This window comes from Streptomyces sp. NPDC051218 (assembly GCF_044455475.1).
Lineage (GTDB): Bacteria > Actinomycetota > Actinomycetes > Streptomycetales > Streptomycetaceae > Streptomyces.
Genome location: NZ_JBITEU010000003.1, coordinates 55,623 through 168,459, shown reverse-complemented (window position 1 = coordinate 168,459; position 112,837 = coordinate 55,623). Strand labels below are relative to the sequence as shown.

The following is a 112,837-nucleotide window of genomic DNA, read 5'->3' as shown; positions in this document are numbered from 1 at the left end:
GGCTCGTCGACACGGTGCCGAACAAGGGCTTCCGGGTCACCGCGGTCTCCGAGAAGCAGCTCGACGAGTACAAGCACATCCGCGCACTCATCGAGATCCCCACCACGGCGGAGCTCGCCACGTCCGCGGACCCCGCCGCGCTGGAGGCCCTGCGGCCGGTCGCGCGGGAGATCGTCACCGCGGCGACGGCCGGCGATCTCATCGCGTACGTGGAAGCCGACATCCGCTTCCACCTCGGCCTGCTCGCGCTCTCGGGCAACGACCACTTGGTCGATGTGGTCGGTGACCTGCGCAAGCGCTCCCGCCTGTACGGCCTCCAGGCACTCGTCGACGCGGGGCGCTTGGAGGCGTCGGCAGAGGAACACCTGGAGATCCTCGACGCGCTGCTCGCCCGCGACGAGGACGCCGTACGCGCGGTGATGACCCGCCACCTCGGTCATGTGCGCGGCCTGTGGGCGACCGAGTAGCGCCGAGACCGTGTCAGTCGTCGCCGGCGTCCGGGGCGAGGTTCGCATCCGCCAAGTACGTGGCCGTTGCAGTCAGTTCGGGGGTGCCCGTCGGCGTCCGCCCGAGTAGGGTCGGGGGCTGCGTGACGCCCGGCGGTCGCCGCCTGACGTCTCGCGGGCAGTACGGCGGGCCTCCGGGCCCGTACCCCCCACACAAAGAGTCGCGCGTGCGCGGCCGCAGATCAGGAGCACCAGTGCAGGGCACCCCCCACATAGCCAGCACACCGCACGACGGGCGAATGCCGTCCGAACCCTCCTGCCCGCCGGACGCGCTCGGGCGCCCGGCGCGGCAAGGCGCCGTCACGACGAGGTCGAACGCGGCCGTAAGGCTGCCCCCCGCCGAGCCGCACATCCCCGTTTTCATCGACGAGTCGGGCTGGCGCAGGCGGACGCTGCAAGGGTTCGGGCTCGCCGTGGGCTGCGCCTGCGTCGGGTATCTGCTGTTCGTGGGCACGATCGTCAGCGGGTTCTGGCAGCCCGTCGGCACGCGGCCGCCGAGCACGAACGCACCGGCCGGCCCGAACGCACCCGCGGCCCCCTCCCGCCAGGACGCGGGCACGTCGCCGGAGGACCCCGGCGCTCCCGTCCCCGCCGGGGCCCGCGCGGACCGGGACGACCACCGCCGCCCGCCGGCCGGCAGAGCAGCCCCGCCGACCGGAGGCCCGAAGCAGTGAGCCGGCGCGACGCCGCTGTCCGCCGACCACCGCGCGGACACTGGCTCGTGCTCCTGCTCGTCCTCCTCGTGGTCGCCGTCGCGCTCCTCTTCGAGGGCTGGACCACCCACCAGGTCGACGCCGCACGCACCAAGCCGCCGTGCACCCGGCCGATCCCGCGCGAAGCGGACGACGGCAAGCCGCTGCTGCGCTTCGGCCCCAAGGGGGTCACCACCGCGAACATGCCGCCGGGCACCGCGGCGCTCACCTTCGACGGCGGGCCCGACCCGGTGTGGACGCCGCGCCTGCTCGACCTGCTGCGCAGGCACCACGCGCGGGCGACCTTCTTCGTCTACGGGAAGGACGCGGCCCGGCATCCCGAGCTGACGCGGCGGATCGTGCGCGAGGGCCACGAAATCGGTTCGTACACCTACAGCGGCGGCGATTTCGGCGTCGCGTCCCCGCTGCGCGCCCGTCTCGAACTCTCGCTCACCCAGACCGCCTTCGCGGGCGCGGCCGGTGTCCGCTCCACCCTGCTGCGGCTGCCGCACACCACCGCGGCGGACACACTCTGCGGCCCGCAGTGGCCGGCCGCGAAACGCGCGGCCGAACAGGGCTACCTCGTGGTCGCGTCGGACCACAAGGACCGCAAGCCGTGGCGCGGAGTGGTGACGCAGCACAGCCAGACCGACCTCGGCTACCGCGAGGCCGAGGAGTTGCTGCGCGACCCCAGGGTGACATCGTTCACCACCGTCAGCGGCGGCCTCGGCCGTCCCTCCTTCACGCAAGCGGTCCCGGTCGCCCAGGAGATCGAGGGGGAGGGCCTGATCTGGTCGCAGCGGCTCGGCAAGGCCTTCCTCACGGTGATGGTGTGGACGCTGACCCTCGCGGGCGTGCTCGGCGTCCTGCGGATGCTCCTGTTCGCGCTCTTCGCCCGGCTCCACGTACGCCGACTGCACCGGTACCGGCCCGGCGCGCCGCGCCTGCGGGAGGTCCGTGACCCGGTGACGGTCCTGGTGCCCGCGTACAACGAGGAGGCGGGCATCGCCTCCACCGTGTACTCGCTGCTCGCCTCGACCCACCCGCACTTTCAGGTCATCGTCATCGACGACGGCTCGACCGACGCCACCGCCGACATCGCCGAGGACATCGACGACCCGCGGGTGACGGTGATCCGGCAGCCCAACGGCGGCAAGCCGAGCGCCCTCAACACGGGCCTCGCGCACGCCCGGCACGACATCGTCGTGATGGTCGACGCCGACACCATCTTCGAACCCGAGGCCCTCGCCCGCCTCGTCCAGCCGCTCGCCCACCCGGCGATCGGCGCGGTCAGCGGCAACACCAAGGTCGGCAACCGCCGTCGCCTGCTCGGCAAATGGCAGCACCTGGAGTACGTACTCGGCTTCAACCTCGACCGGCGGATGTTCGAGGTCCTGGAGTGCATGCCGACGGTGCCGGGGGCGATCGGAGCCTTCCGCAGGGACGCCCTGATGGGTGTGGGCGGCGTCAGCGACGAGACCCTCGCCGAGGACACCGACCTCACGATGGCGCTCTGGCGGGCCGGCTGGCGCGTCGTCTACGAGCAGTCGGCGGTCGCGTGGACCGAAGTGCCCAGCAGCGTCCGCCAGTTGTGGCGGCAGCGCTACCGCTGGTGCTACGGCACCCTCCAGGCGATGTGGAAGCACCGCCACGCGGCGGTGGAGGTGGGCCCCGCGGGACGCTTCGGCCGCCGGGTCATGCTCTACGTCACGCTGTTCCAGATCGTGCTTCCGCTGTGCGCACCGGTCGTCGACATGTTCGCCCTGTTCGGGGCGCTGTTCCGCGACCCCGTGGAGGCAGGGCTCGTCTGGTGCGGTTTCCTCGCCGTCCAGTTGGTGACCGCCGCGTACGCGCTGCGGCTCGACCGCGAACGGCTGCGCGTGCTGTGGGTGCTGCCGCTCCAGCAGTTCGTCTACCGGCAGTTGATGTACCTGGTGGTCATCCACTCCGTGATGACGGCGCTGCTCGGCACCCGCCTCAAGTGGCACAGCATGAAACGCACCGGCACCGCCGACCCGTATCTGCTCGAAGCGCCGCCCCAGGAGGCGCGGCGGAGCCTGCAAGGGAGCTGACGATGACAGACCCACTTCCGTTCACCGACCGCCCCAGCTCCCACTACGGACCTCGGCGCGCCCACGCCCGTCAGTCGAAGAAGAAGCGCAGGCGGCTGCGGCGCGCGGTGCTCGCCGTGCTGACCGGCGCCGTCATGGCCGCGGGCGGCACGTACGGCTGGGCCGAGACACGGCTCCAACGAGAGGTCGACCTCGGCGCGTACGGGGACCGCCCGCCACCCGGCGAAGGCACCAACTACCTCATCGTCGGCTCGGACAGCCGCGACGGTCTCTCGCCGGACGCCGTGCGGGACCTGCGCGCCGGCGGAGGCGGCGGGCGGCGTACCGACTCGATGATGCTGCTGCACACCGGGGCGCACGGGACCAGCATGGTCAGCCTGCCGCGCGACTCCTGGGTCACCGTGCCCGGCCGCCTCGACACATCGACGGGCAAGACGAAGCGGCCCGAGGGGGACAAGCTGAACGCCGCCTTCGCCTACGGCGGCCCCGAACTCCTCGTGCACACCGTGGAGCGGAACACCGGGCTGCGCATCGACCACTACGCGGAGATCGGCTTCGCGGGGTTCGTGAACATCGTCGATGCCATCGGCGGCGTACGGATGTGCCTCGACCGGGACATCAAGGACAAGAAGTCGGGGGCCGATCTGCGCGAGGGCTGTCACACCCTGGACGGCAAGCAGGCGCTCGCCTTCGTCCGCCAGCGGCACCAGGAGAAGGAGGGCGACCTGGGCCGGTCGAAGAACCAGCAGAAGTTCCTGTCGACCCTCGCCCACCAGGCCGCGAAACCCGGCACCCTCTTCGACCCGACGGAGATCGGCCCGGCGATGCGGGCCGGGCTGGAGACGCTCATCGTCGACAAGGACATGAGCCTGCGCGATCTCAGCGAGATGTTCCGCGCCGTGCAGAGCGTCTCGGGCGGACAGGGCAAGCGGATCAACGTGCCCGTGTCCGGCTTCGGCGTCCCCACCTCCAAGGGCAACGTACTGAAGTGGGACGCCGAGAAGTCGGCCCGCCTCTTCGCCGACCTGCGGCAGGACAGGCCGCTGAGATGACTCACGCCATCTCGGGCTGTGGTTCCGGCTGGAGCGCGGGCGCGGCCTTCGGCTCCCAGGGCCGGGTGGTCCGTACGTAGCCGTAGATCACGGAGAGCATCGACAGGATGACCAGAGGGCCGAACACCCACGGATGGCGGGCCATCTCCATCGGCAGGTAGCGGTAGGTCACCAGAAGCGCGGCGAAGACCGCCGTGCCGTGAGCGATCAGCCGGATGCCCGACGGGTCCCAGCCGCGGTCGTACGCGCGCAGGGCGCCCTCGACCGTGAGGGCGAACACCACGCCGGCCACGAGGTCCACGCCGTAGTGATAACCGAAGCCGAGCGTCGCGCTGAGCGTGGCGACCAGCCAGAAGGTCCCCGCGTAGCGCAGGAGCCGCGGGCCCTTACGGGAGTGGATGAAGATCGCGGTGGCCCACGCGGTGTGCAGACTCGGCATGCAGTTACGCGGGGTGATCCCGTCGTACGGCACCGGGTGCGGGGCGCTGATCGGCGGCGGGGTGTGCGGCCACAGGTCGGCCGCCGCCCACTGCAGGCCGCCGGTTCCCGAGGTGCCGGGGCCGTAGGCGAAGATCGGGCCGACCACCGGGAAGATCATGTAGACGGCGGGGCCGAGCAGGCCGATCACCAGGAAGGTGCGCACCAGGTGGTGGCGCGGGAAGCGGCGCTCGGTCGCCACGTTCCGCAGCTGGTACAGGGCGGCGACGACCGCGGCCACCGCGAGCTGGGCGTAGACCAGGTCGATGACGTGGGGGACGAGCGGGCCGCTGGCGTCGAGTATCCGGCCCGCGAGCCACGACGGGTTGCCCAGCGCGTGATCGGCGACCGCCAGATAGGGGTCGAGCACGGTCGGGCGGGTCTTCGCCGTGATGAGCAGCCAGGTGTCACCGGTCTTGCGGCCGGCCACGAGGAGCAGACCAAGCCCGACGCCCTTCAGGAGCAGGACGCGTTCCTCGCCCGTGCGGCGCGTGAACGCGACGAGCGCCCAGCCCAGCATCACCCACAGCGCGCCGTTGCCGAAGAACTGGCCCTCGGGCACCTCGGCGTCGACCGCCCACCGCACCCCCACGAAGACGGCGTCGATCCCGATCGCGGCACCGGCCGAGATGAACCGCTGCCGCCAGGTGAGCACGACCATCATCAGCGCCAGACCGCCGTACAGCGGCCCCGGTTTGGGTGGGAAGAGCACCTCGCGCGCCTGATTGGTGAGCGGCCCCGGAACGCCGCCGTAGCGACGCGCGGCGATCTCCAGTGCGATCAGGAAACCGAGGGCCACCGCGCCGGCCGCGACCCAAAGGATCACCCGCGGCCGAGACCGCGCGGGCCGTGCGGGCTGTGCGGGACCTGCGGGCTGCGGGGCCCGCTCGGCGGAGTCGGCTCTGCGAGGTATTCGCGAAATCACTCGCGAAACTATAGGTATCCACTTTTTCCCACCGACGGCGGGGCAGGGTACTCCCTCGGCCGATGGCCGAAGTCGCCCCCTACGGGATCGAGGCCTCCGAGCGGCATGTTTGCATATGTCCATGATCATTAGCGCAGAGCAAACACCGGGCAGCGTCCAGCAGATACCGGGCGGCCCGCAGCAGGCGCCCGCCCCGCGGACGTACGTGGACCGCATCCTGGAGCACTGGAACAAGGACGAGGACGCCGAGGCGCTCGTCCAGGGTTCGCGGCGGCTGACCCGGGGCGAGGCGCGGCGGCAGCTGTTCCAGCTGGGGCACGCGCTGCGCCGCCAGGGGCTCGAACCGGGCGACGGAGTAGGGCTTTTCCTGGCCAACCGTGTGGACTCCGTCCTGGTGCAGCTCGCGGTCCACCTCATCGGCTGCCGCGTCGTGTTCCTGCCGCCCGAGCCGGGCCCCGGCGAGCTCGCCGCGCTGGTCGAGCAGTCCCGGGCGCGCGTCGTGGTCACCGACCCGCTCTTCGCGCTGCGGGCCGCCGACGCGGCAGGCCGCAGTGTCCACGCCCCCGAGCTGCTCAGCCTCGGCCCCTGCGAGCAGGAGTGCGCGGACCTCCTCGCCCTGGCGGCCGAGTGCCCCGAGGTGCGCCCCGAGGGCGTGCCCGCCCCGGGGGAGGACGAGGCCGTCACCGTCCTCTACACCGGCGGCACGCTGGGTCGCCCGAAGCTCGCCGCGCACAGCCACCGGCTCTACGGCGCACTGGTGGACCTGGCGCAGGACGCCCCGCAGGAATCCCGCCCCTCGGTCTTCCCGGTCATGGCCCCGGGCGCGGACAGGGTGCTCGCCGCCACGCTGCTCACGCACGGCAGCGGCCATCTCACCTCGGTCCAGGCGCTGGTGACAGGTTCCGTACTCGTCGTCCTGCCGGAGTTCGAAGCGACCGCGGCACTGAAGGCGCTCCGCTACGAACACATCACGGCCACCATGTTCGTACCGCCGATGCTGTACGCGCTTCTGGACCACCCGGAGTGCGTGCCGGGCGCCCTGCCCGCGCTGCGCCGCATCGTCGTCGGCGGGGCGGCCTCGTCACCCAGCAGGCTGCAGCAAGCGGTCGAGGTCTTCGGGCCGGTGCTCAGCCAGGGCTACGGCCAGTCGGAGGCGCTCGGCATCGCCGCGTTCGGCGCGGAGGACCTCGCATCGGAGGGCGCCAGGCGCCCCGAGCTCTGGCGCAGTTGCGGCCGGGCGATATCCGACACCGAGATCGAGATCCGCGCCGGGGCCGAAGCCGAGGACAGCACGGCGCCGCTCCCCGCCCGCCAGGTCGGCGAGGTGTGCGTCCGGGGCAAGACGGTGATGCTCGGCTACTACGAGGACCCGGACCGCACCGCGGAAGCACTGCACGACGGCTGGCTGCGCACCGGGGACATGGGCTACCTCGACGCCGACGGCTACCTCTTCCTCGTCGACCGTGCCAAGGACATCATCGTCACCGGCAGCACCAGCGACAACGTCTACTCCAGGGTCCTCGAGGACTTCCTGCTCACACTGCCCGGCGTGCGCAACGCGGCGGCGCTCGGCGTACCGGACGAGGAGTTCGGGGAAGCCGTACAGATCTTCCTGGCCACGGCCGAGGACACGACCGTCGACCCGGCCACGGTCGGCGCGGCGGTGACCGCCGAGCTGGGGGACCTGTACACACCCCGCAGGAAGATCCTGCTCGACCGCCTGCCGACGACGAAGGTCGGCAAGGTGGACAAGAAGGCGCTGCGGGCGGCGTGGACGGATGGGGCGGCGGCTCGCTAGAGCGGGGCCGGTCGCCCCAGAAAGGGCTCGCCGCTACAGCCAGTCCCGCCGCTTGAAGATGAAGTACAGGCTGACGCAGACCACTGCCATCAGGCCGATCGCGAACGGATAGCCGAAGGCCCAGTGCAGCTCCGGCATCTCGTCGAAGTTCATCCCGTAGATCGTTCCCACCAACGTGGGTGCAAACAGAATGGCGGCCCACGAGGAGATCTTCTTGAAGTTGTCGTCTGCGGGGCGCCGACCTGCGGGGACTTGCTGGCCACCCGCTTTGGCCTGGGCCGATGGCCATTTCTGGCTGTTTCGTCGTGCTGCGTGTTTGCGCGGTCGATTCTCCCCAGGCGCTCCCCAGCTGGCCATCGTTCTCCCCAGATTCTCCCCAGCCGTTCCGGCGGGGAGGGCGATCCGAGGGTTGCTCGGACATGGTTGGCCCGTCACTCATCGTGTTGGTGAGGGCCCCGCGCCAATGGGGGCGCGAGGGCGGCTAGACACTCGGCTCGTCCGTGTCGGGCGTCCAGTTGCCCCGGGCGTCGAATGGCCAAGGGTGAGTGTGAAGGTCCCCTTGGAGGAACTCACGCAGAGCTTCTCGGTTGGCGGGGGGATCCGGTGGGGCGAGGAACGGGGAGCTGAGCGGGTCGAGTGTCGCCGCGTACGCTTCGGCCCACTCGAGCCATTCCTGTTCGGCTGCCGACATCGGGTCGTCCGTGCGAGAGCGCGCAGCCCGGCACAAGTCCCTGATCTCGATGGTCTGGCGCCAGGCTTGCGCCTGTTCGACTAGAGCCTTGGCTCGATGTTTCTTGATTTGATTCCGCCGAGCCTGCGCGATCACCGCGTACCACTGGCGCCGCTGTTCGGCCTCCCGGAATTCCCTCTCGCGTTGTTGGCGTTCTGCTTCCGCTGCCCGGTCTTCGAGATCGCGCAATAGGTGGCCCAGACGGGACTCCAGGGTCCAGCGGGCACCGTCGCCGTGTGCATGGGAGCTCTGCCAACGGTTCCGCACGGGTGCACCGATGGAGAGGCGGCCGTTGAACTCCTCGTCGTACTTGGGGATGCGTGTCCAAGGGTTGCGCTGCTGCTGTCGGATCTCTTGAGGGGTTGGTTCATGGGGGACCTTGGCCTTCTGCTCGGTGATGGTGAGCGAGAAGGCGCGTCCCTGGATGATGATGACGAGGCCATGCTCGGCCTCGCCGCGTTGAAGTTCGCTCCGCGTCTCTACCTCGTAGCCGCGGTTCTCCGCCTCGTTCAGCAAGGCGTGCATGATGCGCAGGGCCCGATCCACGAGGCCACGCGATGTGTGGAGAGGGATCACGTCGGCCTTGTCGCGGGTGTCGACCACGGTCTGAGAGCGGCCGAGGGCCTTGCGAGTAGCACGGACGAGACGGTGTGGAATGTCCAGCGTGTCAGGGACCTCGACGGACGGCACGGGGGGAGGCTGGGCGGCCCTCTCGGCTTCCTCGTCGACGAGAGTGAAGACGCAATCCCCCGTTGCCGGCCCGACCAGCGCAGTTTGTGTCCCTCGGGCAGGTGTCCCTGGTGGAGGGCGTCGAAGTACGCGGCCCTCCACCGCCCTCGCGTCTTGGGGCCTGGATCGCTCACAGTGAGCTTCCCGGCAGCTGATCTCAGGCGAGTGATGAGATCGGCTCCACCGACGGGGGCGAGAGCGGCCTGACCCGAATCGCCCTTCAGGCGTTCCTTCTCGGCCCGTATCTCCTGGGGATGCCTGCCGTGCTTGAGGTAGTAGCGACCGTCTGCGGTCACGATCGCGACGTGCGAGCCCTTGCTGGTCCAGCTGCGTTTGATCAGGCCGCGTTGCTCAAGGGCCCAAGCCGTGTTCGTGCTCCTCGACGGGACGGGCAGTGCGCCTGAGGAGGCTGCAACCTCGCGAAGCAAGCTCACCTGTTGTTCCGTCAACACATACGTCACGGGTTCGCCCCCACTCGCTGTAACTGGTTGGTCAACGTACGGCGCCGAAGAGAGTTGGTGAGCCCTCGTCCCACGGAAGGGTGGCTTGCTTGGGCTTGGGCTCCTCTGGGCGGCCAACTGGTGTACGGAAACAGCCACAGTGGCTTCCCGCTTGCCATCCACACTGTCTGTAGGGAACGCAGGAGGGGGCGTGAAATGGTGCTCTGCAGAAGGCTGCTCTTGAGCGTGGTGCTCGCATGGGACCCTGGATTCCGCGACAACCGGGGCGCTACGCATGACCGGCTTGCAGGCGGTCTCTCAGACGCTGGCTTCGACGTCCACCGACGCCAGGGCACGCACCTCGTCACCGCGGGTGTCACCAACCTGTGAGAGGAGGACGCCCTCGCCTTCTTGCGCTGACCGCCAGAAGGGTGCGCCGGGTCGCGACCTCAAGCTGCCTTCTACGACAGCCCGAAGAGCGGTGCCGCTAGACCCGCCTCGTCTCCTGCGAGCGGGAGAACGTCCTGCGAGCAGCCGCTTCACGGTGAGGGCACTGGTAGGGACTTCCGAGTCGTCCGGCCAGCCACAGTTCGCGGTGAACGGCCCCGATGGCCACTGCTGTGAGGAGTGAGCTTCAGGAACCGGGCAGCAGGCCGGTGACCGTGGACTGGACAAGTTGGGCCGCGGCGACGACGCCGGGGATGCCGCCGCATCGTTCGACAAGGTTTTGAAGCATGTAGAGCATGGTGCCGGGGTCGCGCTCGGGGTCGTCGAGGCGCGGGGCGATCATGTCGAGGTCGCGCAGGGCACCGTCCACCTCGGGGTATTGACCGCGCAATTGTTCCAGGAGTCGTCGCAGGTTGGCGATGCTGGCACGAGCCTCATCGACGGCTTCGTTGGTGATGTTGTTGGTCTGGGTGGCGTTCTGGGAGAACGGCGCGGCTTGAGCGGGCGCGGTCATATGGCCGGTGTTGACGATGCCGAAGTTGGGCCCGTTCGGGGCCGGGTCTGGCTGTCGACGGATGGGCATTCGGGGCTCCTGGCAGCTCTCGGGTCAGTTCGTCATGGAGGGATTCATGGAGAACGGCGTGGCCTGTACAGCACCGGTCATGGTGCCGCCGTTCATGACGCCGAAGTTGTAGATGGCCGTGGACTGTTGGCGGTAGGCGGCGATGTCCACGTTGTGGTCACGCAGGAAGATCTCTGTTGAGTCGAATACGCGGCGCTGCATCATCTGCACGTAATAGCGTGCGTCGTCGTTCGTGTGCATGTCCTCGATCCAGCGGGTGCTGTAGACCTCGCGGAGGCTGACCGGCCCGTTGCCCGGGTCGAGTTCTGGGCGTTTGCGGGGCTTCCGGCGAATGAGTCGGTCGAGTCCGACGTAGATGTCGGCGAGGGCGTTAAAGGCGGCACGGCCGAGCCACTTGAGGCTGCGGGGGTCAGTGGGCTTGAGGCCGGCGACCTTTGGGTTGAGCGGGCCCATGATGTGCGGGCGGACAGTGGCGCGCAGGAAGCCGCCCTGGTAGGCGAAGTGGACGAGTATGGCGGCGATGAGGTCGCCGTTCCAGGCTGTGACTCGAGCCCAGATGTAGCGGCGGGCGATCTCCTCGGCAGGCTTGCTGCCGGGGTTGTCCCCGGCGAGGGCTCGTAGGCTGTGCCAGGCGTCATCATCGATCTGGCCCCAGCGCTGGGAGTGGATGGCGGCAATGCCGATGACTTCCATGCGCGGATTGGGGTGATCGCGGTGATGGGCGGGGGCCGGGTCGTCCAGGCGGCGTGCGACGTGGGCGTGCAGTTGGGCAACGGTGAAGTGCTTCAGCGGCTTGCGGACCACGGGCCGGTTGTGTTTGCCGAGCGCCTCCAGGACGGCCTTGGCTACTTCGGCCATGTCGGGCTGGCCTGGGCTTTGTGCTGGTGAGCTAAAGCCTGGAAGCGGCCCCGTGTCGTCGTCTTCTTCGTCTTGACCCTCGGGGGCGGGCTCGACGTCGATGCCGATTACCGCCTCCTGCCATGCCTGAAGACCTGCCCCGAGGAACCGGTGGCGATCGCCGCGCTGGCGGCGCTCGTAGTGATACGGCAGGGCATGAGCTTGTACTGCTGTCGGAGGGGCTGGGAGTTCCCCAGCCAGCAGGGCGTTGAGTCTCACCTGCGCCAGGTAGCGTTCCACGAGGTAGACGCCCCACACGCCGACCAGCAGGACCAAGGCTGCCTGCCCCGCCGTCAGGGAGCGTGTGAGCATCGGCCAGATGGCGAGCACAATCACCGAGGTGATTGCTACTCGACGTCTTCGCATGTGGCCAATGGCTCGGTCGCTGGCGTGGATGGCCGGTTCCTGGTGAAACCCGTATACCGGCACCGGCCGTGCTGACTTCTTGATGCGGCGCCGGACCCAGACTGCATAGTCATCGCCGAGTACGACGGACGGCGGCGCTGGTTCGGACGAGCTGGGAGCGGGCTCTTCCTCCTTGGCAGGGAGCAGCCACCGCAGGCGCTTCCGCACGGCCGCCTTCAGCACTTTCCACAGTTCCGCCAGTTGGACGCGGAGTACGGTCAGCCAGTCTGTACGTGCGAAGGCTGCGGCGCTCAACCGGCGGGTTCGCCTTCGGTGTACGTCCCGTGCCGGACCACCTCTCCGGTGCCGTCCGCGGTCCCCAGGGGTACCGCGGGTACAGAGAAGACCGACTTGTGATCAGCGAACGACAACTTCCCGCCCCCGTCTCTCCCAGTGCCGACCGTGGTGACGCAGCGGCGGACACAGAGGGGCATCTTCTACGCGCACGGTATGCGCCGCCAGACCGCAAACCCGCACAAGTCGCGCACGGAGGCCCTCAAGCCGAACATTGACCGAAAGGTGCCGCAGTTCAGCGAGGGCTCACGGGCGGCGTCTCTGCGGTGCACCCAGGTCACCTCGGCGCCTGCCCAACAGCCTGCGGCGGTGGTGATCACCCGCTGACCGGGACCAAGGGAGAAGGACTGGACGCAGCCTCTGGGAGATGGACCACGCGTGCCCTGGTCAGGCCAACCAGCGCGATCGCCACTGCCGCCACGACTACACGACGAGAGGCCCCCCGGGAGCCGTTGCCCACAGGGGGAGGCTTGAGCCGAGGAGTCCGCTTGAGGTCGGTGCTGGGAGGCAGCTGGTCAGAGGGTCGGGGTGAGTTGGTCTCGAGTGGTCCCGATGGGGCTTGGGGGAGATCATCTCCCAAATTTCTCCCACGCTCGGACTCGCGGGGAGCGGATCGGAAAGCGCCAGAGCGTTTACATGTGGTTGCTCATGCATATGCGTGCGGCACTGTGCGCCCCTCGTGCCCCCTTGAGTATCGCCCCCACCTGGGATCAGCTTTCCCTCTCACTACAGGGGAGCAGGGCGCGGCAGACGGCCGTCCCGTTCGGAGGGGGAGAAATGGCGGTGAAGGTTCTTCCTGTGTCCTCGGCGCAGGACCACCTGATCGAAAAGGCTGTGGCGCTAGGCGATCGGGACACCAGGACGCTCGGCCTGATGACGCCTCCTGCGTATCGCGCGATGGCCGATGAGGGAGGGCTCCTGATCGCTGTTGAGGACGAGGAGGTCGTTGGATACGCCCTCTTCGGCCTACCGAAGAGGAATCCGTACATTCGGCTGGCGCATCTCTGCGTAGCGACGGAGCACCGGAGCAAGGGCATCGCTCGGGCGCTTGTGGAGACGATCAAACGTCGGCATCCGCAGCGGCTCGGGGTAAGGGCCAAATGCCGCAGGGATTACGGCCTCAGTGGCATGTGGCGCAACCTGGGGTTCGTGCCCCAGGGCGAAGCTCGCGGGCGGGGGCGCGACGGGGAGTTCCTCGACGGGTGGTGGCTGGACTTCGGACACCCGGACTTGTTCTCGAGCGTGGAGAGCAACGCTCTGCTGGTGGTGACGATCGACCACCAAGTCTTCGCCGACCTGAGCGGGCCCACCGTCGAGGACGGGGCAGAGGAGTCCCGCGCCTTGGAGGCGGGGTGGATGACCGACCTTGTCGAGCTTGCCTATACACCTCAACTCGTCCACCAGATACGGGACATCACTGATGCCGCCGAGCGGCATCACCAGCGAGCCGCTCTGAGCAGTTTGCGGCAGCTCGCCCCTGACGCCGAGGCCGTGACCCGGCGAAGTGATGAACTGCAGCGGACCGTCATCGAGATGATGCCGGAGATTCAAGGGGATGCCGCAGCCCTGCGACGGGGTGTGCGGTACATCGCCGAGACGTCGTGCGCTGGCCTACAGGTACTGGCGACCCGCGACCCTCTGTTGGCTCGCCTGGCGGATGTGGCATGGGAAGTTGCCAGAGTGCGCGTCGTTGCTCCCTCCACGGTCACTTTGCACGTCGACGAACTGCGCCAGGCGCAGTTGTATCGCCCAGCTGACCTCCTGGGCACCGAGTTCCGAGCGGGAGAGGTGGCACCCGGCGCGGAAGGCGAGTTGGTGGCGTTCTTCGAGCAGGACGGGCTGGACGGCGGGTCGTCCTTTGCTGATCGTCTGCGCTCCCTGGGGAGCGACGCGATTGCGTGGCGGCGGGAGCTGCTTCGAGACGGGGAAGGCAACCCGGTCGCCCTCTACGTTTGGGCCCTGGACAGGCGAACGCTGCTCGTCCCCGTCCTGCGTACATCGACTCATCACCTCGAAGAGAGCCTGGCGCGCCAAATTTTCTTTCTGCTCAAGCGACTTGGGAGGAGCTATGGGGCGGAGACCATATGCATCACGGATCCTCATCCGTCAGCAACTGCAAGGTCAGCCTCAGGCGATGATGGCTTCTTCGAACGAGAGGGAAGCCTCGTAGCCTTTGTGGTCGACGTGTGTGGCTCGGCCGCTGAAGTCGAGGCTGCTGCCGCTGGTCTCGGGCGAGAGCCGGCGGCGAAGGGTGCCGTGCTCCATGCCGGGATGCCCGCCGAAGTGGCCGCCGTGGTCGAACGAGCCTGGTGGCCGGCAAAGATCGTTGACTCGGAACTGCCGTCATTCCTCGTGCCGATCAAACCACGTTGGTCGACCGAGCTGTTCAACGTCCCTGCCATGCTGCTGCCGCGGGGCGAGACGCTCGGTATCAGCCGGGAGCACGTCTACTACCGGGCGTCGGGCCATCGCGGCGAAAGTGTTCCCGCCCGGTTGCTCTGGTACGTCAGCGATGGTGGCTTCGGTGCCGAAGGGCAGATGGTAGTGGCCAGTTCGCGCCTAGACGAGGTTGTCATCGACGCGCCCGACACCCTGCTCTCAAAATTCGAACACCTGGGCGTATATGGTCGGGCTGACGTGGTCGAGGCCGCAGGCAATACAGGTCAGACCATGGCGCTGAGGTTCTCTGACACCGAGATCTTCCCCAGGCCGGTGTCGCTGCGGCGATTGGCCTCCCTGGCTGAGGGGCTCGGACTACCTTGGTCGTCTAACTTGCTGATCTCGCTGACGAAGATCAGCAATAAGCTGTTCCAGGCGGTTTATCAAGAGGGGCACCGAACGACGTGAACGATCCGGAACGCGCGATGCTGCTGTCCGTCCACCCGCGCTTCGCCACCGCGATCCTGGACGGCAGCAAGACGGTAGAGGTCCGCCGCCAGCGCGTCGCAGCGCCTCCCGGAACGCCCGTGCTGCTCTACGCCACTGCTCCCACCATGGCCCTGGTGGGAGCGGCCCGCATCGCCTCGATCCGCGTCGCCTCTCCTCGCGAGGTCTGGTCGGCGCACCGCTCCCAGACCGGAATCAGTCGCAGTGAGTACGACTCGTACATGAGTGGGGCAACGCAGGCAAGCGGCCTTACGTTGCAGGATCCGGTGTCTTTCGAGACCCCTGTTCCGCTTGACGCTCTGCGCACGGCGGGGGCTTTTCATCCCCCGCAGAGTTACCGCTACCTCAAGCGGGATGACCTGCGTCTGATGACTGATGTCGGGCCCGATGCAGCGGCCGCACTGCGCGATGCGCTGGGAGACCTCGTGCCCGCGTGATCCTTGTCAGCCCGAGGCAGGGCTTCCACCGGTTCTGAGTGGCAGTCGTGGTGCATTACTCCCAGCCGTCGAGCGAGACCTCTGGGCTCGCCAGCGAGTGTCTGATGAGGCTGGGAGGTCGGCCCCTTCCGGTGCTCTCTTCCCAGCCTCATTGCGGGCCACGTGCGGCGTCCGCGCCTGGCTGCCTCGGGACAAGCCTTGGCGGAACCGGGCGAGGCGGATTCGCGTAGGCTGCGTGCGCGCGTTCTTGCTCGCGGCGCCAGATCCGCATCAGCACTTCGTCCGACCGAGGCACAGCGAGCCCTACGTCCTTCAAGATTTCCCGAAAGTACGGGACTGGGCCGCCACCGGGCGCCATGACCAGGGACGAAAGAAGCGGTGCGTCGCCACCGGAATGGTCTTCGATCTGCGACAGGAGCTTGAGGCGTACTTCCTGGGGGCTGCTCTTGCCGCCGGCTATGAGAAGCCAGTGCGTGGTGCCTCCCGCCTGCGCAACCGTGACGAGGTGCTGCCGAAGATCGCCAGGGGCGGGAACAGCAGGCCGCTTGGCCTTCGGTGGTCGGGCATCGAGTTGCTGATGCTCCCGCTTCGGCGGCTCAACTGCAGGGGCCGACCGTACGACCCCGCCAGAGGGCTTCCGGCTTCGCCGAGCTGCCTTCCTCACTGTTTCGATGGCGGTTTCCAGCTGAGCGCTCGTCTCCCGAAGAACGCGCAGCCCACGCTTGTTGAGCTTGGTCCGGCGTGTGCCTTCCAGGAGCCGACGAGTTGTCCGGAGCTCCTGCTTCAGGCGAGCGGCAGCCTTGCCTCCTGCGCCACCGACCAGTTGCTGCCCCTCAGAGACGAGGTGTTGCAGCCGCTTCCAGTCGTCGGGAGCCTGGCTGCCCTGCGTTCCCGTCCGCTGACTTCGTCGAACTCCGGCTTGGCGCGGACCGGGAGGGATTGCGATGTGCACCTCGGGTACTGCCGCGTCGAGCGGCAGCTCCGGCGGCAGGGTACGTGAGGGGATTCCGTACTTCGCAAACGCACGATCAGCCTCACGCTGTGCCCACCGCTTCAGATGAGACACAGAAGACGGCCTCCCCAGCCCAAGCCCTTCGACGATGTCGGCCAGGAAGGGCAGCGGTTCACCGCTGGCCGTCCGTATGAGGGCGGATAGAACGGGGTCGCTTGCGGGAAACGGGATGTCGGCCTCGGTGAGCAGTTCGACGAGTGCCCTGGTGTCGTAATGGGCGAGGTCCACGCTGATCGTCTGACCGAGGCGTTTCAGGGTCGGCTTGGTCGCCCACCGCGCGTCCAATTCCAGGGCTTCGCGAACCGCGACGATCAATTCGTCCCGGCTCAGGCGCCGGAACGCTGGCGGCTGAGGAGACGGCGACACAGGCGGCGCCCCTCTCGCGCCATTGCCCTTACCCGCCGCGGCCGATCGCCTGCGGGCGGCCCGTATCTGCTCAACCGCCGGTGTGGAAAGCCCGTCGGCGGTCACAGCTGCGGCGGCGAACGGCGTCCACTCGGTGGCTCGACCGCGCTGCTGCACACCGAGGTAGGGACACCGTTCAGCTCCTCTGGTCTCGAACCGGATACGGAAGACATAGTCGGAATCGTTCAAGACCCCCTGGGGCGCCGGGCCTCCTAGGCCGAAGATCCAGTCGACGTCCTCTTTGCCCGAGGTGTACGTCTCGCCAGGAGCCATGCCCCACGAACCATTGCGGTCAGGCGACAGGCGGAAGCGCAGTTGTCGCGCACCGCCGTGGAGGTCGACGTCGATCAGGCCGCCGGGGGAGGCAGTGCTCCTGCGCATCCGGACTGTCGCTTCTAACCCCTGGCTGCCCGCCCAGCCTTGCAAGGCCCTCTTCATGAACAGGTGGTCGGCGCTCTCTTCTCCATTGGCAGTGCGAGTGCAGGTGTGATGGGGATGGTGCGCGAAATGGCAGACCTTCGAGCAGTAGAGCCGGTCTGTCAGGCGCTCGCCGCAGCCGCCGAGCAGGGTGCCGCACCAGTAGGTGTACCGAGGGTGCTTCTGCCGCCAGTTCGCCAGCTCCTCCGCCTGCATGGGGAGGATGATCGCCAGGTCGGAATCCTTGCTGCCGATGACGGCCGTCTGTATTCGACGGTGGTCCGTGGGCGACGGTTGCATGACAGAGACCTCCGCGGAGGAAAGCAGACCAGCGTCGACAATCCTGCCAGAGCGGCCGCTTGTGACTAGGCGCTTCCAAGGAGAGCGACCAAGCCTTGCCCGCCCGGCTCGCGGCGGCGCCGGCACCGCATCCCGAAGTCGGCTCCCAAACGGCTCCCAGAATGTCCCCCTAACGCACATCAGGCCCGGCACTGATTCCTCAGTACCGAGCCTGACCCGTCGCTTCTCTGTCGGGGTGGCGGGACGGCCTCTTCATCCCGAATGAGGTTCGGGCAAGATCGACACCTGAGGATCCTGCAACGTGCTGGTCAGTGCGTTGGTCTGAAGTGGTGCGGCGGGGCCTCGGTTGGTCGACAGAAGAAGATCATCTTCCAGGGTTCTCCCAGCGCCGGGTGCTCGTCTGGGGGATCGCCCCCGAGCGTCACCTGCCAGTCGCATTGCGGAAGCATGTTCGCGCGACGGGTATAGGTTCCTGTGGCTCTCGCGGTGCATGCACTTGATGGAGTGATCAAACCTGGTCCTTGCGCCACGGTGCGCTGCGGTCCGACAGGGTGTCGAGAATCAACTCGCACCAGGTGACCGCAGCATTGACCGTCAGGCGGGCATGACGCACTCCAAGGCCGGACGGTGCGCTTGCCTGGCCGTGACCGCTACCGAAACCCTGGTTGCGTAGTTCGGCGACTCCGACCGCGATGTTCACTGAGCCCGACAGGATCTTCTTCACGGCCTTGCTGCCGTCTGGCCCGTCAGGTGCTGAGCCAGCGTCGAGCTTCAGCGCCTTCTGGACCGTGCTGATCAGAGCGGGGAGCGCGGCGTTCTTGTCGACCTCGACGTTCAGCTCACCAAGAGCGGTCTTCGCGGTCGCCTCAATGAGCTGCTTAGCTGCGCCGATGGCTCCGTGGGGATCCGTGATCAGGTCTCTGCGAATGCGCTCGAGCTCGATCGTGATGCCCGAGGCGTCGCTCAGGGTGCTCAAATCACGGACCAGCACCGGCGGGTTCGACCAGGAGATCCTTCCCTCCGTATCGAGAGCGAAGCCGTCCCGCTCTAGGCGCACCCTGATGTCGTCCAACCACTTCGGTCTTCCCTGATCGTCCGGGTTCCGGTACGCACGGATGAAGTCCTCGAAGACCAGGAGCACGCGACGCACCTGGTTCGGATCAGACCAGTCCACACCCTCCGCGTAGAGCATGAACTCGGTTCGACGCTGCCCCGAGTCCTGGTACTTCAGCTCATCTGGAGGGATGGGCGCGAACCCGTGGTCCTCCCACAAGTCGGCCACAATCCGAATGGTCAGGTCCGTGGCCAGAGAGCGGAAGGCGTTGCGGGTCGCGGGGCTCACCAGCTCCCGCCGCGCGGTGACGGTCATAGTCTGAAGATAGGAGCAGACGTTGATAGCCGTCACGGCCTTTTCGCAGTGTGACGTCTGTTCCAGACAGCGACCGTCGCCAGCGGCACCGTCTACCCCCACGGCCACCGCGAACTGTCCCACCCCGAGCAGGGCATCTACCTGGTCGGCATGAAGTCCTACGGCCGCGCCCCCACCTTTCTGGCCATGACCGGCTACGAACAGGTCCGCTCCGTCACCGCGGCCATCGCCGGTGACCTCGAATCCGCTGACCGTGTCGAACTCACCCTCCCCGAGACCGGAGTGTGCGGCGGCGCCGGACTCTTCGACACTCCAGCCGCCGACCAGGCCGACGGCGGCGGCTGCTGCGCTCCGGCACCCGCGCTCGTCCAGCTCGGCGTCGGTGCTCCGGCCGCAATCATCGCCGAGGAGACACCGGCCGGCTGCTGCGGCTCGTGACCAGCCTCAACACCCCTCAGCGCGGGGCCGCGACCGGAACAGGGGACCGGTCGCGGCCCCGCGCCGCGCTGCCGGCGCTGTGCGCAACGCAGATCACCAGCTGGGGCGTCGTCTACTACGGTGTCGCAGCTGATGTTGTCTGGACGTTGAACACCAGCTCCCACAGGTGCCCGTCAGGGTCGGTGAAGTAGCCCATGTAAGTCCCGTCATAGGTGCCCGCGGCCTCGGGTACCGCCCCACCCGCCGTGCCGGCTCGGGCGAGGATGTCGTCGACCTCCGCCCCGCTGCCGATGGCGCAGGAAATGACGCACGCGCCCGGCACGGCAGCGTGGGGAGTGGCAACGCCGGCACGGTCGAGGTACGTCGCGTACTCCCCGCGCTGGATCAGGAACAGCGACAGGTTCGGCAGCTCGAAGAGGATGGCTTCTCCTGGCGTCGAGGTTCAAGATGCCTATGTGGTGAATACGCAGAGTAACGCCACAATTGACCGTACACGGGGAATCCGAAGTGGCCGCTGTCATGGGCGGTGGGTAGCTTCCCCGCACGCCGGTGAATGAGGCCGGGAGTGAGACCCGAGACGTGCCCCGGCTCGGCGAAGCAGGGTGAGCCGCGGCGGTCGGGTGTGACAGCGGGAAGAGGGGCTGATCGTGAGGTCAGCCCCGGGGCAGCGGGTAACCGGCTCCAAACCGGAAACAAGCGTTCACGAGGTGCCGCTCAACCTGTTCTTGCCTCCTTCCGCAGCCGTATCCTCGCCGCGTGACGACGGTTGAGGGCGCGTACAAACTGGCTGAAGGACTGCTCCGTGAGAGTCTGCCGCGGCGGTGGGCACACACGCAGGGCGTGGCCGCCTGCGCCAGGGAACTCGCGCCCCTCGTGGGCGGCGGAGCCGAGGGCCTGGAGATGGCAGCTGTGCTGCACGACATTGGGTACGCGCCGCCGCTTGTCGACACCGGCTTCCACCCCCTTGACGGCGCACGTCACCTTCAGGCACTCGGCACGATGAGTGGTCTAGTCGTGCGCCTGGTGGCGAATCACTCCTTCGCGCTCCTGGAGGCTGAAGAGCGCGGTCTGCGGACAGAGCTGGCCGCCGAGTTTCCCTTGCCTGGCGATCTCCTGTTGGTGGACGCCCTGGTGTACTGCGACATGACCACCACGCCGGACGGAGGGCGTACGACTTCAGAGGAGCGGGTGGGCGAGATCTTGGGCCGGTACGGCGCGGACAGCATCGTCGGACGATTCATCCGACGGGCCGCACCCGAGATCCACGCCAGCGTGGGACGGGTGCGGGCTGCGGCGGACGACCTGGGTGTCGTGCTCTGATCAGTTATCCGACGTAGGGATAGGTGCCGGCCAGGTAGTCGCCGATCTGCTGGCGCATGCTGGGGTGAATGTCGTAGTCGTCGAGGTCGTCGGGCTGGACGAAGCGCACGCCATCTGCTTCGTCGTTGATGGTGGGTTCGCCGCCGATGGGGCGCCCGATGTAGGTGTTCTCGTACTGCTGGCGGATCTCACCGTCGGTGTAGGCGACGATGTGGTGCGGATTGGTGTAGACCCCTAGGAACCCGGTGATTTCGGCGACGATGCCGGTTTCCTCCTCGCACTCGCGGACGGCGCACTGGGCTGCCGTCTCCCCGATGTCCTGGGCGCCTCCGGGCAGGGCCCATTGACCGGTGTCGCGGCGTCGTTGCAGGAGGATCATGCCCACGTCATTCACGACGAGCATGTTGCTGGCGGGGATCAGGGTGTTGGCCTTGGGGGCCTTGGGGTCGTTGTAGTACTCAGTCCTGCCCACTGCGGTAGCGCTCCTTGCTGTCGGCGTTGTCGGGCGCCCAGAGGCGCGCGGCCTTCCAGACCGCTTCGAAACTCTCGTCGTACCGGTCGAACCATTCCGCGTTGGGCGTGCGGCGCAGATGGAAGAGCGGGTTCGCACTGGCTGGCTGGCCCCAGATGTGGGTGTTGACGAGGAGATGGTCGTCGTAGCGGAAGATCGAGTTGTACAGCGTGGTGTCGTGCAGCCGTACCTCGCAGCCTGGGTGGTCGACGAGGCTCCGGTAGTAGGTGAGCGAGGCTTTGATCTTGGCGGCCAGGGTGTCGCCGATGCCTTCCTCGTGTCCGCGGATGCGTACAGCCTCGCCCTCCGGGTCTCCGAAGCACAGGCGCACCCGAACCCCGGCCTGCGCCCGCTCCTGGAGCATTCGCGCGATGCGGGGGTTCGTCTGGGCGAAGAAGGTGCCGGAGAACACCAAGACGTCGACCTGCTTCATGGTCCCTAGGAGCAGCGATATCCAGATGTCGCGAGGGACACTCGCCCGGTTCGGGTAGGTGCCGGCGATCTCCGACTGCGTGGATCCGAAGCGCGATGCCTGCTGATCCGCATCCGGCCACAGGTAAGACTCGTCCACGCGGAGCAGGTTGGCGACGGTCCAGCGGTGTCGTCGGTGCGGGACACGTCCGCTGATCCAGCGACTTGCCGTCTTAGGGTCGACGGCGCATGATTCGGCCAACTCTTCTACCTTTAGCCCGCTTTGTACGAGTGCGGAGCGCAGTCGCTCATTCACTCAGGTAAGACAACCGGACCGCTCAGCCCGCCGCAAGAGCATCTTCCGACATGGCATGGCCGGTGGCGTTTGCGCCACTGCTTAGGCTGGCGACGTGCCACTCATCGTGCTCTGGGATATCGACCACACGCTCATCGAGAACTCCGGTGTCAGCAAAGAGATCTACGCGGCGGCTTTTGCGGCCCTGGCCGGCCGTACGCCCCTTCATCCGGCCCGTACGGAAGGACGGACCGACCGCTTGATCCTTGCCGGGATGTTCCGGGACCACGGGATGGAGCCACCAGCTTGGGAGCGCATCGTGCGGGCGTTGGAAGTCGCGGGCGAGGGGCGCGAGGGGGATCTTGCGGTGCGGGGCCGTGCCCTCCCTGGCGCGCGTGACGCACTTGAGGCCCTTGCGGGGGAATCGGGAATGGTCTCCTCGGTGCTGACTGGCAACATCGCGGCCAATGCCCGTGTGAAGCTACGCCCCTTTGGGCTCGATGCGCTCTTGGACATGGAATGTGGGGCTTACGGAGAACACTCGGAAGACCGCGCGGCTCTCGTGAAAGTGGCCCGAGAGCGCATTCAGCAGACCCATGGCCTTCCCCATGACGCACCCGCCGTCCTCATCGGGGACACCCCCCGTGATGTCCAGGCCGCCCTCGGCTCCGACGCCCACGTCATCGCGGTGGCCTCTGGCATCCACAGCGTTGACGAGCTGCGGGCGGCCGGGGCGTCTGTCGTGCTTTCTGATCTCCGAGACGTCTCAGGTCTAGTGAGTCATCTGCGTTCGCTGGCATCCGGCAGCGACTGAAAACGTCCCAGGACGTCCCGGAGAGATCCTGGGACGGCGTTCGGCGTCCTCGTGTTTCGCGACAGTCTCTGCGTGTCGTCGGCGGCTGAATCCTCCACGGGCCGCCGGCGCACCCATCCCCTCCGGCTGCTGGGACGGAGCACGCGCATGACGGACTTACTGAGCGGACAGAGCAGCACGACCTCCACGCTCGGGGAGGTGGAACGACTCGCGGCCAAGTACCGCGTGCCTGTCGAGGACACGCTGCTCATCGCGATCAATCTGCACGGCATCGCGTCCGACCTGCCGCGCCACCGGGCACGCGTCCAGGTTCGACTGGCGAGTGCCCCATCGGTGCCCTGGCAACTCATAGTTCCCTTGAACGTCACGGACTCCCCATTCCGCCTCAGAGGCGAGAACCTCACGCTGGGCGGCGCCCCGGTCGGCACCGTCGAGCGCATTGATGCGGACGAGGCGGTCGGCGGATACTTCCGCGACGCTGGCGCGGCTCTCACACTCAACCCGAATGCGCGCAGCCGTTGTGTGGGGTGCGCCTTCTGTCCCAACACCCTTGAGGCTGCCGCTGATCCCCGCCTCGCGGAGGAGCGGGACCTCCAGGAACTCTTCACGGCGCTGCGGGAGCAGCACCCGCACCGTGACCTGACAGACGTGCGTGAGGTGACCGTCTCGACCGGCTGCTTCGAGCGTGAGTCGGCGGCGGTGCAGCACCTACGCACGCTCCGTACCGTGCTCGGCGAACAGGGCGTCAAGGCGCGCATCGGCTTCCTGACCTCGGTGTTGGGGTCTAAGAAGGCATTCGATCAACTCGCGGTTGACGTGGCGCCTTTCGTTCTCCGCCTTACCGCCGAGTGCTTTACACGGCGCGATCTGTTGCTGAAGGCCAGTAAGGCCGTGCTCGTCGCCTCGGAGATGCCGGGACTGCTCCGCCGGGCGTTGGAAGCCGGCCATGGCACCTCGTTCACGTACATCGTGGGGTTGGACGCGCTTGAAGCACTGCATGCGGGCGTCAGCGCGCTGGTTCCGTACGTCAGCGAGTTCCCCAACTTCCAGGTCTACCAGGCCCATAACTCGGTCATGGCCAGCCTGCGTGCACCCGGAGCGCAGGATCTGGAGCACTACCTCCAGGCACGCGTAGTGATCGAGGACATCATGGGCTCGACCGGCCTGCGTCCCACCGCATGGGAGTGCTACCGCCCCCTGTGGTACTTCACCTTCGCCGGCGAGTCCTTGGTCGGTGCACGGTGACCGGAACCCCCGCTCTGGCCGATGCTCTGTGGCGAGCGACCGTCTATGCCTCGGTCTGCCAGCTGCATCTGCGGGAAAACGTCCTGCTCGCGGAGCCACTGGTCGCTGAGAACGTGAAGGATCGGCCTGCCGGACACTGGGGCACTGTCCCCGGCACCGCGTGGGCGTTGTCCCACGTGGTGCTCGCGGCGGGGGATTTGGACGGACGCGTGGAACTGATGCCACTGCTGGGGGCGGGGCACGCCGGCGTCGTCCAGCTCTCGGCGGCTTGGGTGACCGGGGAGCTCGGGAAGGTACGGTCGCGCTTCAGCCCGGACGCGAACGGCCTTCGTCAGCTGGCCCAGGCGTTTCCGGAGACCGACGGTCTCGGATCGGAGGTCTCGCCGTCTCTCCCCGCCGGCGGCTTCCTCGGGGGGCGGCTCGGCGGCTGTCTTCCCTTCGCCCAGGGGGCCGCCCTCGACGCACCGGACCGAGTTGTCGTGCCCATCATTGGGGACGGCGAATGCGAGACCCCCACGACCGCCGCGAGCTGGCTGGGGCAGAGAGCCCTCCCTGATGCCTCGGTTCTGCCCATCGTGCACGTGAACGGCTTCCGCATGGGACAGCAGTCGCTGCTCGGCGCGATGAACGACGACGCGCTTCGCGCATACTTCGGCGGCCTGGGCTGGGTAGCCCAGGTGGTTCATGTCGTGACGGGGACTCTGCAGGAGCACCATGCCATTCACACGGCGTTGTGGAGCGCGCTGGAGGAAACGCTCGTCGGGCGTCGGACAGTTCTGATCCTGCGCTGTGTGAAAGGTTGGGGCGGCCCCGCCGCCCTCGGAGATCGTGCGTTGCTGGGCACCCCCGATCTGCACAAGACCCCGCTGGTCAGCCCGCGTACCGACCCGGATCAGCTGACGAGACTGGCCGACTGGCTCGCCTCATACCGGCCCGCGGATCTCTTCGACCCGGACGGGCGTCCGCGCGGTGACCTTGCCGAGGCGGTGGCCACGGTTCGCTGGTGCTCCCTGGGTCCAGCCGAGCCCCTGGAGGTGGAGGGACGAGCCTCGGGATACCGGCAGGTGAGCACGTTCACCGAGGCGGTCACCGACGTCGTCAAGCGGCACGCCGCGCGCGCGGATTTTCGTGTCCTCAGCCCGGACGAGCTGTCCTCCAACCGGCTACCGGATCTCGTTGGAGAGGACTGGACACACGAACTGCTGGCGGAGGAGGTGTTGTTGGAGTGGCTTGCCGGTTGGACGGCCAGCGGGCGTCGAGGAGTGATGGTCTCGTACGAAGCGTTCGCACCGCTGCTCACCAGCGGCTTAGTGAGCCACATAAAGCACAGGCGCACGGCTGGCGCGCTGGGCCTGCCCAGCCTCAACCTCCTGCTCACGTCATACGGCTGGCACAACGTCCACAGCCACGGGGACCCCTCCCTCGCCACCACGCTCCTTGGGCTCAGGGTTCCTTCGGTGCGCGTGTTGACGCCAGCCGATCCGGCACGCACCGCCGCCGTCCTGGACGAGGCGTTCGACTCGGTCGACAGGGTCAACCTCATTGTCGCGGGAAAGCACACCCGCACGGCTCATCCCGCGGACACCATTGAGGAGGAATACGAGCGGGGCCTCGCGATCTGGCCGCACCTGAGCGACGACGGCGAGCCCGACCTCACGGTCGTCACGGCTGGAGACATCCCGGCTGCTGTCGCCAGCGACGCTGTGGGCTACCTCCGCGAACGGCACGGCTACCGCATCCGCGTGGTGAACCTGCTCGACCTGACCGTCCTTGGAGCCGCCCAGTTGTGGCCACGGGGACTCAGTACCCAGGAAATCGACCACTATCTCGGCGCGAACGCCGCTGTCCTCGTTCTCACCCTCGGACATCCCGCCGCCGTTTGGAGCCTGCTGGCCGGACGGCTCCACCGTCCCGTCGATGTGATCGGCTGGCAGGAACCACTCGGCCCCATGCCTCAGCAGCTGCTCGCCCACACCCTCGGCATGGACCGGGCAGGAGTGGAGCGGTCCGCCAGACGCCTGCTCGCCACCCGGGAGGTGGCCCGGTGACCTCCTTCACCATTGAACGGCTGGAGATCGCCGCGGTTCGCGAGGACGTGGCCCCGGGGGACGACGCGCTCTTCGTCATGATCCACGGTGCGGGCGTGGCCGGCTGTTATGGCCCGATCAGTGAACGGATCGCGGTCTACGCGAGGGACACCTTGTCTCCAGTAGTGCAGGGGCACCATGCCGCCGACCACGATGGTTTGTCGGTCCGACTGCGGGCGGCTGCTCGCACCTCACCGTCCGACGTCGCCTCCTGGGCGGTCGGCGCGGTCGACTGCGCAGCCTGGGATCTTCACGGCCGTCTCACTTCGCGCTCAGTCGCCGACCTCCTGTCACGCGGCAAGTCTCAGCGATCCGTGCCGGCCTATGCCTCGTGGCTCTCCCAGAACCTCACCAGCTGCGAGGACTTGGACGTGCTGCGCGGGGTCGCGGCGGGAGGCTGGCGATTCACCAAGTGGGGGCTTCGTCGAGCCCCGAAGGACTCGCCAGGCCAGGCCGCTGCACACATGGCACAGGCTGTGGAGCGTTGTTCCGAGACCGTCGGCGGCCCTGTCGCCGTCGATGCGGTCGGCACCTGGACCCCAGGTGTGGCCAGGGAATTTGCCTTGAGAGTAGAGGCAGCTTCCCTGCGCTGGCTGGAGGATCCGCTGCCGTACCACGATCTGGACGCATACGAACTTCTCGCGGCCACCGGACTGCCCCTGGCCGTAGGCGAGCGCGCGCACTGTGACGAGGATCCCACCAGCCTTATTCAGTACGTCCGGCCGAGCGCTCTGACTCTTGATGTCGTCGGCTGCGGCGGCCTGACCCGAGCGAGGCAGATGCTCGATCTGGCCCAAGCACACGCCACCCCCGTATACCCGCACGGCCGCTCGATCGTTCCTGGACTCCACCTTGCGGCGGCCTTCCCCGACGCGGTTCCGGCCGTCGAGTACCGGCTCCAGTGGGAGCCACGACGCCAGCGCCTGTACGACGCGCCACTTCAGCTTGAACCCGGACGTATCAGCATGCCGGACACCCCTGGTCTCGGCACGACCCCAAGGAGGGCGACATGCCCAGCACGTCGCTGAGTCTCTCCGTCACCGGCACCGTCAGCCAAGGCCCGGACGGACCGCTGCTGGTGCTGTCCCAGCGACTCGACGGACACGACACCTTCCTCAAAGGAAGCCTCGACGTAGGGAGTGCAACGGTCCCCGTACGCATCCTGACCCTTGACGACGTCACCGTGCTGCGTCCGGCGGGGGACGGCCAGGTGCCCGATCCGGGCACAGGATGGCAGGGGACGCTCCATCTGCCGCACGGCCTTCGTCCGCGAGCCATTCCGCCGGATCTGCAGGAGATGGCCGGCGACGAGGGGCGGTCTCTGGAGACGCTCGATGAGGCGGAGCTGCGCTACGTCCTGACCTTCCTCTCCGAGTCCACGACCACCGCCATCCGGCAAGCACGCGTCGCAGCCATCGTCTCCGCCATGCCGGCGACCACAGAGAGGCCCTGATGACCGCCGAACCCTCGCTCCTGGTGACAGTCGATGTCGGCGGAACTCTTGGCACCGCTGAAGGCCCTGGCCTGGCGATGCGACTGGCTGAAGCCTCCCCGTTACCTGCGGCTCAGGCGCGGGCGATCATGCGAGCCGGACTCCATACCCAACCAGCGCTCACTGACGCCGTGGTGGCGGGGATCTGCGAGGCGTTGGAGGTGCCCGAGGAAGCCTTTCCCCGCGACCTGGCCCCGGCTCCGCTCCGTCTTTTTCCCGGCACCACGGAAGCTCTGCGCAAGATCAGCGCCGTGGCGACCGTGGTCACACTCTCCAACGTCACGTGCGTCGACGCCGACACCGAGGGACTTCGCCGTCGGCTCTCCCCATGGGTGAGCGACTACTTCCCCTCCTGCCGTATAGGCCATACCAAGCCGGACCCACGCGCCTTCCGCACCGTCGTCGACCAGCTCGATGCCGCCCCCGATCGGGTGATCCACATCGGTGACGACTGGGCCTGCGACATCGAGGGAGCCGTCGCCTCAGGCTTGAGGGCTGTCTGGATATCTCGTGGGCGCCAAGTCCCCGATGAATCATTGGTCGTTGACCACGGTGTGCTCGTCGCCATCGACCTGGCGGCAGCCGCCACGTACATCGAACAGCTCGCAGCAGGGAGCGCCTCATGAGTCTCTTCACGGGAACCACCTCGTACTACCGTCAGTTCCGCCCCGGCATCCCCGACGATGTGGCAGCGGTACTCGACACCGCCGCCCCCGCTGGACCTGAGGGCCGCCGTCGGCTCTTGGACGTCGGTACGGGAACCGGCCTCGTGGCCGAGGCTCTGCTCGACCGTTTCGGCGACATCATCGCCGTTGACAACGACGCGGACATGCTCGCCGCAGCCGAGTCGGCGCTACGGCCAAAGCTCCCCGAAGGGTCCAGCCTTTCCCTCGTCCAGAGCACGGCCGAGGACTTCACCCCGCCTGCCGGCTGGCGGGCCGAACTCGTCACCATCTGCCGGGCATTCCACTGGCTTGACCAGGCCGCCGTCCTGGCCCTCCTGGACGAGCAGGTCGCTTCAAACGGCGTGGTTGCGATCTTCGGAGACAACAGCTTCTGGGTTGCTGGCAGCCCTTGGAAGGAAGCCGTCCGGGATGTAGTGAAGGGCTTCCTCGGAGAGCAGCGGCGCGCGGGTGCCGGCACCTTCCAGCATCACAACCGCCCCTACAGCGAGATCATGGAGGAATCTCCCTTCAACGAGGTCGAGGAGGTCCGAGTACCTGTCCACCGCACCTGGACCGCCGAGGGCATCCTCGGCTACCTCTACTCCACGTCCTTCGCCGCACCCCACCTCTTCGGAGATCGGTTGAAGGAGTTCGAGGCCGCGGTGAAGAACCGGCTGGCTGACTTCAGCGACAACGACACCTTTCCCGAGGAGAACGAGTTCCTCATCCGTCTCGGACGGCGGGACAGGAAATGACGGCGCAGGGCGAAGACAGGTCATACGGCAGGCTGACGGCCCCTCGTGTCATGGCCGGGCTTAGCGAGCAGTCGATCCTCTGCCTGCCGGTTGGCTCCCTGGAGCAGCACGGCCCGCATCTGCCGCTCAACACCGACACGGTCATCGCCGAGCGCTTCGCCGACCGCCTGGCCGCGTACGTCGGGGATCGGCACGACCTCTGGGTCGTGCCGCCCGTTCCCTACGGGCTCTCCCCGGAGCACGCGTGGGCGCCGGGGACCATCACCCTGAATATCTCGCTCTACACCGCCCTAATCGACGCGTTGGTGGGGGAGTACGTCCGCTCAACACCGGCACGGGCGGTCCTCATCGTCAATGGCCATGGCGGCAACAAGGGCGTCCTTGAGGCTCTCGTACACCAGCTTCAGCGCACGCATGACGTGTCAACCTGCGTGGTCAACCCCGGCTCCCTCGCCGCTGGACAGCTCGAGAGCGATGGCGCGTTCCCCGAGGTCCACGCCGGCATCCGCGAGACCTCCCTCATGCTCGCCCTCGCCCCCGACCACGTACGGCTGGATCTCCTCCTGAACGGCTCCACTCCCGACTACGGCCAGCGGGAGGAGATCCAGCGCCTTGTCTTCGGTCGGGGCGCAACCTGGCCCTGGTCGTCGGACAACCCCGCGATCTCTATGCAAGGCGTCATCGGCGGCGACCCGCACCAAGCCACCACAGACCACGGACAGGCACTCGTTGCAGCCGCCCTGAACGCGTGCGCGGATGCCCTCGACCGGCTCGCCACGCCCACAACGCACGAACCGACCGACGTACGGAGGACCCATGAGTCTCACGGCTGAGGAGAAGGTGACCTTCAAACGAGACGGCGTTCTCATACGACGTGGCCTGGTCAAACCCGACCAGGTCAAACAAGCCGTCTCCCTGATCGACGAGTCGTACCGCAGGGAAATGACGCCGGACGACATACCCGCGTACTCACGGCGCACCTTCGCCCCGGAACTGGGAGATCGCGCAGAGCTGCTCTCCCTGTACACGGAGACTGGGGCGGATAGGCTCGCCGGCGACTTGCTTGGTGATGTTGGGCCAGTAACGACCGCCCAAGTTCAGATCCGTGTGCCCGAAGGCGAGTTCCCCGGCGTACAACCGGAAAAGGCCATGCACGTCGACGGGGTCTCCTGTCCTCACTTGGACCCGCGAGAGCTACGTACGTTCTCCCTGCTCGTCGGCGTCGTGCTGTCCGACATCGGCGACCCGCGGTGCGGGGCCCTGCATTACCTTCCCGGCGGGCACGTCACCATGGCCCGCTGGTTCGCCGACGAGTGGTCACTCGGAATGACCGAGCAGGTTCCGCCAGAGATCGATCGCGAGCACGGGATCCCATTCCTTGGCATGCCCGGGGACGTCCTGCTCATGCACCACCTCGTTCCCCACATGGTGGCCCAGAACCTCATGCCCTTCCCCCGGGTGATGGCGTACTTCCGCGTCTCCCACCCGGCCCATGCGGGCCGTCGCCTCGAAGCCCTCCGCGACCCCTGGCTCGACTACGCGCCCCTTGCGGGTGCCTCCCCTTCTACCTTCCAGGAGTAGCTCCATGCGTATCGTCAAACCCGGCGAACTCGACGTTGCGGCCCGCGCCATCGAATCCGGCGAACTCGTCATCGTCCCCACCAACCGTTGGTACATGATCTGTGCGGACGCCAGCAACGCGGACGCATCCGGCAGCGTGTTCGCGGGCAAGCGACGCCCCAGCGGCAAGTCCCTCGCCTACATCACTCCCTCACTCGCCGTCTGCGAGCAGCATTTCCAACTCAGTCCCGAGGCAAGGAAGCTCGCCCAGCAGTTCTGGCCCGGTGACCTCGCGCTTCTCCTGCCTTGGCGGGACCATGAGGACGCCGCACGCCACGCCGCCGTCGGCTCGCCGGCACTCACCACTATGGCTCCCGGAGTGCTCGGTGAACTCGCGGCACGGGCCAAGGTGCCCGTCGCCGCGACGACAGCCAATATCTCCGGCGACGCTGGTCCGGACGACCATGGCCCTGCCGTGACCCTGGACGAGGTCCACGCCTTCCTGACGGCCTCCAGCCTCGCGGTGTCCGTCATCGTCGACGGAGGGGTATGTCCTGCGGCCAATCACATGACGATCGTGGACTGCTTCACCTCGGAAACGAAGCTCGTACGGACCGGCCTCGTCCACCAGCGAGCCGTCACCGCGGCTCTTGGGCGGGAAGTGCGGCCCTCCTGATGCAGCTGTAGGGTCGCGTCACGCGAAGGCGGGCAGCGGAGCCGCGCAGACCGGCGGTTGAGCCCGTTCGGCCGGCGGTCGAGCGTGGACGGGGATGAGAAGGGGTGAGCCCCAGACAACTACTCGACACGCACCCGGCAAGGGGCGACGAGGCACTGCGTCGCGTCCTAGAAGACGCTTCCATGGGCCGCTGGGAAGGCCCGCGCGATCTTCTGACGTCTACTGGTCCGGACTGGGATCGGCGGATCTTCCATCTCCAGGTCCTCGCCGAGGCTGGGGCGCGACTCACGTTCGCCGACACCTGGGCGAAGGCCGAACCGCGCTCACCGCACGCCCTGGCCCTCTTGGCGAATGTGCAAGCCCTGCGCGCGATGATCGCCGGCCGTGACACCGGCCGGTCGCTCATGGAGGACGCCTGGGCCACATGCCGCACCACTCTCGCTGTGTGGCCGCAGGACGTCGCCCCTCTGCTTGTCATGCTCGCGCTACTTCGTACCCATGCCCCCGACCGGAGCACGCTTGGCAGCGTGTGGGAGGAGATCCAGCAGCGCGACCCGTGGAACCGCGAGGCGCATCACGAGGTCGTCACGTACCTGCTCCCGCGCCATCACGGAAAGCAGGGCGAGGCAGCGTGGTGGGCCGAGGAACAGGCATCCACCGCTCCCCAAGGCTTGCCGATCGGGGTCCTGCCCCTGGTCGTCCTGGCGGAAGCGCACCGCTCGCGTCAGGAGCAGGACCGGACGGCGTACGGCCTGACGATTCACCCCTGGGTCGACTGTCCGCAGATCGCTCCGGTGCTGGAGCGCTGGTGGCGCTACCGAGCACCGCGCCCGCACGCCTGCTTCGCCGATGACGCCAACTACCTGGCCCACGCGCTGTCGTTCGCGAATCGGCACAGCGAGGCGTTGGAGGTCTTCGACGCCATCGGTCCACACGCCACCCAGGTCCCCTGGTCGTACTGCGGCCAGGCCCAAGATCTGTTCCTGCGGCACCGCGCCTGGGCCTACAGCCCGCCGCGGCGCCGGCACCGCTGAAGACCTGACCCCACCCCTCTCCCGTACGAAGGACGGAACCCCCATGCCTCTTGACGTCTCCCGCGTCTCCGACGAGGAACGCCTGAAGCAACTTGGTTACCAGCAGACGCTGTCGCGCTCGATGTCCGGCCGCGCGAACTTCGGCGTCAGCTTCACGATCATCTCCATCCTGTCCGGCTGCATGACCATGTACGGCTACGGCATGAATACAGGCGGCCCAGCGGTGATCATGTGGGGCTGGCTGTTCGTCGGCCTCATGACGCTCTTTGTCGGGCTGTCCATGGCGGAGGTCTGCTCTGCCTACCCCACCAGCGCGGGCCTGTACTTCTGGGCGCATCGCATGGCTCCGAAGCGCTCGTCGGCGGCGTGGGCGTGGTTCACCGGATGGTTCAACACCCTGGGCCAGATAGCGGTGACCGCGGGCATTGACTTCGGCGCCGCCACCTTCCTCAACGCGTTACTGGATCTGCAGTTCGGCTTCGAGGCCACGCCCGGCCATACGATCGCCCTGTTCGGGATCATCCTCGCCCTGCACGGTGTCCTGAACACCTTCGGGGTACGCATCGTGGCCTCCCTCAACGAGGTGTCGATCTGGTGGCACATCCTGGGCGTCGCCGTCATCTGCGGCGCCCTGGTGCTAGTCCCCGAGCACCACCAGTCCATGGGCTTCGTGTCCGGCGAGTTCGTCAACAACACCGGGTTCTCGTCCAGCATCTACGTGGTGCTCATCGGGCTGCTGATGGCGCAGTACACCTTCACCGGCTACGACGCCTCCGCCCACATGACTGAAGAGACCATCGACGCCTCCACCGCCGGACCCAAGGGCATCGTGCGCTCGATCCTGGTCTCGCTGGCGGCCGGATTCGTTCTTCTCTTCGGCTTCACCTACGCGATCCAGTCCTACGGCGGTGCCCTCGACTCGGAAACCGGGGTGCCCCCGGCGCAGATCCTCATGGACGCGCTCGGAGTGGCGACCGGCAAGTGGCTTCTCGTGGTCATCGTCGTCGCCCAACTGTTCTGCGGGATGGCTTGCTTCGGTGACCGCCAACTCCCGCATGATCTATGCCTTCTCGCGCGACGGGGCTCTGCCCTTCTCCCGGACGTGGCACAAACTCAACCCCTCCACGCGGACCCCCGCCAACGCCGTCTGGCTGGCCACCGGAGGCGCTTTCGTGCTGGGGCTGCCCTACCTGTGGAACAGCACGGCGTACGCCGCCGTCACCTCAATCGCCACGATCGGCCTGTACATCGCCTACGTGATCCCTACGTTCCTGAGGCTGCGGCAGGGGGATCGGTTCGAGCGCGGCCCGTGGCATCTCGGCTCGTGGTCCGCTGCCGTCGGGACTATCGCGGTCGCCTGGGTTCTGGTGATCACAGTGCTGTTCATGCTGCCGCAGAGCTCACCCATCACCGCGAAGACCTTCAACTACGCGCCCATCGCGGTCGGCGTGGTCGTCGCGTTCTGCGGCACTTGGTGGCTCGCCTCGGCCCGCAAGTGGTTCCTCAACCCGGCCCACCACCGCAACGCCAGCCCCCATCGCGATCACGTTCACGGACAAGAAGCGGCGCGTTCGTAGGCGCCCCTTGCAGGGAGTAGAGGTGTCGTGGCCCGTGCCTAGGTGGGGCGGGCTGCGCGACGTTTGCGCAGCGCAGTCCGTCCTCACCCCCAAAGCCCGAACGTTCACACGCTCCCGGCCTGGGGCGCCAGCACGCCTCTTCCGGGTCGCTCGACAAGAGAGGTAGGGCCTCCGTGCCGAAGCCCCCGCGCGTGGAGTACGTCATAACCAAGCCCAACCCGCCAACGTGGTGGCGGAAGAACCGCCATCTGGTTCTCCTCGTCGTGGGCCTGTTTGTCGGTGCGTGGCTCGTCAGCAGCCACGACAGCACGGCTGCATCCTCACCTGACCGCCCGAGGCCAGCTCATTCGGGGGTGCCCGAACCGGGCAACAGCGACCGCTGAGCTCCTCCCACGCCGGGCAGCGGCTGAATGCCCTTGGCTCCAGCTTGCTGCCCGGACGCTGGCTTGCTCTTGGCTTACGCTGTCTCTTGCTGAGTTGGACTACTTGAGCCGTTGGCCTCCACGCTGCTCAAGTGGAACGAGCGTGCCGCCTTACGAAATGCCGTGTGGTGGTCGTCGGCCGAACTCTGAGCACTCTCGGTCGCGGCGATGCTGTCTGTGAAAGTCGTTGCAGCAGGTCACGGGAATACTCCGAGAGCTCTTGCCCCAGTGCCAAGAGAGAGCGCCGCGTTTGAACCCAGCGCAGCGTGGGGGTTGCAACTGCGGCTGCCGAGACGGCAAGGAGGACCGCGTGCCCCAGAAGGCTGCTGCCGGAGAGGCCGTAGCGAAACGATGCCCATAGGGAAGCGGCGATCGGGAGCGCGACGGACATGACCGTGGCGGCCTGGCGCTTGCGGGACTCTGCCTGAAATGCGTCGCGCCACGTCCGCTGGCGGACAGCTGCGGTGATGCGTGAGCCGATCCCACCCAGTACGTGCGCTCGCTGTTGGACATCACGCCGTTCAAGTGCTGTCAGCGCCGAGCTGTTGTCGAGGGCGCGCGAGGCCCCCGCCGCTTCGCGCCGCCAGCGCGCACGGACTGCAGGTCGTGGGCGGTGCCCAATGGCCCCGCTGTACTGATTTCGCGCCACTGCGAACACGATGATGGCGCTCATCGTGAATCCAAGCGCGGTGGCCCCCGGGCCCTCACCGATCAGGCTGGTACTAATGCCCCCGGCCAGGCCCCCCACGAAGGCCAGTACCGGGGTAGCAAATTCCGTGAAATAGCGTTCGTCTGGAATCGAGTGAATACGCCGCTCGAATCGATCTACGCGACGCGACAACAGCATCATCATCGACTCCGCCATGAATGTTGCGCCGACGTAGACCATGTCGGCTCCAACTAACCCCACCCATATGATCTTCTCCACGGCATGCAGCGTAGACAATCGCTCATGGACGAAAAAAATCGGTGGGCCCGTAAGCGCGGCTGGGGCATAGGGGCCCATGCGGTGCCAGACTGCCGGGGCGCGATCGCGCGGAGCTCAGGGAGGGAGTGAAGAAGGACGAGGCTGAGTGACGGCGAGACTCACGGCGAGTAGCGATAAGGGCGGAATGGTCGCGGGTGGCGATCTTTTCGTCATTGATTCGGAACGCGTCGTGTTGAACGTGGCACCGATCGATGCCGTCTGTCCTCTCCTCGTCGACATCCGTTCCAGCGTTCTGCCCGTTGTCCTTTGACAGCGAAGTTAGTCGCGTGCAGGTCGCTGTCTCGGGCCCACTAGGTTGGATGTCAGCGAGTCACCTTCGGAGGTGAGCGTTGGTGTCCGTGGGCTGTAAAGGCGTCCAGGAGGACACGGATCGGCTGTGCGTGCTCCGCGGGGTGGCAGAGGGGCGCATCAGGATTGACGGCGTAGCGGGTGCGCGCCTAAGGGTTGTCCCGCAGTTGATCTTCGACTCGGGTTGGATGATGCAGTGGTCCCCTGGCGCGGCTTGCTCGTCTATCCGGCGAGGGCGAGGTTGTGCAGGCGGGCGATCCCGAGCATGGCGTGGTGGACGCCGTCGCCTTTGAGGCGGCAGTCGCGCAGGATCATCCAGCCCTTCACCCGGGCGAAGACATGCTCGACGCGGGCGCGGACCTGTTTGTGGACTTGTTATGTGCCTGCTTCCAGTCGGGCAACTCCTCGCCTTTGCGCCGGCGATGTGGCATGACGAGTCCTGTGCCGGGATAACCGCCGTCGGCGATCGTGGTGGTCCTGCCGACGGCGGCCTTGGTGCCGGATTCCGTCCATGCCGCAGGCGGCGCGGTTGCCGGGAAGCGGTCGGCCGCCATAACGATCATGCGGGTGTCAGCGTCGATCACGACCTGGTGGTTGGTGGAGTACCGGTAATTCTTCGACTGCGCAGCGACGGTGTGGTCCCCGGTGGGTGCGAGAGTGCCGTCCACGATGAGTACGGCGTCCCTGCACCGCCCAACAGCGGCGGCCTGACCGGCAAGGCCACCGTCAAAGCCACCACCGAAGCCGGACAGCACTTCCTGTATGCCCAGTAGACACCTGCCCGGGTATCCGGTCCATGCTTCAGGTGCACTCCAGAAGCATGGTGCGACCGAGCGGGACAGCTGACTCAGCGGGTGGATTTTCCGCAGGCTGTGGGGGCGGGATCCGCAGCGATTTGCTGCTTGATCCAGCCGGTGAGAGCCGGGGCACTCGTGAAGATGGCGGGAGAACCGGGTCGGGCGGAGCCACGGGCCCAGGAGTACAGGCCGGCCAAAGTGGCGTTGTTGTTGTCGTCGAGGACGACCAGGGGCGAGCCCTCGTCGCGCTCGGCCGGGCCCCTGCCGCCCGAGGGCAGGCCGGCGCCGATCATACGGCCGGTGATCTCCCTGTACCCCTCGTATGCAGCCGTGGCTTCGTCATCGGACATGAGGGGCAGGTCGGCAGCCTGGAGCCGGTCAGCGGATTCGCCGCCCTCACGGGTGGCTCCCCAGCCGGACACGCGCCCCGCCCCCGTGAGCTTCTGCTCCGCCGCGGGCAGGCACACCGGCTGCACGCCGTTCCCCCGGACCAGGTCGGCGGTCGTACGGATGACCGCGATGTCGTAGTCCAGAGAACCGGCGTCGTACGACTCATGAGGGATGAGTTCGGCGGCCTTGACCACCTGGCCGCCGGTTTCCCGGTCCACGGTGCCGTAACGGATGCTCAGGCTGGATGCAGTCCGGCCGTCCACACACTGGGCCGCGGTCAGCAGGGTGTGACCGCTGATGACCGTCGCACCGCAGACCTGCTTGCCGTCGGCCTCGATGGCGGTGGTCCAGGGGAACTCGCCCACGTCGGCGTCACGTCCGCCCACAACAGCGGACGTCGGCGTGGGCGACACCATCAGCGCGAGGGCCGCGGCGCCGGCGGCCAGCGAGATACGACGCGGCAGGGTCGAAGGGAGCGCCCCGAGCGCTCGTTTCAGATTCACCATGATCGCCAGCTTAACTTCACGTATGGTGCGAGCAGTTGTATATAGGGGTAAATCGGTTGGTGTCTGCTTCGAAGCCTGAACACCGTTATGCGCGGATCGTGCGAGCGCGCAACAGCACTGCCTCGACCACTGACAACTTCCCGGGATATGCCGAAAGTCGACCGTGAGCGATTCACGGAGCGCCTCCGCGGCCGCCCTGCAGCTCAACGAGCCGGGGCGGGAATGATCACGGGTTGTGGTGCTCCAGGCGACGTCGGCAGCGCCTGCCTGTGGTGCATGTTCCTAGGCTCCTCTCACAGCCGGAGGCCGGCAGGCGAGCACGTGACTCGTTCAACCGGCACCCGGCCTGATGAAGGAGGAGTCCGACCGTCCGCCAGGCCCCCAGCGGTGACGGTTCAGCGGCGGCGGGCCAGGACAGGATTGACCTGTTCCGGCGTCGATGGATGAGGGTGACGTGCGCAGGTTATGGGTGGCCAACTGCACAGCGAGTACATGGTCGACCGTCTTGAGGAGCTCGATCCCAAGGAGCGGGAGGGGACTCCGGTTGTTGGCGCGCGGATGGTGTGGTTACTGAGGGACGGTGACGTGCTGGTGCTGCCGCAGCCAGTCGATCCGGCGTTCGTCGCCCACGTAGGGGCCCTGATGGGTTTCGATCCTGCACAGGTGAACCTGCTGACCCCGCAGGACGAAACTGTGCGGGTCCTCAGCCAGGGTGTTCTGCACCGCGCCGGGCTGCTGGAGCGGTTGCAAGCGTTGGTGGACTCGCCCGGTGACTGGGAACTGCGGGCCTATATCTCAGATCGCGGCATCGCGGCTCTGGCCCGGGCGATCGGCCTGGCCCCGGATGCGGTCTCTGCTTTCGACTCGGCCGGCGGGGCCGAACTCTTCAACAGCAAGGCCGTTCTCCGCGCTCTGGCCGCCGGCCTGAACGTCCCCGTCCCTGACGGTGCGGTCTGTGCCACCCGCGGTGATCTGGAACGTGTCCTGGAGCGGCTGGCGGCCCCCACGGGAGCGGTGATCGTCAAGGCCGACAAGAACTCCGGCGGGACCGGCAACCTGCTCTGCCTGGCAGACCCGCGCATCCCCGCCCTCGGTGCCGGCCGCATCCATTCGCTGACCGGCGAAGACGACCGGGAAGCCATCATCGACCACACCGGGCTGGAAGCCACCCACGGTCCCTACGGCCAGGTCGTCGCCGAGACCTACCACCCGCACTGCCGCTCGTTCTGCCTGGAAATACTCTGCCCCGAACCGGCTGCCGGCCCCCCGCAGGTACTGAACATCGGCGAGATGCTGATGGAACCGACATGGAACGGCTTCATCATGCCCGCACCCGACAATCTCCCCGCAGGCGTGCACCAAACCCTGATCGAGTACGCCCTGCGGCTGGCCTCAGGCATCCGCGCCTTCGGCTACCGCGGGCTGGTCAACATCGACGCCATCGTCGCACCTGACGGCAGGTGTGGTTCAACGAAGTCAACGCCTGTCAGTGGCCAGTTCAGATTCCCCGCCCGCGGCCAGTAAGTGGGGAGCCATCTGGCCGCGGACAGTTACACAGCGTCAGCGCGACGGGCAAGTGGCGGGTCCGCAGCCAGTACGAGCGCGTCGCCATTACCAGCGCGCATCCGTACCCCGCGAATGCGGCCATGCCGATCCAGCTGACCATGAGTGCGTCATCCGGAGAGTGGAAATCGCCGCTCCGCATCGTCAGCACGTCCATGGTGGCAAGAGCGGTGTAGCCGAGGCCGAGCACACCGTACGGGGCAAGCGTGGCTGCGCCGAGCAGGGCCGGTGCCAACGGGAGCCATGGGGGAACGCGACGACCACGCAGGGAAAGCGTCCAGCGTGGGAAGACCTGACCCCAGGGTCGGACAAGGCCCCAGAGCAGGAAGACGCCGAGTGCGGCCAGCAGCATGGTGGCGTCCAGGCCCCAGGACTCCAGAGTGAGCCAGATTCCCGAGGCACCGTTGCGCTCGGAGATCGCGCGCATCTCCGCGCCGGATGTGCCGGCGAAGGTGCCGCCGAAGGCCCAGACCTGCTTCATCGCCGTATACGGGAGGAAGGACACCGTGCCGGCCCAAGCGGCGAGTTGAACCGACCGGGGTGCGGCAGAGGGCGCCGGGGCTGCTGCGGTGGCGGGTACGGGGCGACCGGCGCGGGCGGTAGCGGCGAGCAAGAGTGCCCCGGCCGCCGCCAGCCCATGGTTGGCAGCGGCGGCCCAGTTTCCCAAGCCCTGGCCGAACATCAGCATGATCACATCCATGAGCAGGCTGAACGCGGCGCACCCGGTCAGGCCGCACACCGTCCACAGCAACACCCGCAGTGCGGGCCGCAGTCCGTATCGCAACACCGCCGCGCAGGTCAGAGCCGCCAGTGTCCCCACCGCCGTGACTGCCCACCCCGCCGCGGAGGGCCCCAGGATGCCGTTGGAGCCGAACAGTGGAATCGCCCGCAGCGCACAGACCAGGCCGAACCCGGCGTACGCCATCGCCCAGACCACCGCCGCCCGACCCACCAGCCGCGGCCCCTGCCGCCTCCACGTGCGCCAGGGCGCCTTCATCATCCGTAGATCAGTGGTCATGTTGTGAACTTCGCATCGGCAGCAGCGATCCAGCATCGACCGCCCGAACGATCTCCCTCCCCCTCCCGAGGGAGCACCCGGGCGACCTGGGTATCCCTCACCGACAGTGACGCCTCCACTGGCCGTACGTGGGGAATTCGAGGTGGCCGCTGTCAAACGCCCGGCTCGGCGGCTGCACGCACCTGCACCACCTTGCCAGCACACTGCTGGGCCCCAACTGGCAAACCGAGCACGTGCTGACAACCCACAACGACCTACCCGCCCCCGACCTGCCACACCTGCTGAAAACCCTCGAAGACCAGTCCCTGGCCTTCACCGCTCCCGCCAAACAAGGTGTAGTGATCACCGCCGACGACTCCCGCCACTCGGGAACCGTCGAATACGCCGTCCTGGCCCCCGACCTTCAAACCGCCCGGGCAACAGAGAGCCGCCTCCGAGCCCTCGCGCCGTAACGTCGCAACGCCCACCCGACGCTCCGTCATCCCGATATCAGTGCAGGCGGTGGCGCTCAGTCACGCGCACAGCGACCCACGGGCACACTGATCTCGGGCGGGGTCTCCGTTGTATGTAGTGTGCGGACATGACAAGGAGTGAGCGGCTCGCGGAGCAGTTGGACTGGTACTGGCACAAAAACCTGCGGCCCCGGCTGGACGGCCTTACCGATGAGGAGTACTTCTGGGAGCCGGTGCGTGGCTGCTGGAGCGTCCGCCCACGTGGCACGTCGGCCGCACCGATGTCGGAAGGTTCGGGGGAATGGACGATGGATTTCGCGTCCCCTGGCCCGGTGCCGGCGCCCGTGACCACGATTGCCTGGCGGCTGGCGCACATCATCGTCGACTGCCTGGGGTATCGGGTCGGATGGCACTTCGGCGGCCAGGATGTCGACTCCGCGACATTCGTCTACGCGGGGACCGCTGACGAGGCGCTGGAACAGCTCGATGAGATGTACGGGAGATGGAACGCGGGGGTCCGCGAGCTCTCGGACGCTGACCTGGACAACCCGCCCTCGGTGGGTCCCGAGCGGTTTCCCATGGAGAACAGGGTCCTGCACGTCAACAGGGAGCTGATCCATCACGGCGCCGAGATTTCCCTGCTGCGCGACCTCTATCGCTGGCAGGACGGAGCCGCACCGCGCCGTATATGACTTTCCGACAGGTCATCCCGCCGAAACCCCGGGCCAGGGCGGCGACGGCTGATGCCGGCGGCCAGCATGCAAAACCCCGCCTGGAGCCCCGCGAAGCGCCCCGAACGCGAGGTTGGCAGTCTTGGGGCGTATTCGGTCCCGCGGCCCGGCGGCGGCCACATACGCACGCGGTCCGATCATGTCTGTGGAGGGGCGTGCCTACAGCTCACGCCGCAACGGCCGTTACCTGCGCCGACGACAGATCAAGCACACCATCCCCGAGACACCACTCAGAAGGACAACCGCTGTCGCCGTGATAGCGCCGGTGGTAGGCCAACAGGATTCGACCGCGGGGCGTATCGCCGCAGGAATGACGTTGAGAGAACGATCAATGCCCTCAAGGGATTCCGTGCCGTGGCCACTCGCTTCGACAAGCGGGCCTATGTGTTCCACGGCACGGTCGCCGTCGCCGGAATTCGCTTATGGCTGCGCTCCTGAACAGTGTCAGGGCGTCAACGGGCCGGCCAGGAAGCGCTGTCCGGCCTCCTGATCGCCAGTCCATCTGAAGGCGGCGTCAGAGCTGCTCATCCGCCCCCACAGGAGCAGCACCATCTGTTCCGCTGTCGCGGTGAGCGTGGCCACGGCTGCGCCAGGGCCGTACACCCAGGATGTCCCGGTATCCGTCGCGTGCAGACGCAGGGCGCTCTGCGGGTGCTGTGCCCGTCCCCGGGCTACCCGCGGAAGTGGCGGGGGCGGCCCGACACTCCCCAGTGACTTCTGTCGTCCCCGCAACACATCCCTCTGTGCCCCGGTATCCGGCGTCTACGCGGAAGAGCCGCGCGAAGTGACGTTGGCCGCTGGTCAGCGGTGCGGGTTTCCCTGGTCGGGGTCGTCATCGGGGGTCTGCCAGGCGGTGCCGCGCTGGGCCTCGCCGCCGGTGGGGTTGGCTCCGTGCGTGGGCGGACCGCTTCGGCTGCGCCACGTCGAAGAGGGATCTGTTGGCGGTCTTCGAGCTTGGTGTTTGGCCTAGTGGCCGTGGAGCAGGGGGTTACAGGCCAGGGATGAGGGTTACCCACATTCCGGCGGCCCCTACTGCAGATGTCCCCGTGGCCCTGGCAGTTGGTCCTCGTCGTGAACCGGGCGGTTCGCCCATCGGGAACAGGAAGAGAGTGGTTGCGGCATGGCGGCGGATGCCCAGGCGCGGACGGAGCGGACGGAGTGGCTCGCACGGGTGCGGCAGTGGTGGGGGCGGGCCCTTCACTACGACGGCTCCGAACGCCACATACTGCTCCTGACAGGCAAGAGCACCCTGGCGGCCACGCTCGCCTGGATGGTCTCCTACTACGCCCTCGACGCGCCGTCGCCCGCGTTCGCCCCGTTCTCCGCTGTGACGATCATGTACGTCACGGTCTATCAGTCGGTGACGCAGTCCCTGCGCTACGCCGGTGCGGTCGCGGCGGGAGTGGCCGTTCAGGCCGCGCTCGGTTTCCTCGCGGGCCCGGATCTCCTGACCTTCGTACTGGTGGCGGTGATCGCGTTGTCCATCGGGCGGTCGCACGTGCTGGGGGTGCAGGGTCCGCAGGTGGCCACGGCAGCGTTCTTCGCGTTCTCCACCTACAGCAGCGCCGGCGACAACGCGACCCGGATCACGCAGCTGGGAGAGATCGTGCTGCTGGTCCTCATCGGCTGTGCCATCGGCACCGCGGTCAACGTCACGATCGCCCCACCCATGCGGTACCGCAGCGCCGAGTACAGCGTCCAGATCCTCGCCCGCGCGCTCTACGACCTGTGCGCCGACATGCCCCCTGCCCTGCGTGAGGGTGCGCCCGAGGCGGGCACCATCGCGCGGTGGCGCGAGCAGGCCGCCCAGACCGACGACTTGATCGCTCAGGCCAGGGCCGGCGTGGCCACCGCGAAGGAGAGCGTTCAGTACAACCCCCGACGGCTGCTGCGCCGCCATCGGGGCCACCTCACCTTCCAGGGGTACGACACGGTGCTGAACGCTCTGGAGCGGACCCTGCACCAACTGGCCTCGTTGACGCGGAGTCTCGACCAGTGGCAGGAGGCGGAGAACGATTACCTGTACCGCCATTTCCTCGACCGGTACGCGGCCTTCCTGGAGGCGGTCTCGGAGTTCGCCCTGGCGTTGAGCACCCTGGACGAGACGACCTTGTCCCAGCAGTCCCAACGCTTGGCCGGGCTGGCCGGTGACGCCCAGACACGGCGCCGCGAGGTCGCCGACGAAGCCGAGGCCCAAGGACTGCCGTTGGCCGACGCCACCCGCCCCTACGGCGTCCTGGTCATCGAGGCCACCCGCCTGATGGAAGAAGTCCAGTACACCAGCGACACCCTCCACACCTGGGTCGAGGCATAGGTCAAGGGGTGTCGAACCTGACGTCGTCCGCATCGACGATGCGGGCACCCATGTTGCCGGCCATCATGCGCAGGGCGGCGTCGGCCAGATCCGAGTGAATGTGGGCCACCGCGTCACGGGGGACAGTGACCTTGAGGTGGCGGATATGCGCGTCCAGGGCGGAATACAGGACGCACTGCTCGGTGACCTGACCGCACAAAACGATGTGCCCGACATCCTGTTGGGTGAGGAGGTAATGGAGCGGCGTCTCGTAGAAGATGGAATGCCGTGCCTTGATGACGAACTCTGATTTCTCGTCCGGCGCGAGCGGACGCACGAGTTCGGCGTGCGGGCCCTCGAGAGCGGTTTGCAGGATCTCTCCGTGGTGGGAGCGCCACTCGCCGAAATTGTCGTTGGCGTAGATGACCCGGACGCCGTGACTGCGCGCCCGTTCGAGGAGCCGCACGAGGGAGGGAAGAGCAGCTTCGACCGACGGAAGGAGAAGGTGGGCGTCTTCATGCTCATAGGTGTTGATCATGTCGATGACGACGAGTGCGGTCTCTGTCATGCCTCCACCTTGACTCCTTCGCGCGCCCGTCGCCTCGGCGGTAGCGTCCCTGGCCGGGCCACGCCCCATTGACCTCCTGGCTCGCGCGGTCCGGTGCGGCGTGGTGGATTGGGTATGGCCCTCGCGGGGCACCCGTGCCTGCCGAGGCGACACCCCTCCCGGAAAGCAGGCACTGCCGTGACGCACCCCGACGACGTACTCCCGGGCCGGGACGAATCCTTCTGGATGGACACCTGTCCGGCCACGACCCACCCCTGCCTGGACACCGCGGTTGAGGTGGATGTCGCCGTCGTCGGGGGCGGCATCGCTGGGTTGAGCACCGCATGGGAACTGGCCAGGGCGGGGCACCGCGTTGCCGTACTGGAAGCGGACCGGATCGCGGCCGGGGTCACCGGTTACACCACGGCCAAAGTCTCTGTACTGCACACGCTCGTCTACGACCGGCTGCGCCGCACCCGTGGCCCCGACGCCGCCCGCCTCTACGCCCGGTCCCAGCAGGGCGCGCTCGACCGGCTGCGCGAGATCGTGGCGGAACTGGACATCGACTGCGATCTGGAACAGTGCAGTTCGTTCACCTATGCGGCCCAACCGGGTGACGCAGAGGGCGAGAAGGCTCTGCGGGCCGAGGCGAAGGCCGCCGCGGAGGCAGGACTCCGGGCCACGTACGTCGAGGAGACCGGGCTGCCGTTCGCGGTCGGCGGGGCCGTGCGCGTCGCCGACCAGGCACAGTTCCACCCCCGCAAATATCTCCTGGCACTCGCGGAGGACTTCCGACGGCTCGGCGGCGTGATCTACGAGCGGACCCGGGTCACCGACCTCTCAGAGGGCTCCCCCTGCAAGGTCACCGCGGAGTCCGGACACACCGTCACCGCCCAGCACGTCGTCGTCGCCACCCACTACCCGATCTTCGACCGCGCACTGCTCTTCTCCCGGCTCACCCCCTCCCGCGAATTGGTGGTGGCGGCTCCCCTGCCCGTGGCCGACGACCCCGGCGGCATGTACATCACCGAGGACGAGGGCAAACGGTCCGTGCGCACTGCCCCGTACGGCGACGACGGCTCTCAGCGACTGCTCATCGTCACCGGAGAGGGCTTCACACCCGGCACCGGAGACCCCGCAGCGAGCTTCGCCCGCCTGGACGCCTGGCTGCACGAACGGTTCCCGACCGCCGGGCCGACCACCTACCGCTGGGCCGCCCAGGACAACTCCTCCACCGACACCGTTCCGCTGATCGGCCCCCTCCACAAGGGCTCCCGGCACACCTATGTGGCCACCGGCTTCGGCGGCTGGGGCATGACCAACGGCGTCCTGGCCGGGCAACTCCTCACCTCCCTGATCGCGGGAGAATCCCCCGACTGGGCGGACCTGTACGACCCCCGGCGGCTGAAGAGCGTGGCCAAGGAGGCGTCCGGATTCCTCACCGCGCAGGCGAAGGTGGCCAAGCATTTCGTCGGAGACCGGCTGGCCACCGGGCACGTCGACTCCGTAGCGGAGATCGCGCCCGGCTCCGGAGCGGTGGTACGCGTCGACGGCGAGCGGTGCGCGGTGTACCGAGACCCGGACGGCACTACGCACGCGGTCTCTGCACGCTGCACCCATCTGGGCTGTCTGGTGGCGTTCAACGAGGCGGAGACGTCATGGGAGTGCCCGTGCCACGGATCGAGGTTCGACGTCGAGGGTGCGGTCCTCCAGGGGCCCGCGGTCCGGCCGCTGGAGGGGGTACGCTTGCACGCCGACCAGGACAAAGAGGGCAAGAGCACCGGCGGAGACGCAGGCGAGGGCGTCAAGCCGAGCTGAGGCCGGTATGCAGTAACCAACCGGAAGGTCCGCGCGGTCCATGTGACCGCGCGGACCTTCTTCGGTGCGGGGTAGCCCAGCGGCTTAACCCCTGAAAGAGGGTCAGACCTGTGTGGGGAAGCGCTCCCAGACCCGGTGTGCGCCCATCAGGTCGGTCAGACCGCCCAGCGCGCCGGTGCCGGTTTCACCGCTGACCACACCCGGTGCGTCTGTCGGGATGCCCGCTGCGGTCAGTGTGGTCTCCGCACCATTCCAGCCGGCAATTGCCTTGCCGTGCCGGAAAGCCTCGGACAGCAGCAACAGGACCCGCGGGTCGGTGGCGGTGGCCGCGGTCGTCCTGCGAGCGCTCTTACGACCCTTGCCCGCCTTCGCATCCCGGGCACCGAAGGCATCCGCGCCCGAACCGGGCGCCCCCGCCAGGAGCAGAGCGTCGAACTCGATGGACCTCGCGGTGGTGTAGGTGCGCTGCACGGTGACCGGGTCGCCCGAGGCGTCCAGTTCACCACCTGCCGGGGCGATCACCAGGGGGACCATCCCGCCGTCCAGGATTGCCTGGCGCGCCGCGCGGACCCCGTCGAGGTCGCAGCCCGCATCGGCGACGATGCCGATGATCCGGCCGTCCAACGGCCAGGTGTCACCGACCTGGGACAGCGCCGGGCTCGGCGCGGACTTGGCCAGCTTCACCGTCGCGGACGGGGCGGGCAGGCCAAGACCGGTCGCCACCTGCTCGCACAGCACGGGATCGATGTTGGCAAGGACCTGGAGCGCACGCTCCTTGATCGGCTTCTCGTAGCACTTGCCCAACTCGAACGTGTACGCGGCGATGATGTGCTCGCGCTCCACCGCCGTCATGCTCAGCCAGAACAGCCGGGGCTGGCTGAAGTGGTCGTCGAACGAGGCGGGAGCCTCACGGACCTTCCGGCCCTTCGGCACCGTCACCGGCCGCTCGACGTAGGCCCCCACGTCCTCCCCGGCCATGAACGGGCAGCCGCCGTCCAGGGAATTGGGATGGTAGGGAGCCACGCCGCTGTGGACGGCCGTCTGGTGCATGCCGTCGCGCAGCATGTCGTTGACGGGGGCGTGCGGGCGGTTGATGGGCAGCTGGCCGAAGTTGGGGCCGCCGAGCCGGGTGAGCTGCGTGTCGAGGTACGAGAACAGGCGGCCGGCGAGCAGCGGGTCGTCAGTGACGTCGATGCCGGGCACCAGATGCCCGACGTGGAAGGCGACCTGCTCGGTCTCGGCGAAGTAGTTGGTCGGGTTGGCGTTGAGGGTGAGCAGACCCACCGGCTGCACGGGGGCCAGCTCCTCGGGAACGATCTTCGTCGGGTCGAGCAGGTCGATGCCCTCGAAGGTCTGCTCCGCGGTGTCGGGAAACACCTGGATACCCAGCTCCCACTGCGGGTACGCGCCGGCCTCGATGGCGTCGGCGAGGTCACGCCGGTGGAAGTCCGGGTCCACCCCGTTGGTGATCTGGGCCTCCTCCCAGACCAGGGAGTGCACGCCCAGCTTCGGCTTCCAGTGGAACTTGACCAGGGAGGTCGCCCCGTCTGCGGCGACCAGCCGGAAGGTGTGGACGCCGAAGCCCTCCATCATCCGGTACGAGCGGGGGATGCCCCGGTCGGACATGTTCCACAGCGTGTGGTGGGTGGCTTCGGTGTGCAGGGTGACGAAGTCCCAGAAGGTGTCGTGGGCGCTCTGGGCCTGGGGGATCTCCCGGTCGGGGTGCGGTTTGCCGGCGTGGATGATGTCGGGGAACTTGATGGCGTCCTGGATGAAGAACACCGGGATGTTGTTGCCGACCAGGTCGAAGGTGCCCTCGCCGGTGTAGAACTTCGTCGCGAACCCGCGAGTGTCGCGCACCGTGTCGGCGGAGCCGCGCGAGCCGAGCACAGTGGAGAACCGCACGAAGACCGGAGTCTCGACACCCTCGGCCAGGAAGGCCGCCTTCGTGACAGAGGCGGCGCTTCCGTAGCCCTGGAACACACCGTGCGCGGCGGCGCCGCGAGCGTGCACGACACGCTCGGGAATGCGCTCGTGGTCGAAGTGCGTGATCTTCTCACGCAGGTGGTGGTCCTGGAGCAGGATCGGCCCCCGCTCGCCGGCCTTCAGCGAGTGGTCGGTCTCGTACAGCCGCGCGCCCTGCGCGGTGGTCAGGTACATATCGCCCTGGGCCAGCTCATCGGGGGTTCCGGCAGTAACCTGCCCGGTCGGACTGACCACGGCGGGACCGCTCTGGTCAGGCTTGGGCGGCAGCGGGGGGCGCGGGGTGGTGGGCTCGGCAACCGTCGGTGACTCCGCACCTGGCTTGCCGGGGATCCCGTCGGCGGGGCCCTCGCCCGGGGTGAGGGCGGCAACGGCCTTCTTCGCCACGGCCTTCAGCGGGTTACTGGTGCGCCCGCCCTTCGGCCTCTTCGTCTCGGTCTTGGTAGTCGCGGTCTTCTTCGTCGCGGCCGTCTTCGACGAGGTGGCCTTCTTTGCCGTCGTCGCTGTCTTCTTTGCCGCCGCCGTCGTCTTCGTGGCAACGGTCGACTTCTTGGCGGTGGTTTTCTTGGTCGTGGTCGACTTGGCCGTCGGCACCGTCTTCTTGGCGGTCTTCTGCGCCGCCTTCTTCCCCGCACGTTTGTCCGCAGGTTTACCCGCAGCCGTCTTCGACGGGGCAGTCTTCTTCGACAGCTTCCTGGCAGGTTTCTGGCTCGGCATGTGCTCTCCAACGGTGGGGGTGTACATGGGTTCTGCCGTGCACGTGGTGCCGGTTACGGCACGAGGTCGCCTATCGGCTCGCGCAGTGCCGTACGGCCGTCGCGCCATGAGGCGAGCAGGTGCTCGCCCAACTGGTCTTCCAGAAAGCCGGTGGACCGGATGCCGAACGCGATGTCGGAGGCGAGCGCGGGCTCGTCCGCCAGGAGGCCCCCGATCACCTCACGGCGAACGACCTGCTCGTGAACGGCGTCCGCCTCCACGTGCTCGTCGTAGAACCGCTGGGCAGCGGGGCCCGCGCCCGCCTTGCGCAGTGCCTGGGCGAGGCGTCGGGACCCCGGCGGGGAGGTGATCTCGACGGTCGCGAAGTGACCCACGAGAGCCCCGCGCAATCTGCGGTGCAGACCGAACAAGGACATCTGGTTGACGGTTGTCAGAGCCTGCGCCGGGGCTGCGTCCAGATAACGGCCGTAGACAGTGTCCAAGGCGAGGTCGCCCATCAGGTCGGCGAAGAGCTGGGCGTGAATGTCCTCCGCTCGCCCGCCGCCGAACTCGTCGAACTCGATGGCGACCATGGCGGCCTTGGCGCGTCCGCGCAGCCGAGGTACGACCCACAGGTGCGGGTCGGCCTCCTTGAGGTGGTAGAGCGAACGCAGCGCCACGTACTCGCGCAGCTGCCAGAGTTCGCCGACCGCTTTGAGGTGGTGACTCACGCTGTGACCGTCGTCCCCGATGGGCTCGACGAGCAGTGCACCGACCGCCTCGTCCACGCTCTTGGCGGCGGGCGTATCCGCGCGCAGCGCGGTGAGGAAGCGATCCTCGGCAGCGGCCCGGACCCTCAGCAGGTCGGGGTCCCATTCACATAGATCGCCGACGCCGTCAAAGCCACGGTAGTGCAGCTCGTACAAGACGTAGAGACAGAGTTGGAGGTCGTCGCCGTACGGTTCTGCTTGGAGAAGATCCTCTGCCCGGGGCAGCGTGCCGCCGTTACCGCGCAGGGCACGCAGCACCGCGCGAGATAGCTCCCCGCGCGGCGCGGGCAGGACCGGCGCCATGGCACGCAGCTGGTCCGCAGCGGTCATGACCGCTCTCCTACTCCGTGGGTACGGGTGGCGTTGAGGACCACAGGGCAACCGGCGTCGACCACGTCCACCAGGCCCTCGTCCCGCAAGGGCCCCCTTCGCCCGGCCACGACCCTGGGCGGATGGTCAGCGTTTGACGGCACGGATGATCACCAGTTCTTCCTCGTCCACATCAGGGCCCAACAAGCCGCGCTCACGCAGCCACCTCAACCGCCTCCGCATGACGGGGCCCAGCGGGACCTGTACGCGGTCGCTGACACCGGCCCGCATTCCGGCCTCTGTCAGGCGCCGCACGGTCGTTTCGGGTCCGCTGACCGTGGAGTGCACCAGCAGGAGTACCCCGCCAGGGCGCAAAGCCACCGGCGCGACGGCACAGATGCGGTCCAGGAGGGCGCGCCCGTCGGGGCCGGCGTCCCAGGCGCGGGCGGGACCGCCGCGGGGCAGGGCCGATCGGGCGACAGGAACGTACGGCGGGTTGCTGACGATGAAATCGAAGGAGCGTCCGGGCAGGGAGCTCAAGAGGTCACCGCGGTGGACGGCGACACGCTGCCGCGCAAGCAGGGCGTTCAGGCGAGTGGTCCAGACAGCCCGACGCGATATGTCGACAGCGCTCACCCTCGCGCCGAGCCTGGCAGCGTGAGCTGCCAACACGCCGCTGCCCGAGCACAGGTCGAGGACATCCAGTCCTGACACGTTCTCGCGTCGGATCGCTCCGGCCAGTAAGCGGCTGTCGGCCTGCGGGGCGTAGACACCCGGCAATACCAGCACTCTGCCGAGGCCCGGCCGCGTGTGCGGGGCGTGGACGGTTGTCACAGGGCCTCCGTGCTGGTCTTGGATGCTCGCGAACCGTTCACGCAAGTAGCCGGTTCAGATCAAGACTCCCCTTCCTCCGGGCGAGCCACCACTTGAGGGAGACGTGTCTCAGCTGTCCCGCGCGCATGGCTCCCCCCGGGTGCCCCCTACGTAACAAGGCACACCTCGCCGGCCCGCCTGCTGGCGCGACCACCCCCCGATCGAGCCAGTGTCACCGGCCGACTTCGGCTCCTCCCTAGCGAGCAGCGCCCCTCAGCGCAGCAAGGCCGCGCCATCCGACGTACGCGGAGGGCCCAGCGCTAGCTGGCGCGGGCTCAGAGCCACGCGTCAGGGGGGCGGCAGGACCGCTCCAGGCGCATGCCTCCGCCCGACCGCTCGGCGGAGGCCGACGGGCCGGTCGACATGACGGTCCCGCCCCGCGGGCTCTCGCTGACTTCGGCGGGGCCCGCGGCGGACTCGTATCGGGTGAAGGGAGCCCGGAGCGGGCTCGTGACGGACCCCTTGCTGAGCCAGCCGGCCAACCGGAACACGGCCGCTCCCGTCAGCAGGACGTCCCAGGGCACGCAGCTGTCCGGGGCCTTGCTCCTTCGCCGAGCGGCCACGGATCCCCAAGCGGCGGTGTACGCGCCAAACGCGACTACGGCCGCGAGATGCCCTTTGAGACGATGCTGGCGCTGGTCATCCGGGGCATAGGCTTCACCGACTCGTCGCACGGCCCCCCTGATCCAGCCTGTACGGCGCTCCTCATCGCGTTCCTCCGGACTCCGGGGGCTTGATCCCGTGAGCCTTGGCGTACTCGTCCAGATCGTCGATCATGAACAAGTCGCTCGACCACTCGCCGGGCCACACGGCGAACAGACGCGACTGGCCGGCGAGCGCCCGATCGTAGGCTGCGCGGGCCGCCTCCGTGCGTCACCGAGCCGTCCCGGTGGACCTCGATGTAGCACGTCGTACGCGCGGTGTATGGGAAGTCCGGCTCAGTCAACACGCTGGGTGACATCCCGCGGAGGCAGATCGGCGGAACTTGGCCGGGTGGGGGGCGCCGGATGGTTTGTGGTGCGGACGGCGCCTGCTCCCCAGCGCCGCGCATTCTCCCCAGATTCTCCCCAGGGGGCCGGGAGAGCCTCTCTGGACCCTTCGCGTACGCGAAGTCGATCAAGTCTACTGGCTCCCCGCTACAGCCAGTCCCGCCGCTTGAAAATGAAGTACAGGCTCACGCACACCACCGCCATCAGCCCGATCGCGAACGGATACCCGAACGCCCAGTGCAGCTCCGGCATCTCGTCGAAGTTCATCCCATAGATCGTTCCCACCAACGTGGGAGCAAACAGAATGGCGGCCCACGAGGAGATCTTCTTGATCTCCTCGTTCTGCTCGAAGCCCGCCTCCGCGAGCGCCCGCATCTCCGCGTTCTGCTGCTGGGTGACGAGCGTGGAGTTGACCGTGAGGATGTCGGTGAGGGCCTGGCGGAAGCCGTCGACTCGTTCGCTGGTGTGCGTGACGTGGTCGGCGACGTCGCGCAGGTAGCGCTGGAGCTCCTCGTCGGTGCGGTACTTCGCGAAGCCCGCCATCAGGGAGTGCAGCATGGACACGAGGGGGCGGGTCGCCCGCTGGAACTCGACCATTTCCCGGGAGAGTTCGTAGATGCGGCGGGAGACCTCGGGGTCGCCGCTGAAGACCTCGGTCTCGATCTCGTCGATGTCGTTCTGCACGCCGGCGACGACCGGGGCGTACCCGTCGACCACCGCGTCCAGGATCGCGTACAGGACCGCCTCAGGGCCGAGCTTGAGGAGGTCGGGGCTCTCCTCCATGCGGCGGCGTACGGCGGTCAGGTCCGGGGCGGCGCCGTGGCGCACCGTGATGACGAAGTCCGGGCCCACGAACACGTGCAGTTCGCCGAAGTCGACCTCCTCCGGGGCGTCCAGATAGCGGGCCGCGCGCAGGACGACGAAGAGGGTTTCGCCGTAGCGCTCCAGCTTCGGCCGCTGGTGGGCCTCCATCGCGTCCTCGACGGCGAGCTCGTGCAGGTCGAACTCGGCTGCCAGCGTGAGGAGTTCTGCCTCTGTGGGGCGTGCGAGGCCGATCCATGCCATGCCGTCGCGCTGCTCGCGCAGCTCCCGGAAGGTGTCGGCGAGGGAAGCGGGCGTCGCGACGCGGACTCCGTCGCGGTAGAGCGCGGCCTGTACGACGCTCGCGGCTTCCTGCGGTGCGGGGGAAGGGGTGGCGGGGGCGGCCTCGGGGTTTCCGGAGCCCCCGTTCCCGGAGGCTGAGGAGGCGCCGGCCGGGGCGGAGCGCCGCCAGCCGTGCCTCTTCGCGCTCGGTACGGGCCGGGCTCGGCGCTCCGCCATGCTGGCTGCCTCCGATGTCGGGCGGTGACGAACAGGGTTTTGTGGGTTTTCGGTTTCGAAGCAGGATATACGCCCTAAATGTCACGAGCGTGGCGACATCTCGAACGCCGGGCACGTCCTACGTCGGGTACGCCGCGGCGGACTTGCGACCGCAGGTGGCCGCGGGCCCGGCTAGCGTGCGGAGCATGACGAAGACGCCGAGCACGCCGAAGACCCCGCGGTCTGCGGGCCCTCAGTCGAAGCCGCCCCGCTCGCAAGCCGACCGGCACGCCGCCCCTGTATTGAGCACTCGCGCCCTCAACCGCGCCACCCTCGACCGCCAACTCCTCCTGCGCCGCGCGCCCGATCTCTCCGTCGAGGGCGCCGTCAGTCACCTCGTCGGCCTCCAGGCGCAGAACGTGAAGCCGCCCTACTTCGCCCTCGCCGCGCGGCTGGCGGAGTTCGACCCCGAGGACCTCTCCGCGCTCCTGGCCGCACGCGATCTCGTACGCATCGTCACGATGCGCTCCACCATCCACCTGCACACCGCCGACGACGCCCTCGCTCTGCGCCCGCTGGTGCAGGCCGCGCGCGACCGTGAGCTGCACGCCTTCCGCAAGGGGCTGACCGGCGTCGACCTGGGGGAGCTCGCCTCGCTCGCCCGCGCGGCCGTCGAGGAGGAGCCCCGGACGATGAAGCAACTGCGGGAGATCCTGCTGCCCCGGTGGCCCGACGCCGACCCGCAGTCACTCGCCGTCGCCGCCCGCTGTTCGCTTCCGCTGGTCCAGGTCACCCCGCGCGGCCTGTGGCGGCGCAGCGGACAGGTCGCTCTCACCACCGCCGAGCACTGGCTCGGCCGCCCGAGCGAGCCGGTGCCCGCCCCCGACGCCACCGTCCTGCGCTACCTCGCCGCGTTCGGGCCAGCCTCCGTCAAGGACATGCAGACCTGGGCCGGTCTGACGCGGCTGCGGGAGGCCTTCGAGCGGCTGCGGCCCCAGTTGCGTACGTTCCGTGACGAGAACGGCGTCGAGCTCTTCGACCTCCCCGACGCGCCCCGCCCCGACGCGGACACCCCGGCTCCGGCACGCTTTCTGCCCGAGTTCGACAACCTCCTCCTGTCGCACGCGGACCGCACCAGGATCGTGCCCGCCGAGTACAAGGGCCGTACCTGGAAAGGGAACTTCGCCTACAGCGTCTTCCTGGCCGACGGCTTCCTGGCGGGCGTGTGGCGCATCGAGGAGGGTGCGGGAGCAGCCAAGGAGTCCGTCGTCCTCACCATCGAGCCGTTCGGCACCTTGACCAGAACACAAAGGCGCGAACTGACCGAGGGGGCAGACGAGTTGCTGAGCGGCCCGATGAACCAGGCAGCCACGTACGACATCCGCTTCGGCACGGTCATCGAGCACTGAGTGGCCAAGGGCGCTGGACTCCGGGGGGGGGCTACGGCCTCAGTCCGCACGCCCCGTCGCCGCGACCGTCACGCCGAGCCCGATCATCGTCACGCCCCCGGCCCCGCCGATCAGCGAAAGGCGCCGCTCGGAGCGCGCGAACCAGGTGCGTGCCGCGGACGCCGTCAGACCCCACAGCGTGTCCGTGACCAGCCCGATGCTGATCGGAACGAGACCGAGGAGCAGCATCTGCGCGGGCAGATGCCCCGCCGAGTGGTCGACGAACTGAGGCAGCACCGCCGCGAAGAACACGATGCCCTTCGGGTTCGTCACGCCGACGAGCGCGCCGTCCAGGACCGTACGCAGATCAGTGCGTGCCTCACCCGGGGAGGCAGCCCCCATGGACTGGGCCCGCATCTCCTTGCGGTGCCGGAAGGCCTGCACACCGAGGAAGATCAGATAGGCGGCTCCGGCCAGCTTCACCGCCATGAACACGACGGCCGAACGCTCGACGAGCGATCCGACGCCGAACGCGACCGCGACGACCAGGACGTACGACCCGAAGACGTTGCCGAGGGCCGTCGCCAGGGCGGTGCGTCTGCCATGGGCCAGGGCCCGGCCGATCACGAACAGGACGCTCGGCCCCGGGATCACGATCACCAGCAAGGACATCGCCGCGAAGGCGAGAAGCCGGTCGGTGGCCACCATGTCCATCATCATCCCCTTCAGAGCCCATTCAGCCGTTCCTCGACCCGAGTTCGGCCACTGAGGCAGCCGCCATCCGGCAGCCCATTCAACCTCGTCGCCGTATTCGGCGTGGGCGCTCGGCGTCGTTGAGTCTCCTCGTCATTTGGTGAGAACGAGACTTACGTTGTGTCCGCCGAACCCGAATGAGTTGGCCGACGTAGCGGACCGCTTGTGGGCGATCATGCTCGGGCAGAAGAGAGCAGAGCAGAGCAGGGCAGGGCAGAGCAGAGCAGGGCGACGCTTCGGGTCGGAGGCTTCCGGCGTGGGAGATGTGAGAAGGGTGGTCGGTGACTCATGACGGACAAGAGCGTGACGGAGGAGTTCCGCGCGGCGAGGGACTTCCTGCTGCGCCATCGCGAGGACTACGACGCCGCGTACGAAGGGTTCCGCTGGCCCCGGTTCGAGCGGTTCAACTGGGCGCTCGACTGGTTCGACGCGATCGCCGACGGCAACGACCGCACGGCCCTCCACATCACCGAGGAGGGCGGGGACGAACAGCGCTTCAGTTACGCGGAGTTGTCGACGCGCTCGAACCAGGTGGCCAACTGGCTGCGGGAGCAGGGCGTCACGGCCGGCGACCGGATTCTGGTGATGCTCGGCAACCAGGTGGAGCTGTGGGAGACCGCGCTCGCCGCGATGAAGCTGCGCGCCGTGATGATCCCGGCGACCCCGCTGCTCGGCACGGTCGACCTGCGGGACCGGATCGAGCGGGGCAGGGCGCGGCATGTGATCACCCGCGGCCACGACGTCGACAAGTTCGACGGGGTACCCGGTTCGTACACGAGGATCGCGGTCGGACACTCCCCGAGCGAGGGAGTGGGAGAAGGCTGGCTGTCCTACGCGGATACCGCATCGGCCCCGCAAGCCTTCGAACCGGACGGCATCACCCTCGCCGACGACCCCCTGATGCTGTACTTCACCTCGGGGACGACCTCGCAGCCGAAGCTGGTGGAGCACACCCATGTGTCGTACCCCGTCGGGCACTTGGCCACGATGTACTGGATCGGGCTGAAGCCCGGCGACGTACACCTCAACATCTCATCACCCGGCTGGGCCAAGCATGCCTGGTCGAACCTCTTCGCCCCCTGGAACGCGGAGGCGACGGTCTTCATCTACAACTACACGCGCTTCGACGCCGCCAGTTTGATGGCGGAGATGGACCGAGTGGGCGTCACCAGCTTCTGCGCCCCGCCCACGGTGTGGCGCATGCTGATCCAGGCCGACCTGACCCAACTGTGCACGCCGCCAAGGGAGGTCGTGGCGGCCGGAGAGCCGTTGAACCCCGAGGTGATCGAGGCGGTGAACCGCGCCTGGGGCGTGACGATCCGGGACGGCTTCGGCCAGACGGAGACCGCCGTCCAGGTGTCCAACTCCCCGGGCCAGCGCCTGACCCCCGGCTCGATGGGCCGCCCGAGCCCCGGCTACCGCGTCACGCTCCTGGACCCGGTCACCGGCGCACCGGGAGCGGCGGAGGGCGAAATCTCCCTGGACCTGTCGGCGAGGCCCGTCGGCCTGATGACCGGCTACCACGGCGACGCCGAGCGTACGGCCGAGGCGATGGCGGACGGCTACTACCGTACGGGCGACATCGGATCGCTCGACGCCGACGGATACCTCACCTACGTCGGCCGCAGTGACGACGTCTTCAAGTCCTCCGACTACAAGGTGTCCCCCTTCGAGCTGGAGAGCGCCCTGCTGGAGCACGAGGCAGTGGTGGAGGCCGCGGTGGTCCCCGCGCCGGACGAGCTGCGGCTCGCCGTTCCGAAGGCGTACGTCGTGCTGGCGAAGGGCTGGGCGCCGGGCGAGGAGACGGCACAGGCGATCTTCGAGTACACCCGGTCGGTGCTGGCCCCCTACAAGCGCCTGAGGCGCATCGAGTTCACCGAGGAGCTCCCCAAGACCATCTCCGGCAAGATCCGCCGGGTCGATCTGCGGGAGCGGACGGCGTCGGGGGCGGTGGACGAGTGGCTGGAGCGGGGCAGGAGTTGAACACGTCGTCGCGGCTCCGCGAAGGCGTCGGCATCCGTTCGAGGGTCGACTCAGCGCTGACCCCCGCGTCACACTTGGCGCCGTGCTTCACAAGGGAGGGCCTGCGGTGCGTGGACTGAGCGAGACGGCCGGACTGAGCGATACGGCTGGACCGGGCGAGATGGCTGGACCGGGCGAGCTGTCGTACGCCCACGGCGTCAGTTCGACGCCGCTGCTCGGGGACACCATCGGGCGCAATCTCGACCGGGCCGTCGAGGCCTGGCCCGAGCGGGACGCGTTGGTGGACGTGGCGGCGGGGACGCGATGGACGTACGCCGAATTCGGTGACGCGGTCGCGCAGTTGGCGCGCGGGCTCATGGGGGTCGGGGTCGCCAAGGGGGATCGCGTCGGTATCTGGGCGGTGAACTGCGCCGATTGGGTGCTCGTGCAGTACGCCACCGCGCGGATCGGCGCGATCATGGTGAACATCAACCCTGCTTATCGCGCCCACGAGTTGGAGTATGTGCTCAAGCAGGCCGGAGTGACGGTCCTGGTCGCCACGCAGGCGCACAAGTCGAGCGACTACCGGGCCCTGGTGGATCAGGTTCGGCCCGGCTGTCCCGAGCTGAGGTCCGTGCACTACATCGAGGACGGCTCCTGGGACGAGCTGCTCGATGCCGCGGCGGTGGTGACCGATGCCGAACTGGCCGCTCGTGAAGCCACGTTGAGTTGTGACGACCCCGTCAACATCCAGTACACCTCGGGTACCACCGGCTTCCCGAAGGGGGCGACGCTCTCCCACCACAACATCCTCAACAACGGGTACTGGGTGGGCCGGACCATCGGTTACACGGAACAGGACCGGGTGTGCCTGCCCGTGCCCTTCTACCACTGCTTCGGGATGGTGATGGGCAATCTGGGCGCCACGTCCCATGGCGCATGCATCGTCATCCCCGCCCCGTCCTTCGACCCCGTCGCCACGCTGCACGCCGTGGAGCGCGAGCGCTGTACGTCGCTGTACGGGGTACCGACGATGTTCATCGCCGAGCTGAACCTCCCCGACTTCCCCTCGTACGACCTGAGTTCGCTGCGCACCGGCATCATGGCGGGCTCGCCCTGCCCGGTCGAGGTGATGAAGCGGGTGGTCGCCGAGATGCACATGGAGGAGGTCTCCATCTGTTACGGGATGACGGAGACGTCCCCGGTCTCGACGCAGACGCGGCGCACGGACGACCTGGAGCGGCGGACCGGCACGGTGGGCCGGGTACTGCCGCACATCGAGGTGAAGGTGGTCGACCCGGCCAGTGGCGTGACACTGCCGCGTGGCGTATCCGGCGAGCTGTGCACGCGGGGCTACAGCGTGATGCTCGGCTACTGGAACGAGCCCTCGCGCACCACGGAAGTGATCGACGCCGGGCGCTGGATGCACACCGGTGACCTGGCGGTCATGCGGGACGACGGTTACGTCCAGATCGTCGGCCGCATCAAGGACATGATCATCCGGGGTGGCGAGAACATCTACCCGCGGGAGATCGAGGAGTTTCTGTACGGCCATCCGAAGATCGCCGATGTTCAGGTGGTGGGTGTCCCCGACGAGCGCTACGGGGAGGTTCCGCTGGCCTGTGTGATCCTGCGGGACCCGGAGGATCCGCTGACCCTGGAGGAGCTGCGGGCCTTCTGCCAAGGGCAGTTGGCGCACTACAAGATTCCTGCCGGACTACGACTCCTGGAGAGCTTCCCCATGACGGTGTCCGGGAAGGTGCGGAAGATCGAACTCAGGGAGCGGTACGGGGCGGAGTCCCGGCCGGAGTGAGATCGCGGCGCATGGTCACGCGCGGCCAGCGGTCGAGGCCGAGCTCGGCCTCGTGGGCGCGGATCTTCCGCAGCCCCGGGGTGAGTTCGGTCTCGCCGAGCACGCGGAAGCCGATGCGGGCGTAGTACGGGGCGTTCCAGGGGACGTCAGCGAAGGTCGTCAGCGTGAGGGCTTCCCTGCCCTCCTCGCGGGCGCGGTCGGCGGCGTGCTCGATCAGGGCTTGTCCGATGCGGCGGCGCGCCGCTCGGGGGTGCACAGTGATCTGCTCGATGTGCTCCGCTGTGTCCACGGGCTCGCTGATGAGGTACGCCAGCGGTGCGAGGTCGCTCCCGTCCGCCTCGGTGGCCACCCAGGCCCGGCCTGCTCTGCGGAAGCTTTCCAGGGTCTCGATGCCGGGGGGCTCGTCATCGGCGATCGGCGCCATGTCCAGGGCGCGGAAGAGTTCGCCTGCGGCGCGCTCGATGTCCTGGAGCGCGGAAAGCTCGGCTGTCGTGGCTGGGCGGATCAGCATCTGTCGAGTATGCCGTCGGCCCGACCACCGCTCACCCCGCGGCCACCAACTCGTCCGCCGCGCCGTTCACCGGCTGCGGGGTTCCCGTCAGGTCGATGACGAACAACGGGATGGACAGGGTGTCCGCTCGGGCGCGGGCGGGTTCCTCGTAGCCCGCAAGGGAGAAGCAGACGCAGGTGACGGCGTCGGACATCGCGCTGAGCCATACGCACTCCACGTCACGCAGTGACGTCGGTTGTACGGAGGGTTCGATCAGGGCGAGCACGCCCCGGGCCGACACCCGTACCCCGGAAGGCGCTCGCTTGACCGCTCCCCGGATGTCCCCGTACCCGAGCCACCGCAGATACAGCCCCGCCACCGTCACCGCGTCCCGCGCCGTACGCACCGGCACCGGTTGGAAGGCGGGCCGAGGTGTCGGGGCCGTCCGGGGGAGCGAGATGTGCGCCGGAGGGAGGGGAGGGCGAGCCGGAGCGGCCGTAGCGGGAGGAGCAGGGGAAGCGGGGGGAGCGTCCGAAGGTGCCTGTACCGCCCGCACCGGAATGCGCAGCACCGCCCCGCACGCGCAGCCCAGCTCGGGCTGCGGCCACTGGTCCCTGCGCCCGCACGTCCTGCACCGCACGGTCACCCACTCGTCCGCCCACGTCCGGTCCGTCACAGGCGTCACCGTCGCCCCGCGCGCCACCGGCGGCACCACGGAGGCGCCGCACGCGCAGGGGTAGGACGGCGGGGCGTACACATGATCGCGCCGACAGACCGGGCACCGTACCGGGACGCCACTCTCCGTCATCACCCTCACCCGTCACCGCTCACCGGTTCGTACTGTCCATAGTCCCCCAAGTGAGCTTGTAGCGGGGGCCAGTTGAGCCAAGAACAACGTGACCGTCAGGGGCTATGCGCGGCGCCGGGCCGGGGGCGTACTCCGTGGCGAGCCAGGGCGCCGCCCGTGTGCCGCGGCGTCGGCGTCGGTCAGCCCGGCGACATGGCGGCTACGCACCGCGCCGAGTGGCTGGACGCACGAGAGCCTGAGCCTGCTTCCACGGGCTGTGCCCTGGGCTGCGACGCCCCCCCCGGCGGACCGTCCACGGTCGAGCCCCCCCGGGCGGTGTGGCTCGAATTCGCCCGCCGGGAAGCCCTCTTCGCGCTGCCCGGTTCCCGGACATCTCTTGACGGTCTGCGCCGCGCCCCCCTACATTGCTTCCATATAGCAGAACATAATTTCCACAATGCGGAAACAGAAGCTCACCGCGGGGCGCGACGGGAGCCGGATCCGCCAGCCGTATCCGTCAGCCGCATAGCTGATGAAGCTGTCGAAGCTGTTGTCGAAGCAGGAGAACCCCATGGCCCGTATGACCGCTGTCCGTGCGGCAGTCGAGATCCTCAAGCGCGAGGGCGTCACCAACGCGTTCGGTGTGCCCGGCGCGGCGATCAACCCCTTCTACAAGGCGCTTCAGCAGGGCGGTGGCATCGACCACACGCTCGCCCGGCACGTCGAGGGCGCCTCGCACATGGCCGAGGGCTACACCCGCGCCAACCCCGGCAACATCGGCGTCTGCATCGGTACGTCGGGCCCGGCGGGCACCGACATGATCACCGGCCTGTACTCCGCGACCGGTGACTCCATCCCGATCCTCTGCATCACGGGCCAGGCGCCGACGCACCTGCTCCACAAGGAGGACTTCCAGGCCGTCGACATCGCGACGATCGCCAAGCCGGTCACCAAGATGGCCGTCACGGTCCTGGAGGCCGCGCAGGTCCCCGGCATCTTCCAGCAGGCGTTCCACCTGATGCGCTCGGGCCGCCCGGGTCCGGTCCTCATCGACCTGCCGATCGACGTCCAGCAGACCGAGATCGAGTTCGACATCGACACGTACGAGCCGCTGCCGGTCTACAAGCCGACCGCGACCCGCGCGCAGATCGAGAAGGCGATCACCTACCTGGTCGAGTCCGAGCGTCCGCTGATCGTCGCCGGCGGCGGCATCATCAACGCCGACGCCTCCGACCTCCTGGTCGAGTTCGCCGAGATCACCAACACCCCGGTCGTCCCGACCCTGATGGGCTGGGGCACCATCCCCGACGACCACGACCTGAACGCGGGCATGGTCGGCCAGCAGACCGGCCACCGCTACGGCAACGCCACGTTCCTGGAGTCGGACTTCGTCCTCGGCATCGGCAACCGCTGGGCCAACCGTCACACCGGCTACAAGCTGGACGTGTACACCGAGGGCCGTAAGTTCGTCCACGTCGACATCGAGCCGACCCAGATCGGTAAGATCTTCGCCCCGGACTACGGGATCGCCTCCGACGCCAAGGTCGCCCTCGAACTCTTCGTCGAGGTCGCCAAGGAGCTCAAGGCCGCCGGCAAGCTCCCGGACCGCTCCGCGTGGGTCGCATCGCACCTGGAGCGAAAGGAAACCCTCCAGCGCCGGACGCACTTCGACAACATCCCCATGAAGCCGCAGCGCGTCTACGAGGAGATGAACAAGGCCTTCGGCCCGGACACGCGCTACGTCACCACCATCGGCCTCTCGCAAATCGCGGGCGCCCAGATGCTGCACGTCTACAAGCCGCGCCACTGGATCAACTGCGGCCAGGCGGGCCCCCTCGGCTGGACGATCCCGGCCGCCCTGGGCGTCGCCACCGCGGACCGCGACACCCCGGTCGTCGCGCTCTCCGGTGACTACGACTTCCAGTTCATGATCGAGGAGCTGGCGGTCGGTGCGCAGCACCGCATCCCGTACGTCCACGTCCTGGTGAACAACGCCTACCTCGGCCTGATCCGCCAGGCCCAGATCGGCCTGGACATCAACTTCCAGGTCAACCTGGAGTTCGAGAACCAGAACAGCCCCGAGCTGGGCGTCTACGGCGTCGACCACGTCAAGGTCGCCGAGGGCCTGGGCTGCAAGGCCATCCGCGTCACGGACCCGAACGAGCTGGGCGAGGCCTTCGAGAAGGCCAAGAAGCTGGCCCAGGAGCACCAGGTCCCGGTCGTCGTCGAGGCGATCCTGGAGCGCATCACCAACATCTCCATGAGCCCCACGGCCGACATCAGCGCGGTCAAGGAGTTCGAGGAGCTCGCCACAGAGCCGGGCCACGCGCCCACGGCCATCAGGCCGCTGAAGGTCTGACGCGGCGCTGAGCACTGACAGGGGCGGTCCACCCGTGGGGGGTGGGCCGCCCCTTTAGTGTGTGCGGATGGAATCGCTTGAGGGCCTGCACGTCATGACCTGTGCGGACGCCGCGGAGCTGGACGCCTGGCTGGCCGCGCACCACGGCACCGCACCGGGCCTGTGGCTGATGGTCGCCAAGAAGGCCTCGGGCGTCCCGTCGGTGACGGCGGGGGAGATCATCGACACGGCACTCTGCCACGGCTGGATCGACGGGCAGCGCAGGTCGTACGACGACGTGTACTACCTCCAGAAGATCACCCGGCGCCGGCCGCGAGGCCTCTGGTCGAAGGTGAACGTCCAGAAGGTGGAGGCCCTGACGGCCGCGGGACGCATGCGTGAGGCGGGCCTGGCGGAGGTGGCGGCGGCCAAGGCGGACGGGCGCTGGGAGGCCGCCTACGAGTCGCAGCGCAACGCCACGGTCCCGGACGACCTGCGGGCTGCCCTGGAGGCGACCCCGGCGGCTCGCGAGACCTTCGAGGCCCTGAACAAGTCGGACCAGTACGTGGTGCTGCACCGCCTGATGACGGCCAAAACCCCCGCCACGCGTGCCACCCGCCTGGAGCGGATGGTCGCGAAGCTCGCTTCGGGCGAGAAGGTGAGCTAGGCAGGCTGCCGTCTGCGGGCGCCCCTTAGGGGCGCGGGGAACTGCGCGGCCGGCCCCCACGCACCCGCAGGTGCAGGCGGGCCGGACGCCCAAGCCGAGCGCACGCGAAAGAGCGGCGAGCACGGGACCGTCCGTACTCGCCGCTCTGGCTCTGCTGAAATGCCGTACTGCCATGTGAAGTTGTAGCCGCCCGACCGCGCGCGACTGGCGGAACATGCATACGCGCTGCCGGACGGAGTCATAGGGGTCCATGGCCCAGGGACCCGAGTGGGTCCAAGGCCCAGGGGCCAGAAAACGGCTGGGACCGCGGCGGCTGCGAATGGCTCTGCGGGTTCCTCTTCCCTCAGGTCGAGAAGGGGATCGCAAGGCCTTTACCACCGCACTGGCTCGCAAGGCCGCCGCGGTCCTCGTCCGGCCCGGTCCACCACGGGACCACCCCTCATCCGGGTCCGTGGTGGCGCGGGCACAGCACCGGTGAGCTGACCTCCCGTCAGATCACCGGTGCAGCTCGGGAGTTCTAGTCCTCGCGCAGGGCGCGGACGGCCTCCTCCACGCGCTTGCCGTAGTCGGCGTCGGCGGCGTGGAAGTGGGCCAGGTTCTTCTCGATGACGTCGTCACGCGTGACCTGCGAGAGGCCGCCCGCGATGTTCGCCACCAGGCGCGCCTGCTCCTCGGCCGACATCAGGCGGTACAGCTCGCCCGCCTGGAAGAAGTGGTCGTCCTTGGTGTGCAGCGGAGCCTCGTGCGTGCCCGTGTGGCCCTGGATCGCCAGCGGGGCGGAGAGCGGCTGACCGGTCTCGGCCGGGCCGTCGTACGAGTTGGGCTCGTAGTTCTTGCGGTCACGGCCGTACGCGTTGGACGCCATCAGGCCGTCACGGCCGTAGTTGTCGGCCTTGCCGCCGAGGACGGCCTTCGGCGCGTTCACCGGGAGCAGCGTGTGGTTGACGCCGAGGCGGTAGCGGTGCGCGTCCGCGTAGGCGAACAGGCGGCCCTGGAGCATCTTGTCGGGGGAGGGGCCGATACCCGGAACGAAGTTGTTCGGGGAGAAGGCGGCCTGCTCGACCTCGGCGAAGACGTTGTCGGGGTTGCGGTCCAGGACCAGACGGCCCACGCGCTGCAGCGGGTAGTCGCTGTGCGGCCACACCTTCGTCAGGTCGAAGGGGTTGAAGCGGTAGTCCGCCGCGTCCGCCGCCGGCATGATCTGCACGTGCAGCGTCCAGGACGGGTTCACGCCGCGCTCGATGGCCTGGAGGAGGTCCGTCTGGTGCGAGTTGGCGTCCTTGCCCGCGAGCTCGGCGGCCTGATCCGACGAGAGGCTGCGTACGCCCTGGTTCGTCTTGAAGTGGTACTTCACGAAGAAGGCCTCGCCCGCCTCGTTCGTCCACTGGTAGGTGTGCGAGCCGTAGCCGTTCATGTGGCGGTACGACGCGGGGATGCCGCGGTCACCCATCAGCCACGTCACCTGGTGCGTCGCCTCGGGGGAGTGCGCCCAGAAGTCCCAGACGTTGTCCGGCTCCTGCTTGCCCGTGAAGGGGTCGCGCTTCTGGGAGTGGATGAAGTCGGGGAACTTGATCGGGTCCTTGATGAAGAACACCGGGGTGTTGTTGCCGACGAGGTCGTAGTTGCCCTCTTCGGTGTAGAACTTCAGCGCGAAGCCGCGCGGGTCACGGACCGCGTCCGCGCCGCCGAGGCTGTCCGCCACCGTGGAGAAGCGCAGGAACGTCTCGGTGCGCTTGCCGATGGCGCTGAGGAAGTCGGCGGAGGTGTAGGCGGTGACGTCGTCGGTCACCTCGAAGTAGCCGTAGGCACCGGAACCCCGCGCGTGCACCACACGCTCCGGGATGCGCTCGCGGTTGAAGCGGGCGAGCTTCTCGAGGAGGTGCTGGTCCTGGAGGAGAAGCGGGCCACCGACGCCGGCGGTGGCTGAGTTCTGATTGTCGGCGACGGGAGCGCCGGACTCGGTCGTGAGCACACGCTTCGACATGGTGGCGGGATTGACCTTCCGTACGGACTACTGAAACTGCTGAAGTGACGTGAGCGTAAGTACGCCTGAACAGCTACGTCAACAGTTTGTTGAAGTTGAGGTTAGGGTTCCGGGCCGCGGCGACGCCTGGGCGCGACAGGACAGGTGTCAGCGCCGCCGCGACCCGGAAGTTGAGGGAGCTCTAGCAAAAACCCTTGGGGCTGCTTAGAGCTCGGCGCCCGAGAGGCGCTCCACGCCGCGCAGCAGCGCGGAGTGGTCGAGGCCGCCGTCACCCTGCGTACGCAGCGAGGCGACGAGCTGGGCGACCACGGCGCCGACCGGGAGCGAGGCACCGACATTGCGGGCGGCGTCGGTGACGATGCCCATGTCCTTGTGGTGCAGGTCGATCCGGAAACCGGGCTTGAAGTCGCGCTTGAGGAAGTTGTCCTTCTTGCGGGTCAGGACGGTCGAGCCCGCAAGCCCCCCGTTCAGGACATCGAGGGCGGCGGTCAGGTCCACCCCGGACTTCTCCAGGAAGACGACGGCCTCGGCGCACGCCTGGATGTTCACGGCGACGATGAGCTGGTTGGCGGCCTTCACGGTCTGACCCGAGCCGTGCGGACCGCACAGCACGATGGTCTTGCCGAGGGCGTCGAGGAGCGGCTTGGCCTCGTCGAAGTCGGCCTGCTCGCCGCCGACCATGATGGAGAGCACGGCCTCGATGGCGCCGGCCTCGCCACCCGACACGGGGGCGTCCAGGACGCGGATGCCCTTGTCCTTGGCGGCCTTGGCCAGGTCGACGGAGGTCTGCGGGGTGATCGACGACATGTCGACGATCAGCGCGCCCGACTTCGCGTTCTCCAGGATGCCGTCCGCACCGTACGCGATGGCCTCGACCTGCGGAGAGGCGGGCACCATCGTGACGATGACGTCGGCGTCCTTGACCGCCTCGGCGATGGACTTGGCGACGGTGCCGCCGGCGGCCGCGAGGCGGTCCAGCTTGTCCTGCTCGAGGGTGAAGCCGGTGACGGAGTAACCAGCCTTGATCAGGTTCTCGGACATGGGGGACCCCATGATGCCGAGTCCGATCCACGCGATCTTGGGAAGGTTGCTCATGAGGGAGCCTCTCTAAAACTCTTCTACTTCAACGAATCGGGTGCTGGGTGCCAAGTGGGCGGGTGGGAGACACCCGCCGCGAAGCGGCGGACTAGTCGGCGGCGGGCAGCCAGCCGAAGGCCTCGGAGCTGGGCCGGTCGCCCGGCTTGTACTCCAGGCCGACCCAGCCCTCGTATCCGGCCTTCTGGAGCTGGTCCAGCAGCTCTTCCAGAGGCAGCGACCCCGTCCCGGGGGCCCCACGGCCGGGGTTGTCGGCGATCTGCACGTGCGCGGTCTGTGCGACGTACCGATCGATGACGGCCGGCAGGTCCTCACCGTTCATGGACAGGTGGTACAGGTCCATGAGGAACTTGGCGTTGCCGAGCCCGGTGGCGGAGTTCACCTTGTCGATCACGGCGATCGCCGCGTCCGCGCTCACGATCGGGCTGCGCGGCGACTCCGGCTTGTTCAGGGCCTCGATCAGCAGCACCGCACCTACGCGGTCGGCCTCGCGGGCCGCCAACGCCAGGTTCTCCAGGGCGAGTTCGTCCTGGACGGCGGGGTCGACACCCTCCACCCGGTTGCCGTACAGCGCGTTGAGCGCCTTGCAGCCGAGGGACTCGGCGAAGTCCGCCGCCACCGAGAGGTTCGCGCGGAACTTCTCGCTCTCCTCGCCCGGAATCGACAGGGCGCCGCGGTCCGGTCCCGGCAGCTGTCCCGCGTAGAAGTTCAGGCCCACCAGCTCTACGCCGGCGTCCGTGATCGCGGCCCGAAGGGCGTCGAGCTCGGACTGCTCGGGGGTGGGGGCGTCGACCCAGGGCCACCACAGCTCGACCGCCGTGAAGCCCGCCGCGGCGGCAGCCGCGGGGCGCTCCAGGAGCGGGAGTTCCGTGAAGAGGATCGACAGGTTCACATTGAAGCGCTGGTCGGAGTATCCCATGGGGCTTCCGCGCTCCTTCCGTATAGCGGAAGTTAATTTCTGTCTGATGGAAGATTGCCGTCGAGGATCCGCCCTTGTCAAGAGGGGGCTGCCGGAAAATCACCACGCGGGAGCAGCCGGCAGTAGGTTGTGCGCGTGCGATTGAGAGTGGAGTTCACGACCGAACCCTTCGACCTGGACGAGGCGCCCGCCCATGCGGTGGTGGCCCGGGACGTCATCCAGGGGGCCGAACTCGACGCCGTGGACGTCGGCCCCTTCGGTAACACCGCGGAAGGCGGCGCCGACGAGGTCCTGACCGCCGTCGACGCGCTGCTGCGCAAGGCCCTGGAGGCGGGTGCCACGCGCGTCTCGCTCCAGGTGAACGTGCTCGGAGACTCGGGGGAGGCCGTCGAATGACCGGTGCCAGAGACGACCACGGCCCCTTCGTGGCCGCCGTCAAGCCGCTCGTGGACGCCATGGGCGGCGAGATCGTGCCCCCCGACGAGGCGGGCACCGACGACGTCGTCCTCGCCTGGGAGGGCGAGGACGTGGTCGCCGTACGCCTTCCGCAGCTCGCGGACTCCCTCGACCACATCCTGCTCGCCCTGGAGCGCAAGCGCGGGATGCCCCTGTCGGACCTCGACCGCAAGGCCAAGCAGGAGGTCGTACGGATACTCGAGGCGCGAGGCGCCTTCGCTGTGCGGCACGGGGTGGAGACGGTCGCCGGCGCGCTCGGCGTCTCGCGCTTCACTGTGTACAACTACCTCAACCGCTCCACCTGACCTCGCGAACATCCCAGGTCAGAGCGGTGCGGAAGGCCGCCGTCCGTTAACCGGACGGCGGTCTTTGTTTCTCGAAGTTTTCAACAAAGTGTTGACGTGGTGTTTCGGCTGGCGTTAGCTATCCGCAGCCCGTCCAGCACAAGGCCGTAAGGCCACGGAGGCACCCGTGACTTCGAGCTCGACGCCGGGCCTTGCCCGGTTCAACGCCTTGCAGGAGAGTGCGGCCACCGCCGCTCTCCACGAGGCATGCGCCTCATCGGCCTGGGGAAGCAAACTGCTCTCCCAGCGCCCTTTCCCCACCGTCGAAGCCCTCTTCGCCGCCAGTGACGCCGCCATGGCCGAGCTGAGCGCCGAGGATCTGGCCGAAGCGATGGCCGGGCACCCGCCGATCGGCCGCCCGAAGCCCGGGGACCCCACGTCGTCGCGTGAACAGCGCGGCATGGCGGGGGCCTCCGAGGAACTCAAGGCCGAGATGCTCGAACTGAACCTGGCCTACCAGGACCGGTTCGGACATGTCTTTCTGATCTGCGCCACCGGGGCAACCGGTGAGCAGATGCGTGACGCGATGAAGGCACGGATCGGCAACACGGCCGAGGCGGAGCGCGAGATCGTGCGCACCGAACTCGGGAAGATCAACCGAATCCGTCTCACCCGTCTCGTAGAAGAGGACAAGGACTGATGAGCACTGACACCACCGCCTCGGTGTCCACGCACATCCTGGACACCAGCGTCGGACGCCCCGCCGAGGGCGTCGCCATCTCGCTCACCGCCCGCAGTGGCCGTGACGCCGAGTGGGTGGCGCTCGGCGGTTCCGCGACCGACGCGGACGGGCGTTGCAAGGACCTTCCGGCCCTGCCGGAGGGGACCACACACGTACGACTCGACTTCGAGGTCGAGGCGTACTTCGACAAGAAGCAAGCCGAGGCGCAGCAGGACGCCCCCCGCGTAAGGGACAGCGGTGCGTTCTTCCCGGAGGTGGCGATCACTTTCGCCGTCACGCCGGGCGAGCACTACCACGTACCGCTGCTGCTCAACCCGTTCGGCTACTCCGTTTACCGAGGGAGCTAGCAGACATGCCCACGATTCTCGGCCAGAACCAGTACGGCAAAGCAGAGAACCGCGTCGTCAAGATCACGCGGGACGGCGACACCCACCACATCAAGGACCTGAACGTCTCGGTCGCCCTCTCCGGCGACATGGACGACGTCCACTACTCCGGCTCGAACGCCAACGTCCTGCCGACCGACACCACCAAGAACACGGTGTTCGCGTTCGCCAAGGAGCACGGCATCGAGTCCGCCGAGCAGTTCGGCATCCACCTCGCCCGTCACTTCGTGACGACGCAGGAGCCGATCCACCGCGCTCGGATCCGGATCGAGGAGTACTCCTGGGAGCGCATCGCGACCTCGGACAACAACTCCAAGTTCATCGGCTCGGACGAGGTCAACCACTCCTTCGCCCGCAAGGGCCAGGAGCTGCGCACCAGCCAGATCACCTTCGACGGTGAGAACTGGGAGATCATCTCCGGGCTCAAGGACCTCACGGTCATGAACTCCACCAACTCGGAGTTCTGGGGCTACGTCAAGGACAAGTACACGACGCTGAAGGAGGCGTACGACCGCATCCTGTGCACCGACGTGTCGGCCGCCTGGCGTTACAACTGGACCAGCGACGCGGACCGGATGCCCAACTGGGAGAAGTCGTACGAGCAGGCCAAGAAGCACATCCTGCAGGCCTTCGCCGAGACGTACTCCCTCTCGCTGCAGCAGACCCTCTACCAAATGGGTTCGCGCGTCATCAACAGCCGGAGCGAGATCGACGAGATCCGCTTCTCGCTGCCGAACAACCACCACTTCCTGGTGGACCTCGAGCCCTTCGGGCTGAAGAACGACAACGAGGTCTACTTCGCGGCGGACCGTCCCTACGGCCTGATCGAGGCCACGGTTCTCAGGGACGGGGTCCAGCCGAAGATCCCGGTCGACATGACCAACCTCTGATACGGGACGCGCGCCCCCGTCCGTCCGCAGCGGACGGGGGCGCGCCACACCGGAGGGAACAGCAGCAATGGCACAGCCTGCAAAGGGGCCGGCGAAAGGCCCGTGTTCCACCCCATCGGACATAGCTGACAGCGAGTCAAACTCCGACTGTCACCCGGTGGATGAGAAGCTCCACCCCTCGCGGCTCGTCCCCGCCGCGCTCCAGCACATCGCCGCCATGTACGCGGGCGTCGTCACTCCGCCGCTGATCATCGGCCAGGCCTGTGGCCTGGACACCGTGGCCCAGACCCGGCTCATCGCGGCGGGACTGCTTATCGCCGGACTCGCCACCATCCTCCAGACGCTCGGCGTCAAAGGATTCGTCGGCAACCGGCTCCCCTTCGTCAACGCCGCCTCGTCGGCGGGCATCGCGCCCATCCTCGCCATCGCGGAGACCAACGCCAAAGGCGCACAACTCCCGGCCATCTATGGCGCGGTGATGGTCGCGGGCGTCTTCTGCCTCGCCATCGGCCCGTTCTTCGGCAGACTGCTGCGCTTCTTCCCGCCCCTGGTCACCGGGGTCGTCATCACCCTCATCGGCGTCACGCTGATGCCCGTGCCCGTGAAGTGGGCGCAGGGCGGGGACGACACCGACCCGACGTTCGGCGACATGAAGTACCTGGCGCTCGCCGCCTTCACCCTCGTCGTGATCCTGCTCTTCCAGCGCTTCGGCCGCGGCTTCCTCAAGCAAGTCGCCCTGCTGGCAGGCATGTTCATCGGGACGCTCGCCGCGATCCCCTTCGGGATGGCCGACTTCACGTCCGTGCAGACGGCCCCGCTCGCCGCCCTGCCGACGCCGTTCGCCGCCGGCGCCCCCACCTTCCAGCCCGCCGCGATCCTCTCGCTCTGCATCGTGATGCTGGTCCTGATGACCGAGTCGGCGGCCGGCATGCTCGCCCTCGGCGAGATCTGCGAGCGCGAGACGAACGGCAAGACCATCACGCGCGGCCTGCGCACCGACGGCATCGCGACCCTCGTCGGCCCCGTCTTCGGCGGCTTCCCGACCTCCGCCTTCGCGCAGAACGTCGGCGTCGTCTCGCTGACCCGTGTCCGCAGCCGCTACGTCGTGGCCGTCGCCGGCGGCGCGCTCATCGTGCTCGGGGCCTTCCCCGTACTCGGAGCGGTCGTCAACGTGGTCCCCATGCCGGTCCTCGGCGGCGCGGGCATCGTCCTGTTCGGCTCCATCGCGGTGAGCGGCATCCGCACGCTCTCCGAGGCGGGCCTCGACGACAGCTCCAACATCATCCTGGTGGCCGTGGCGCTCGGAGCGGGCATCATCCCGCTCGCCGCGCCCACCTTCTACGCCGAATTCCCGGCCTGGGCGCAGACCGTCCTCGGCTCCGGAATCAGTGCGGGAGCGCTGGCGGCGGTCCTGCTCAACCTGTTCTTCAACCATCTCGGCACCCGTGGCCCCGCGGCCGCGGCACTCAAATCTTCCTAGGGTCATGCCGTGCCCACATCGCCACACACAAGTGAAGGAAGAAGCACCATGGCAGCACCGGCAGACCTGCAGCGCATCGTCATCGAGAACTGTGCGATCGCGACCGTCGACGCGAACGACACCGAGTACGCGTCGGGATACGTCGTCGTCGCGGGCAACAAGATCGAGTCCATCGGCGCGGGGAAGGCTCCCGAGGGTCTTCAGAACGTCGTACGCCGCGTGGACGGGACCGGTCACCTGGTGACCCCCGGCCTGGTCAACACCCACCACCACTTCTACCAGTGGATCACCCGCGGCCTGGCCACCGACCACAACCTGTTCCAGTGGCTGACGGCGCTCTACCCGACGTGGGCGCGCATCGACGAGCAGATGGTGAAGGCCGCGGCCCAGGGTTCGCTCGGCATGATGGCCCGCGGCGGTGTCACCACCGCGATGGACCACCACTACGTCTTCCCGAAGAACTCGGGTGACCTGTCCGGCGCCATCATCGGCGCCGCGAGCGACATGGGGGTGCGCTTCACCCTCGCCCGTGGCTCCATGGACCGCAGCGAGAAGGACGGCGGCCTGCCGCCGGACTTCGCCGTCGAGACGCTCGAAGGCGCGCTCGCCGCGACCGCCGAGACCGTCGACAAGCACCACGACGCCTCCTTCGACGCGATGACCCAGATCGCCGTCGCCCCCTGCTCCCCGTTCTCGGTCTCGACCGAACTCATGAAGCAGGGCGCGGAGTTGGCGCGCGCCAAGGGTGTACGTCTGCACACCCACGGCAGTGAGACGGTCGAGGAGGAGAAGTTCTGCCACGAGCTCTTCGGCATGGGCCCGACCGACTACTTCGAGTCGACGGGCTGGCTCGGTGACGACGTGTGGATGGCGCACTGCGTCCACATGAACGACTCCGACATCGCCGCGTTCGCCCGCACCGGCACGGGTGTCGCGCACTGCCCCTCCTCCAACGCGCGTCTGGCGGCAGGCATCGCCCGCGTACCGGACATGCTGAAGGCGGGCGTCCCGGTCGGCCTCGGCGTCGACGGCACCGCGTCCAACGAGTCCGGCGAACTCCACACCGAGCTGCGCAACGCGCTGCTCATCAACCGCCTCGGCGCTCACCGCGAAGCCGCACTGAACGCACGTCAGGCCCTGCGCCTCGGCACCTTCGGCGGCGCTCAGGTCCTGGGCCGCTCCACGCAGATCGGGTCGCTCGAGCCGGGCAAGCTCGCCGACCTGGTCCTCTGGAAGATCGACGGCATCGGGCACTCCTCGATCGCCGACCCGGTGACCGCCATCGTCTTCGGCGCGGCGGCCCCGGTCACGCTCTCCCTCGTCAACGGCCGCCCGATCGTCGAGAACGATCGTCTGCTGCACGTCGACGAGGACGCCATCGCCCGCTCCACGCGGGAGGAGGCGCAGCGCCTCGCGCGGATCGCCGCCGGGAGCTGAACACCTGGAACTCCGGTCAGGGGGGACGGCCCTTGACCGGACTTGAGCAGCCGAGCGGGCTGCTCAAGTGCCGCCCCGGAACGTGGCCCAAAGCTTCACGTTCCCGGGGCGGTCAGTACTACCTGGGCGCACCACCCACCGGTTTCGCCGGTACCTCTCAGCACCCCTCCACAACTTCATACCGAGCAAGTCCTTGCACCACGCACCACCTCCCAGAAGCGAAAAGTGCCGGCAATGCCGCCCGTACTGGAAAACAACCGGAGGAGCCACAGTGGCCACTCAGCCCAGGTTCACCAAGCAAGGCACCACCCCAGACCCATCCGAAGTCGACGGCGAAAGCGCCATAGCCGGCGAAAGCGCCGTCCACCCCGTCGACCAGAAGCTCCCGCCGCTCAAGATGGCGACGACCGGCCTCCAGCACGTGGCGGCCATGTACGCGGGTGTCGTCGCCCCGCCGCTCATCGTGGGCGCGGCGATCGGCCTCTCCGCGAAGGAACTCACCTTCCTGACCGGCGCCTGTCTGTTCACCGCGGGCCTCGCCACCTTCCTCCAGACGCTCGGCATCTGGAAGATCGGCGCCCGGCTGCCCTTCGTCAACGGCGTCACCTTCGCCGGTGTCGCGCCGATGATCGCGGTCGTCGAATCGACCGACAACAAGGACGACGCGCTGCCGATCATCTTCGGCGCGGTGATCGTCGCAGGTGTCCTCGGCTTCATCGCGGCCCCCTTCTTCTCCAAGCTCGTACGCTTCTTCCCGCCGGTGGTGACCGGCACGGTCATCACGCTCATCGGCATCTCGCTGATGCCCGTGGCCTTCGGCTGGGCGCAGGGGCCCGTTCCGGGCGCCGACGACTACGGCTCGATGAAGAACCTCGGTCTCGCGGGCATCACGCTCGTGATCGTCCTTCTCCTGCGCCGCTTCACCACCGGCTTCGTCAAGCAGATCGCCGTGCTCCTCGGTCTCGTCGTCGGCACGCTCATCGCGATCCCGTTCGGCGTCACGGACTTCAGCCCGGTCGGCGACGCGGACATCGTCGGCTTCCCCACGCCGTTCCACTTCGGCGCCCCGCAGTTCGCGGCGGCGGCGATCGTCTCCCTGTGCGTGGTGATGGTCGTCTCCATGACCGAGTCCACCGCCGACATGCTGGCGCTCGGCGAGATCGTCGACCGCCCCGCCGACGAGAAGACCATCGCGGCCGGCCTGCGCGCGGACTGCCTCGGTTCGGCGGTCAGCCCGCTCTTCAACGGCTTCATGTGCAGCGCGTTCGCACAGAACATCGGCCTCGTCGCGATGACGAAGATCCGCAGCAGGTACGTCGTCGCCGTGGGCGGTGGCTTCCTGGTCCTGATGGGCCTGTGCCCGATGGCCGCCTCGCTCATCGCCGTCGTACCGCGTCCGGTGCTCGGCGGTGCGGGTGTCGTCCTGTTCGGCTCGGTCGCGGCGAGCGGCATCCAGACGCTGGTCAAGGCGAACCTGGAGCGCGACAACAACGTCCTGATCGTGGCCGTCTCGCTGGCCGTCGGCCTCATCCCGATCGCGGCGCCGGAGTTCTACCACGCGTTCCCGGAGACCGCGAAGATCATCCTCGACTCGGGCATCTCCACGGGCTGTGTCGCGGCGGTGCTGCTGAACCTGGTCTTCAACCACATCGGCAAGCGGGGCGAGGACGACGACGTGACCAATCCGATGGAGCCCGGGGGAGAAATCGCTGAACAGAGGGTGCACGAAGGGTCTTCCCCGGCGGGGGCCCACTGACGTAACGTGCGTGACGCCGCCCGCATCGCGGAAGTTACTTTCCAGTCGGAATAGCAGTCGGCCCTGTCCCACGCCTCGTGAACTCCCGTGGGACGGGACCGACTTCCGGCGTCACGCACACGGAAGAAGCGCCACCCATGAGTTCTCAGCCCCGCCCTGCCGAGAAGGCGCCGGCGGTCGGCACAGCCGACCCCGCCGACGCGGCCCCCGAAGTTCATCCGGTCGACGAGATCCTGCCGCCGGGCCGGATGCTCGTCGCAAGCCTCCAGCACGTCGCCTCCATGTACGCCGGCGCGGTCTCCGTCCCGCTGGTCGTGGCCGTCGCCGCCAAGATGTCGCCGGGGGACACGGCCGTACTCATGGGCGGCAGCCTCCTGATGGCGGGCATCGCGACACTGCTCCAGACCCTGGGCATAGGCAACTTCATCGGTTCGAAGCTGCCCTTCGTCAACGGCGTCTCGTTCGCGGGCGTCGGCGTGATGCTGACGATCATCACGACCCAGGGCGGCGTCGAGGCAGGCATGCCGGTCGTGTTCGGGGCGATCATCGTGTCGAGCGTCTTCGGCTTCCTGGTGAGTTCATACTTCTCACGCCTGGTCCGCTTCTTCCCGCCGGTGGTGACGGGCTCTGTCATCACCCTGATCGGCGTCTCGCTGATCCCCGTCGCGTACGACTGGATCGTGGACGACTCGCCGACGGGTACGCCGGAGCCGGGCAGCATCGGCCTCGCGGGTGCGACGGTCCTGGTCATGCTGCTGCTCCAGCGCTTCACGCGGGGGTTCCTCAAGCAGATCAGCATGCTCTTCGCGATGATCTTCGGGACGCTGCTCGCGATCCCGATGGGCCTCGCCGACTTCTCCAAGCTGGACGACGCCGCGCTGGTCGGCATCCCCTCCCCACTCCACTTCGGAGCACCGGAGTTCAACATCCCGGCCATCATCTCGATGTGCGTGGTGATGCTGGTGATCCTGACGGAGTCGACGGCCGACATGATCGCCCTCGGCAAGATCGTCGACAAGGACGTGGACGAGAAGACGATCGCCCGCGGCCTGCGCGCCGACGCGCTCGGCTCGGCCCTGAGCCCTCTCTTCAACGCCTTCCACGCGAGCGCGTTCGCGCAGAACATCGGCCTGGTCGTCATCTCCAAGGTGCGCAGCCGGTTCGTCGTGGCGCTGAGCGGAGCGATCCTGGTCCTGATCGGACTCAGCCCGGCGGCTGCCGCGCTGATCTCCGTGGTCCCGATGCCGGTCCTCGCCGCCGTCAGCCTCTTCCTCTTCGGCTCCATCGCGGTCAGCGGCATCCAGACCCTGCTCCAGGCGGACCTGCACCGGGGCGACAACGCCCTGATCGTGGTGGTCACCCTCGGCGCGGGCCTGGCCCCGGCACTCTCGGACGGCTTCTACGACGCGTTCCCGGCCTGGGCGCAAATCGTCCTGGGGTCGGGGATTTCTACGGGGTGCTTGCTGGCGGTGGCGCTGAATTTGGTGTTCAACCACCTGGGGAGTCGGGCGAGTTCGACCGATCCGGAGCCTGCGATCACGCACTGAGCCCAGCGGCGCGGCGCGGCTCGGTCGGTGCGCGGGGATCGGACATCACCCTCGCCGCGCCACGTCCGTGTCGCATACGTGCCGGACCAGGGCTGTACGGCCCTGCTGAACTCGGCGGCATGCCCGCACCCGCCACGAAGCACCCGACCCACCGCCGGCCTGATGACGACCCTGCCCGGCACCCTCGCGGCCGTCGCCGCACCGGCTGTCGGCGGTGGCCGTGATGGCCGGATCGGGGGCGAATCCTGTTTCGGGCAGCGTCGAAAGTTCTTCCTCCGGAGCCGGGTGACCGGCAGCGTTGTCACCGGAAAGATGACCGCAATCCACGGTTCGGGGGAACCATGCTCATCGCATCACGCTCCATCAAGACCGCGCTCATCGGAGTGAGCAGCGCCACGCTGCTCGCCACCGGGGGCATGGCCGAGGCCTCGGCCGCGCCCGCGCAGAAGACGACCACCACCGCTGCCGCCGCCAAGAAGCGGATGAGTTCCGCCGAGTCGGAGAGCTGGGGCTACGGCAAGGTCAAGTGGACGTTCACCAAGGGCCACCGCGGGACGTTCTCCAACATCGACTCCTACGCGAAGGACAAGAGCTGCGACAGCAAGGAGGTCTACGTCCAGCTCCACGCGAGGACCACCTCCGGCAAGACGCTCAAGGTCAACCTGGCCCAGGACGACTGGTGCAGCGGCGGCGGTGACTCGTACAACAACAGGACGTGGAGGATCGGCTACAACGTCAAGTGGGCCCGCGCCGTCGTGTGCAAGAACGAATGGGGCCCCAACAACACCTGTAAGGCCGGCAACAAGCAGTACTACCCGTTCTGATCCCTGTCCGAGGGAGGTGAGGAGGCCCAGGGCGCGGGGCGGGGGCGCGCCCTGGGCCCGGGGTTCCTCAACCGGCCGTCGCCGGGGCCCTGTCCGTCGCCAGCTTGATGGCGAGAGCGCCCAGCACCGTGCCCATCACGTACCGCTGAATTCGCAGCCACGTAGGGCGGCGGGCCAGGAACACCGCGATGGTGCCCGCAGCCAGGATGATGGCGAGGTTCACGCCCAGGCTGATCGCGATCTGGATGCCGCCGAGCACGAAGCCCTGGAGGAGGGTGTGGCCGGCTGCCGGGTCGATGAACTGGGGGATGAGCGAGACGTACATGATGGCGACCTTGGGGTTCAGGAGGTTCGTCAGGACCCCCATGGAGAACAGTCGCCGGGGCGAGTCCGGTGCCAGCTCCTGGTGGGAGAAGACCGATGTGCCGCCCGGCTTCAGCGCCTTCCAGGCCAGCCACCCCAAGTAGGCGGCCCCTGCCAGCTTCACGGCCACGTACAGCTGGGGGACGGCGAGGAAGACCAGCGACAGGCCCAGGTTGGCCGCCGTCAGATAGATGACGAACCCGACGGCGACCCCGGCCAGCGAGATCGTTCCGGCCCGCCTGCCCTGGGTGATGCTCCGTGAGACGAGGTACATCATGTTGGGGCCGGGCGTGAGCACCATGCCCAGGGACACCACCGCGACGCCGAGAAGCGCGTTCGTTCCGATCATGGGACAAGGATCGAACGGTGGTGCCGTGCAGCACCAGCGACGAATGCTTCACGCAACACGTAAGCGCTGCTACATCGGCGCGGGATGTGTGTGAGGTGTCCCGCGCCGATGGGGCCGGTCAGCCGATGCGGTAGGGGTCCCCGTAGACCTTCCACTCCAGGGGCGGGTCCAGGTTCAGGTTGCCCTTCTCCAGGAACAGCCGTTGAGCCGTGTCGACGCGGCTCGTGTCCTCGTGCGCCTCCTCCTGCTTCATCGCCCAGACGCGCGCGTCCAGGAAGGCGTGGAGGTACGCCACCTCGTCGCCGCCCTGCGCGGGCGGTTCGGCCGAACGCAGGGCGCGCGCACGGATGTTGCGGAAGCTGGTGCTGTCACCGCCGTCGCCGTGCATGACGATGGCGTCGTAGTACGCGAACTGCCCGAGGACGCCGATGCCGTCCGCCTTGCCCTGCCCGACGGCCGGGTTGAAGTAGACGCGGTCGCGTTCGTCGTTCTGCGCCCGCTGGAACTCGGGGTCCTCCGCGGCCTCTTCCCAGTCACCCTGGTACGTGGGGTCGAGGCCCTCGTGGGAGTCCGTGCCGTCCACCTCGCGCAGCGCGGGCAGGTACTTGGCGAGGACGTTGCCCGGCTTGCGCCGGGTGTAGAGCTCCACGAGGTCGAGCATGTCGCCCGTGCCCGAGCAGAAGCCGATGATCCCGGCGGTGTAGCCGCGGCCGTCGCCTATGTCCTCGCAGTAGCGGTAGTACTCCTTCCAGTTGAGGTCGGAGTTCTCGGCGCTGCACACGATCTTCATGGCGATCTCCTTCTTCGCCGGATCGTCGAGCCCGCCCGCCTTCGGGGCGGGGGCGGCGCCTGCCGTCTGCGAGGCGATGACCGGGACCGCGACGAGCGAGGCGCCCAGGAAGGCGAGCACTGTGCGGCGCGAGGTGTGGGTGGGGGGAGTGGGGATGTGACGGGGGGTGGGCACGGGGCCTCCAAGGTGGGGGAGTTCGTCGATCCGATGACGCTTGGGCTCTTCCGTGTTCTGTTAGGAAGGTTTCCTACCAGAGTTCGAAGGTGACGTATACCCGTCAAGGGAGGGCGAGTTGGTGATCTTGGAGCCCGTGCTCCGGCCGGTTATCGGGTCCTGGTCAGCCGTTCGCGCACCTGAACAGCGACTTTGTACGTGTCTCCGGTCGGCCGGGTGGCGAGGTGGCCCGGGTCGCGAATCCAGCCGTCCTCGATGGCGAACCAGTCGATGGCCTTCGGTTCGCGCTTCTCGTCGAGCGCGGCCCCCAGTTCCTCGAAGTACGTCTCCCAGCGCAGCCGGTAGAGCCCGCCGACGAGTCCGGCCCACTCCCGGTTGGCGTAGTCGCGCAGCCCCGCGTCCGCCCCGGCCCGCGTGCCCCACACGGTGAGCAGCGAAAGCTGGTCGTACGCGAGACGCTCGCGCTCCGTCGCGTCCGCGCCCCACGAGCGGGCATCGGCGACCCAACGGCCCAGCAGGTGACGGGAGTCAGTGGCCATCAATTCGTCGAGCAGGTCCATGAGGGCGAGCCAGGTGCGGGTCAGGCGGTCGAAGCGGGCCTTGTCCTGATCGTCGTACGCCTGCTTGATCTGGGGGAGCAGTACCCGGCTGTGGTTGGAGAGCGCCTGGCGTGCCACGTCAAGGATGTCGCGGCGGTAGGCCGATGAGCGCCTCAAATCGGAGCGTGTGGCCAGCAGTTCGGTGAGTGCGGGTTCGAAGTCCGCCGGCTTGTACCGCATCGCCTTCGGGGACCAGGCCGCCGCCGACTTCGCCGCGAGGTCGGGGCGTGCGCCGAAGAGGCCGTCCGCGCCCTCGGACCACTCGTCGGCGCGGGTCGTGCCGTACGCGGTGCGGCGCAGGATGTCCCACGCGGCGGCTGCATGCGGGTCGGCCGCGCCGTAACGGGACACGGACCAGTCGTCGAACCAGGAGGCTAGGTCCAAGTCGCCGGTTCGCCAGGCGAGTTCCGAGAAGAGCTCGAAGGCGGCGGGGTTGTTGTCGGCCGCCTCCGGCATGAGGGAGATCCCGCGCTGCGTGCTGCCTTCCTTGGTGCGCCACTTCTCGTAGAGGGCGGCCCAGTCGGGGGTGTTGGCGCCGAGGGTGGTGTGGCCGCCGAAGTTCCAGATCGAGCCGAAGGTGTAGGGAGTGTCGTTCCAGTCGGACTCGCGGTCGGTGATCTTCGAAAAGCGGTCCGAGAGCCCGTCGACCACGAGCATCCTCGACTTGTCGACGGCGTCGACGATGGCCTTGGGAGGGTTGCTCTGCCAGCCGAGGATCACCCAGGTGGCGTCGGGGTGCGCGGACCGGAGGGCCTTCTCGACGGCCTTCGCGGCGTCCGGCACCGGCACGTCGCCCGGCTTTCCGCCCTCGTGGAGGAGGTCCATCTTGTACATCGTCGACGCGCCGAACAGCTCGTCCTGCGCACGGTAGAACGCGTCGGCCACCCGGCCGAAGTGCTCGGTGCGCGGATCGAGCCAGTCGGGGCGCGCGAAGCCGACCCAGTCGCCCTGCGGCACGGTCCTCGCCCCGGGGTTCTTGGCGGCGAAGCCGGGCGGAACGGTTCCGAAGTAGCCCGGGAGCACCGGGGTCATGCCCAGCTCACGCAGCCGGTCGGTGATCCGGCGTCCCAATGCCGCCCGCCTGTCCAGGAGTTGACGCGAGACCGGATACGGGAAGGTGGACATGTTCTGGAGCAGCCACCACGGCTGGTGGGCGGGGGCCGGGACCCACTCGCGCATCTCCTCGTCGGAGTAGCCGAACTCCTGGAACACGCGGTGGTAGAGGGCGTCGGCACCGACGTACACGAGTACTTCGTTATAGCCGTGCAGGGCGAGCACGTCGATCTCTCGCTCCCAGTACGACCAGTCGTGGTACGCCCCCGTGTAACCGTCGTTCGTGTCGTTGAGGACGAAGCGGTGCGGGGCGTTGGCGCGTCCGGTCGCCGGCTTGTCGAGCCCGGGGAGCCGGTCGGGCAGGTCGAGCTGCTCACCGGCCCAGGTGACGTTCGCCTGGGCGGTGTGCTTCAAGTAGTGCCGCAGTCCCGTGAGTTGAACGGCGGGCGTCGGCCCGGCGATCTCGATCTTCCCGCGCTTCCCGGACACCCGGAAGGTGTCGGTGGGACCCGCGGTCGTGAACGTCAGCTGCTTCCAGTGTCCGGGCAGCAGGCGCCGGGCGGCCTTGACCGCGGGTGACGCGGAGGTCGGGGCGCCGTCGGCGGTGGAGCCGGAACAGGCGACGGCGGCGCCGGTGGTTCCGGCGATGGCGGCGAGGAAGGTGCGACGGGCAAGGGGCATGACGTAGGGATACCCTCCCGGTTCGGCGGTGCTCGGCAGCCGCCCGGCCGATGCGGGACGGCGCACCACGATGAACCGCACGCGCACCATGGTCAAGTACGCGCGGCCATCGCCGGCGCCCGGTTCGACCGCACCGCCACGGGCCGTGCCGGCCCCGGTGTTAGCGTCGGTGGATGACCGCACCGCTGCCCGGCAGACCCACCCGTGCCTCCACCACCGGGCGGCCCTTGATGGCCGCCCTCGATCTGTTCGGGCGGCGTTGGAGTCTGCGGATCGTCTGGGAGCTGCGGGCCGAGCCGCTGGGGTTCCGGGCGCTCCAGGAACGGTGTGACGCGATGTCGTCCAGTGTGCTGCGCCAGCGCCTGACCGAGATGCTCGAAGCCCGGTTGGTGCGGCAGTTGCCCGACAGCTCCTACGCCCTGACCGTGCTCGGCCGCGAGGCACACCAGGCCCTGCGTCCGCTGGACGCGTGGGCCGAGCGCTGGGCGACGGAAGTCAGCGCCGACTCGGCAGAGGATCGGCGCTGAGCGCCTCCCGCATCCGGGCGACGGCGTCGGACAGCGCTTTCAAGGGGCGGATCAACAGGGTCGCTTCCGTCAACTGGCCATCCTCGTTGGTCTGTTGGACGAGCGCGCCGTACGCGTTCTCCTCGCCGACCTTGGCGGTGAAGGCCGTCACGCCGTGCTGTTCCCCCTCCTCCTCGCCGGTCCCGGCAGTGGTGAACTCCCGCAGCGGCTCCACCCCGGACAGACACTCCCCGATCTTCGGGAGCAGGTGCGCCACATCGTCCCGCCCGCTGTAGTCGGCGACCGGGCTGTGGAAGACGACGTCCCGCGCGAGCAGGAGCCGGGTCCGGTCGGGTGTGCCGGGTGCCAGTACGTCACGTACGTCGAGACTCATCGGTGTCACTCCTCCTGGCTGTCCTTGCTCTGACTGTCCTTGCTGCTTCGATTTCCGAAGCGCTGCCCGGAGCGTAGCCCAGTCCCGGAGATTTGGAGCAGTCATCGGAGCGATGGCGTGCGAACATGCCAACCTCGAACCCATCAGGGCCTGTTGGGCGCATTGACATCCGATGTATTCAACCCTACGTTCCCGAGCGACCCGTCAACCTCAGGGAGCCGCCCCCATGCGCACACAGCTCAGTCGCACCCGGCGAAGAGTCGCCGGGCTCGCCTTGCTCCTCGCCTCGGCCCTCGCCGCGACCGCCGTCCCCACCGCGGTCGCGGCGCCGACGGAACCCCCGGCCGCCGCACCCCGCGCGGCCGAGCGGCCCGACTCCGCGGGCCCGGGAACGGACCACGCCACCGACGACCCCTTCACCGCCGACCGCACCAGCTGGTTCCGGCAGGACCGGTTCGGCATGTTCATCCACTTCGGCGCGTACTCCAACCTGGAGGGCGAGTACAAGAAGGCCGACGGCTCCCTGTGCCGTGACGCCGAGTGGATCCAGCGCCAGTGCGACATACCGAAGGCCGAGTACGAGAAGCAGGCCGCGACGTTCAACCCGGCCGACTTCGATGCCGAGGCCGTGGTCAAGGCGGCCAAGGACGCCGGAATGCGCTACATCGTCATCACCTCGAAGCACCACGAGGGCTACGCGATGTGGCCCACGAAGGTCAACGACTGGAACTTGCGCGACCACTCGTCCTTCGACAAGAACCGCGACATCCTCGCCGAACTGAAGAAGGCCTCCGACGACGCGGGCATCAAGCTCGGCTTCTACTACTCGATCTGGGACTGGCACGACCCGGACTTCCCCGACCCGGCGACCTTCCCGAAGTACGAGAAGCGGATGCGCGCCCAGCTCAAGGAGCTGGTCGACACCTACGACCCCGCCCTGCTCTGGTTCGACGGCGAGTGGGACACCGACAAGCCCCACAACCCCTGGACGGCGAAGGACGGCGAGCAGCTGGAGGCCTACCTCCGCGACCTCGACCCGGACCTGATCATCAACAACCGCGTCGGCAAGCGCCGCGTGGTCGACGGCGACTACGGCACCCCCGAGCAGGAGATCCCCGGCGCACCGGTCGACGGCCAGCTCTGGGAATCGTGCATGACCCTCAACGGCCACTGGGGCTTCGCGCGGTACGACACCGACTGGAAGCCGTCGACGACCCTGGTCAGGAACCTCCTCTCCACGACGTCCCGCAGCGGCAACTACCTCCTGAACGTCGGTCCCGACGCCCGCGGCCGGGTCCCGCAGCCCTCCGTCGACCGCCTGAAGCAGATGGGCGACTGGCTGCGTACGTCGGGCCAGGGCGACGCGGTGTTCGGCGCCCGCTTCGGCGGACTCGTCGAGGAGCCCTCCTGGGGCTCGGTCAGCCGCAAGGGCGACAAGCTGTACGCGGCGGTCACCCAGTGGCCGGCGTCCGGCGCCGCCCTGCACCTGAAGGCACGTACGGACTTCGAGGTGGAGTCTGCGCGGGTGCTCGGCAGTGATCAGAAGGTGACGGTCACCCGGTCCGGCGACGGCATCGACCTCAAGCCGGCCGGCGGCGCGACCAACGACACCGCCACGGTCATCGAGCTGAAGGTGGACCCGGGGCCGACAGCCCGGCCCGGCAAGGGCAAGGGCCTGCGGCAGGAGATCTTCGACAACGCGGACCTGAGCGGCACCCCGAAGATCACCCGCACCGACGCCACCCTCAACCACGCCTGGAAATATGAGGGTTCACCGGCTGCGAGCATCCCCTCCGACAAGTTCAGCGTCCGCTGGACCGGCAAGCTCCAGCCGCGCCGCTCCGAGACATACACCCTGACGACCGTCTCGGACGACATGGCGCGGGTGTGGGTCGACGGCAAGCTCGTCATCGACTCGTGGACACCGCACGAGCCGAAGATCGACAAGGGGCAGGTGGCCCTCACCGCGGGCAAGCGCCACTCGATCAAGGTCGAGTACGCGGAACAGACCGGCGAGGCCCACCTGAAGCTGCTCTGGTCCAGCCCCGGCCAGGAGCAGCAGATCGTGCCCGCGACCCAGCTGTACGCGCGCTGAGCGGGAGGCGCACGCTGCCCAGTTGAACGAATCGGGCCCCAAGTCCTGGGAAGTCAGGACTTGGGGCCCCTGTCATGAGGACCAATGACGGGCACCTTCCGGTCCGCGAAATTGACAGTGTTGATCGACGCCCGGCTGGGCAGATGACCGTTCGTCGATCTCTGACTTCCCAGGTCAGGCGGTCGCCGACAGACTATTGCCGACCGAGAGAGTGACTGCCCCGTGAGCGCGCCCGAAGCACCTGAAACACCGGATCCCGCTCCGGAGGCCATAGCCCGGCACCGCGCGCTCTTCCGCGCGATCCACCGCCGCAAGAACCCGCGCCTGCGTCAGTCGGACATCACCGTCACCGAAGAGGCGCAGGTCAGGCGGGCGGTCAAGGCGACCGCCCTCGGCAATGCCATGGAGTGGTACGACTTCGGCGTCTACGCCTACCTCGCGGTGATCATCGGCAAGGAGTTCTTCCCCTCCGGCAACGACACCGCGCAGACCCTCTCCTCGCTGGCCACCTTCGCCGCCGCCTTCCTCGTGCGCCCCATCGGCGGCATGTTCTTCGGGCCGCTGGGCGACAAGGTCGGCCGCAAGAAGATCCTCGCGTTGACCATGATCATGATGTCCACGGCGACCCTGGCGATCGGCCTGATCCCGAGCTACGCCACCATCGGCGTCTGGGCCCCGGTGCTCCTCGTCCTGTGCCGCATGGTGCAGGGCTTCTCCACGGGTGGTGAGTACGGCGGCGCCGCGACGTTCATCGCCGAGTACGCGCCCGACAAGCGCCGCGGGTTCTGGGGCTCTTTCCTGGAGTTCGGCACGCTGATCGGCTACACGGTCGCGGCGGTCCTGGTGACCGCCCTGACCATGGGGCTCAGCGACGGCGCCATGCAGTCCTGGGGCTGGCGCATCCCGTTCCTGGTGGCGGCGCCGCTCGGACTCATCGGTCTCTATCTGCGGCTCAAGCTCGACGAGTCGCCCGCCTTCCAGAAGATGGCGGAGGCGGAGAGCGGACCGGCGGCCGAGCGCCAGAAGAAGTCCCTCAAGGACTCCTTCTTCGGTCAGTGGCGCGCGATGCTGCTCTGCATCGCGCTGGTCGCCGCGTTCAACGTCACCGACTACATGCTCCTGTCGTACATGCCGACGTATCTGACGCAGCTCGGCTTCGGCGAGACCGGCGGCCTGATGTCCATCGTCATCGTCATGCTGATCCTGATGGCGCTCATCAACTCCGTCGGCCGCCTCTCCGACCGCATCGGCCGCAAGCCGGTCCTGATGGCGGGCTCGGTGGGCTTCTTCGTCCTGGCCCTCCCGGCCTTCCTCCTCATCAAGCAGGGCGGCACGGTGGCGGTCTTCACCGGGCTACTCATCCTCGGCCTCGCCCTGGTCTGCTACTTGGGCGTCATGTCCTCGTCGCTGCCGGCGCTCTTCCCGACGGACGTCCGCTACGGCTCTCTCTCCATCGGCTTCAACATCTCGGTCTCACTCTTCGGCGGTACGACCCCGCTGGTGGTCGCGGCCCTGATCGGCGCGACCGGCAACGACCTGATGCCCGCCTTCTACACGATGCTCGCGGGCCTCGTCGGCATCATCGCGGTGGCCGCGATGAAGGAGACGGCCCGCAAGCCCCTGGAAGGCTCCCCGCCGTCGGTCGCGACGGACGAGGAGGCCCGCGAACTGGTGGCGGCGCAGCGTTCCTGACGTCAGTCGCACAGGCGGCGCGTGGTGAGGGAGCCTCCCGCGTTCTCGTCGTCCGTACCGAGGGCCGCGAGGTCGGAGCCGGGGATGCAGTGCAGCCCCTCGATCTTGTAGCCCTCGAACTTCTCCAGGAGCTCGGGCGTCTCGGCGACGGAGAGACGCACCTCTCCGGCGGAGTCGACACTCAGCTTGCCCGCGTCGCTCACGGCGGAGTCGAACGGCCCGTCGTCACCGGCATCCGACGCCGAACTGACGAGGAGACGGCCCGACTTGGTCACCTCGATGTCCGATGCGTGACGCACGTTCCCCGTCGGGTACGGCACACGGAGGGACGCCTTTCGCACCGAGCCGAACGTCGACTCGCCGTAGGAACCGACCGAGAACGGCGCCGCGTACAGCGTCGCGGGGCGGTCCGCGCCCGCGCCGCGGTCCGCCCAGACCGCCGCCATCTTGCCGTTACGTGACGTCAGCGTGAAGCTCTCGAAGTCGTCGCCCGTGCCGATCGAGGGCAGCGGCGTGATGTCAAGGACCTTCACGGCCTCCCCGGCGTCGGCAAGCTTGAGGTGGTAGGCGAGCCCGCGGCTGGCCACGGCCACGAATTCGTCGGACGTCCCCGGCACCGCGTCGACCGCCTCCAGGTCGACGGGCTCGATGCTGTCCTGCCAGGTGATCGCCTCGACGGCGGCGGGCCTGCCGGGGCGGTGGGTCACTTCGGCGATGCGGTTCTCACCGGGGCGCTTGTTGTCGCGTACGACCAGGGCGCGAAGATCGTCACCCGAACGGGAGGTGACGGTGAGCCCGCTGATACCGGACTTCACGTCGTCCCCGACCTGGTGCCATCGACCGGCCTCCGGCTGCGCCGCGGAGAGGCCGGTGCTGAGCACCACGGCAATTCCCGCGCCCAGGGCGGTCATTGCGGTCAGAACGGTCTTACGCATGGTCAGGGACCTCTCGCTCGATGTGCGACGCGCGTAGATTCACGGCTGGCCGGACCGTAATGGCCCGGCCGGTCGTGAGGCAAGAGGGGTGCCCGGATCGGTCTAACAGCAGGCTCGCACCGGGGCCGACGGGCGCGTGGCCCGCGCGCCGCTTCGGGGGAGACCTACGGCTTGCGGGCCACCGCGCCGTACGCGTCGACCGGCGTCGCGTCCTCGGACTCCGTGTCGGAGCCGGAGTCGGGGCGCCACCGGGTGACCTGAACGACGCCGGGCGCCACCAGCTCCAGGCCGTCGAAGAAGCCGCCGATCTCCTCGACGCCGCGTACGTGATAGGGAATCGCGCCGCTCTTGTTGTACGCGTCCGACGCCGCGATCATGCCCTCGCTGGTGGCGGTGCTGTCACTGATCACCAGATGACTGCCGGACGGCAGACCCGCCATGAGCCGGGCCACCAGCTCGCGCGCCTGCCCGTAATCCCCCACATGACCAAGGGTGTTGAGAATCATCAGGGCGACCGGCCGCGAGAGGTCAAGGGTCGCGCTCGCCGACTCCAGGATGGCCTCGGGGGCGTAGAGATCGGCGTCGATGTACGCCGTCTCGCCCTCGGGCGTGCTGGTGAGGAGCGCGCGGGCGTGGGCAAGGACGAGCGGGTCGTTGTCCACGTAGACGATCCGGGAGTCCGGGGCCACGCGCTGGGCGACCTCGTGCGTGTTGTCGGCGGTCGGCAGGCCCGTGCCGATGTCGAGGAACTGGCGGATGCCCCGCTCCGTCGCCAGATGACGGACCGCGCGCCCCAGGAAGAGCCGGCTCAGGCGCGCCACGTCGACCAGGCCCGGGTGGATCTCCTTGATGTGGTCGCCCAGTTCGCGATCCTTCTCGTAGTTGTCCTTGCCGCCCACGAAGTAGTTCCAGAAGCGCGCGGAGTGCGGCGTGCTGGTGTCGATGCGCGCGCGTATGTCCGCGGCGGCGTCGGCTTGGGGGTCGCGGTCCGGCACGGGGGCCTCCTGGAGGGGGGGGCGGTCCTGTCCTGCTTGCTACTCGCCTGTCGTACTTGCTACTTGAGAGAACGATCACCGGCCGATCCAGTTCCCGCGGGGCCCGGCGGCCCGGGTCGGGGTGCTCAGAGCCCGATCACGGCCGGTTCGTCGGCCAGCGCCCTGAAGTACTCGCGCGGATCGCTCACCATCTGGCGTGCGCTCAGGTCCAGGAGGCCACCGATGGAGTGCAGTTCGGCAGCCTTGGTGCCGTCCGTCTTGCGGATCGACTGCTCGATGCGGAACGTCTTGCGCTCGCCCCAGATGAACTCACAGGTCACCTCCACCTCGTCGCCCGCGCGCAGTTCGCTGAAGTAGCGGATGGTGTTCTCCAGGGCGACGGGGCCGACACCCTTGGCGAGGAGATCCGCCTGCTCGATGCCCGCCGCGCGCAGCATCGACCAGCGGGCGTGCTCGGCGTACTGCAGATAGACGGCTTGGTTCAGGTGGCCCTGCGAGTCCGTCTCGTACCCACGGACGCTGATGCTCACGGAAAACGGCTCCGCCACGACGTTCCCTTCAACGGTTGTGCACGGTCACTTCGATTGTCCGCTTCTTCGGGGCGAGGCAAGGAGATAGCGCACGCCACGAGGCCGCTCGGCGTGTTCGCTGACCTGCCAGCCCGCGGCCTCCAGGGCGCTCGCGCAGGCCCGCAGCCCGTCCGCCGCCTGATCGCGCACGGCGACGGCCTCGGGCTGCGGTGTCCCGGCCACTCGATAGCCGTCGGGTCCGGGCCGGCAGCCCGCCGCCTCCAGGGCCAGCGCTGCGGCCTGCACCAGATGCGTCCGCTCCCAGGCACAGGGACGGTCCCGGGCGCCGTCCGGATTGGTCATGCGGCGCATCTCCAGGAGGCCTTCCCAGGCGCTGCGTACGTCACGTGCGCGGGCCTCCGGTCTCTCCGCGCCCGGCGGTTGCGCGAGCTCGGTGCCGGTGCGCGCGGCGAAGAGGCCGGAGGCGGCGGGGGCCTCCGGAGGAGGGCCGGGGGTCTCGGCGACGGGAGGGCTCTGTGCGCCCTCCCGTATGCGATGGCCCGTCGGCGTCAGGAAATAGGCGTGCGGCGGCCGGGGGTGCCGGAAGGCGAGGCGGTGACGCACGAGTCCCGCCAGCTGCGCCTCGCTCCCGGTGAGACGGCCGGTCGCCGGGTCCGCGGCCTCGATGATCCGCCGCTGGGCGGCCGTCGGAGGCTTCGTCATGAGCCCACCTCTTCCCCAGGTCCTTGTGCCTGGTTCCGATAGTGCCTCGCGCCACTGACAACGGCCGCCGGACGTCAGCTTTCCGGCGCCCGCCGACTCAGCGACCGGCGCCCGCCGGCTCAGCGAAGTGTTCCCGTCGCGGGGTCGACCACCTTCTCGGCGACGAGTTCGAGGGTGCGCCGGTCGTCGTCGGCGGTGCCCCGCTCGTCGGGCGTGCCGGGGTAGGTGTCGAGCAGCACGTCCGTGGCGCCGAGCCCGGCAAGGGCCTCCAGGTCGGCGCGGAGCTGGTCGGGACTGCCGTGCCCCAGGGGGCGGTCCTCCGTGTCCGGCTGCTCGGTGAGCCTGAGCTGGAGGCGGGGCACCAGGTCCGGCGCGGGGCGCCCGGCGGCCTCGGCCTGCGCCGCGATCCGGGGCAGCGCCGCCCGCAGGAGTCCGAGGGTCGGCATGAACGGATGCCAGCCCTCGCCCAGGCGGGCCGCGCGCCGCTGGGCGGCGGGGGAGTTGCCGCCGACCCAGACGGGCAAGGGCGTCGCGGGCGCGGGGGCGTTACGGATGTCCTCGTAGGCGACGTACCTGCCCTGGAACGAGGTCGTCTCCTCGCTCCACGCGGCACGGATGGCGGTGAGGTACTCGTCCGTGATGGCGCCGCGCTCCTCGAAGGGGACGCCGAGCGCCTCGTACTCGGCGCGGGACCAGCCGACACCGGCGCCGAGGATGAAGCCCGCTTCGTTCAGCTGGTCGATGTTGGCGGCGAGGCGGGCGGTCTGGAGGGGGTGGCGGTAGGGGATCACGGTGATCGTTGTGCCGAGCCGCAGCCCGGGGACGCGGCCCGCGAGATGCGCGGCGAGCACGAACTGGTCGTAGAACGGGGCCGGATAGACCGCGTGCACGTCGGGGGTGACCGTTATGTGGTCGGAGATCATCGCGAAGCCGAACCCGAGGTCACGGGCGTCGGTGGCCTGGCGGACGAGGGAGTCGGGGGTGGTGCCGGAGCCGAAGTTGAGGAGGTTCACGCCGTATCGCATGGCGGCAAGTCTTGATGATCTTGGGGGTGCGTGTCGAACCGGGCCGGCCGGCGGCACCGGCCGGCCCGGACCTCCCTCGGTTACCAGCTCATCCCTCGGTCACTTGCTCATCGCGAAGCGCATCAGGGCCTGCTCGTCGCCCTGCTTGATCTTCCCGGTCTCGTTGATGACCTGGAGCTTCCAGGTCCCGCCTTCCCGGAGCGCCTTGGCCACGGCGCAGCCGTTGTCGTTCGTGAGCAGGCTCGGCCAGATGTCGGCGACCTGCTGGGTGCTGCCGCCCGTGGCGTCGTACACCTTGAAGCTGATGTTGCGCGCGTTCTGGAAGGCGCTGCGCTTCTTGTACGCGGCGGCGACGAACACGATGGACGTGATGTTCTCCGGCACCCGGTCGAACTCGACGGTCACCGTCTCGTCGTCGCCGTCACCCTTGCCGGTCTGGTTGTCGCCGCTGTGCACGAGCGAGCCGTTGCCCAGCGGGTCGAGCGAGTCGAGACCGGCGAGGCGCACCGGGTCGGCCCCCGCCATCGCGATGGCGATCAGGTCGAGGTCGGTGCCGGCCTTCTGGCGGAGCTTGCCCATCAGGCCACCGCTGCTGCCGACGGTGGGGTCCCAGGACACGCCTATGGACAGACGGGTCACGCCGCCCAGATCCGCAGGTCCGTCTTCCTTCTTGAGCGTGATCATTCGCGATCCTTCGTGGTGGTGAGAGAGCTATATGGGACAGAGTGTGCCTGGTTTCACGGCCGAATGTTCCAGCTCGCCACCACCGGGCGGCCGTGCTCCGTGCTGAGGCGGCAGACCGTCCCCGTGGCCAGCTGGAACAACGCCCCGCCCGACACCGGCAGTCCGAGCCGCCGGGCCGTCAGCACCCGCAGGAAATGGGAATGCGCGAAGAGAACCACGCTGCTCTCGTAGTTGGCGAGAGCGGCGTCGACCTTCGCCAGCATCCGGTCCGCCCGCTCGCCGACTTGCTCCGGGGACTCACCGGGATGCTCGGCGGGGCCTGGGGCCACGCCGTCCGTGAACAGATACCAGTCGGGGTGCGTGCGGTGGATCTCCACCGTCGTGACCCCCTCGTAGGCCCCGTAGTCCCACTCGCTCAGGTCGGGGTCCACCCGGGCGTCCGGGAACCCCGCCAACTCCGCCGTGTCCTTGGCCCGCTGCCGGGGGCTCGTGAAAGCCGCCCCGATCCGGAACCGCCCCACGAGCCCCGCGAGCCCCCGCGCCTGTTCCCTGCCGTTCTCGGTGAGCGGGACGTCCGTCCAACTGGTGTGCCGGCCGTTCATCGACCACTCGGTCTCGCCGTGCCGGACGAGGAGCAGGTCACCCATGGTGCGGAACTTCCTGTCTGTCGATGGATCCGAAGCGTCCGCCGACGGTCGTGTCGGTGGCGGCGGGACCGGAGCACCAACGGCCCGGCCTCGCCACCACCGAGACTAGATCCCCGCAGGTACGCGCGCCGGGCGCCCCGAGCCGCGCGTCAGGCGGTAGCCACCGATGCCCGCGAGAGCGCCGAGCACACCGCCGCCCGCCGTCCACAGCCAGCGGGACGACCACCAGCCGGACGCCCAGCCGCCCTCCGGCTCACTGGCGGCCGCCGCCATCTTCGTGCCGGTCCCCGGCACCAACGGCTCCGCGAGCGCGCCGTCCACCGCCTGCGCGCCGCCCGCGTCGCTGGACGTCACCAACGCCTCGGCCCGCATCGGCAGCCCCAGGTCGTCCGCCTTGAGGCCGGTGACCGTCAGGCGTGCGTAGTACGTGCCGGGCAGCGGGTCGTCGGCCCACGGCTCGGACCAGCCGCGCACGGTGCGCAGCGTGCAGGACAGCTCGACCGTGCCGGCGTCCTGCGCCGCCGCCTGGGTCTGCGCGCCGAACCGGCACGCCTGGCGGCGCCGCAGTCCGTCGTACACATCGAGCTGCCAGGTGGACACGCCGTGCCGTGCGGCCTCTTCGGGCAGCTTCACCGTCGCGTGCACGGTGGGGCGCCGGCCGGTGTCCGCGGGGAACGACCAGTACAGGTAGTCGCCGGTGGACGCCTCCGCCGTCGCCTCCTGGTCCTGCTGGATCGCCGTCGCCGTACGGAAGGACGTACCGGCCTCGGTCGGCGCGGCGGGCTTGTCGTCGCCGTCGTCGGCACCTTCGGCGAACGCGGCTCCGGCCGTCCCGGCCAGGGCGAGCAGCGCGGCACCGGCCAGTACGCCGACCCGGCTCAACACACGTGTCACATGCATCAGTTGGTCCTCCAGACCGCGAAGCGCCAGCGCGAGACCCAGCCCCAGACCAGACCGGCGACGAAGCCGGTGAGGATCAGTACGCCGAGCAGCCACCAGCCGTTGCCCAGGCCGAAGGACGCCACGTCCGACGCCTCGTCGGGCGCGTCCACCAGATCGACGGCCAGCTCCACGGGCAGACCCGGGGTCGTCTTGACCGAGGCAGGAGCCGAGTAGGAGTTGCTGACCTGGAGACACACGGTCTCGGCGGCGGGCTCGCTCCCGTCCGTCGCGTCGTCGTCCGTGTCGTCGTCCTCCGGCTTCGGATAGCGCAGGCCGGTCGAGATCACGTCCGTACGCCCGTCGCCCGCCTCGGAGCCCCGCACGATCTCGCGGCCGTGCACGGTCGATGCGCGTAGCAGCACGCCGTAGTCCCGGTTCACCGCGCGGTCGGCGCCGACGCTGACGGAAGCGCGCAACTCCTGGCCGGGCTCCACATCGACGCGGTACCAGCGGTGCTCGCCGAACTTCTCGCGGTCGGTGTAGACGCCCGCCTTCAGCTGGGGGGCGTCGGAGCACTGGGCGGCGCCCTCGGCGGCCACCGGAGTGGCGACGGGGTCCGCGGCACGGTCCACCAACTGCTTGACGCGGCCGGAGAGTTCATCGGTGTGCCGCACGGATGTGTACGTACCGCCGGTGGCCTCCGCGATGCAGCTCAGCTGGTCGCGGGTCTTGGCGTCCGGCACCAGGCCGAGCGTGTCGACCGTGAGGTGGATGCCCTCGGCGGCGATCTTGCGGGCCACCTCGCACGGGTCGAGCGGCTGGCAGGTGTCCTCGCCGTCGGAGATGAGGACGATGCGGCGGCTGCGCTCCGTGTCGTCGTCCTTGAGGTCGTCGGCGGCCTTCAGGAGCGTGGGGCCGATCGGCGTCCAGCCGGTGGGCGCGAGCGTGGCCACCGCGGTCTTCGCGTCGGTGCGCCCCGCGCGGTCGAGCTCCGCCACGGGGTGGAGGAGCTCGGTGTCCTTGCAGCCCGCCTTGCGGTCGTCGCCGTGGTAATTGGCGCCCAACGTGCGTATGCCGAGCTGGACTTCGTCGGGCGTGGCGTCCAGCACCTCGTTGAACGCCTGCTTGGCCGCCGCCATCCGGGACTTGCCGTCGATGTCGCGGGCCCGCATCGAACCGCTGACGTCGAGGACCAGCTCGACCTTGGGGGAGGGGCGTGCCGGTTCTTCGCCATCGGCGGCGGCGGGGCCCGCCGTGCCGAGCCCGGCGGTCAAGGCTGCGAGCAGGGCGAAGGCCCCGGCCGCCAGCCGTTGTCTTGTGATCATCGCCGGATCTTATTGATCTTGACGTGCATACCCAAACCGGCGGGTGGGTATGACCTTGTGCCGCTTCAGCCGCGGCGACGGTCACCGCCTCAGCTCACGGCCCCCGAACGCCCCGCCCCCGTCGGCCTGCTTCCACCACGTCTCAAGGGCCGTCTGGTCCATCGACCGCCACGGGGGCGTCTCCTCGACCAGCGCACGGCCGAGTCGCCGCCCCAGATCGACCATCGCGGCACCGGAGACCGTGCGGTCGGTGTCGTACGTGTCGAGCGCGTCCGGCCAGGTCGTGGCCGTGGCGAAGGCGGACTCCAGGACCGTCGCGTCCTGCAGCGCCTTGACCGCGCCGGCCCCGGTGTGCGGCCGGGCGACGGTGGCGGCGTCGCCCATCAGGAGCAGACGGCCAGCGGTGCAGCGGGGCGCCGTGAAGTCGTACATCGGTTGCAGGAAGAGCTCTTCGGGAGCGGTCGCACGGACGAGATCACCCCAGTAGGGAGGCAGCAACTCGTCGCACACGTACGTGAGATGAGCGGAGAGGGCCTCCGTGAGTCCGCCGGGCGGCAGGCTCGTCGGGCCTGTCAGCTTCAGGTCGAGGCCGAGCCCCAGATCGAGGTCGGGCGGCGGCGCCGTGTACAGGACCCAGTTGACGCGGTGACCGCCGGCTTCCTGGTCGGGAATGCGGTAGACGATGACATGACCGCCGGGGAAGACGACGTACGCGCAGTCCTCCTCGGCCCACAGCTCCGGGTCCGGGAGCCGGTCGACGGGGAACGCACCACGCCAGGCGAGGTAACCGGCGTACGCGGGACGGACGGTGGCGAACGCGGCCGTCCGGACCACGGAGCGGTAGCCGTCGGCGCCGACCACGAGGTCGAACCGCTCGGTTCCGTCGGCGGTGACCACTTCGGCGCCCTCAGGGCCCTCCGTCGCGCCCGGCCGCACCTCGTCCACGCTCACGCCCGTGCGGAAGTCCACGGAACCGGGCACGCGGCCGCGCAACTCACGCCACAGCGGACCCCAGTTGTACGTACGGAACGGGAACGGCATCGTCCCGATCTCGTGCCCGAGCGGCCCCGCGGCCGACCCGTCCCGCACATACCAGCGGCGCCGCGCCAGCTGCACCCACGGCATGTCCGCGTCCAGGTATCCGGCGGAATCCAGTTCCGCGTAGCGGGAGTTGTGCACCGCGAGCCCGACTCCGCGGTCCGCCAGATGGCCCGCGGCCCGCTCGTACACCGTGATCTCGTCGGCGCCACCGCGGTACGCGGCGAGTGCGGCGGCGCATCCGGCGATGCTTCCCCCCACGATGGCGACCCTGCCTCCACGCATCATCGCGCCATCCTGGCAGCAAGGGTGACCCTGTGTCAGTGCAGGGAGACCCCGCGTCCGGCGAAGAACGGCTCGAAGTCCGAGAGCGACAGGTCTGCCGTCCGTGTCCCGGCGTCGATCCCGGACGGGTTGTGCAGGTGCAGGCCTCCGTCCGCGGAACGCCCCGTGACCAGCACCAGATGGCCGCCCCGGCCGGGCGAAGGCCGCTGCGGGCGGCGGATCTCGTAGTGCACCGAGACCATGACCGAGCGGCCCTCGTCGAGCAGACCGGTGATCTCGTCCACCGTGAGGTGCCGGTGGACCGTGGCGTTGACGCCGAGCACCTCCCGTACGTACTCCGCGAACGGGGCGTAGATCAGCCCGCGGATCGTGCCGTCGGCATCCTCCGTGTACCCGCCGTACTTCAGGGCGCCGTCCCGCAGCTCGAAGAGTGAGGGCGCGGACGGACCGAGCGCCATCCGCAGGCACGTCAGCCCGCACAGGTGGCCGCACCAGCGTGCGTAGTCGTCGAGGGTCGCCGCGCCCGAATCCGCCCAGGCGGGGTCGGCCGCGCGGTCGAACTCGCCGTACACGATGGGCCCGACGAGGTCGGGCGACGCGAACTGGGTGAGGGAAGGGACCTGGCAGGCGGAACAGAGAGACACACGACCCCCGTCGTCCGGTGACATCACTGGCGGTAGCCGCTCAGGAAGCGGCCGATGCGGCTGATCGCCGCGTCGAGGTCGTCAGCGTAAGGGAGGGTCAGGATGCGGAAGTGGTCGGGGCGCGGCCAGTTGAAGCCCGTGCCCTGGACGACCTGGATCTTCTCCTGGAGCAGCAGGTCGAGGACGAACTTCTCGTCGTCGTGGATGGGGTGGATTTTGGGGTCGAGGCGCGCGAAGGCGTAAAGGGCGCCCTTCGGCTTCACGCACGAGACGCCGGGGATCTCGTTCAGCTTCTGCCACGCCATGTCGCGCTGCTCGTACAGCCTCCCGCCGGGGAGGGTGAGTTCACGGATCGACTGCCGGCCGCCGAGCGCGGCCTGGATGGCGTACTGCGCGGGGGCGTTGGGGCACAGGCGCATGGAGGCGAGCATGGTCAGCCCCTCCAGATAGCTCTTCGCGTGCTGCTGCGGCCCCGTGACGACCAGCCAGCCGGACCGGAAGCCCGCCACGCGATACGTCTTCGACAGACCGCAGAAGGTCAGGACTACGAGGTCGGGGGCGAGGGCGGCGACGCTGTGGTGCACGGCGTCGTCGTACAGGATCTGGTCGTAGATCTCGTCGGCGAAGACCATCAGGCCGTGGCGGCGCGCGAGGTCGAGGATGCCCTCCAGGATCTCCTTCGGATACACCGCGCCCGTGGGGTTGTTCGGGTTGATGATCACGACGGCCTTGGTCCGGTCGGTGATCTTCGAGGCCATGTCGTCGAGGTCCGGGTACCAGTCCGCGGACTCGTCGCACGTGTAGTGGACGGCCTTGCCTCCGGAGAGGGTCGTCACGGCGGTCCACAGCGGGAAGTCCGGTGCGGGGATGAGGACTTCGTCGCCGTCCTCCAGGAGAGCCTGGACGGCCATGGTGACCAGCTCGGAGACGCCGTTGCCGAGGAAGACATCGTCCACCGAGACCTCGTCGAGCCCGAGCGCCTGGTAGCGCTGGGCGACGGCGCGGCGGGCCGAGAGGACACCGCGCGAGTCCGTGTAGCCGTGCGCCCGGGGGAGCATCCGGATCATGTCCTGGACGATCTCCTCGGGCGCCTCGAAGCCGAACAGCGCGGGATTGCCGGTGTTCAGGCGCAGGACGCTGTGGCCCGCCTCCTCCAGAGCGTTGGCGTGCTCGATGACCGGACCCCGGATCTCGTAACAGACCTCGCTGAGCTTGCTGGACTGCCGGAACTCCATGCGCTGTGCCTCCCGTGACGTGAGTTACTTGGTTTTACCAAGCTGGAGCTTGGAAAGTCCAACAACTTGCATAGACTGTGCCGCATGGGTCACACGCCACCTGCCGCCAGGTCCCGCCGAAGCTACGACCAGTTCTGCGCCGCCGCCCGTGCCCTCGACGCAGTGGGTGACCGCTGGACCCTGCTGATCGTCCGGGAGCTCCTGGCCGGCCCGCGCCGCTACACCGATCTGCACGCCGACCTGCCGGGCGTGAGCACGGACGTCCTGGCGTCCCGGCTCAAGGACATGGAGCGCGAGGCCCTGACGACACGCCGCCGCCTGCCCCCGCCCTCGGCCGCGTACGTCTACGAACTGACCGATCGGGGCCGGGAGTTGCTGCCGGTCCTCCAGGCGCTGGCGACCTGGGGCGCCCCGGTGCTCCAGGAACGCAGGCCCACGGACGCGGTCCGCGCGCACTGGTTCGCACTGCCGCTGCTGCGGGCCCTTTCGGGGCTCGGGGTGGGGGGAGTGCTCGAAGTCGCTCTGGGCGAGGGAGAGTTCCACGTACGCCTCGGGGACGGGATCGAAGTCGGGGGAGGGTCGTACGGCGACGGACCGGCACCGACGCAACCGGACGCCCGCCTCGTCATGGACGCCGAGACGTGCGTGGCGGTGAGCGGGGGAGTCCTGACGGTGGGCGAGGGAGTGCGGACGGGCCGCGTGGACCTGACCGGCGAGGGCGTCCTTGCGAAGGCGTTGCGCGCGTCCTGACCGGGGAAAAGCCGATCGTGGTCCGGCGGGCGACCGGCATACAGTGGCCGGGTGCTGCGTGAAGTGACTGCTGTCCGGTATGTGAACCCGCTGCGGACCGGGGGCTCCGTGCCCGGTGTCGTCGAGGCCGACGACCTCGGGACGTACGTCGTCAAGTTCACCGGGTCGGCGCAGGGCCGCAAGGCGCTGGTCGCCGAGATCATCGTCGGTGAGCTGGCCCGCCACCTCGGCCTCCGCTTTCCCGAGCTCGTGCTGGTCCACTTCGACCCGGCGGTCGCGGCCGACGAGCCGCACCAGGAGGTCCAGGACCTCCTGCACGCCAGCGCGGGCCTCAACCTCGGCATGGACCTCCTGCCGGGCGCCGTGGACTTCACCCCCGAGGCGCTGGACGTGGACCCGCTGGAGGCGGGCAAGGTGGTGTGGCTCGACGCGCTCACCGCGAACGTCGACCGGACGGTGCACAGCTCGAACCTGATGATCTGGCCGACGTTCGGCATCCAGCCGCCGAGGCTTTGGCTGATCGACCACGGCGCGGCCCTGGTCTTCCACCACCGCTGGGGCGCGACGGCGCCGGACAAGGCGTACGACTTCCGCCATCACGCCCTCGGGGGATACGCCCCCGATACGGCTGCCGCCGATGCGGAGCTGGCGCCTCTCGTGACGGAGTCCGTCCTCCGTGACATCGCCGCCTTGGTCCCGGACGCGTGGCTCGCCCACGAGCCGGGCTTTACGTCTCCCGACGAGGTGCGTGAGGCGTACGTCGCCTTCTTGCTGGCCCGCGCGCGTGCCTCGGCGGTCTGGCTGCCGGTGGACTTCCCCTCCCGGGGGGAGCTGGCGGCGGCTGACGCGAGGCGTGCTGCCGCCACCGAGAGGGGCCGTCCGGCCTGGCTCAAGCGGGTGCCTGATCTGCACGGGGAGCCTGCGGCTGAGCAGGATTGGTCGCGGCATATCGATTAGGTGCGGGTCGGTTGTGGCTTGGCGCGCAGTTCCCCGCGCCCCTACGGGGCGCGCCCCCTGGGGCACGACTGAGCCCCCGGCGCTGTGCGGTGCCGGGGGCTCAGTCATCGGGTCGAGCTCAGCGCAGCTGCTCGTACGCCGGGAGCGTCAGGAAGTCCGCGTAGTCCGCGTCCAGGGAGACCTGGAGGAGGAGGTCGTGGGCCTGCTGCCACTTGCCGGCCTCGAAGGCCTCGTCGCCGATCTCGGTGCGGATGTTCGCCAGTTCCTCGGCGGCCACCTCGCGGGCCAGGTCGGCCGTCGCGGTCTTGCCGTTCTCGAAGACGACGCCCGCGTTGATCCACTGCCAGATCTGCGAGCGCGAGATCTCGGCGGTGGCCGCGTCCTCCATGAGGTTGAAGATGGCGACGGCACCGAGGCCGCGCAGCCACGCCTCGATGTAACGGATGCCGACCTGGACGGCGTTGACCAGGCCGTCGTACGTGGGCTTCGCGTCGAGCGAGTCGATGGCGATCAGGTCGCCGGGGGCGACGTTCACGTCCTCGCGCAGGCGGTCCTTCTGGTTGGGCTTCTCGCCGAGGACCGCGTCGAACGACTTCATCGCGATCGGGACCAGGTCCGGGTGCGCGACCCAGGAGCCGTCGAAGCCGTCGCCGGCCTCACGGTCCTTGTCGTTCTTGACCTTCTCGAACGCGACCTTGTTGACCTCGGCGTCCTTGCGCGACGGGATGAAGGCGGCCATGCCGCCGATCGCGTGCGCGCCGCGCTTGTGGCAGGTGCGGACGAGGAGTTCGGTGTACGCCCGCATGAAGGGGGCCGTCATCGTCACGAGGTTGCGGTCCGGCAGGACGAACTTCGAGCCGCCGTCACGGAAGTTCTTGACGATGGAGAAGAGGTAGTCCCAGCGGCCCGCGTTCAGGCCGGACGCGTGGTCGCGGAGCTCGTAGAGGATCTCCTCCATCTCGTACGCGGCCGTGATCGTCTCGATGAGGACCGTGGCGCGGACGGTGCCCTGCGGGACGCCGACGTAGTCCTGCGCGAAGACGAAGATGTCGTTCCAGAGGCGGGCCTCCAGGTACGACTCCGTCTTCGGGAGGTAGAAGTACGGGCCCTTGCCGAGCTCGATGAGGCGCTTGGCGTTGTGGAAGAAGTACAGACCGAAGTCGACGAGCGCGCCGGGCACCGGGGTGCCCTCGAACTGCAGGTGGCGCTCGTCCAGGTGCCAGCCGCGGGGGCGCATGACGACGGTGGCGAGCTCGTCGGCGTCCTTGAGCGAGTACGACTTGCCGCTGCGGTCGTCCGTGAAGTCGATGCGGCGCTCGTAGGCGTCGGCCAGGTTGAGCTGGCCGAGGACCACGTTCTCCCAGGTGGGCGCCGAGGCGTCCTCGAAGTCCGCGAGCCAGACCTTGGCGCCCGAGTTCAGGGCGTTGATGGTCATCTTGCGGTCGGTCGGGCCCGTGATCTCCACGCGGCGGTCGTTGAGCGCGGCCGGGGCCGGGGCGACCTTCCAGGAGTCGTCCGCGCGGATCGCCGCGGTCTCGGGGAGGAAGTCGAGCGTGGAGGTGCGGGCGATCTCGGCGCGGCGCTCGGAGCGGCGGGTGAGGAGCTCGTCACGGCGGGGCGTGAAGAGCCGGTGCAGCTCGGCCACAAAGGCGAGGGCCGCGTCGGTGAGGACCTCCTCCTGCCGCGGCAGAGGCTCCGCGTCGACGATGGCCAGCGGGGACTGCGCTGGTGCGGACATGAGCTGTCACTTCCTTCAGCGAGCTTCACAAGCGGTGCCGCGGCGACCGCCGGGCATTCGCAGTGACACTCAGTGCCACCGGAGCCGAGATACGGCCGTGGACCCCACTTGAGGGAACGGGTGCTTCTGAACAGTGGATACTAGTTTCCTCATAGTGGAAGTTCAATCGTCTGTTGATGTCGAGATTCTCTTCATCGACAGAACGTGTCGCTGAGTGCCATGCCGGTCACTCAAGGTGGATCAGGTCGGCGGGCGTGTCGATGTCGTACGCCTGGGCCACGTCCCCGCACTCGACGAGTGTGATGTCTCCCGCGTGTTCCTTCAGATAGGCGCGCGCCCCGCGATCCCCGACCGCGCTCGCCGCGATACCCGGCCAGTGGTCGGCGCCGAAGAGCACGGGGTGGCCGCGTTCCCCTTCGTACGCGGCGGCCGCGAGGGTGGCGGGCGAGCGGTAGGCGGCGTACACGCGGGCCACGGCGGCGGGGCCGATGCCGGGCTGATCGACGAGGGAGACGAGGGCGGCGTCCGCTTCGCCGCCGCGCAGGGACGCGATCCCGGCCCGCAGGGACGAGCCCATCCCCTCCGCCCACTCGGGATTGTCGATCAGCACGCAGCCGGGGAGCGAGGCCTTCTCCCGTACGGCGTCGGCGTCGGCGCCGAGCACGACGTGCACGCGCGTGCAGCCGCCCTCGCGCAGTACGTGGACCGCGTGCTCCACGAGGGGCCGCCCCCGGTGGTCGAGAAGCGCCTTCGGCTGGCCGCCGAGCCGCCGCCCACCGCCTGCGGCGAGGAGCAGCCCGGCGATCGTCGGATTCGTCATGGTCATGGCTCCTGCATACCGCACCCTGCCCGTGCGGTGTCTTCCGGCCGGAAAGTGGCGCGTCCCGCTTCCCGTGGCGTTTACTGACCCGCGTCCCTCTGGTGTCTGACCAACGCCGTGCGGGGACGGTGAGATCTGAACGAGCAGGGGGAGAGCTGTGTTGCGGAGCGTGGGGCAGAGGCGAGTGGCCGACAGCGATGAGGATCCGCGAGTCGCGGAGCTGGACACGGCTGTGTCCCGGCTGCGCAGGGAGCTCGCCGCGCACCCGGTCGAGTTCCCCGACCGGGGCATCGCCGAGGACGAGCTCGCGGCGCTGGCCGCGATGGCCCAGAGCGGCGCCCCTGAGGTACCGAGACTGCGCCGCTCGCTCCTGCTGGTCGCCAGCGCGATCGGCTCGGTCAGCGCCCTGGCCACGGGCCTCGCGGCGGTCCGAGGAGCGGTAGAACTCTTCGGCGACCCGACCCCGAAGTAACCCCCCACCTCCCGGACTTCCTTCCGCCCATCTCCCAGGCCCCCTCCCGGCCACCGCACCGCCCAGTCCGCCCTGGCCAACACGTTGCAGCACGCGGGCGCGGAACGCGCCGAGATCACGGCGAGCTTCATGGACACCTCGGTGTCCCTGGACGTCGTCGACGACGGCCGCGGCTTCGACCTCGCGTCGGCGCCGGGGCAGGGGACGGCCGTCGCGGTCACGCTGCCGCTCCCCACTGAGGCCGCGTCGTGAGCGCCGCTCCGCGGTGCCGGAGCCCATCCGGCTGCTTCTTGCCGACGACCATCCCGTCGTACGCGCCGGGCTGCGCGCGGTGCTCGACACCGAGCCCGGATTCGCCGTGCTGGGGGAGGCGGCGACCGCCGAGGGCGCGGTGTCGCTCGCCGCGGCCGGCGGGTTCGACGTCGTACTGATGGATTTTCAGTTCGGGGCGGGGGTGCACGGGGCGCAGGCCACGGCCGCGATCACCGCGGAGCCCGGTGCTCCGCGGGATATCTCCTGAAGGACGCGCCGCCGGAAGAGCTTGCTGCGGCGGTGCGGACCGTGGCCGCTGGGCAGTCCGCGCTCGCGCCCGCCATCGCCCATCGGCTGATGGACCGGATGCGGGCGCCCGGGGAGGCCCTGACCGCGCGGGAGTTGGAGGTGTCTACGCGAGGTTGGGCGTCGCATCGCGTACGGCCGCCGTGGCGGTGGCGACAGGGCGGGGGGTGATCCGGGGCGGCGGCGCCGGTCAGTAGGCGACCATATGAGTCGCCCACATGCCCCGACGCCTCAGGACTACGCCGCCGGACCCGAGCTGGCCAGCGCGGCGCTCAGCTCCACCGCCACTTCCTGCAGCACCGGCACGATCTTCTCCACTGCGGCCTCGGTCACCCGGCCCGCCGGGCCCGAGATCGAGATGGCCGCCGCCGTGGGGGAGTTGGGGACCGACACCGCGAGGCAGCGCACCCCCATCTCCTGTTCGTTGTCGTCGACGGCGTAGCCCGCGCCGCGGACCACCTCGAGCGCGTCGAGGAAACCCTCCGCCGTGGTGATCGTCTTCTCCGTGGCGGCGGGCATCCCGGTGCGGGAGAGCAGGGCCCGCACCTCCTCCGGCGGGGTGTGGGCGAGGAGAGCCTTGCCGACACCCGTGGAGTGGGGCAGGACCCGGCGGCCCACCTCGGTGAACATGCGCATGGAGTGCTTGGACGGCACCTGCGCGACGTAGACGATCTCGTCCCCGTCGAGCAGCGCCATGTTCGCGGTCTCGCCGGTCTCCTCGACCAGACGTGCGAGGTAGGGGCGCGCCCAGGTGCCCAGAAGGCGCGAGGCCGATTCGCCGAGGCGGATCAGGCGCGGGCCCAGGGAGTAGCGGCGGTTGGGCTGCTGACGTACGTAGCCGCAGGCGACCAGCGTGCGCATCAGGCGGTGGATCGTGGGCAGCGGGAGGCCGCTGCTCGCGGAGAGCTCGCTCAGGCCGACCTCGCCTCCGGCGTCCGCCATCCGTTCGAGGAGGTCGAAGGCGCGCTCGAGGGACTGGACACCACCGCTGGCAGCGGGCGGCTTGGAGGCGGCGACTTCGGTGGAGGCGTCGCTGGCGCTTGACGTCGGCACGGCGCAGTCCTTTCGGGGCTGACGGGCAAGGCAGCAGCCTACCGGGCGGTTCCTCGCGAGGTCCCTTCGCGGCTCTGGCATCCGAGCCGGTCAGGGCTGCTCAGGGACCGGTCGGGGAGCCTTTGTCCGCTTCTCCGCCGACACCCCCGGTGATCGTCTGACGGCCCGGTTGTGCGTAGCTACGTTCTGGCCTGTGGAATTCTAATTCCACTTTGTGGAAACGTCCAGAGTGCTCCAGGTGGCCTCTTGACGGTTCGGGGTTGGCCGTGAAGACTCATTCAACAGAACGTTGAATTCCGTTTAGCGGAAACGAATGGTCTGTGTAGCGGAAAAGAACGAACACACAGGCAACACCGAACACACAGGCAACCGAACACACAGGCAACAGCGAAGAGAGGGCGTTGAGGACGTGGACGTAGAACTGGTGCTGCGCTCGACTCGCGTGATCACCCCGCAGGGAACCCGCCCGGCGACGGTCACGGTCTCCGGGGGGAAGATCGCGGCCGTGCTGGCGCACGACGCCGACGTACCGGCGGGGGCCAGGGTCGAGGACTTCGGCGACGACGTCCTGCTGCCCGGACTCGTCGACACCCACGTCCATGTGAACGACCCCGGCCGCACGGAGTGGGAGGGCTTCTGGACCGCCACCCGTGCCGCGGCCGCCGGTGGCATCACCACCCTGGTCGACATGCCGCTCAACTCCCTGCCGCCGACCACCACCGTCGACAACCTGCGCACGAAGCAGGACGTGGCCCGCGCCAAGGCGCACATCGACGTCGGCTTCTGGGGCGGCGCCCTGCCCGACAACGTCGGCGACCTCAAGCCCCTGCACGACGCTGGTGTCTACGGCTTCAAGTGCTTCCTCTCGCCGTCCGGCGTGGACGAGTTCCCGCACCTGGACCAGGACCGCCTGGCCACCTCCATGGCGGAGATCGCCGGGTTCGGCGGGCTGCTCATCGTGCACGCCGAGGACCCGCACGAGCTGGACGCCGCCCCGCACAAGAGCGGCCCCAAGTACACGGACTATCTGGAGACCCGGCCGCGCGTCTCCGAGGACGCCGCGATCGAGGGCCTCATCGGGCTCGCCAAGCGGCTCGGCGCCCGCGTCCACGTACTGCACCTGTCGTCCTCGAACGCGCTGCCCCTGATCGCCGCCGCCAAGCGCGAGGGCGTCAAGCTCACCGTCGAGACCTGCCCGCACTACCTCACGCTCACCGCGGAGGAAGTCCCGGACGGCGCCAGCGAGTTCAAGTGCTGCCCGCCCATCCGCGAGGCCGCCAACCAGGACCTGCTCTGGGACGCGCTCGCCGACGGCACCGTCGACTGCATCGTGACGGACCACTCGCCGTCCACCGCCGACCTCAAGACCGACGACTTCGCGACCGCGTGGGGCGGCATCTCCGGGCTCCAGCTCAGCCTCCCCGCGGTCTGGACCGAGGCCCGCAAGCGCGGCCACAGCCTCGAGGACGTGGTGCGCTGGATGTCGACGCGCACCTCCGAACTGGTCGGACTCGACCAGAAGGGCGCCATCGAGGCCGGCCGCGACGCCGACTTCGCGGTCCTCGCGCCCGACGAGACCTTCACCGTGGACCCCGCGGAGCTGCAGCACCGGAACCGAGTCACGGCGTACGCGGGCAAGACCCTCAGCGGCGTCGTGAAGTCCACCTGGCTGCGCGGCGAACGCATTCTGCACGGCGGCGAGTTCAGCGAACCCGCAGGCCGACTTCTGGAAAGGAAGAACTGATCACTGTGACGGCGATACCCTCCTTCACCGGCGACGCGAGCCCCTACGGCGGCGGCGACCCCTACGCGGACTACCGCACCGCGGACTTCCCCTTCACGCAGTACGCCAACCTTGCCGACCGGCAGCTCGGCGCCGGTGTGATCGCCGCCAACGACGAGTTCTTCGCGATGCGCGAGAACCTGCTCCTCGACCACGCCGCCGTGTTCGATCCGGAGCACTTCGGCCACAAGGGCAAGGTCATGGACGGCTGGGAGACCCGCCGCCGCCGTGGTGTCTCCGGCGAGCACCCGTGGCCGACCGCCGACGACCACGACTGGGCGCTGGTCCGCCTCGGCGCCCCCGGCGTCGTACGCGGCATCGTCATCGACACCGCCCACTTCCGCGGCAACTACCCGCAGGCCGTGTCCGTCGAGGGCACGAGCGTCGACGGTTCGCCGACCCCCGAGGAGCTCCTCGCGGACGACGTGAAGTGGACGACTGTCGTGCCCCGCACGGCAGTTGGCGGCCACGCGGCCAACGGCTTCGCCGTCGACATCGAGCAGCGCTTCACGCACCTGCGCGTCAACCAGCACCCGGACGGCGGCATCGCGCGCCTCCGCGTCTACGGTGAAGTGATCGCCGACCCCAAGTGGCTCGCGGCGCTCGGCACGTTCGACGTCGTCGCCCTGGAGAACGGCGGCCAGGTCGAGGACGCGTCCGATCGCTTCTACTCCCCGGCCACCAACACCATCCAGCCGGGCCGCTCCCGCAAGATGGACGACGGCTGGGAGACCCGCCGCCGCCGCGACAACGGCAACGACTGGATCCGTTACCAGCTGGTGCAGCAGTCCGAGATCCGCGTCGTGGAGATCGACACCGCGTACCTCAAGGGCAACTCGGCGGGCTGGGCCGCCCTTTCGGTCCGTGACGGCGAAAACGGCGAGTGGGTCGAGGCGCTGCCCCGCACCCGGCTGCAGCCCGACACCAACCACCGCTTCGTCCTGGACGCCCCGGTCGTCGGCACGCACGTGCGCGTCGACATCTTCCCGGACGGCGGCATCTCGCGGCTGCACCTCTTCGGTTCGCTGACCGAGGCGGGCGCGAGCCGCCTGGCGGCACGCCACCAGGAGCTGGGCGGCTGATCAGCTTCGGCTGAAGCCCCCGAAGAACGTGGGGCGCACCGGGTGGACAGCCCCGGTGCGCCCCATACCCATGCCTGCGAACCCCTGCCCGCGATCCTCGGCTAGGCGGTGTACCCGCCGTCGACCACGAGCTCCGTACCCGTGATGAACGCGGCGTCCTCCCCGGCGAGGTAGGCGACGAGCGAGGCCACCTCGTCGGCGGAGCCGAAGCGGGCCAGCGCGGTCCCCGCCTTCTGCGGCTCGGCGAACGGCCCGTCGGCCGGGTTCATGTCCGTGTCGATCGCGCCCGGGTGGATCACGTTCACGGTGATCCCGCGCCCGGCGAGCTCCCGCGCCAGGGGCTTCGTCATGCCGGTGAGGGCCGCCTTGCTCATCGCGTACAGCGTGCCGCCGCCCCCGCCGGAGTACCGGGCGAGCGCCGAGCCTGTCGAGATGATCCGGCCCCCGTCGGCCAGCCTGCCGGCCGCCGCCTGCGAGGCGAGGAAGACCGAACGTACGTTGATGTCGAGCACCCGGTCGACGTCCGAGAGCGCCAAGTCCCCTATGGGGCCCAGGGCTCCGATCCCCGCGTTGTTCACCAGGATGTCGAGCCGGCCCAGGTCGTCGGCCGCGCGCTCCACGGCGCCCGCCGCGTCGCCGGGGTCGGCGGCGTCGGCCTTGATGGCGAACCCGCGCCGCCCCGCCGACTCGATCTTGGCCACGACGTCCAGAGCCGCGGCCTCTTCCTTGACGTACGTGATGGCCACGTCCGCACCGTCCAGAGCGAGCCGCAGGGCGATCGCCGCGCCCATGCCTCGGCTGCCGCCGGTGACGAGTGCGGTCCTGCCGGTCAGAGAAGACATGTCAGAGCCTCGTTTGCGTAGAAAGGGCCGTGTCGCCCGAGAAGTTCCGTGGCTTCAATGAAAGCGGGCTGGTTCCGCCGTCGCTGGCGGGAAATGGACACCGATTTCCCGCCGGAGCGGATACGGTGATCGCCCCGCGTGAGAGCCGCCGAAGTCTCCACACCGCCCCACCTGTTGGAGACCGCGCCCCGTGTCGACGCTCACCGCTCCCGCCGCGCCCGCAGCGCGCCGCGCCTGGCTCACCGATCTGCCCGTCCTGCTCGTGGCCGTGGTCTGGGGCGCCAGCTATCTCGCAGCGAAGGGCATCACGACGACACACACGGTCGTCGCGGTCCTGGTCCTGCGGTTCGCCGTCGTGCTGCCGGCACTCGTGGTGGCCGGATGGCGAGGCCTGCGCGCGCTGACGGCGCCGCAGTGGCGCGGAGCGGGAGCGCTCGGCCTCGTCCTGAGCGGGATCTTCCTCCTGGAGACCTACGGCGTCGTCCACACATCGGCGACCAACGCGGGCCTCATCATCAGCCTCACCATGATCTTCACCCCGCTCGCCGAGGCCGCGGTGACGCGGAGGAGGCCGCCGCGCGCCTTCCTCGCGGCGGCGGGACTCTCCGTGCTCGGCGTGGTCCTGCTGACTCAGGGCGGCGGTTTCACGCAGCCGTCCATGGGTGACGGCCTGATGCTTCTCGCCGCGCTCGCCCGCACGGTGCACGTCCTCGCGATGTCCAGGATCAAGGCGCTCAAGGATGCCGACGACGCCGCGTCGTTGCCGCTCACCACCGTCCAACTGGGCTCCGCCGTCTTGGTGTTCGCGGTGCTCGCCGCCGCGGGAACGGGCGCGTCGCCCTGGTCCGTCGCCGTGGACTTCGGTCCGCGCGAGTGGGCAGGGCTGCTCTTCCTCTCCGTGTTCTGCACGCTCTTCGCCTTCTTCGTGCAGATGTGGGCGGTACGCAGGACCTCGCCATCGCGGGTGAGCCTGCTGCTCGGCACGGAGCCGCTGTGGGCGGCTGCCGTGGGGATCGCGGTGGGCGGGGAGCGGCTCGGGGTGGTGGGTCTGGTGGGAGGTGTGCTGGTCCTGGTGGGGACCAGTTGGGGCCGCGGGGTGCGGTGATACGTTCCGTGGTCGATCCACCAGGGGGAGCGCATGAACGAGTACTTCGAGCAGGATTTCGCCGCGGGCGCGGAGAAGCGCCGTATCTGGGGCGGGGTGCTGTTCCTCGCCGCAGGTGTCATCTGGGCCGTGCTCGCCTGGCAGTTGATGGCGCCGTTCAGTGAAGAGGACGACGACTCGTCCAGCAGCCGCAAGTGCCAGTCGGTGCTCTTCTACGAGGGGGACGCCCCGACCTGGCAGGACTCCACCTGGGAGGACTGCCGCGCCCAGCGCCGCTGGCCCGAGATGCTGGGCTGGCTGGGGCTCTCGGTGCCGCTGTCGGTGGCCGGCGCGGTGCTCTACACCGGCGGGACCACCAGCCTGCGGATGCGTGAGTACATGGCGCAGCACCGGATCGCTGCCGCGAAGAGCGCCGCGCGCAAAGACTGATGGCGGCGAGCCGGCGGCGAACATGCGGCCAACCGGGGACGTGTCGGCGCCACTTGGTTAACTCCCGGAAAATTCAGCGCACTTGACGTTGACACGCCAACCTCTACGCGCGTCACACTGGTCGCATGCGAATCCCCCCACGAATCGTGAGCGTCACCGCCCTCGCCGCCGCCCTGTTCGTCGGCGCCCCCGTCGCCGCCTCCGCGAGCGCGCTCCCCGACCACCACGCCCCCGTGTCGACGGCGTACTCCGTCACCGCCGTCGTCGCCGTCGGCGACATCTGCTACTCCGCGCTGCCCGCCCAGGCGCACGACACCCTGGATCTGATCGAGGCGGGCGGCCCCTACCCCTACCCGCAGGACGGCACCGTCTTCCAGAACAGGGAAGGCATCCTTCCCTCGCAGGGCTCCGGCTACTACCACGAGTTCACCGTGAAGACGCCGGGCTCACCGGACCGCGGCGCCCGCCGCATCGTGACCGGTGAGGAGAACCAGGAGGACTACTACACCGCCGACCACTACGAGTCCTTCGACCTGGTCGACTACGCCTGCTGAGCCCGCTGCGGCCCCCCGTGACCGCAGCGACCCCGCATCAGCAGGCACTAGCGGGTCTTCCGGCTCTCCGCGACGGCGAACAGCGCGACCGCGAGCACGATCAGCGTGACGCCCGCGAAGACCTCGTAACCGTCGAGGAACCCGATCCGCCGCACGAGACCCCAGCCGCTCAGCCGGCCGGTCAGCTCGTGCACCAGGGCGGCCACGCCCTGGACGAGGAGAAGGAATCCGAAGACCTCAAGTACCTGCTTCATACCGAAGAGCCTCGCTCCGTGGACCCCCCTCGCGCATCGGCCACGGGGTGAGGCTTCTTCCTCCTCACCCCCTCCGAAAGTCTCCGCCTGCGCGACTTTGGTAGACGATCATGTCCGGACGGCGCCCTGTGCCCTCGGCAGTGCGTAGATTTGTCGACCATGAGCGGCAATGAGCCCCTGCCTGATCCCCCGGCGCCCCCGGCCCTCTTGGCCAGGCGCTCATGGGCGCTGCCCTCGGCCGTCGCCGCCAAGTTCGACCCGGACCGCGGGCCGCGCAAAGGCGGGCGCAGGCCCCGCCGGACAGCGCGCGACTGGGTGGTCGACTTCGCCTGCTTCGGTGTGGCCGTCGTCATCGGCATGGTGGGCGCGGACGCGATCGGCAAGAACCCGAACGTCTCGCCCGGCATCGCCGAGGCCGACCAGCTGATCGGCGCGCTCGCCTGCGCCGCCATCTGGTTGCGCAGACGCTGGCCGGTCGGCCTCGCGGTCGCCATGGTGCTGGTCAGCCTGGCCTCGGACACCGCGGGCGGCGCCGCAGCCATCGCGCTGTTCACCCTCGCCGTGCACCGGCCCTTCCGGTACGTCGGCTGGATCGGCGGGCTCTCGATCGCCGTGGTTCCGTTCATCTACTGGCTGCGGCCCGACGCCGACCTGCCGTATCTCGTCACCGTCCTCGTCGGTGTGCTGATCAACGCCTCCGTCATCGGCTGGGGCATGTTCGTGCGCTCGCGCCGCCAGCTCCTGCTGAGCCTGCGCGACCGCGCGATCCGCGCCGAGAACGAGGCCACGCTCCGCGCCGAGCAGGCCCAGCGCCTGGCCCGCGAGTCCATCGCCCGCGAGATGCACGACGTACTCGCCCACCGGCTCACCCTGCTCAGCGTGCACGCGGGCGCCCTGGAGTTCCGCCCGGACGCGCCCCGCGAGGAGATCGTGCGCGCCGCCGGTGTCATCCGCGAGAGCGCGCACGAAGCGCTGCAGGACCTGCGCGAGGTGATCGGCGTCCTGCGCGGCGGTGGCGAGGACGGGGAGGCATCGGGCCGGCCGCAGCCCACCCTTGCCGCACTGGAGACCCTGGTCGCCGAGTCACGCGGCGCGGGCATGAAGGTCGCACTCGACCACCGGGTCGCCGACCCGGCGGCGGTGCCCGCCGCCGTCGGCCGCACCGCCTACCGCATCGCCCAGGAGGGTTTGACCAACGCCCGCAAGCACGCCCCGGGCGCCGAGGTGACCGTCCTGGTGTCCGGCGCCCCCGGCGAAGGCCTCACCCTGTCGGTGCGCAACCCGCCGCCGCCCGGCGACGTGCCGAAGGTCCCCGGTTCCGGCCAGGGACTGATCGGCCTCACGGAACGGGCCACGCTGGCGGGCGGCCGCATCGAACACGGGTCCGCAGCGGACGGCGGCTTCCGCGTCGACGCGTGGCTGCCATGGGACTGACCGCACCGGGCACGACGGCGAACTCCGAGCGCAACAGCGCGGTCCCGTCTCGTTACTGTGGGGCCATGAACCCGATCCGCGTGCTTCTCGTCGACGACGACCCGCTGGTCCGTGCCGGTCTGTCCTTCATGATGGGCGGCGCCGACGACATCGAGATCGTCGGTGAGGCGGCGGACGGCTCCCAGGTGGCACCGCTGATCGGCGAGCTCCACCCCGACGTCGTCCTGATGGACATCCGGATGCCCACCATGGACGGCCTCGCGGCGACGGAGGCCCTGCGCAAGCGCCCCGACGCTCCCGAGGTCATCGTCCTCACCACCTTCCACGCGGACGAACAGGTGCTGCGGGCCCTGCGCGCCGGGGCTGCCGGGTTCGTGCTCAAGGACACCCCGCCCGCCGAGATCGTCGCGGCGGTACGGGCGGTCGCGGCGGGGGAGCCGGTGCTCTCGCCCACGGTGACGCAGCAGCTGATCACGCAGGTGACGGGGGTCAATCCCCAACAGGGGCGTCGCGAGCGGGCGTTGGAGCGGCTCGCGCTGCTGGGGGAGCGGGAGAGGGAGGTGGCGGTGGCGGTGGGCCGGGGCGCGTCGAACGCGGACATCGCGGCCGAGCTCTTCCTGAGCGTGGCCACCGTCAAGGCCCACGTCTCCCGCGTCCTGACGAAGCTGGACCTCAACAACCGGGTGCAGATCGCGCTGTTGGCCCATGACGCGGGGCTGCTGGACGCGGAGTAATCCGCTGGGCGGGGCGAAGCGCCCCTACGGGCCGGGGGGGCGATCAGCCGCCCGCGACCTCCGCCATCCTCACCAACCGGCCTTCCTTGCGCGATAGTTCACACGCCTCCGCGATCCGCAGCGCCGCCAGCGCCTCCCGCCCGTCACAGGGGTTCGACCGCTCTCCCCGTACGACATCCACGAACGCGGCGAGCTCCGCCTCGTACGCGGGGGTGAAGCGTTCGAGGAAGCCGGGCCACGGCTTCTCGGGCGGTGGCGGGCCCGACGGTTCCACGGACGACAGAGGGGTGCGGTCGTCGAAGCCGACCGCGATCTGGTCGTCCTCCCCGGCCAGTTCCATCCGTACGTCGTATCCGGCGCCGTTGCAGCGCGTGGCCGTCGCCGTGGCGAGTGTGCCGTCGTCCAGGGTGAGGACCGCCGCGGCGGTGTCGACGTCGCCCGCGTCGCGGAACATCGACGGCCCGGCGTCCGAACCGGTCGCGTACACCTCGGTCACCTCACGGCCCGTCACCCACCGCAGCATGTCGAAGTCATGGACGAGGCAGTCGCGGTAGAGCCCGCCGGAGAGCGGGAGGTACGCGGCCGGGGGCGGCGCCGGGTCGGACGTGATCGCCCGGACCGTGTGCAGCCGCCCGAGCCGCTCCGACCGCACGGCCTCCCGCGCCGCCACATACCCCGCGTCGAACCTGCGCTGAAAACCCAGCTGGAGCACCGTGCCCGCGGCATCGACCTCCGCGAGCGCGGCGAGAGTGCCCGGCAGATCGAGGGCGATGGGCTTCTCGCAGAACACCGGCAGACCCGCGCGCGCCGCCTTGCCGATCAATTCGGCATGCGCGGCGGTCGCCGCGGTGATCACCACCGCGTCCACAGCCCCCGACCGGCCGTTCCCCGTGAAGATGTCGTCCACCGAGGCCGCGGACGCCGCACCGATCCGCGCCGCGAGCCCGGCCGCGCGCCCCGCGTCGGCATCGGCGACGACCAGTGACTCCACCTCGGGATGCCGCTGCAGAGCCGCGGAATGAAATGTGCCGATACGACCCGTCCCGATCAATCCGATGCGCATGACCCCACCCTCGCTACGGCCCGCGGTCCTGTCAATGCTTTGTCCGGACAATAGAACTTCAGAGTTGGGTGCACTGCGACGCTCGTCTGGCGAGTGGAACGATCCGCACCCCTCCGCGCCCCGGCCCGTAGAGTGATCCACTTATGACCAGGACAGAGAGGGGTCGGGGGATGCGGGCACGCCGGGGGGGCAACTGGGTTTGTGGGAGTGGGGGTGCTGACGCTGCTCGTGACGGCCTGCAGCAAAGGCGCTGCCCCTTGAGTCGACGGCACGGAAAGCCACGTGGAGCTTCCGCGACGAAGCGCATGAGTTGAAGATCGCGCCCAAGCGCATCGCGCGTGGCGCGGCGGCCGATCTGAAGGACGTCCAACTGGACGACGATCTCAAAGGCACGATCCCGTACTACCTGACCGTCAGCTATACCAACACCGGCTCATCTGCACTGTCGGAACCGACCCCCCAGTCGAACTTCACCATCACCCTCGCCAACGGCACACCCGGCAAGGCGATCTCCCTGTGGAACTCGGACACCCTGGCCACCGAACCGAGTTCACCGCTCCCCGAAGACTGCGACAAGGGCGGACCCGCCACGCTCGCACCAGGCGACACCACGACGGCATGCCAGCTCGTGATGCTCCCCAAGGGCGAGCCCGCCACCGTCGCGTACACCGATGACGCCGGAGACACGCTCCTGTGGAAGGTCGGTGACGGTAGGGCGACGACAACGGAGGCAACCTGCTGGCCGCGCACCGGACCGCTCCATCCGTCTGGTAGGACGTGACCACCAAGGGCAACGTGCCGATCCAAGTCACTCCCAAGAGTGTGCGCGCCGGGAGCCTGGCGGACCTGAGCAAGTTCGAGTTGAGCGGTGATCAGAAGAAGCTGCTGCCGTACTACGTGACGCTGGAGTACCGCAACACTGGCAAGGAAACGCTTCTGCCGTCCATGGACGACGGCGTGAGCATGCTGACCGCCGCTGGTGGCGTGGTCCCTCCGGTTCCGCTGATTGACTTATCCACCGCTGCACAGGGCGAGGGCATCGACCAAACGGAACCCCAGCACCGCCAGCGCCGCCAGGCACCAGCCGTAACCGCCCCCTGATG

At 68.8% G+C, this 112,837-nt stretch carries 104 protein-coding genes and 7 pseudogenes (1 of these 111 running past the window's edge); 61 read left to right on the top strand and 50 right to left on the bottom strand.

The features are described from left to right. The 4 genes from ACIBCK_RS11825 to ACIBCK_RS11810 form a co-directional block, all read left to right on the top strand. Positions 1-467, top strand: partial view of a GntR family transcriptional regulator gene (locus tag ACIBCK_RS11825; protein WP_399389200.1) — the 3' portion only. It extends 226 nt beyond the left edge of the window; 467 of the gene's 693 nt are visible here — the last part of the coding sequence; its start codon lies beyond the left edge, outside the window; its stop codon occupies positions 465-467. A gap of 278 nt (positions 468-745) precedes the next feature. After that, complete coding sequence (locus tag ACIBCK_RS11820; protein WP_399389198.1) at positions 746-1,180, top strand: hypothetical protein; 435 nt, start codon at positions 746-748, stop codon at positions 1,178-1,180. Continuing rightward, positions 1,177-3,270 (top strand): bifunctional polysaccharide deacetylase/glycosyltransferase family 2 protein, encoded by a 2,094-nt coding sequence (locus ACIBCK_RS11815; RefSeq protein ID WP_399389197.1) that lies wholly within the window; start codon positions 1,177-1,179, stop codon positions 3,268-3,270. Before ACIBCK_RS11820 ends, ACIBCK_RS11815 begins: the two co-directional genes overlap by 4 nt. Positions 3,271-3,272: 2 nt before the next feature. After that, a complete protein-coding gene (locus tag ACIBCK_RS11810; RefSeq protein ID WP_399389195.1) occupies positions 3,273-4,322 on the top strand; it encodes an LCP family protein in 1,050 nt (349 codons plus the stop codon). 1 nt (position 4,323) lies between these two features. On the opposite strand, the gene ACIBCK_RS11805 is transcribed toward ACIBCK_RS11810, so the two are convergent. Further along, positions 4,324-5,622: a phosphatase PAP2 family protein gene (locus ACIBCK_RS11805; protein ID WP_399389766.1), complete on the bottom strand. Its 1,299-nt coding sequence runs from the start codon at positions 5,620-5,622 to the stop codon at positions 4,324-4,326. A 223-nt stretch (positions 5,623-5,845) separates the two neighbouring features. Between ACIBCK_RS11805 and ACIBCK_RS11800 the strand changes: the two genes are divergently transcribed. Further along, complete coding sequence (locus ACIBCK_RS11800) at positions 5,846-7,522, top strand: class I adenylate-forming enzyme family protein (protein WP_399389194.1); 1,677 nt, start codon at positions 5,846-5,848, stop codon at positions 7,520-7,522. 33 nt (positions 7,523-7,555) lie between these two features. On the opposite strand, the pseudogene ACIBCK_RS11795 reads toward ACIBCK_RS11800, so the two are convergent. The 4 genes and pseudogenes from ACIBCK_RS11795 to ACIBCK_RS11780 all read right to left on the bottom strand — a co-directional run. Further along, positions 7,556-7,801 (bottom strand): annotated as a pseudogene (locus ACIBCK_RS11795) (CorA family divalent cation transporter); the annotation flags it as partial. 202 nt (positions 7,802-8,003) lie between these two features. Beyond that, a complete protein-coding gene (locus ACIBCK_RS11790) occupies positions 8,004-8,942 on the bottom strand; it encodes a hypothetical protein (RefSeq protein WP_399389192.1) in 939 nt (312 codons plus the stop codon). A gap of 1,113 nt (positions 8,943-10,055) precedes the next feature. Then, a complete protein-coding gene (locus tag ACIBCK_RS11785; RefSeq protein WP_399389191.1) occupies positions 10,056-10,451 on the bottom strand; it encodes a hypothetical protein in 396 nt (131 codons plus the stop codon). Positions 10,452-10,475: 24 nt separating this feature from the next. After that, a complete protein-coding gene (locus tag ACIBCK_RS11780) occupies positions 10,476-12,008 on the bottom strand; it encodes a hypothetical protein (RefSeq protein WP_399389190.1) in 1,533 nt (510 codons plus the stop codon). An 816-nt stretch (positions 12,009-12,824) separates the two neighbouring features. Between ACIBCK_RS11780 and ACIBCK_RS11775 the strand changes: the two genes are divergently transcribed. Together ACIBCK_RS11775 and ACIBCK_RS11770 are read left to right on the top strand one after the other, a co-directional pair. Next, entirely contained in the window at positions 12,825-14,894 is a 2,070-nt protein-coding gene (locus ACIBCK_RS11775) for a GNAT family N-acetyltransferase (protein ID WP_399389188.1), read from the top strand. Continuing rightward, positions 14,891-15,370 (top strand): ASCH domain-containing protein, encoded by a 480-nt coding sequence (locus ACIBCK_RS11770; RefSeq protein ID WP_399389186.1) that lies wholly within the window; start codon positions 14,891-14,893, stop codon positions 15,368-15,370. Before ACIBCK_RS11775 ends, ACIBCK_RS11770 begins: the two co-directional genes overlap by 4 nt. Positions 15,371-15,518: 148 nt before the next feature. Here ACIBCK_RS11770 and ACIBCK_RS11765 read toward each other — a convergent pair whose 3' ends face one another. Then, positions 15,519-17,504 carry a competence protein CoiA family protein gene (locus ACIBCK_RS11765; RefSeq protein ID WP_399389184.1) on the bottom strand — a complete coding sequence of 662 codons (1,986 nt, stop codon included), beginning with the start codon at positions 17,502-17,504 and terminating at the stop codon, positions 15,519-15,521. A 508-nt stretch (positions 17,505-18,012) separates the two neighbouring features. Continuing rightward, positions 18,013-18,873 carry an abortive infection family protein gene (locus ACIBCK_RS11760; protein WP_399389182.1) on the bottom strand — a complete coding sequence of 287 codons (861 nt, stop codon included), beginning with the start codon at positions 18,871-18,873 and terminating at the stop codon, positions 18,013-18,015. 84 nt (positions 18,874-18,957) lie between these two features. On the opposite strand from ACIBCK_RS11760, the pseudogene ACIBCK_RS11755 reads away from it, so the two are divergent. Both ACIBCK_RS11755 and ACIBCK_RS11750 read left to right on the top strand, forming a co-directional pair. Beyond that, positions 18,958-19,311, top strand: a pseudogene (locus tag ACIBCK_RS11755) (flavoprotein); the annotation flags it as partial. Next, positions 19,308-19,430 (top strand): annotated as a pseudogene (locus ACIBCK_RS11750) (MFS transporter); the annotation flags it as partial. The pseudogenes ACIBCK_RS11755 and ACIBCK_RS11750, both read left to right, overlap by 4 nt. Here ACIBCK_RS11750 and ACIBCK_RS11745 read toward each other — a convergent pair. Continuing rightward, positions 19,427-19,633, bottom strand: coding sequence for a VOC family protein (locus ACIBCK_RS11745; protein WP_399389790.1), 207 nt, complete (start codon positions 19,631-19,633; stop codon positions 19,427-19,429). The pseudogene ACIBCK_RS11750 and the gene ACIBCK_RS11745 overlap by 4 nt on opposite strands. Before the next feature lie 434 nt (positions 19,634-20,067). Here ACIBCK_RS11745 and ACIBCK_RS11740 point away from each other — a divergent pair, with 434 nt between their 5' ends. Beyond that, entirely contained in the window at positions 20,068-20,631 is a 564-nt protein-coding gene (locus ACIBCK_RS11740) for an HD domain-containing protein (RefSeq protein WP_399389181.1), read from the top strand. Positions 20,632-20,635: 4 nt separating this feature from the next. Here the strand turns inward: ACIBCK_RS11740 and ACIBCK_RS11735 are convergent, their stop codons facing one another. Next, complete coding sequence (locus tag ACIBCK_RS11735; protein ID WP_399389179.1) at positions 20,636-21,103, bottom strand: NUDIX hydrolase; 468 nt, start codon at positions 21,101-21,103, stop codon at positions 20,636-20,638. Next, positions 21,090-21,713, bottom strand: a complete 624-nt coding sequence (locus ACIBCK_RS11730; protein WP_399389178.1) for an XRE family transcriptional regulator — start codon at positions 21,711-21,713, stop codon at positions 21,090-21,092. Before ACIBCK_RS11730 ends, ACIBCK_RS11735 begins: the two co-directional genes overlap by 14 nt. Positions 21,714-21,963: 250 nt before the next feature. Between ACIBCK_RS11730 and ACIBCK_RS11725 the strand changes: the two genes are divergently transcribed. The 12 genes and pseudogenes from ACIBCK_RS11725 to ACIBCK_RS11670 all read left to right on the top strand — a co-directional run bounded on the left by ACIBCK_RS11725 (position 21,964) and on the right by ACIBCK_RS11670 (position 33,753). After that, the gene (locus tag ACIBCK_RS11725; RefSeq protein WP_399389176.1) at positions 21,964-22,662 is read left to right on the top strand and encodes a haloacid dehalogenase-like hydrolase; all 699 of its coding nucleotides are present in this window, start codon (positions 21,964-21,966) and stop codon (positions 22,660-22,662) included. A 198-nt stretch (positions 22,663-22,860) separates the two neighbouring features. Then, positions 22,861-23,907, top strand: coding sequence for a hypothetical protein (locus ACIBCK_RS11720; protein WP_399389175.1), 1,047 nt, complete (start codon positions 22,861-22,863; stop codon positions 23,905-23,907). Continuing rightward, on the top strand, positions 23,904-25,955 hold the full coding sequence (locus ACIBCK_RS11715; protein ID WP_399389173.1) for a hypothetical protein: 2,052 nt from the start codon (positions 23,904-23,906) through the stop codon (positions 25,953-25,955). Before ACIBCK_RS11720 ends, ACIBCK_RS11715 begins: the two co-directional genes overlap by 4 nt. After that, positions 25,952-27,022, top strand: a complete 1,071-nt coding sequence (locus tag ACIBCK_RS11710) for an enolase C-terminal domain-like protein (RefSeq protein WP_399389172.1) — start codon at positions 25,952-25,954, stop codon at positions 27,020-27,022. The genes ACIBCK_RS11715 and ACIBCK_RS11710 overlap by 4 nt, the downstream gene beginning before the upstream one ends. Beyond that, positions 27,004-27,447, top strand: coding sequence for a hypothetical protein (locus ACIBCK_RS11705; protein ID WP_399389170.1), 444 nt, complete (start codon positions 27,004-27,006; stop codon positions 27,445-27,447). Before ACIBCK_RS11710 ends, ACIBCK_RS11705 begins: the two co-directional genes overlap by 19 nt. Next, a complete protein-coding gene (locus tag ACIBCK_RS11700; RefSeq protein WP_399389169.1) occupies positions 27,447-28,112 on the top strand; it encodes an HAD family hydrolase in 666 nt (221 codons plus the stop codon). Before ACIBCK_RS11705 ends, ACIBCK_RS11700 begins: the two co-directional genes overlap by 1 nt. Beyond that, on the top strand, positions 28,109-28,906 hold the full coding sequence (locus tag ACIBCK_RS11695) for a class I SAM-dependent methyltransferase (RefSeq protein ID WP_399389167.1): 798 nt from the start codon (positions 28,109-28,111) through the stop codon (positions 28,904-28,906). The genes ACIBCK_RS11700 and ACIBCK_RS11695 overlap by 4 nt, the downstream gene beginning before the upstream one ends. Further along, complete coding sequence (locus ACIBCK_RS11690; protein WP_399389165.1) at positions 28,903-29,739, top strand: creatininase family protein; 837 nt, start codon at positions 28,903-28,905, stop codon at positions 29,737-29,739. The genes ACIBCK_RS11695 and ACIBCK_RS11690 overlap by 4 nt, the downstream gene beginning before the upstream one ends. Then, complete coding sequence (locus ACIBCK_RS11685) at positions 29,723-30,487, top strand: phytanoyl-CoA dioxygenase family protein (protein WP_399389163.1); 765 nt, start codon at positions 29,723-29,725, stop codon at positions 30,485-30,487. The genes ACIBCK_RS11690 and ACIBCK_RS11685 overlap by 17 nt, the downstream gene beginning before the upstream one ends. Before the next feature lie 4 nt (positions 30,488-30,491). Beyond that, positions 30,492-31,142 carry an L-threonylcarbamoyladenylate synthase gene (locus ACIBCK_RS11680; protein ID WP_399389161.1) on the top strand — a complete coding sequence of 217 codons (651 nt, stop codon included), beginning with the start codon at positions 30,492-30,494 and terminating at the stop codon, positions 31,140-31,142. Between the two features lie 182 nt (positions 31,143-31,324). Beyond that, complete coding sequence (locus ACIBCK_RS11675; protein WP_399389159.1) at positions 31,325-32,176, top strand: hypothetical protein; 852 nt, start codon at positions 31,325-31,327, stop codon at positions 32,174-32,176. A gap of 43 nt (positions 32,177-32,219) precedes the next feature. Then, a pseudogene (locus ACIBCK_RS11670) lies at positions 32,220-33,753 on the top strand (amino acid permease). Between the two features lie 510 nt (positions 33,754-34,263). Here the strand turns inward: ACIBCK_RS11670 and ACIBCK_RS11665 are convergent. The 4 genes from ACIBCK_RS11665 to ACIBCK_RS11650 form a co-directional block, all read right to left on the bottom strand. Further along, positions 34,264-35,103 (bottom strand): hypothetical protein, encoded by an 840-nt coding sequence (locus ACIBCK_RS11665; RefSeq protein ID WP_399389158.1) that lies wholly within the window; start codon positions 35,101-35,103, stop codon positions 34,264-34,266. 570 nt (positions 35,104-35,673) lie between these two features. Further along, complete coding sequence (locus ACIBCK_RS11660; protein ID WP_399389156.1) at positions 35,674-35,766, bottom strand: hypothetical protein; 93 nt, start codon at positions 35,764-35,766, stop codon at positions 35,674-35,676. 8 nt (positions 35,767-35,774) lie between these two features. Next, complete coding sequence (locus tag ACIBCK_RS11655) at positions 35,775-36,119, bottom strand: hypothetical protein (RefSeq protein ID WP_399389154.1); 345 nt, start codon at positions 36,117-36,119, stop codon at positions 35,775-35,777. A 179-nt stretch (positions 36,120-36,298) separates the two neighbouring features. Continuing rightward, on the bottom strand, positions 36,299-37,144 hold the full coding sequence (locus ACIBCK_RS11650; RefSeq protein ID WP_399389152.1) for a serine protease: 846 nt from the start codon (positions 37,142-37,144) through the stop codon (positions 36,299-36,301). A 492-nt stretch (positions 37,145-37,636) separates the two neighbouring features. On the opposite strand from ACIBCK_RS11650, the gene ACIBCK_RS11645 reads away from it, so the two are divergent. After that, positions 37,637-38,668 (top strand): hypothetical protein, encoded by a 1,032-nt coding sequence (locus ACIBCK_RS11645; protein WP_399389150.1) that lies wholly within the window; start codon positions 37,637-37,639, stop codon positions 38,666-38,668. Here the strand turns inward: ACIBCK_RS11645 and ACIBCK_RS11640 are convergent. Then, positions 38,643-39,725: a hypothetical protein gene (locus tag ACIBCK_RS11640; protein ID WP_399389149.1), complete on the bottom strand. Its 1,083-nt coding sequence runs from the start codon at positions 39,723-39,725 to the stop codon at positions 38,643-38,645. The genes ACIBCK_RS11645 and ACIBCK_RS11640 overlap by 26 nt on opposite strands. Before the next feature lie 233 nt (positions 39,726-39,958). Between ACIBCK_RS11640 and ACIBCK_RS11635 the strand changes: the two genes are divergently transcribed. From ACIBCK_RS11635 to ACIBCK_RS11625, 3 genes and pseudogenes are all read left to right on the top strand, one after another. Then, on the top strand, positions 39,959-40,177 hold the full coding sequence (locus tag ACIBCK_RS11635; protein WP_399389147.1) for a peptide ligase PGM1-related protein: 219 nt from the start codon (positions 39,959-39,961) through the stop codon (positions 40,175-40,177). A gap of 128 nt (positions 40,178-40,305) precedes the next feature. Then, on the top strand, positions 40,306-40,869 hold the full coding sequence (locus ACIBCK_RS11630; RefSeq protein WP_399389145.1) for a DinB family protein: 564 nt from the start codon (positions 40,306-40,308) through the stop codon (positions 40,867-40,869). A 52-nt stretch (positions 40,870-40,921) separates the two neighbouring features. Further along, a pseudogene (locus ACIBCK_RS11625) lies at positions 40,922-41,346 on the top strand (IS5/IS1182 family transposase); the annotation flags it as partial. A gap of 6 nt (positions 41,347-41,352) precedes the next feature. Here ACIBCK_RS11625 and ACIBCK_RS11620 read toward each other — a convergent pair. Then, positions 41,353-41,643 (bottom strand): hypothetical protein, encoded by a 291-nt coding sequence (locus tag ACIBCK_RS11620; protein ID WP_399389143.1) that lies wholly within the window; start codon positions 41,641-41,643, stop codon positions 41,353-41,355. Positions 41,644-42,028: 385 nt separating this feature from the next. Between ACIBCK_RS11620 and ACIBCK_RS11615 the strand changes: the two genes are divergently transcribed. Further along, on the top strand, positions 42,029-43,222 hold the full coding sequence (locus ACIBCK_RS11615; RefSeq protein ID WP_399389142.1) for an aromatic acid exporter family protein: 1,194 nt from the start codon (positions 42,029-42,031) through the stop codon (positions 43,220-43,222). Position 43,223: 1 nt separating this feature from the next. Here ACIBCK_RS11615 and ACIBCK_RS11610 read toward each other — a convergent pair whose 3' ends face one another. Then, complete coding sequence (locus ACIBCK_RS11610) at positions 43,224-43,769, bottom strand: isochorismatase family cysteine hydrolase (protein WP_399389140.1); 546 nt, start codon at positions 43,767-43,769, stop codon at positions 43,224-43,226. 225 nt (positions 43,770-43,994) lie between these two features. Here ACIBCK_RS11610 and ACIBCK_RS11605 point away from each other — a divergent pair, with 225 nt between their 5' ends. Continuing rightward, positions 43,995-45,566, top strand: coding sequence for an FAD-dependent oxidoreductase (locus tag ACIBCK_RS11605; RefSeq protein WP_399389764.1), 1,572 nt, complete (start codon positions 43,995-43,997; stop codon positions 45,564-45,566). A gap of 102 nt (positions 45,567-45,668) precedes the next feature. Here the strand turns inward: ACIBCK_RS11605 and ACIBCK_RS11600 are convergent, their stop codons facing one another. From ACIBCK_RS11600 to ACIBCK_RS11580, 5 genes are all read right to left on the bottom strand, one after another. Then, positions 45,669-48,266: a catalase gene (locus ACIBCK_RS11600; RefSeq protein ID WP_399389138.1), complete on the bottom strand. Its 2,598-nt coding sequence runs from the start codon at positions 48,264-48,266 to the stop codon at positions 45,669-45,671. Positions 48,267-48,319: 53 nt separating this feature from the next. Next, positions 48,320-49,345, bottom strand: coding sequence for an iron-containing redox enzyme family protein (locus tag ACIBCK_RS11595; RefSeq protein ID WP_399389136.1), 1,026 nt, complete (start codon positions 49,343-49,345; stop codon positions 48,320-48,322). 126 nt (positions 49,346-49,471) lie between these two features. Beyond that, positions 49,472-50,158 (bottom strand): HemK2/MTQ2 family protein methyltransferase, encoded by a 687-nt coding sequence (locus tag ACIBCK_RS11590; protein ID WP_399389134.1) that lies wholly within the window; start codon positions 50,156-50,158, stop codon positions 49,472-49,474. A gap of 314 nt (positions 50,159-50,472) precedes the next feature. Continuing rightward, on the bottom strand, positions 50,473-50,760 hold the full coding sequence (locus ACIBCK_RS11585; RefSeq protein ID WP_399389132.1) for a DUF1360 domain-containing protein: 288 nt from the start codon (positions 50,758-50,760) through the stop codon (positions 50,473-50,475). A 573-nt stretch (positions 50,761-51,333) separates the two neighbouring features. Next, positions 51,334-52,506 carry a magnesium and cobalt transport protein CorA gene (locus ACIBCK_RS11580; RefSeq protein WP_399389130.1) on the bottom strand — a complete coding sequence of 391 codons (1,173 nt, stop codon included), beginning with the start codon at positions 52,504-52,506 and terminating at the stop codon, positions 51,334-51,336. A gap of 185 nt (positions 52,507-52,691) precedes the next feature. Here ACIBCK_RS11580 and ACIBCK_RS11575 point away from each other — a divergent pair, with 185 nt between their 5' ends. Next, positions 52,692-53,894: a winged helix DNA-binding domain-containing protein gene (locus ACIBCK_RS11575; RefSeq protein ID WP_399389128.1), complete on the top strand. Its 1,203-nt coding sequence runs from the start codon at positions 52,692-52,694 to the stop codon at positions 53,892-53,894. Between the two features lie 39 nt (positions 53,895-53,933). Here the strand turns inward: ACIBCK_RS11575 and ACIBCK_RS11570 are convergent, their stop codons facing one another. Further along, positions 53,934-54,581 (bottom strand): LysE family translocator, encoded by a 648-nt coding sequence (locus tag ACIBCK_RS11570; RefSeq protein WP_399389126.1) that lies wholly within the window; start codon positions 54,579-54,581, stop codon positions 53,934-53,936. Positions 54,582-54,914: 333 nt separating this feature from the next. Here ACIBCK_RS11570 and ACIBCK_RS11565 point away from each other — a divergent pair, with 333 nt between their 5' ends. Continuing rightward, positions 54,915-56,609, top strand: a complete 1,695-nt coding sequence (locus tag ACIBCK_RS11565; RefSeq protein ID WP_399389124.1) for an AMP-binding protein — start codon at positions 54,915-54,917, stop codon at positions 56,607-56,609. A 160-nt stretch (positions 56,610-56,769) separates the two neighbouring features. Continuing rightward, the gene (locus ACIBCK_RS11560; RefSeq protein ID WP_399389762.1) at positions 56,770-58,401 is read left to right on the top strand and encodes an AMP-binding protein; all 1,632 of its coding nucleotides are present in this window, start codon (positions 56,770-56,772) and stop codon (positions 58,399-58,401) included. On the opposite strand, the gene ACIBCK_RS11555 is transcribed toward ACIBCK_RS11560, so the two are convergent. Together ACIBCK_RS11555 and ACIBCK_RS11550 are read right to left on the bottom strand one after the other, a co-directional pair. Continuing rightward, a complete protein-coding gene (locus tag ACIBCK_RS11555) occupies positions 58,364-58,912 on the bottom strand; it encodes a GNAT family N-acetyltransferase (RefSeq protein WP_399389122.1) in 549 nt (182 codons plus the stop codon). The genes ACIBCK_RS11560 and ACIBCK_RS11555 overlap by 38 nt on opposite strands. 31 nt (positions 58,913-58,943) lie before the next feature. Continuing rightward, positions 58,944-59,303: a hypothetical protein gene (locus ACIBCK_RS11550; protein WP_399389120.1), complete on the bottom strand. Its 360-nt coding sequence runs from the start codon at positions 59,301-59,303 to the stop codon at positions 58,944-58,946. A 148-nt stretch (positions 59,304-59,451) separates the two neighbouring features. Here ACIBCK_RS11550 and ACIBCK_RS11545 point away from each other — a divergent pair, with 148 nt between their 5' ends. The 3 genes from ACIBCK_RS11545 to ACIBCK_RS11535 all read left to right on the top strand — a co-directional run bounded on the left by ACIBCK_RS11545 (position 59,452) and on the right by ACIBCK_RS11535 (position 62,683). Further along, positions 59,452-59,631 carry a hypothetical protein gene (locus ACIBCK_RS11545; protein WP_399389118.1) on the top strand — a complete coding sequence of 60 codons (180 nt, stop codon included), beginning with the start codon at positions 59,452-59,454 and terminating at the stop codon, positions 59,629-59,631. A 618-nt stretch (positions 59,632-60,249) separates the two neighbouring features. Next, complete coding sequence (gene gcl, locus ACIBCK_RS11540) at positions 60,250-62,037, top strand: glyoxylate carboligase (protein WP_399389760.1); 1,788 nt, start codon at positions 60,250-60,252, stop codon at positions 62,035-62,037. Between the two features lie 67 nt (positions 62,038-62,104). Further along, positions 62,105-62,683 (top strand): YdeI family protein, encoded by a 579-nt coding sequence (locus ACIBCK_RS11535; RefSeq protein ID WP_399389116.1) that lies wholly within the window; start codon positions 62,105-62,107, stop codon positions 62,681-62,683. 517 nt (positions 62,684-63,200) lie between these two features. Here the strand turns inward: ACIBCK_RS11535 and ACIBCK_RS11530 are convergent. The 3 genes from ACIBCK_RS11530 to ACIBCK_RS11520 all read right to left on the bottom strand — a co-directional run bounded on the left by ACIBCK_RS11530 (position 63,201) and on the right by ACIBCK_RS11520 (position 66,681). Further along, positions 63,201-64,667: a catalase gene (locus ACIBCK_RS11530; protein WP_399389114.1), complete on the bottom strand. Its 1,467-nt coding sequence runs from the start codon at positions 64,665-64,667 to the stop codon at positions 63,201-63,203. A 204-nt stretch (positions 64,668-64,871) separates the two neighbouring features. Beyond that, entirely contained in the window at positions 64,872-65,762 is an 891-nt protein-coding gene (locus ACIBCK_RS11525) for a 2-hydroxy-3-oxopropionate reductase (RefSeq protein WP_367046036.1), read from the bottom strand. Positions 65,763-65,853: 91 nt separating this feature from the next. Beyond that, on the bottom strand, positions 65,854-66,681 hold the full coding sequence (locus ACIBCK_RS11520; RefSeq protein WP_399389112.1) for a TIM barrel protein: 828 nt from the start codon (positions 66,679-66,681) through the stop codon (positions 65,854-65,856). Positions 66,682-66,816: 135 nt separating this feature from the next. Here ACIBCK_RS11520 and ACIBCK_RS11515 point away from each other — a divergent pair, with 135 nt between their 5' ends. The 10 genes from ACIBCK_RS11515 to ACIBCK_RS11470 all read left to right on the top strand — a co-directional run bounded on the left by ACIBCK_RS11515 (position 66,817) and on the right by ACIBCK_RS11470 (position 76,483). Beyond that, on the top strand, positions 66,817-67,077 hold the full coding sequence (locus ACIBCK_RS11515) for a hypothetical protein (RefSeq protein WP_399389109.1): 261 nt from the start codon (positions 66,817-66,819) through the stop codon (positions 67,075-67,077). Beyond that, the gene (locus tag ACIBCK_RS11510) at positions 67,074-67,442 is read left to right on the top strand and encodes a helix-turn-helix domain-containing protein (RefSeq protein WP_367046040.1); all 369 of its coding nucleotides are present in this window, start codon (positions 67,074-67,076) and stop codon (positions 67,440-67,442) included. Before ACIBCK_RS11515 ends, ACIBCK_RS11510 begins: the two co-directional genes overlap by 4 nt. Positions 67,443-67,608: 166 nt before the next feature. Continuing rightward, positions 67,609-68,121 carry a 2-oxo-4-hydroxy-4-carboxy-5-ureidoimidazoline decarboxylase gene (gene uraD, locus ACIBCK_RS11505; RefSeq protein WP_367046042.1) on the top strand — a complete coding sequence of 171 codons (513 nt, stop codon included), beginning with the start codon at positions 67,609-67,611 and terminating at the stop codon, positions 68,119-68,121. Continuing rightward, positions 68,121-68,510: a hydroxyisourate hydrolase gene (gene uraH, locus ACIBCK_RS11500; protein ID WP_367046044.1), complete on the top strand. Its 390-nt coding sequence runs from the start codon at positions 68,121-68,123 to the stop codon at positions 68,508-68,510. Before uraD ends, uraH begins: the two co-directional genes overlap by 1 nt. Positions 68,511-68,515: 5 nt before the next feature. Beyond that, positions 68,516-69,439 carry a factor-independent urate hydroxylase gene (gene pucL, locus ACIBCK_RS11495; protein ID WP_367046046.1) on the top strand — a complete coding sequence of 308 codons (924 nt, stop codon included), beginning with the start codon at positions 68,516-68,518 and terminating at the stop codon, positions 69,437-69,439. Between the two features lie 67 nt (positions 69,440-69,506). After that, the gene (locus tag ACIBCK_RS11490; protein WP_399389107.1) at positions 69,507-70,919 is read left to right on the top strand and encodes a nucleobase:cation symporter-2 family protein; all 1,413 of its coding nucleotides are present in this window, start codon (positions 69,507-69,509) and stop codon (positions 70,917-70,919) included. A gap of 48 nt (positions 70,920-70,967) precedes the next feature. Beyond that, entirely contained in the window at positions 70,968-72,356 is a 1,389-nt protein-coding gene (locus tag ACIBCK_RS11485; RefSeq protein ID WP_399389104.1) for an 8-oxoguanine deaminase, read from the top strand. Positions 72,357-72,753: 397 nt separating this feature from the next. Beyond that, positions 72,754-74,112 (top strand): nucleobase:cation symporter-2 family protein, encoded by a 1,359-nt coding sequence (locus tag ACIBCK_RS11480; RefSeq protein WP_399389758.1) that lies wholly within the window; start codon positions 72,754-72,756, stop codon positions 74,110-74,112. A 137-nt stretch (positions 74,113-74,249) separates the two neighbouring features. Beyond that, positions 74,250-75,659, top strand: a complete 1,410-nt coding sequence (locus tag ACIBCK_RS11475) for a nucleobase:cation symporter-2 family protein (protein WP_399389102.1) — start codon at positions 74,250-74,252, stop codon at positions 75,657-75,659. A 341-nt stretch (positions 75,660-76,000) separates the two neighbouring features. Beyond that, positions 76,001-76,483, top strand: coding sequence for a hypothetical protein (locus ACIBCK_RS11470; RefSeq protein ID WP_399389100.1), 483 nt, complete (start codon positions 76,001-76,003; stop codon positions 76,481-76,483). Positions 76,484-76,550: 67 nt separating this feature from the next. On the opposite strand, the gene ACIBCK_RS11465 is transcribed toward ACIBCK_RS11470, so the two are convergent. The 3 genes from ACIBCK_RS11465 to ACIBCK_RS11455 form a co-directional block, all read right to left on the bottom strand. Next, on the bottom strand, positions 76,551-77,195 hold the full coding sequence (locus ACIBCK_RS11465) for a LysE family translocator (protein ID WP_399389099.1): 645 nt from the start codon (positions 77,193-77,195) through the stop codon (positions 76,551-76,553). 118 nt (positions 77,196-77,313) lie between these two features. Beyond that, a complete protein-coding gene (locus ACIBCK_RS11460; protein WP_399389097.1) occupies positions 77,314-78,159 on the bottom strand; it encodes a chitosanase in 846 nt (281 codons plus the stop codon). A 149-nt stretch (positions 78,160-78,308) separates the two neighbouring features. Next, the gene (locus ACIBCK_RS11455) at positions 78,309-80,492 is read right to left on the bottom strand and encodes an alpha-N-acetylglucosaminidase (RefSeq protein ID WP_399389756.1); all 2,184 of its coding nucleotides are present in this window, start codon (positions 80,490-80,492) and stop codon (positions 78,309-78,311) included. Positions 80,493-80,665: 173 nt separating this feature from the next. Here ACIBCK_RS11455 and ACIBCK_RS11450 point away from each other — a divergent pair, with 173 nt between their 5' ends. Continuing rightward, positions 80,666-81,019: a winged helix-turn-helix transcriptional regulator gene (locus tag ACIBCK_RS11450; protein WP_399389095.1), complete on the top strand. Its 354-nt coding sequence runs from the start codon at positions 80,666-80,668 to the stop codon at positions 81,017-81,019. Here the strand turns inward: ACIBCK_RS11450 and ACIBCK_RS11445 are convergent. After that, positions 80,988-81,392 carry a hypothetical protein gene (locus tag ACIBCK_RS11445; protein ID WP_399389093.1) on the bottom strand — a complete coding sequence of 135 codons (405 nt, stop codon included), beginning with the start codon at positions 81,390-81,392 and terminating at the stop codon, positions 80,988-80,990. The genes ACIBCK_RS11450 and ACIBCK_RS11445 overlap by 32 nt on opposite strands. A 226-nt stretch (positions 81,393-81,618) precedes the next feature. Between ACIBCK_RS11445 and ACIBCK_RS11440 the strand changes: the two genes are divergently transcribed. Together ACIBCK_RS11440 and proP are read left to right on the top strand one after the other, a co-directional pair. After that, positions 81,619-83,487, top strand: coding sequence for an alpha-L-fucosidase (locus ACIBCK_RS11440; protein WP_399389092.1), 1,869 nt, complete (start codon positions 81,619-81,621; stop codon positions 83,485-83,487). A 222-nt stretch (positions 83,488-83,709) separates the two neighbouring features. Further along, on the top strand, positions 83,710-85,179 hold the full coding sequence (gene proP / locus ACIBCK_RS11435; protein WP_367046062.1) for a glycine betaine/L-proline transporter ProP: 1,470 nt from the start codon (positions 83,710-83,712) through the stop codon (positions 85,177-85,179). 2 nt (positions 85,180-85,181) lie between these two features. On the opposite strand, the gene ACIBCK_RS11430 is transcribed toward proP, so the two are convergent. From ACIBCK_RS11430 to ACIBCK_RS11375, 12 genes are all read right to left on the bottom strand, one after another. Further along, entirely contained in the window at positions 85,182-86,114 is a 933-nt protein-coding gene (locus ACIBCK_RS11430; RefSeq protein ID WP_399389091.1) for a hypothetical protein, read from the bottom strand. A gap of 164 nt (positions 86,115-86,278) precedes the next feature. Continuing rightward, complete coding sequence (locus ACIBCK_RS11425) at positions 86,279-87,109, bottom strand: SAM-dependent methyltransferase (protein ID WP_399389089.1); 831 nt, start codon at positions 87,107-87,109, stop codon at positions 86,279-86,281. A gap of 125 nt (positions 87,110-87,234) precedes the next feature. Next, a complete protein-coding gene (locus ACIBCK_RS11420) occupies positions 87,235-87,657 on the bottom strand; it encodes an acyl-CoA thioesterase (RefSeq protein WP_399389087.1) in 423 nt (140 codons plus the stop codon). Positions 87,658-87,684: 27 nt separating this feature from the next. Continuing rightward, positions 87,685-88,341 carry a hypothetical protein gene (locus tag ACIBCK_RS11415; protein ID WP_399389085.1) on the bottom strand — a complete coding sequence of 219 codons (657 nt, stop codon included), beginning with the start codon at positions 88,339-88,341 and terminating at the stop codon, positions 87,685-87,687. Positions 88,342-88,460: 119 nt separating this feature from the next. Next, positions 88,461-89,366 (bottom strand): TIGR03619 family F420-dependent LLM class oxidoreductase, encoded by a 906-nt coding sequence (locus tag ACIBCK_RS11410; RefSeq protein WP_399389084.1) that lies wholly within the window; start codon positions 89,364-89,366, stop codon positions 88,461-88,463. Between the two features lie 99 nt (positions 89,367-89,465). Beyond that, positions 89,466-90,050 carry a TerD family protein gene (locus ACIBCK_RS11405; RefSeq protein ID WP_399389082.1) on the bottom strand — a complete coding sequence of 195 codons (585 nt, stop codon included), beginning with the start codon at positions 90,048-90,050 and terminating at the stop codon, positions 89,466-89,468. A 53-nt stretch (positions 90,051-90,103) separates the two neighbouring features. Further along, positions 90,104-90,697 (bottom strand): histidine phosphatase family protein, encoded by a 594-nt coding sequence (locus ACIBCK_RS11400; protein WP_399389080.1) that lies wholly within the window; start codon positions 90,695-90,697, stop codon positions 90,104-90,106. A gap of 105 nt (positions 90,698-90,802) precedes the next feature. Beyond that, positions 90,803-91,597 carry a hypothetical protein gene (locus ACIBCK_RS11395; protein ID WP_399389078.1) on the bottom strand — a complete coding sequence of 265 codons (795 nt, stop codon included), beginning with the start codon at positions 91,595-91,597 and terminating at the stop codon, positions 90,803-90,805. Continuing rightward, positions 91,597-92,904, bottom strand: coding sequence for a VWA domain-containing protein (locus ACIBCK_RS11390; protein WP_399389076.1), 1,308 nt, complete (start codon positions 92,902-92,904; stop codon positions 91,597-91,599). Before ACIBCK_RS11390 ends, ACIBCK_RS11395 begins: the two co-directional genes overlap by 1 nt. Positions 92,905-92,985: 81 nt before the next feature. Continuing rightward, on the bottom strand, positions 92,986-94,227 hold the full coding sequence (locus ACIBCK_RS11385) for an FAD-dependent monooxygenase (protein WP_399389754.1): 1,242 nt from the start codon (positions 94,225-94,227) through the stop codon (positions 92,986-92,988). A 35-nt stretch (positions 94,228-94,262) separates the two neighbouring features. Further along, positions 94,263-94,871: a C39 family peptidase gene (locus ACIBCK_RS11380; protein WP_399389074.1), complete on the bottom strand. Its 609-nt coding sequence runs from the start codon at positions 94,869-94,871 to the stop codon at positions 94,263-94,265. 23 nt (positions 94,872-94,894) lie between these two features. Further along, complete coding sequence (locus tag ACIBCK_RS11375; RefSeq protein WP_399389072.1) at positions 94,895-96,106, bottom strand: pyridoxal phosphate-dependent aminotransferase; 1,212 nt, start codon at positions 96,104-96,106, stop codon at positions 94,895-94,897. 84 nt (positions 96,107-96,190) lie between these two features. Between ACIBCK_RS11375 and ACIBCK_RS11370 the strand changes: the two genes are divergently transcribed. After that, entirely contained in the window at positions 96,191-96,856 is a 666-nt protein-coding gene (locus tag ACIBCK_RS11370) for a winged helix-turn-helix transcriptional regulator (protein ID WP_399389071.1), read from the top strand. A 51-nt stretch (positions 96,857-96,907) separates the two neighbouring features. Then, a complete protein-coding gene (locus tag ACIBCK_RS11365; protein WP_399389069.1) occupies positions 96,908-97,813 on the top strand; it encodes a HipA family kinase in 906 nt (301 codons plus the stop codon). Between the two features lie 118 nt (positions 97,814-97,931). Here ACIBCK_RS11365 and aceB read toward each other — a convergent pair whose 3' ends face one another. Further along, positions 97,932-99,551, bottom strand: coding sequence for a malate synthase A (gene aceB / locus ACIBCK_RS11360; RefSeq protein WP_399389067.1), 1,620 nt, complete (start codon positions 99,549-99,551; stop codon positions 97,932-97,934). Between the two features lie 226 nt (positions 99,552-99,777). After that, positions 99,778-100,371 (bottom strand): NTP transferase domain-containing protein, encoded by a 594-nt coding sequence (locus tag ACIBCK_RS11355; protein WP_399389066.1) that lies wholly within the window; start codon positions 100,369-100,371, stop codon positions 99,778-99,780. A gap of 157 nt (positions 100,372-100,528) precedes the next feature. On the opposite strand from ACIBCK_RS11355, the gene ACIBCK_RS11350 reads away from it, so the two are divergent. The 3 genes and pseudogenes from ACIBCK_RS11350 to ACIBCK_RS11340 all read left to right on the top strand — a co-directional run bounded on the left by ACIBCK_RS11350 (position 100,529) and on the right by ACIBCK_RS11340 (position 101,598). Beyond that, on the top strand, positions 100,529-100,843 hold the full coding sequence (locus tag ACIBCK_RS11350) for a DUF5955 family protein (RefSeq protein WP_399389064.1): 315 nt from the start codon (positions 100,529-100,531) through the stop codon (positions 100,841-100,843). Positions 100,844-100,870: 27 nt separating this feature from the next. Further along, positions 100,871-101,095 (top strand): annotated as a pseudogene (locus tag ACIBCK_RS11345) (sensor histidine kinase); the annotation flags it as partial. Positions 101,096-101,108: 13 nt separating this feature from the next. Next, a pseudogene (locus ACIBCK_RS11340) lies at positions 101,109-101,598 on the top strand (response regulator). Between the two features lie 40 nt (positions 101,599-101,638). Here the strand turns inward: ACIBCK_RS11340 and ACIBCK_RS11335 are convergent. Further along, on the bottom strand, positions 101,639-102,454 hold the full coding sequence (locus tag ACIBCK_RS11335; protein WP_399389062.1) for an IclR family transcriptional regulator: 816 nt from the start codon (positions 102,452-102,454) through the stop codon (positions 101,639-101,641). Between the two features lie 409 nt (positions 102,455-102,863). On the opposite strand from ACIBCK_RS11335, the gene allB reads away from it, so the two are divergent. Both allB and alc read left to right on the top strand, forming a co-directional pair. Then, a complete protein-coding gene (gene allB, locus ACIBCK_RS11330; protein ID WP_399389060.1) occupies positions 102,864-104,198 on the top strand; it encodes an allantoinase AllB in 1,335 nt (444 codons plus the stop codon). A 5-nt stretch (positions 104,199-104,203) separates the two neighbouring features. Then, complete coding sequence (alc, locus tag ACIBCK_RS11325; protein WP_399389058.1) at positions 104,204-105,319, top strand: allantoicase; 1,116 nt, start codon at positions 104,204-104,206, stop codon at positions 105,317-105,319. A 101-nt stretch (positions 105,320-105,420) separates the two neighbouring features. Here alc and ACIBCK_RS11320 read toward each other — a convergent pair whose 3' ends face one another. Next, complete coding sequence (locus ACIBCK_RS11320; RefSeq protein ID WP_399389056.1) at positions 105,421-106,161, bottom strand: SDR family NAD(P)-dependent oxidoreductase; 741 nt, start codon at positions 106,159-106,161, stop codon at positions 105,421-105,423. A gap of 190 nt (positions 106,162-106,351) precedes the next feature. Between ACIBCK_RS11320 and ACIBCK_RS11315 the strand changes: the two genes are divergently transcribed. The 3 genes from ACIBCK_RS11315 to ACIBCK_RS11305 all read left to right on the top strand — a co-directional run bounded on the left by ACIBCK_RS11315 (position 106,352) and on the right by ACIBCK_RS11305 (position 108,249). Further along, complete coding sequence (locus tag ACIBCK_RS11315; protein WP_399389054.1) at positions 106,352-107,266, top strand: DMT family transporter; 915 nt, start codon at positions 106,352-106,354, stop codon at positions 107,264-107,266. 33 nt (positions 107,267-107,299) lie between these two features. After that, a complete protein-coding gene (locus ACIBCK_RS11310) occupies positions 107,300-107,695 on the top strand; it encodes a hypothetical protein (protein ID WP_399389053.1) in 396 nt (131 codons plus the stop codon). Between the two features lie 125 nt (positions 107,696-107,820). Further along, complete coding sequence (locus tag ACIBCK_RS11305) at positions 107,821-108,249, top strand: ribonuclease domain-containing protein (protein WP_399389051.1); 429 nt, start codon at positions 107,821-107,823, stop codon at positions 108,247-108,249. Between the two features lie 47 nt (positions 108,250-108,296). Here the strand turns inward: ACIBCK_RS11305 and ACIBCK_RS11300 are convergent, their stop codons facing one another. After that, the gene (locus tag ACIBCK_RS11300; RefSeq protein WP_399389050.1) at positions 108,297-108,503 is read right to left on the bottom strand and encodes a hypothetical protein; all 207 of its coding nucleotides are present in this window, start codon (positions 108,501-108,503) and stop codon (positions 108,297-108,299) included. Positions 108,504-108,662: 159 nt separating this feature from the next. Here ACIBCK_RS11300 and ACIBCK_RS11295 point away from each other — a divergent pair, with 159 nt between their 5' ends. Both ACIBCK_RS11295 and ACIBCK_RS11290 read left to right on the top strand, forming a co-directional pair. After that, positions 108,663-109,937 (top strand): sensor histidine kinase, encoded by a 1,275-nt coding sequence (locus ACIBCK_RS11295; protein ID WP_399389048.1) that lies wholly within the window; start codon positions 108,663-108,665, stop codon positions 109,935-109,937. Positions 109,938-110,002: 65 nt separating this feature from the next. Beyond that, complete coding sequence (locus ACIBCK_RS11290) at positions 110,003-110,671, top strand: response regulator (protein WP_399389046.1); 669 nt, start codon at positions 110,003-110,005, stop codon at positions 110,669-110,671. 43 nt (positions 110,672-110,714) lie between these two features. Here the strand turns inward: ACIBCK_RS11290 and ACIBCK_RS11285 are convergent, their stop codons facing one another. Beyond that, positions 110,715-111,734, bottom strand: a complete 1,020-nt coding sequence (locus tag ACIBCK_RS11285; RefSeq protein WP_399389045.1) for a Gfo/Idh/MocA family oxidoreductase — start codon at positions 111,732-111,734, stop codon at positions 110,715-110,717. A gap of 310 nt (positions 111,735-112,044) precedes the next feature. Between ACIBCK_RS11285 and ACIBCK_RS11280 the strand changes: the two genes are divergently transcribed. Both ACIBCK_RS11280 and ACIBCK_RS11275 read left to right on the top strand, forming a co-directional pair. Further along, the gene (locus tag ACIBCK_RS11280) at positions 112,045-112,515 is read left to right on the top strand and encodes a hypothetical protein (RefSeq protein WP_399389043.1); all 471 of its coding nucleotides are present in this window, start codon (positions 112,045-112,047) and stop codon (positions 112,513-112,515) included. Continuing rightward, positions 112,512-112,835: a hypothetical protein gene (locus ACIBCK_RS11275; protein ID WP_399389041.1), complete on the top strand. Its 324-nt coding sequence runs from the start codon at positions 112,512-112,514 to the stop codon at positions 112,833-112,835. Before ACIBCK_RS11280 ends, ACIBCK_RS11275 begins: the two co-directional genes overlap by 4 nt. Positions 112,836-112,837 lie beyond the last annotated feature (2 nt).

Excerpts from the sequence above, each read along its gene's own strand:
- ACIBCK_RS11480 (WP_399389758.1), top strand. The coding sequence starts at position 72,754 with ATGGCGACGACCGGCCTCCAGCACGTGGCGGCCATGTACGCGGGTGTC.
- ACIBCK_RS11760 (WP_399389182.1), bottom strand. The coding sequence starts at position 18,873 with ATGACCGTCACCGCGCGGCGGGAGCTGGTGAGCCCCGCGACCCGCAAC.
- ACIBCK_RS11615 (WP_399389142.1), top strand. The coding sequence starts at position 42,029 with ATGGCGGCGGATGCCCAGGCGCGGACGGAGCGGACGGAGTGGCTCGCA.
- ACIBCK_RS11400 (WP_399389080.1), bottom strand. The coding sequence starts at position 90,697 with ATGGGTGACCTGCTCCTCGTCCGGCACGGCGAGACCGAGTGGTCGATG.
- ACIBCK_RS11545 (WP_399389118.1), top strand. The coding sequence starts at position 59,452 with ATGCGCAGCACCGCCCCGCACGCGCAGCCCAGCTCGGGCTGCGGCCAC.
- ACIBCK_RS11430 (WP_399389091.1), bottom strand. The coding sequence starts at position 86,114 with ATGCGTAAGACCGTTCTGACCGCAATGACCGCCCTGGGCGCGGGAATT.
- ACIBCK_RS11285 (WP_399389045.1), bottom strand. The coding sequence starts at position 111,734 with ATGCGCATCGGATTGATCGGGACGGGTCGTATCGGCACATTTCATTCC.
- ACIBCK_RS11525 (WP_367046036.1), bottom strand. The coding sequence starts at position 65,762 with ATGAGCAACCTTCCCAAGATCGCGTGGATCGGACTCGGCATCATGGGG.
- ACIBCK_RS11560 (WP_399389762.1), top strand. The coding sequence starts at position 56,770 with ATGGCTGGACCGGGCGAGCTGTCGTACGCCCACGGCGTCAGTTCGACG.
- ACIBCK_RS11395 (WP_399389078.1), bottom strand. The coding sequence starts at position 91,597 with ATGCATGTGACACGTGTGTTGAGCCGGGTCGGCGTACTGGCCGGTGCC.
- ACIBCK_RS11570 (WP_399389126.1), bottom strand. The coding sequence starts at position 54,581 with ATGGTGGCCACCGACCGGCTTCTCGCCTTCGCGGCGATGTCCTTGCTG.
- ACIBCK_RS11580 (WP_399389130.1), bottom strand. The coding sequence starts at position 52,506 with ATGGCGGAGCGCCGAGCCCGGCCCGTACCGAGCGCGAAGAGGCACGGC.
- ACIBCK_RS11300 (WP_399389050.1), bottom strand. The coding sequence starts at position 108,503 with ATGAAGCAGGTACTTGAGGTCTTCGGATTCCTTCTCCTCGTCCAGGGC.
- ACIBCK_RS11370 (WP_399389071.1), top strand. The coding sequence starts at position 96,191 with ATGGGTCACACGCCACCTGCCGCCAGGTCCCGCCGAAGCTACGACCAG.
- ACIBCK_RS11445 (WP_399389093.1), bottom strand. The coding sequence starts at position 81,392 with ATGAGTCTCGACGTACGTGACGTACTGGCACCCGGCACACCCGACCGG.
- ACIBCK_RS11470 (WP_399389100.1), top strand. The coding sequence starts at position 76,001 with ATGCTCATCGCATCACGCTCCATCAAGACCGCGCTCATCGGAGTGAGC.
- ACIBCK_RS11295 (WP_399389048.1), top strand. The coding sequence starts at position 108,663 with ATGAGCGGCAATGAGCCCCTGCCTGATCCCCCGGCGCCCCCGGCCCTC.
- ACIBCK_RS11775 (WP_399389188.1), top strand. The coding sequence starts at position 12,825 with ATGGCGGTGAAGGTTCTTCCTGTGTCCTCGGCGCAGGACCACCTGATC.
- ACIBCK_RS11450 (WP_399389095.1), top strand. The coding sequence starts at position 80,666 with ATGACCGCACCGCTGCCCGGCAGACCCACCCGTGCCTCCACCACCGGG.
- ACIBCK_RS11490 (WP_399389107.1), top strand. The coding sequence starts at position 69,507 with ATGGCACAGCCTGCAAAGGGGCCGGCGAAAGGCCCGTGTTCCACCCCA.
- uraH (WP_367046044.1), top strand. The coding sequence starts at position 68,121 with ATGAGCACTGACACCACCGCCTCGGTGTCCACGCACATCCTGGACACC.
- ACIBCK_RS11645 (WP_399389150.1), top strand. The coding sequence starts at position 37,637 with ATGGTCGACCGTCTTGAGGAGCTCGATCCCAAGGAGCGGGAGGGGACT.
- ACIBCK_RS11415 (WP_399389085.1), bottom strand. The coding sequence starts at position 88,341 with ATGACGAAGCCTCCGACGGCCGCCCAGCGGCGGATCATCGAGGCCGCG.
- ACIBCK_RS11640 (WP_399389149.1), bottom strand. The coding sequence starts at position 39,725 with ATGACCACTGATCTACGGATGATGAAGGCGCCCTGGCGCACGTGGAGG.
- ACIBCK_RS11700 (WP_399389169.1), top strand. The coding sequence starts at position 27,447 with ATGACCGCCGAACCCTCGCTCCTGGTGACAGTCGATGTCGGCGGAACT.
- ACIBCK_RS11680 (WP_399389161.1), top strand. The coding sequence starts at position 30,492 with ATGCGTATCGTCAAACCCGGCGAACTCGACGTTGCGGCCCGCGCCATC.
- ACIBCK_RS11385 (WP_399389754.1), bottom strand. The coding sequence starts at position 94,227 with ATGCGTGGAGGCAGGGTCGCCATCGTGGGGGGAAGCATCGCCGGATGC.
- ACIBCK_RS11785 (WP_399389191.1), bottom strand. The coding sequence starts at position 10,451 with ATGCCCATCCGTCGACAGCCAGACCCGGCCCCGAACGGGCCCAACTTC.
- ACIBCK_RS11405 (WP_399389082.1), bottom strand. The coding sequence starts at position 90,050 with ATGATCACGCTCAAGAAGGAAGACGGACCTGCGGATCTGGGCGGCGTG.
- ACIBCK_RS11630 (WP_399389145.1), top strand. The coding sequence starts at position 40,306 with ATGACAAGGAGTGAGCGGCTCGCGGAGCAGTTGGACTGGTACTGGCAC.
- ACIBCK_RS11765 (WP_399389184.1), bottom strand. The coding sequence starts at position 17,504 with ATGCAACCGTCGCCCACGGACCACCGTCGAATACAGACGGCCGTCATC.
- ACIBCK_RS11810 (WP_399389195.1), top strand. The coding sequence starts at position 3,273 with ATGACAGACCCACTTCCGTTCACCGACCGCCCCAGCTCCCACTACGGA.
- gcl (WP_399389760.1), top strand. The coding sequence starts at position 60,250 with ATGGCCCGTATGACCGCTGTCCGTGCGGCAGTCGAGATCCTCAAGCGC.
- ACIBCK_RS11575 (WP_399389128.1), top strand. The coding sequence starts at position 52,692 with ATGACGAAGACGCCGAGCACGCCGAAGACCCCGCGGTCTGCGGGCCCT.
- aceB (WP_399389067.1), bottom strand. The coding sequence starts at position 99,551 with ATGTCCGCACCAGCGCAGTCCCCGCTGGCCATCGTCGACGCGGAGCCT.
- ACIBCK_RS11465 (WP_399389099.1), bottom strand. The coding sequence starts at position 77,195 with ATGATCGGAACGAACGCGCTTCTCGGCGTCGCGGTGGTGTCCCTGGGC.
- ACIBCK_RS11675 (WP_399389159.1), top strand. The coding sequence starts at position 31,325 with ATGGGCCGCTGGGAAGGCCCGCGCGATCTTCTGACGTCTACTGGTCCG.
- ACIBCK_RS11475 (WP_399389102.1), top strand. The coding sequence starts at position 74,250 with ATGAGTTCTCAGCCCCGCCCTGCCGAGAAGGCGCCGGCGGTCGGCACA.
- ACIBCK_RS11535 (WP_399389116.1), top strand. The coding sequence starts at position 62,105 with ATGGAATCGCTTGAGGGCCTGCACGTCATGACCTGTGCGGACGCCGCG.
- ACIBCK_RS11610 (WP_399389140.1), bottom strand. The coding sequence starts at position 43,769 with ATGACAGAGACCGCACTCGTCGTCATCGACATGATCAACACCTATGAG.
- ACIBCK_RS11510 (WP_367046040.1), top strand. The coding sequence starts at position 67,074 with ATGACCGGTGCCAGAGACGACCACGGCCCCTTCGTGGCCGCCGTCAAG.
- ACIBCK_RS11390 (WP_399389076.1), bottom strand. The coding sequence starts at position 92,904 with ATGATCACAAGACAACGGCTGGCGGCCGGGGCCTTCGCCCTGCTCGCA.
- ACIBCK_RS11660 (WP_399389156.1), bottom strand. The coding sequence starts at position 35,766 with ATGATCCTGCGCGACTGCCGCCTCAAAGGCGACGGCGTCCACCACGCC.
- ACIBCK_RS11705 (WP_399389170.1), top strand. The coding sequence starts at position 27,004 with ATGCCCAGCACGTCGCTGAGTCTCTCCGTCACCGGCACCGTCAGCCAA.
- ACIBCK_RS11305 (WP_399389051.1), top strand. The coding sequence starts at position 107,821 with ATGCGAATCCCCCCACGAATCGTGAGCGTCACCGCCCTCGCCGCCGCC.
- ACIBCK_RS11410 (WP_399389084.1), bottom strand. The coding sequence starts at position 89,366 with ATGCGATACGGCGTGAACCTCCTCAACTTCGGCTCCGGCACCACCCCC.
- ACIBCK_RS11310 (WP_399389053.1), top strand. The coding sequence starts at position 107,300 with ATGAACGAGTACTTCGAGCAGGATTTCGCCGCGGGCGCGGAGAAGCGC.
- ACIBCK_RS11820 (WP_399389198.1), top strand. The coding sequence starts at position 746 with ATGCCGTCCGAACCCTCCTGCCCGCCGGACGCGCTCGGGCGCCCGGCG.
- ACIBCK_RS11320 (WP_399389056.1), bottom strand. The coding sequence starts at position 106,161 with ATGTCTTCTCTGACCGGCAGGACCGCACTCGTCACCGGCGGCAGCCGA.
- ACIBCK_RS11650 (WP_399389152.1), bottom strand. The coding sequence starts at position 37,144 with ATGGTGAATCTGAAACGAGCGCTCGGGGCGCTCCCTTCGACCCTGCCG.
- ACIBCK_RS11355 (WP_399389066.1), bottom strand. The coding sequence starts at position 100,371 with ATGACGAATCCGACGATCGCCGGGCTGCTCCTCGCCGCAGGCGGTGGG.
- ACIBCK_RS11375 (WP_399389072.1), bottom strand. The coding sequence starts at position 96,106 with ATGGAGTTCCGGCAGTCCAGCAAGCTCAGCGAGGTCTGTTACGAGATC.
- ACIBCK_RS11565 (WP_399389124.1), top strand. The coding sequence starts at position 54,915 with ATGACGGACAAGAGCGTGACGGAGGAGTTCCGCGCGGCGAGGGACTTC.
- ACIBCK_RS11440 (WP_399389092.1), top strand. The coding sequence starts at position 81,619 with ATGCGCACACAGCTCAGTCGCACCCGGCGAAGAGTCGCCGGGCTCGCC.
- ACIBCK_RS11800 (WP_399389194.1), top strand. The coding sequence starts at position 5,846 with ATGATCATTAGCGCAGAGCAAACACCGGGCAGCGTCCAGCAGATACCG.
- ACIBCK_RS11485 (WP_399389104.1), top strand. The coding sequence starts at position 70,968 with ATGGCAGCACCGGCAGACCTGCAGCGCATCGTCATCGAGAACTGTGCG.
- ACIBCK_RS11690 (WP_399389165.1), top strand. The coding sequence starts at position 28,903 with ATGACGGCGCAGGGCGAAGACAGGTCATACGGCAGGCTGACGGCCCCT.
- ACIBCK_RS11685 (WP_399389163.1), top strand. The coding sequence starts at position 29,723 with ATGAGTCTCACGGCTGAGGAGAAGGTGACCTTCAAACGAGACGGCGTT.
- ACIBCK_RS11605 (WP_399389764.1), top strand. The coding sequence starts at position 43,995 with ATGGACACCTGTCCGGCCACGACCCACCCCTGCCTGGACACCGCGGTT.
- ACIBCK_RS11600 (WP_399389138.1), bottom strand. The coding sequence starts at position 48,266 with ATGCCGAGCCAGAAACCTGCCAGGAAGCTGTCGAAGAAGACTGCCCCG.
- ACIBCK_RS11520 (WP_399389112.1), bottom strand. The coding sequence starts at position 66,681 with ATGGGATACTCCGACCAGCGCTTCAATGTGAACCTGTCGATCCTCTTC.
- ACIBCK_RS11595 (WP_399389136.1), bottom strand. The coding sequence starts at position 49,345 with ATGACCGCTGCGGACCAGCTGCGTGCCATGGCGCCGGTCCTGCCCGCG.
- pucL (WP_367046046.1), top strand. The coding sequence starts at position 68,516 with ATGCCCACGATTCTCGGCCAGAACCAGTACGGCAAAGCAGAGAACCGC.
- ACIBCK_RS11290 (WP_399389046.1), top strand. The coding sequence starts at position 110,003 with ATGAACCCGATCCGCGTGCTTCTCGTCGACGACGACCCGCTGGTCCGT.
- ACIBCK_RS11555 (WP_399389122.1), bottom strand. The coding sequence starts at position 58,912 with ATGCTGATCCGCCCAGCCACGACAGCCGAGCTTTCCGCGCTCCAGGAC.
- ACIBCK_RS11530 (WP_399389114.1), bottom strand. The coding sequence starts at position 64,667 with ATGTCGAAGCGTGTGCTCACGACCGAGTCCGGCGCTCCCGTCGCCGAC.
- ACIBCK_RS11695 (WP_399389167.1), top strand. The coding sequence starts at position 28,109 with ATGAGTCTCTTCACGGGAACCACCTCGTACTACCGTCAGTTCCGCCCC.
- ACIBCK_RS11455 (WP_399389756.1), bottom strand. The coding sequence starts at position 80,492 with ATGCCCCTTGCCCGTCGCACCTTCCTCGCCGCCATCGCCGGAACCACC.